Raw genomic sequence first — 115,343 nt, forward strand, 5'->3', positions numbered from 1 at the left:
ATATCTCTTTTTGCTGTTGCCAAAGATGTTTTGGTCATTGCAACATATTTTTTTGTAGTAAGCCCGCCTTGAAATTCTCCTTCGTTATACTCTAATAACTTGCTCAGCACTTTTAATTGGCGCTGATTTAAAGTAATTTGACGCACCTTATCCCAAAACTTTGTTTTTTGTATAACTCTGTTGATTGCATCAAGTGTCTCTTGAAGTGAGTCGTTAAATCTATCTAAATACCATGATACCCAAGCTGTACAATCTAAATCTGGATTGTCTATCAAGTTTTGAGACATCTCTAGTTTGTCATAATAATTTTTACGATCCTTTGCTATTGCACTAGAGATAGAAAAATATTTATATTCTATCCCAAAATCTTTTGAGATTATGTAATCACTTATGATTCTTGCCATTCTGCCATTGCCGTCATCATAAGGGTGAGTAGTTACAAACCATAAATGTGCTATCGCGCTTTTAATATAGATATCGTCATCGCTTGTATTAATATACTTCAACAAAGCATCCATATCATTATCTATTCTCTTAGCAGGCACTCCTACGAAATGTACTTTTTCTTTGCCAATTACGCCTGAGACAATTTGCATGTCATCATAATCACGAAACACTCCCAGTTTGATTTTAGTAAAACGGCTTGGAGTTTGGGAAAGAAGTGAAATATGCCATTTATGTAAACGCTCTAATTCTAGTGGCGTTGTGTTGAGTATGGTATCCATTAAAATATCCGCGAGAGAGTCAGTGTGATGGGTAGACTTGTCATATACTTTGTCAAATGTTGCATCTAGTTTTTTTCTTATTGAAGATCTTACACTCTCTCTTTGAAGATGTTCCCCCTCTATTGCAGAAGTGGAAACAATCTCGCTTGTAAAAAGATCTATCTTAATGTTGGTTTGAGTATCTTTATCAAGAAGCGTGATTAATGCTTTTACTTGACCTATACTCTGAGATATTTGTGTGATTTTAGGAAGAAGTTCACGAAGGTTATAATGAAATTTTGGATAATAGGGATGTTGCCAAATCCATAGTTGTTTCTTTTGCATTTTTACCTCATGAGCTGATTAGTTTTCTAATCGTATCATTATATGAGCTACTTGTCAATTATAAATAGCTCATATTTTAGATAGTTCCAAATGTTACTATATATGGAACTAACCTAAAAACTTCTTCAACACCCTAACGGTATCTCCTAGTATGGCTATGTGGAAGATTGCGAATTTATTGGGAAATGACCTCTTAAAAAAGAGGTTGTTGAGAGAGTTGTATTATTTTATAAAACACGATATATGGTAACTTCTATTGCTTAGCATCCAACAAATGAGAATTAATCTCTGCTTTACAAACTACTATATAACTATCCTCTTTTCTTTCATACCAATCAAATGCTTTTACTTTTTGCTGCCCTCTAGTACTCCAGTAGACAGATGTTTCGGTGCCTTTATCAGTTGCAATATTTACTTGTGGTGAAGTCCTCGAAGGTATAAAAAATGGAAACAACTCATCTTGAAAAGAGTATTTGTTGTTTTCATCCCTATCTATAAGTTCCCACTTAAGACTTCCAACATTAATATTTCCACAAGCTTTATTTATCTCTTTACTTTGTGCTTTTGTATATTTTTTATTCATATCCACATAATAGAACTTTTTCCATTTTTGCGAATAAAAAATATTTTTGTTATTAAGTAGTTCTTTCCATTGTGGTATAACCTTTTCAAATCTATCTATATTCTTTTTTAATTTATTACTAGCTACTCTTGACGATGTTTGAGATTCAAATTTATTTACTTCTTTTAAGATGTCATTTAATCTTTCCAATGCATTATCAACACTGTTTACATCCTTAGATATACTAATTCCATCTGCCTTTAATAATAAATCAGCTAAATACAGCAGATTATTTTTATCTTCATCACTCAATATCCCAGTTGCTTTATCTTTAAAAAAGCCCATTATTCCAGTTTTTTTAGAATCTTGCCATTTTTTTATAGCTGTTCTAGAATCAAATGTATTTAAATTACCATCTATTTTGTATGAATAAAATCCTAGTAATTCTAGTATTGACTGAAGTTTTTTTGCTTCAAGTTTTTCTTTATCTTCAATTGAAATATTTTTACCTCCATTTGACATGAGTGCATTCGCCGCTGCACTTGACATAAAACCACTTAAAAAACCAGCCTCTAAACCACTTGATAAAATAGCTATTAATAACCCAGCAATTAAACTTTTTCTTAACATAACAGAACCTTTTATATTTAATTAAAATATTTTATTGTATTTATTCTTAAAAGTTGATTTATGATATGCGAATACATAATATCGCTAAATTAAAACCTCATAAACTCTATATTCTCTAGGTTTTGGAGTAAATAAAGCTGTTATCAATTTTGCTCCACAAGGTACAGTTTATGAATATACCAACTTATAACTCTATTGCATAATAGTTTGGAATACCGGAGTTCTTATTAACTCCTGGATTATAAAAAATAGTGTTTCTAATTTTATCTACAGTTTCAATTGGTCTATGCATTTGACCACAAAGAATAACCCCTTTGGACTTATAATGTTGTTTTTAAGAGCATTATATAGCTCTGTATCTCCCCAATCATCGTTATCTGTATTTGTGGAAGTTTTTGTATAAGCTGGTGGAACGTGTGTGATTAAAACATCACACTCATCATATTCAAAATATCCATCAGCACCTATGTAAGGGTAGCAACCAAACTTTATGTTCCCAATTACCTTGATAAAGTTATCAGCATAATAATTTAAAGTATCAATTTTGCTTAACCAATCTTCATTATCAAATTCTTCTATATCATGATTACCACTACATACAAAAAGTGGCTTATTGAACTTTTTTATCCATGATGTTATCCATTCAATCTGTACTATAAGTGTTTCATCTTTTGAATCTTCTAGAAAATCTCCGCTAATACAAAATATATCAAAATTATTCTCTTGTTCCGCTATCCATTCAAACCATTTTTTATTAAAATGTAGATCAGTGGTGTGTAATATTTTCAATACTTTGCCTGAAATATTTTGTAATGCATATCATATTGGAATAAAACATTACTTTCATTTAAATTAAAAGCTTCTATTATTAATTTTTTAGCTTCACTTGAGTTAATAATATTATCGTTGGAATAAACAATATATCGTAAATTTTCAACGTCATATATTACTCTACCTCTTGGAATATCTTCATATTCATAAAGATAAAAATCTTTGTTCTGTAAAGATATTTCATCCCATATTTGATAGTGTGCAAAATCGCTGTCTATAAAGTTGTTAATAACTTTTACGGTATCTATACTTATGCATTTTAAATATATTTCTTGTTTATATATCCAAAATACTCCTACCATTTATACCGACCTTCATATCCTTCTATGATCTTTTTATTTTCTAAATATTCTACATCAACATCAAGCCATGTTTTATTGAGGTGTAAGTCAGTAGTATCTAATAGCCTCATATTTTCATACTACTTTTTTGAAAATAATATTGCAACACTACTCCAAGCCCACATGGAATCATTACTTGCTTCTGTAGGATGAAACATATCTGTCATATATTTATATTGTAGTTCATCTATCCCATATCTACAGTTTTTAATTAAATCTAGAGTCATTTTTTCAACATCTTGTTGTGTTATTGATGGTTTTTGAAATTCTGAGATAAATGCAATAATTCCATACTCAATTACTTCATCTTTGAGTAGCTGCTTAATTCGTGTTATATCAAGCATTACTTTTTCTTGGTTCTTAACAGAGTTTTTAACTTCAATAATTGCTAAAGGATTTTTATTTTTCAAGTATATGGCAATATCCGCTCTACCACCTTTTCTACTATAATCCTCTATTTCTTTAGGTGCTTTTTTCCCAACTGCTTCATATAAGTCCTTAATATGCTCTTCAACATAGACAGAGCCTATATCTTCACTGTCGCCAATAGTTTCAGCTATATATGTAGTTAATACATATTCTGCTCCATTACTAACTCCCTCTTCATCATTTGTCCATTTTAGGTGTTTCTTTTGAGCTTTATTCAAACCTTTTATTGTAGCTTCCAATATTGTTTCTCTACTAATTTTTGCCATCTAAATATCCTTTTTATTTTTTACTTCAATATTTTTCTAATACCGTTTTCATCACGAAAGGATATTACGTCATCAAGTTCTAATTGTTCTATAGCTTTATTTACTGCATTATAACCAAGTCCAAGTTTTCTTTGTATGTATGAAACAGAAGTTTTTTTATCATTAAAAACTATGCTTTTAACCTTTTTGTAAACCATTTCTTCGTTTTCATTTGTAGATATTTTTTCAGAAGTATTCACTGTTTTATCACTACAAAGAGAATTTTTATCAAAGTTTAGTGTTTGTATAAACTTCATAAACTCTATCACATCCTTCATTGTATTCATTTCTCATCCTTTCTCTGAGAGTGAGTTCACATGTTCTATAGTTGATGGCAATAGGTCTATCCATTCAAAATACAGAGAACCACAAGAAGACTCTATACCATTATCATCTTTTTCGATTGTATACCTAGCTCCATTAAAGTATTTTGATATATATGTTTTCCCATAAGTTAAACCACCACTTGTTTCACCAATATATTTTAAAGTCCTTACACATTTCCGACGAGTGAAAACAGAGTTATAAGAAGGATCTACTTCACATATCATGTCTTTTGCTTTACTGCTCATATAGAATGTTGTATCTTGGTGCATTTGTCTATAAAGAGCTTGAATCAAGGTATAGTCTTTATTAAATAGCATGGTACTTTCTACATGTTTTTCAAAGATCGAAATAATCTGATTGACTCGCTTATCTATGGAATCAACTTTTTTATATCTAATAGAATCCCATATGTTCATGTACTTTTCTTCTTTTTCAAAACCGAGATAGTGATTTAAATTATTACTCATTTGAACCCTTTATATTCTTCATCTGTGTCTTCATCAAATGAAACTGCAAATTTCATATCTGGCCACTCTTGTTTTAATTTTTCATAATTAAATACTTTAGTGCCTAGTCTATGGAATGTGTTGCTAATCATTGCATATGGAATTTTATTTTCTTCTAACTTATCCATTAAATCCATTGCTTTTTTAAATGACAACTTATGTTCTTCTTTCCAAAACACTTCTTTTGCTGATTCATAAGGCATTTCATAGTGGTAAATCCAAAAATAACGCTTTTTTAATTTTGGATTTTCAATTATATTTGTAGAACTAATTCTTGTGCCTATCCAACCAAGGGTAGACAACTGTTCTTTTAAATATTCCTTGGTAACTTTTTCTGGACGTGTCATATCAGTTTCCTATTTGTATTTTTTACACGATTCCATGAAGTATCTAATTTTTCTAATCCATCCATCGAGGATAAAAAACTAGGTAGTTGATTCATATGGTTCCACGATATGTTTAAGCTTTTCAGCGAGAGTAACTTTGCTATATCAGGAGGAAGCTTTTCTATATGGTTTGATGATAAGTCCAATGTATGCAAGTTAAATAAGTTACCTATAGATGAAGGGATAGACGATAATAAATTTTTTGAAATATTTACAGACTCTAAATGAATTAATTTTCCTATAGAGTTAGGAAGATATTCAATTCCTTTTCCTGATGCATTGATGCATTGTAAACTTATTAAAGCTTCTTCGTAAGTTTGATAGTTATGAGTATTACAAATCTGCATAACATCAGTGACATTATATTTGTCTGCCCACTCTAATACTTCATAAACCCATTGACTGTTTAAATCACTGTCTGTGATTAAATTTTTTATTTGATTTTTTTTCATTTTCTCTCCTTTGTCTTCACATACAAATCAGCTTCGAAATAATTTCGCGAAAGATGGTAAAAATGGGATAAATTTGTAAATTCATATAATTATGTAACAATATGAATCATTTATGAAGCTAAAAAGTATATTTATAGGGTCAAAACTGTGCTTAAACATGACTTGTAATGAAGAAGTTGGAATATTTTTATAAAACTATAAGGTCCTCTCAATAAACACTTATATTTGGAACAAGTAAAGCTGTTATAAATCTTGTTCCACAAAGACCTGAATTTTGGAACAACAACTTTTTTGCTCCAAAACTTACATATCAAGAGAATAAACGTAAAAATTTTACTTTGAATCGAAAATCACAAAAGATTCGTATTCTAGGTTGTGATATAATTCAAAATACTGAAATAGAGGGTTTTGATATTATGACTTATGGAGAATATTATTACCGTGTTAAGTATGATATGAAACTTGTAAATGGAAACTGGGTATCAAAACCAGCTTATATGAAAATCCCTCGAAGAATGTCTAGAAAAGATGCTGCCATTTATTACACTGAAAAACTTAGAAAGTATTGGGACAATATAAAGGAAAATAAATAAGTATTTTTCAAAAAAGTTCCAAAACCTACAGGTTTGATAACTCTCAAATTACACTCTACCATGGTTCTTTTATAATAACTTGTGAAGGTCTATTATTTTATCTTTTGTTTATTTAAAAATATTTTTTCACTGGCGATTGTGTGGTTAACTCTTGGCTTGCACCAAAAACTGTTTTGTTTGGAGTGTGGCTTTGAATTATCAACTCTTCTTAGTGAGCAACCTTCTTCAAATAAAGTAGATGTATCATTATGAAAATTTTTAAATTCTTTCCATTCGGAGCAAAGTACTCCTTTTTCTTTTAATGTTTGCCACCTATTGTAAAGTCTGCTATCACATAATCCATGCTTTATTTTATTAACACTAAGATTTTTATCTCTACAGTACTGGCATCCTTTAGTATTACCAGATAGTAAATTAGATGATGAGACTATAGATGATTTTTTACATTTATTGCAAATCACATTCCACATTGCATGCGTATTATTTACATGACTAAATTCCTTAATCAATAAATTCCCAAAAGTTTTATTGGTTAAATCTTTTCTTACACTCATATTATATTTCCTAAAAATTGTATGTATGTCGTGCTTAGGCATTTCTTTTATTATAAACTATTGTACTGAAAAACTACTCGCTAACCTATTTAATATTAAGGATAGGCTTGTTCCTAAAAGAACAGATTTTTGAACTTAATCAATTTTTTAATTATAAAGTTTGAAGATGAAAATACTCGATGATGATTTGCTTAGTTATAAGATTAAATATTATGTATAATTACCTTATTCCGTCCAGTATCTTTAGCTTCATACAATGCTTCATCAGATACTTTAAGAAGTGCATTTATATCTATACTTTTACCATAGGCTATACCTAAGGATACTGTATATTTTAAACTTATATCATCTACTTTTATTTCATTATTTTCAAAATTACTACGTATCTTTTCAAATAAATGTTTTGTATCCTCTAGAGATATATCTTCAAGTAAAATACAATATTCTTCTCCACCAAACCTAGCCACTAAATCAGATGTTCTTAACGTTTTGTCTAAAATTATTGCTATTTCTTGAATAGCAACATCTCCAACATCATGACCATAAGTATCATTCACATTTTTAAAAAGGTCAATATCCAAGGTCGCTACGGCTACTTCTTTATCTTTACGTTGATTTTTATTAAGTATTGCTTTACTAGATTCAAAGAAGTATCTTCTATTATAGGAACCTGTTAAAAAATCTTTATTTGCTAAATCCTTTGTTTGCTTGAAAAGTTCTAGGGTGTCTAAGTTTGAATGTACTCGCACATTTAATTCTTCAAATTTATGTGGTTTACTTATAAAGTCATTTGCACCTTCTTTAATGAAGTCCGATAAAATATTGAGTTCTTCTGAAGCACTAAGTGCAATAATTGATAAAACATCTTTATCATACTTTTGTCTTAACTTTATTGTTAGCTCAACCCCGTCCATATTTGGCATATTGTAATCTGTCAAAATCAAAGAAATATTATTATCAGGATTATCCATAATAGCAAGAGCCTCTTTACCATCTTCTGCTTCAAGTACATTAATACGTAGTTTTTCTAAGTCAGTTCTAAAGGCATTTCTAGAGACTTTAGAATCATCCACGACAAGAGCTGTTGTTTCATAATTACGTAAAACCTTCTTTACAAAATTTGATACATACTCGATACTATTCATAGAGTCTTTTTTAGTGTAATCTAAAACATCTTTTTTTAATAATAAAGCTTTTACATCATCATTATCGACTGTTGATAAAACAATAGTAGGTATTTTATGTGTACTTGTTAATAATACTGCTTGCCCTGATTTACAATCTGGTAAGTTTAAATCAACAACAGCTACATAAATATCTTTATGCTCTTTTCTAATAATCTTACTAGCTTCAGTAAAAGTTTCAGCTTTGAGTATCTCAAAATTATGTACACACTTACCTGCAATACATCGAAAAATTTCACTTTCTAAAGCATTTAAAATTGTTTTACTATCATCTATTAATAATATTTTAATTGTTTTTTTCATATATTCTCATAATCACAAGATTTTTACTACTATCATTAGTATACAGCTTAAATGTTTAATGTTAAATTTTTCATGCGATAAAAAGTTTAAATACCTCTAGGTTTTGGAACAACTATTTCGCAATATTGAAAAATGAAGGAAAAGTTCCAAAAGGTACTGGTTGTGGAGATTTCTAGACCATAAAATAAACTGTGTAAACCAACTTATTACCCATTAATCACTTGGTATTTTAGGATATATATGGCAGTTCCAGTATTCTGAGCTAAATTATGATTATATTACATCTTTATATTTATCACGTATAGCTATAAACTTCTCTTTATTATCTAAAAATAAATCAGCGAGTTTAGGATCAAAGTGTTTTCCTTTTTCTTCTTCAAAAAGATTAAAAATACGCTCATCATCCCAAGCTTTTTTATAACATCTATCACTACCCAGTGCATCAAAGACATCTGCTATTGCAGTGATTCTTCCATAAATATGAATTTTTTCTCCAACAATAGCATTTGGATATCCAGAACCATCCCATTTTTCATGATGACTATACGAAACCATCGCCGCAGCTTTTAAAATTGGTCTTTTTGATTCTTTTAATATGTTATATCCTATCTTAGCATGACTTCTCATAACTATCCACTCATCATCATCAAGTTTACCAGGTTTTTTAAGTATGCTGTCTGGAATAGCCACTTTTCCAATATCGTGCATAGGTGAAGCTGAATATAATAATTCTGCTTTTTCAGTGCTTAGACCTGCTAAAAGTGCTAAAGTTCTTGAATACTCTGCTACACGTTTTACATGGAAACCTGTCTCTTTAGAACGGCTCTCTCCAACTTCACCCATTTTATGAATAATCTCTTTTTGAGTATTCTCCATCTCTGTATGCATATTGACTATGTCAGTTACATCATGTCTAATAGCTAGGTATTCAGTAATATTTTCATTATTATCAATAATAGGAATTATTGTACTTTCTACGTTATAAGTACTTCCATCTTTTGCTCTATTTTTAAGTTGTCCATGCCACACTTTACCATCAGTTATCGTTTTCCATAAATCTAAATAAAGTTCTTTAGGATTATCTGGATGTTTAACTAAACTATGTGATTGCCCAATTAGTTCTTCTTTAGAGTAGCCTGATATTTCACAGAACTTATTATTCGCATAAGTGATTTTTCCTTTTGTATCTGCACGAGATAGTATATTGCTTTCATCTATTGCTCTTTGATATTCTTGTGAAATCTTATATGCTTCACTAAAATTATCATTTGATATATTAAGGTTTGTTTCTAACTCTGATTTGATATTTTCTAACTCTGTAATATCTGTTCTGATACCGATATACTCTACTATATTGCCATCATAATCAACTATTGGATTAATAACAGTATTTACCCAATAGTAGCCACCATCTTTAGTTTTATTTTTTACTTTTCCAAACCATGGTTTTTTATCTTCAATTGTTTTCCACATTTCTTCAAAAGTAGATTTAGGCATATCAGGATGTCTAACCATATTATGATTTTTACCAACAAGCTCTTCTATTTTATATCCAGAAATGTCACAAAATTTATCATTCACAAAAGTTATAATTCCTTTTGTATTTGTTTTTGAAACAATACTACTTCTGTCTACTGCATCTTTATAATCATTAAGAATTTGTTGTCTACAAAGTATATCTCTATTTCGTCTGTCAGATTTAATTTCAATATCAGCTTTTAAAATAAGTTCTTCTGCATTAAAAGGTTTGTGTATAAAATCAGATGCACCTGCTTTTAAACTATCTCTAACAAGTTCAGCTGTACTAGAACCTGATAACATAATAACAGGTATGTCAGAAAAATTTTTGTTTTTTCTTATTCTTTTTAAAAGTTCCAGACCATTTATTCCAGGTAACTGCATGTCTAAAATGATTAGGTTTACATGATGAGATTCTAACTTTTCCAATCCAACTTCAGCACTTATGGCATGGATTATATTGTAGTTTCTTACTCCTAAAAGCTTACCAATATATGTTTGTAAAAAACTAGAATCATCTACAACAAGTATGTTGCTGTTTTTATTAAGTTCTAATTCTTTAATTGTTTTGCTTATATCAGATACACCACTATTAAAGTATTTATCCTTTACTATATAGTCTAAAATACCATTTTTAAAAAGGTCTTCTCTTTGTTCAACATCTGTTTCTGCAGTTAGAATAATTATTTTTGCTTTTGTTAGATACTCAGTTTCATCCAGTAGTTTTAAACCTGAACCATCAGGTAAATTTAAATCAAGTAAAACAAAATCATATTCTTTTAGCTTTACCTTATCTGTAGCTTCTTTTACAGTAAATGCTTGGTCACATGAATAATGAAACCTTGATAATGTCTTTAGTACAGAATTGTTAATAAATTCGGTATCTTCAACAATCAATATTTTATATTTTTCATTACTGGGTAATTCAATTAGAGTATCACAATTTAGCATTTTAAGTCCTAATTTATCTATTCGCTTATTTTAAAATAAACTTATCACACTTATATAATATTATGATATTCTATCTTTTATAACTTAAAAATAATTCATGTAGTTTATTTATTTTTTTTAAAACTCTGTAAATACTGTATTTAGTGCTATTATCTAGTCTACCAAGTTAGCTACAGTATTCGAAGCCATACTAAATTTAAACCTCATAACCTCTAAGTTTTGGAGCAAATTTTAGTAACGGAAATATTGTTCCAAATAGAGTTGAATTTTGGAACAATATTTTATGGGCTACTTCTTTTTAGCTACATCTTTAATAGCTCTATAAATCGTATTACGAGCAACATGAAAAAACTTTGAAAGCCATGCAACAGACTTTCCTTTTTCGTGCTGTTTGCATATGACCTTTTTATCCTTGAAAGATAAAATAGCTCTTCTTCCAAACTGAACACCTTTTCTTTTTGCAGCCTCAATACCTTCTTTAACACGTTCATTTATTAAATCACGTTCAAACTCTGCAATAGCACCTAACATGGTAAATAATAATCTTCCTGCTGGTGTTGTAGTATCAATGTTCTGTTGAATGACTTTGAGATTAACATTTTTATCTTCTAAAAACTTAGCAATATTCTGAAGGTCTATTACAGACCTTGCTAATCTATCAAGCTTTGTAATAAATAGGATATCTCCCTCTCGAACGAAATCCATCATGACATTAAACTGTTGACGATCAGCTTTATTTTTACCAGATTTTTTTTCAGAGAAAATCTTTACACAGCCAGCATCTTTAAGTTGATCAATTTGATTCTCAAGATTTTGGCTGGAAGTTGAAACTCTTGCATAACCTACATACATAATAAATCCTTTTTATTGAACTTACTATTTATCGCATATATTATGAAGAATTGTAAAGGGTAGGTTTGCTCCACAAGGTACAGGCTAGAAGAATATAAATATTGTATTTATATGTCAAACTTCTTCCAATACTCTCTAAATTTAAGTGTGTAATATTTATCGGCCTCTTCTCTAGACATTCTAATTGGTATCTTTATATTTGGCTTATTAGCCTTCCATACACCATCTTTTAATTTCATGTCATACTTAACTTGATAGTGATACTCGCCATATGTCATGTAAATTCCTATAAAAAAATTCAGATGAATTATAACATTTCTCTATTATTTACAATTGTATCTGTCGTTATATGTATTTTTGAACAATTATACTTGCTCCACAAAGTACAGGTTTAGTAACTGTCTAGTTTATAAGGGACATTCCACATCATTGAAATCTATAGAAATACCTTCTATTGTAAGGGTTAGGATGACAAAAAAATATGCCATAAATGCTTATGCAGCATGTGATGGAGTGTTAAGTGATAAAAAATTGAATAGATTGGCAAAAATAATCACCAATATGCAATCAATGGAGAAGCAAATCACAAAGCTCTCAAAAACAAAAGTAAAGTTGCTATAGATGCAAGTCTTATCAAGAGCTAAGCAAGTAAAAGTGGGCTTGTGGAAGGACAGAGTAGAAGAAATAGAGTGTTTAGATGAAGCTAGGAATGAATAGTTTATTTATGAAGAACTAATTTACCATAAGCTATGATATTACTACTACTAAAACAAAAGATATGTGTGAATAATATGAGTGATATTACAAAGGAAGACAGATGAACATTGATATAGATGGTGATAACATTAATTTAGAAGAGTCTCAAGAAGATTTACAACGGATGAAAAACCTTTATTATAATAATGATATAGATGCAGACAAGATTGACTTAGATAAGTATTCAGAAGATTTATATAAATTTTATTTTTTTCTTACGAAGCGACATTATCCAGATGAAATATTTCAAGTTGAAGGTATTAGTGAGTCGGAACTAAGAGAGATAACAGAAGAAAGTATAAAAAATAATAAAAAGGATATCTATTATGCATTTAAAGTTATAAAAACACTTCAGAATGCTGCTAGAATACTAGAAGAAGAAGCTTATACTCCTGAAATGAGAAACTATTTTGCTGTTACATATAGATATTTATATGAGTGTTTTTCTTTTGATAGTGCAAATGAAATTGATGAAAAAGAGTATGAACTATTTAAATATAATTTCAAAGAATTTAATGATTCGCATGAGGGTATATATTTTTAACAATATCAAAGGCGAATTTAATTATAAAGTAACGAAAGAGCCTAAGAAAGAGAGTGTAAATCTAACTGTGTAAACCCACCTTCTATTCCTAAACTACTTACAGGTTGTGGAGCTGTCTAGTTTATAGGGGACATTCCACTTATCTCTATCTTGAAACTTGTCTGGATGATTTAAATGTGCAGCTTTTTTGTATGCTTTTTTTAATTGCAAAAGTGTGTAATCGTGTGATAAACTAAAAAGTACTAAACTCCTTTCTAGTTGAGTGTTTATATAGTTTTTGAACTCATCTTCAAACGACTGCTGTTGTTCTTGAAACTGCTCTTGCTGACTTTCTTCATATGAGTATCTTGTTTTTTCATTTTTTTGTTCACCATTAATTTTAGTATTTAGCTTTATTGAGTTGTATATATTGTCTAAAACAAAAACTAGCACAAGTAAAAATATAGATAATATTAAAAAACTTTTGTGTGCAAAAAGGTAGTTATATGCAATCAATCCAAGTAAAACAACTATCGTTACTTCAGGAATATGATAAGTTCTTTTCAAAAAATGTTTATTATATATTGCATGAATAAAAATATATGTAACACTAAGTAAAGATAGAATGTTTACTTTCTCAATAAATAGCTCAATCTCCATATAGGTAAGTATACGAAAAATAATAGCATTTAAGAATAGTATTATATATATTTGCATGATTACTCCTTTTTCTTGGAAGTAAGTTTATTAAATTTATATGACACGTTATGTCACTGAAAATATTCTAATTTTTCCCCAAATAATTTTTATCTGTTGTCTAGTTTATTAGAGGCTGTATATTTTTTATCTAGAATATAATAGTATTTCCTTTTGTTTGTTGCAACATTTAGAATAATTGCTCTTTTGTACCCATCTGGACGACTATATATCCATCCAAGTGGCAATGGATTATCCATTAAGTTTTGCCATCTCATCTGAGCTAGCACTTTTTCTTTGTTTGTCAAAAATATTGGTTTTGCAAGAGACTTTTTATTTTTATGTATAAACTCAAAAGTATCAAGTGAATTTTCCATATGATTCGCATATTCATAGTTATGCAGAATATTGCCTAAAAACTCATTGCACTTTGTGTCACCAATTTTATTTTCAAGTTGACGGATATTTTGCATTGCAGCTATAAGTTCAACATTCATTTCGCGAAATAAATCTATATACGGAATATTATTCTCGCTTACACTCCTTTGAAATTCATCAATAAAAAGTGTAATAGGCCTTGAGTTATCTCTAATAAGTAGTCTTTTATAAAGTATGTTCATAACTGACAATGTAATGTTTTCATCAAATGAATCAGCACGTAATATAACAATACTACCTCTCTCAAGTAGTTTTTTCAACTCAGTATCTCCATCAAGACTAATTTGAGAAAAGTTTTGTAAAAGACTTCGCAACGTGAACAACACACCTCCAGAACCTGCTGCAGGGTTGTCTTGGTCAATATCGGAATAAAACATTTTTATATTTTTAGAAGCTGCGGAAAAATCATTTGCAAACTGAGCTATTAAATATAAATCGTTTTTACTTATTCCATATTTATACATATTTGCTATGTTTTTAATCTCTAACATTCTGCTTATTTTTTCACAGGCATCAATAAATTCCTTTACAGAAGAGTAGGATGACAGTATTTCATTAATTGATTTGGGATTAAAAGTATAATTAAACTGAATGTTTTGTTTGTTTCTAAGTAATTCCTCCAGATTTTTACCTATTGAAAAAACATCGTATATCTGACCTGCAATATTAAGCGCCGATGATATCCAAAACCTATCTTTTGTTTCTCCGTGAACGTTGCTTAGTGTGTCCAGAAATAGAGATCTAGAAATATTTTCAAATATATTTATATTATCTCCCCATGGCACTCCAATTTCTTTGACATCTTTAATTCTTCCATGTTTACTTGCTATTGCTTTTACATGCGAATGTAAATTTCCTTTAATATCAACTATCAACATCCCATAATTTTCTTGAATTCTATTAGATATATTAGGCAGCATAAATGATGTTGTTTTTCCACATCCTGTCTCACCAATACATAATGCATGTCTAAAATCATTTTTAACTATTGGTGTTTCTTCTGGAGTACTCTCTTTAATAAATCCTGCCATATTCTGTCCTTTTAGAGGTTTAATATGGATATATTACAGGATATGGATGACAATATTTGTCATATGTTATATATTCGAACTAGTATGATCTATCTGTTTGAACTGCTCCTCTTCTGAAAGATCTTTTATATATATTAAATCAGGATTTGAACGATATGGGCTATTAAGTATGGACGCCTTAGTCTCATCGGTTATTTCATTATAAATCTTTAAGTTTTTTGATCTAACGAGATAGTTGTAATTCTGTGATTTTAAATCTTCGTTAAACTTTTCCGCAACTTGTGAATCAATACTATCAACGTCAAAAAGAGATAAGTTGTTGAGATAAATTTTTTTCTTAAACTTATCCGCTACTTTTGAATCGACGCCATGCGCGCCATTACGTGAATGTGTGATTTTAAACATATCGCCATCCGCAATTTTCCATTTCTGCAATTCAGGGCCTATCAAGGCCAATGAAATAGAACCAATCAGGATAAACATCACGTGTCCAGTTTGATAATTGTAAAGAAATTTCGAAATTGGTCTTGCAACAATTCCACCAACGACAATCACAAATAAAAAGTATAAAGGCACTGCAACAACTATCTCAAAAATAAATTCTAAAAAATCCCAAAATCCATGAATGTGACTAAAGTCTTCAATCGTAGAACTTATAATAGGAAGTAAAGTAACAAAAAGAAACGCTAACATCATTTTCGCACTATATATGTTTCTCAAAATCAACACAACAAGCGTAAAAACAATAAGGACAAGCAAACTTGGTAAAAAGGTTTGAGGCGTCAGCACAGATAAAAAAAGCGCCATACCCACATATAAGAACAAAGTTCCAGCTACGTAATTTATTCCATAAGACACTATGTTACGCTCTTTATTTAAAGGCAAAAGCAACATGGTGTCTTCGAAAAATTTAAACAGATAGCTCACTACCGTTACGGATATCACGCTTGTAATGACGCCAAACACCATTGAATACGTTTCAATATCATAATATACGCTTTTATTCACATAAAAAAACGCAATCAGGAAAACAGATACAAACACTAAAATAGAGACGAACCACCTAAGTCTTAAAACATTTTTTATCAACTCCAATTCATCATGAAAAACAGCCAAATATCTAATAAAAAGATTTCCTAATGAAACCAACAAGATGCCACTTACCTGTAAAAAAGCCCAAACAGAAAAGGATATTTCGGTTATAAATTCTATTACATAGTATGTTTTCAATATATTCAACCCAATCATTACCATCAAAGGAATAATAAATAAATATATTTTTAAAAAAGGAAGTTTAAACTTTAGCTTCGTTTTGTTAAACACAATAAATGTATAAACACTATTTATCACAAGTAAAGCAATGGAAACATATTCAGAATAAAGCAATACGGTATAGTCGATATTTACGTTAAGACCCGTTTCTACGCTTTCAGAAAATCTATTTAACGATATGAATATAGTTGGAATAACAAGCAATAGTCCCCAACCAAGAGCTGGACCACCATATACCAAAAGCGCTATCATTATTATAGATATAATAAGGTACTGTATCTCCATCTTAAACGTCGTGTCAAATGATATTGTGCCGGCATACATACTAAAAGAAAACCATGCAAACATTACCGCTAAATAAACTAAGTTAACTTTTTTTAAGAAGCTGCTTGCATGCATCTCATTGTTTGCAATAGTAGTAAAATACTTTTCTCTCTCTAAATCGGTTACTTTCATGCTTATAGATCTACCTTATAATTTAAATGTTTGAATTGATTTTTTTTGTTGTGTTTGTGTAGTGTAACGAAGAGAATTACTCTTCGTTGTTCGCAGGAACTTTTTGTCTAGCAAATTTTTGTTTTAGGTTCAAAAATTTTTCTTCTAACAAGTCGATATTTCTCTTTATAGTCTCTTTTATTTCAGAAAAATCTTTATGTATAAGATATATAACTATGAAAACTGGTATTAGCATCATTAAAAACACAGTTTTAGATATCCAAAAAACTAGTCGAAAAACCTGTTTCACTGATACAAAAAATCCGGCAGAGGTACCTGTATTTAAACCTATAGTATTGTTTCGACTTTGTTCTTCCCTAACAGCTGCGTCTTGGGCCATTATAGCGCTTTCTTCGGCATATCTCTGCTCTGCTTTTGCTTCTTTTATCTCTCTGTTAACCTTATCTATTTCTTCTGCTTCAGCATAACTTACACCTTTAATGATGGCAGTAAGGAATATGCTAGCTGACTCAGCAACGACATAAACTCCAAGCCAAGCAATACCAGCAGTCAACCAATAAAACCAGCGTAATATTTCATGCCTTGCAAAAGGAGATAATGCATACGCAACAGATCCAATTATAAGTATTCCAACATATACTATTAGCCATTTGTCAACGCCATCAATAATCGACTGGGTTCTAATCCCTATTTCTTTTGTACTCATTTTATAACTACTCCTGTTCCGCCGCTGCTATGTGCATCTTTTTCAATAGCTCTGTAAGCATCATCTCTTGACCTGAAACTTCCAATTCCCGTCCCGCCTCCAAAAGTTCCTCTCTTCGCTCTATACTCACCATTGTAATACTCTATTGAGTATTTGTCGTTTGGTATTGAACCATTTTTACAACTTACATTAAATGTTTCTGTTGCTGCCATTTTATATCTCCTTTTTTATTTTTGTTTAACGATAGTAATCAGTTTTAAAGCCAATTAATATTAATTAACGTCAATTAAAAGTATATATAAAAAATATAACAAAATATGTTACAAAAAGTCACTAAAAATCATTCCTGTTATTAATATTATTTATATTTAGAATTTCAAGCTAAAACTGTACTTCTCATTAGAGTTGATTACATACTTACCTTTTAGCTGTGCTGTAGATAAGTTTTGAATGAGAAAACTCCCAAGAGATTTATTATGCTCGCCATATCCAGTGCCATTGTCTTTGTATACAAACACGTTGCCATTTTCTTCATTTAAACTAATAGAGATTTTTGGATTTTTTATGTTTACAAAAGCATGTTTTATTGAGTTTGTTATAAGCTCATTGATTATAAGAGCCAATGGAGTAAGTTTTTCAACACTTAAAGATATACTTTCTTCACAATGTAGAGTAAATTCTATCTCTTTATTCAACGCTCTGTACGGCTCAAGCATTGTCTGTAAATACTCATACATGTTCACTTTGCCAACAAGTTTGGAGTTTTGAAGGTTTTCATGTATGAGCGAGATGCTACGTATTCTGTTTATCGTATGTTGAAGATACTCTTTAACTTCAAGCTCTTTAACTCTACTTTTTTGCAGCGACAAAATACTAATGACAGACTGCAGATTATTCTGAATACGATGCGAAAGTTCTTTAAACAGAAGTTCATTTTGTCTTAGTTTAAAAATGCTCTCTTTATGCTTGTAAGAGACTGCAAATGAGAAAAGAGTCGCCTCCCAAAGAAGAAAAAATTCGACAATATAAGTCATGTTTGGACTTAAACCAACAATGTTGAAGTAACTTAAAAAAGCGATAATTACGGAAACAAGTATGCCAATAAAACTCAGAAGATAAAAACGTGCATATACTTCTTTTTTTACTAAGCTCAAATAAAAAGAGCTTACTAAAAGAAGTAAAGCGAGTAAAATAACATAGACAATGGCAACATTAACTATTATACTATTTGTGTTCGTTATCGGAAAAACAGAGAGTGCAAAAAATAGCAAAAGTATATATTGCAAATATTTAATGTAACGCTCTGAATCTGAGTAGATTTTGTCCAAGTCTAAAAAGTTTTTACTAAAGGACAAAAGCGCCATAGTCGCAAACAAAAAAAGTCCGACTGGAATACTCTGCAGACTAAACTCAAGAAGAGTATCATCAAACATTCCAGAGTAAAAGAGCATAATGACAAATACCAAAGTATGAAATAAAAAATAGTCCGCGTAGATTTTATCTTTTATGACAATGTAATATCCTAGATTGTAAATGACAATCATGCCAAACGCACCGAAAAATAAAAAATCTAATTGATCATGTTGTAGCTCAAAAGAAGCTGCATTTGCATAAACAAAACATAGTAACAAGCCTGAAAGTATTTTTAACATTATCTTACCTTTATAGAACTATTATTGTATCAAAAGTGTTCCAAATTTGAATCGTTTAAGTGTAAAGTAACATTGTGACAAAAAAAGTTACATTTTTTTATATAAATTAAGTAGAATCAATATATGAAAATTTTGATTGTAGAAGACGACTTTTTGATAGTCGCACAGATTCGAGAGTGTTTAGAGCGACTAAACCATGAAGTTATAGCTACATTTGACGATGCCAATCTAGCTTTGGCGTTTGTAGAAAACAATAGACCGGACTTTGTTTTTATGGATATCGAATTAAACGGTCCGTTAGATGGCATACAGTGTGCCAATGCTCTAAGAAACAGATACTCTATTCCATCCATATTTGTAACTTCACACCATGAAACTGACATTTTAAACGAGTCAATGGCAGTAGCTCCCTTGAACTTTCTGCCAAAACCATTTGAAGATAGCAACATAGAAGCCGTTGTCGCTCTTGCCGCCATAACTCTAAAACTTAATCCACTTAACGATACTCCAAACATCGTTCAAATACAAGAGTATGAATTTAATTTTGAATATGATTCATTAAAAAAAGATGGTCAAATAATAAAACTTACGGATAAAGAGCTACTACTTGCTTCACTTTTGTTCAAAAATGTTGGAAACATTGTAAGTAAAGAAGAGATAAGTAAATATGTCTATGAAGGCGATCTAACTACAGATAGTTCTCTAAGACGACTTGTCAGCAGAACAAGAGAAAAACTTCCTGGACTCAACATTCAATCAGAATCAAAACAGGGTTATTTTTTAACAAAAAACAAAACAAGCAACATTAAAAGTTTGTGACAAGAGATGTCATAAACTTGATTTACAATACACTACATTTAAATAAAAAGGATATACATGATTAAACTTTTACTACTGGCTGTCGCTGTCGCTTTTGTTTTTGGGGTAATTGCATACGATAACGATAAAGTCGTCATAGACACTCAAAAAGCAAAAAGCATTATGGAAAAAAGTAAAAAAGCCATTGAAGATAACGTTGAGATAAAAAAATGAGTACTATAATATATAGCCCAAAAATAGTTGCCAATGAATTACTTCTTACTGAAGACGAAAGCATTGAATTACTTGGCGGCTTTATAGAACAAGCATACGGCTTTAAAAATGAAATCTATGAGAGCTTAGCTGAAAATGCTGAAATGGAAAATTTCTATTCTCTCACAGATAAATTGTATAGTGGAGCAAAGATCTTGTCTATTAGAAATATGCAAGAATCCTTGGAAAGCATAAAGAGCTCTACCCAGAGAGCTCAAATCATGCAATCATTGGAAATATTTTATGCACAGATTGATGAATTAAAAAATAATTTTGTCAAAGAATCAGATATTAAAATAGAAAATAAAGTCGAAAATAAATCAAATAAACATAACTTAAAAGAATCGTATTCGACTATCGAAGAAGTTGAAGAAGATGTACAAAAGATTTTAAAGATAGCCAGAGAGTCAAATGATGATTCTGACTGGAAACTGTATGCATCACTGGTATTGGATACTATGCATAAATATGATAATTTCGATAAAGCTATAGCAGTTTCAGAAGAATTTTTTTCAATTGCTAAGGATGTTTCTGTCATTTATGAATCAGCAGTAATAAATTATGCTCAAATGAAAAAAATGAATAATGAACTAGATGAAGCAATCGTACTTTACAAGGAAGCTTTAGAGCTTATGACGAAAAGAGATGCTGGTGCTGAAGCTATCATATTTGAAACAAAAATACTTATTACGATCTACATTCATAAGGGTTATATAAAAGAAGCCGAAAGCTTAGAAGAGACATACATACAGTGGTGTAAGAGAAGTTTTAGAACAAGTATATATTACTCTAAAAAGCTTATCGATTTAGCAAATGTCTATAAATATAATAAATACTTTAGCAGAGCAATTAAGCTTTACGAAGAGGCTATAGAGATTTTAAGAAACGATTCTGAAAAAATATCACATGACATGAATGCTACAACAAATAGTTATACTTCTTTATTAAGAACTCTTGCTGATTTATATCAATCTACTGATCAAAATGATAAAGAATTGAAAATTTATATAGAGCTTGCACAAGTGGTAGACATCTTGTATCAAGAACTTCCAGATGAAAATCTAGCGATCTATCTACACTCATTTATTCTTTTAGGGAATCAGTATTACATGCAAACACAATTTTATAAAGCTATTAAAGTATTTGAAAAGCGATATAGCATTACAAAAGAATTATATTCAACACATCATTTAAAAGGGAAAGATACACACCTGCAGAGTATATCATTTTTGGCTAAAGTATACAGAGGTTATCAAATGCCCGAAGAAGCTGCAATGTTAGAACAAGAAGCAGCTGAAATTTCTACTAATTTCACAGAGTGAGTAAACAAAAGTGTCTTGACTTGGGAGAGTGCTAAATACTGCCATGAGAGTTTTTTTGTCTTGATGCTTTTAGAAGAGAACTAAAAGCTATGTGGCACTTTTACTTAGTCCATCTTTGAGCATTTTATGAATCATTTTTACTTCACCTTGAAGTAAATATCACTTGCTCCATAACCAACACAGGTTCTCAAAACAAGGTCAAGAAGGACTAAAGCCGATGGAGCTAGTCCTTTATCCTCGGACTTACTATGTGAATAAAGCTCTTCTCTTGTTTTTTTTATCAATTCTTTTACTGCATGCTCAAGTTCAAGTCTAGGAAACGAAGATTCAATCTGTTCTCGTGTTGCTAATACTATCTTGACTACTTTTTTAGGAAAAAATCTCTGCATTGCTTCTAAATTTATATGATCGTTAAGCGCAATGGTTACACTCATATCATCTCGAGATATTGGAATCGCTCCATATTTCTTTAGTTGTGCTGCTGGTATATTCTTGCTCGAGCTATAATTTACAGATTCTAAATCAAAATCAAAAAATGGTATGCCTAAGAGTTCTGCCAGTTTTTTTAGCACATCTTTTCATTAATATACTCATGCTTATCTATAACTGATAAACTATAGACTCCACTCTCAATATTTTTGGCTATGAATTCAACTAGAGTGTCTGTGGTCAAAAAACCAATTTTGATTAGAGTTTTAATAATTAAATCTTCTTTAAAACCCTTTTCTCGCAACCTATTGACTTGTTCATCTATAACGATGCCTTCAGAAAGTAAATCTTGTAAAATTATGTTTATGTTAGTTGTCATTGTATTTTCTATATTATTAATTTAAAAAGATTTTTACAAAAATCTCATATTTCTCTCTATCAAAAGCATCTTCTGAATCTCTCAATGTCATATAACCATCATGTAGTTTTACTATTTCTTCTTGATACTTTTCAGCTAGTTTTTCTTTGTATAAGGCTATGAGCTTTAAAGCCAACTCGTCTAAGTCATCAATAGCGATGCTATTTCCAAGTCTCTGCTCACACTGATACCATTTAACAAATGGATAGATAAACCAAATAATTTCATCCTTTTGATGAAAATCAATTATCTCAAAATATTTTGAAAACAGTTGTACTGCTTCTGTATAGTTTGTATTTTTGGCTTTAGTAGTGGCCAGCCCCTGTAGTACATCTATATAACTATATTTCTCTTGCGGGTCTATTTTGTAAAGATATTCTAGGACTTCAAGCCTCTTTTCTTCTAATAACATCGTTTCATCGAAATGTTTTTGATCATAGTGCATTTTGCCTAGATCAGTTAAAGCTTTTAAGTAATACTCTGCACATTTTTCAGGTTCTGTTTTATAAAGCTCCTCCAGGATATTAAGACTCTTCTCTTGGAGTGTTATTGCTTCGTCTAGACAGTTTACACATTTGTATGAATAGCCTAAATTGTTTAGAGCCATTGAATACCTCAATACCCAGTTTTCAGAGTCTTTTTTGTAAAGCTCTTCTATGAATGCAAGACTCTTCTCATATAATGGTATCGCTTCATCAAACCGCTCTTGTTCCACGTAGAAAACACCTAGTAGATTCTGTACTCTAGCGTAAACCACTGTCCAATGTTCAGGGTCTGTTTTATAAAGCTCTTCATGGATTCTAAGACTCTTTTCCTGTAGTGGAATCGCTTTATTGAAAGATTTTTGATTATAGTATGCATCGGCTAGAGCATTTAAAACTATTGAATACGTATATACCAATTTTTTTGGATCTGCTTCATAAAGTTCTTCCAAGACAGGAAGAACCTTCTCGTATAATGCTATTGCTTCATTTTGACGATTTACTTTTGTGTATAAATCAGCTAGATCACTTTGGGTACGTACATAATCCTGATCTGCTATAGCACATTCTTCATAAATTACAATCTTCTTCTCTTGCGGTGCTATCGCTTCATCAAAGCGCTCTTGTCGCTTGAATAAATCTGATAGTGTACTCAGTTCCATGGTATAAGGCATCATCCATTTACTATCTGTTTTATAAAATTCTTCATAAATTACATTCTTCTTCTCTTGCAGTGCTATCGCTTCATCCAAACGGTTTTGTCTTTTGAATGAAATTGCTAAAGAAGTTAAATGTTTAAGATACTCACTTTCCCATTTTTTTGGATCTATTTGGTAAAGCTCTTGAAGGATTGCAAGTCTCTGCTCATCTAACGCGTTTGCTTCGTTGAAACAGTTTACTCTACGATATGCAATGGCTGTCTTTCTTAAACTACTAATGTAGTCCATTGTACATTTCTCAGGATCTTTTTTATATAGTACTTCATACAGAGCAAGGCTCTTTTTATGGATTGCAAGGCTCTTTTCATGGATTGCAATCGCTTTATCCAAGCGGCCTTGTTTATCGTATAAAGTGACAAGTTCATCCATAGTCTTGGTGTAATCATCAGCCCATTTGAGAGGATCAATTGCGTAAGAATCTTCAAGGGTCTTTAGCCTCTCTTCTTGAAGTAATATCTCTTCATCAACAGATATTAGCTTAATATTTTTAAGTTTTTCAATCACTTCATAAAATTGGTCCGTATGCGTTACAAGAACGATTTTGTCTTTGGACTCTTTTACTGTCTTCATAGAAGCGACAGCGTCTTCAATCATTAAGTTTTTCGCAACGCCCAGTAGTTTATCTGAAAGTATGGAAGCACTTTCAAAATCATCCTCTTCGATAGATCTATAGAGTTCATCCTTAAACTCTTCTGCTTTTGCAATAAAGTCTCCAACAAACTCTAAAATCAAGTCAAGAGGAAGGCCAAGCTCTTCTGCTGCAATATTTGGATTGTAAATATAAGTATCTGGGTCGGATTGCGGTTTTATAGCTTCTGAGGTTTTTTTCGACATAAAAATATCCTTCTGTTTATGGAATTATTGTTCATTTTAAAAAGTATATCAAAAGAGTAAGATAATAGCCAGAGAGTCAAATGATGATTCTGACTGGAAACTGTATGCATGATTTAGTTCATGCTCAAAATCATTCACTCAAAAAGACTTTAACAAAAATCTCATATTTCTCTCTATCAAAAGCATCTTCTGAATCTCTCAATGTCATATAACCATCATGTACTTTTACTATTTCTTCTTGATACTTTTCACCTAGTTTTTCTTTGTACAAGTCTATGAGCTTTAAAGCCAACTTTTCTAAGTCATCAATAGCGATGTTATTTCCAAGTTTCTGCTCACACTGATACCATTTAATAAATGGATAGATAAACAAAATAATTTCATCCTTTGGATCAAAGTCAATAATCTCAAAATGTAAGGAGAGAATCTGTTACTATTGGTACCTTAAAGAGCAAAAGTAAGAAAACTTGTTTTATTACTCTTCAAAAACGGGATTATTGATAGTATAGTAACTAATCTTAAAATAAAGGGAATAAAATGGGAAAAGCAACTTGTCCAAACTGTGGGAAAACAGAAATTATATACGAATGTAAATCATGTGGGAAAGTTCAGTGTTCGTCGTGTTCGTCGAGTCATGGTTTCAGTAATCACTGTCTTAACAAAGGTAGTATTTGTAGTCCAAGTGATGGTAAAGGTTTTTTAAAGCAAATTAGTTAAAAAGAAAAGAATTAAAGGTATTAGAATCCAGTTCTTTTACCTTGCTACTATAAATATGTTAATCCTAATAAAGTTCTTCCATATCCCTCATAAATTTCAGTTATTTTATTTCAATAATTTGTTTATTTTTTTCTATAACACTATGTGCTTTTTAAGTATCTAAGACTACTTTATCGTTGTCGTAAGTAATAACTAAAAAAACAAAGCTACACGACAGCTAGTAGTATAAATTTTATGTAGTGGAATGTCCCCCTATAAACTAGACACATTTTAATTCAATAAAATTTCAAAAGCTCTTGTATTTGGAACAGTTTTTAGTAACAGAAAGAATGTTCCACAAAGAGTTGAATTTTTGAACATACTCCAAAACATACAGGTTATTGAACTTACATTAAACTTTTTTATAATATTAACACTATGTAGAAAAATCGATACATCATTTTTTATCAGATACTTTAAGATTTATACATGGTTTAAGTCTTTCAAAGAGTTGAAAAGTTATTGTTTTTCCATTTTTTTCACAAGTGATTTAAGCTCTTTACTACGTAATTTTAAAAATTTATATTGCTTTTTTGCGTTTTCTATATTATTATCAAGCATCAATTTATGAATATCATCAGCAATTTCATGTACTTCATGATGTATTGCTTGAAGAAATGGATAGCTTTCTTTACTACCATGCCTAGTTCTTCCCGCTCCTTTATACCATTTTGAAAACTGACAAATGGCTTCTGAAACAGGTATTTCATTTAAAGTTCCAGTTAGAAACTCTTTAATTTCTTTCATCCACATTTGATGACTAAATAATGCTACATTTATACTATTCTCACCTTCAATGTCTTTATACTTCATCATATGTTTCCATAGTTTATTACTTTTCCAAGAACTTATCCAATCTTGAATATTATCAAGTGGCATAGGTTTGGCTATGCCATACCCTTGTGCATAATCACTACCTAAATATAGTAACATTAAAGCTATTTCAAGTGTTTCGACACCTTCTGCAACAACAGGTCTTTTGAGTGCTTTTGCTAGTTGAATAACACCTTCGACAATGTCAAGATCATCAGAGTTTTCTATCATATCTATAACAAAATTTTGATCTATTTTTAAAATATCGATTGGAAGTCTATGGAAATGTGTTAGTGAAGAATAGCCTGTTCCAAAATCATCAAGTGAAAACTTGACACCAAGATTTTTACATTTATTCATAACATGGACAACATTTGTCAAATCAGTAACACCAGCAACTTCTAATATTTCAAGTTCAAGTTTACTAGCGAATTTATTTGAATAAATAGATAGTGCTTTTTCCAAATAATCAGCAAATCCTTGAAGTTGAATATGTCTTGGTGAAATATTAACGCTAATTGTATATGTATACCCATTTTTGTGCCAATTATTTAATACAGCCAAGGCCTCTTTAATAACCCATTCACCCAAGGCTATCTCTTGAGGTGTATTTTCAATAATATGAATAAAAGAAGCGGGATACAACATCCCTTTTTCAGGATGATTCCATCTTGATAGAGCTTCAAATCCTATTATTGAACTATCATAAAGGCTGACTTTTGGTTGGTAGTGTAAAACTACTTCTGACCTGCCTAAAGCATGTGAAAAATCTTCAAGTAATTTTTCATTTTCTTGTGAATCTATATTTTCTATTGGAGTATATATGATGTAATTAGATTTTCCTATCTCTTTTGCCCGATACATAGCTTGATCAGCATGTCGAATTAGAGTATCTGTATCACTATTGTCAATTGGATAAATCGTTGCACCAATACTGCAAGAAATATGAATACGGTTTTGATCTATTTCAAATGGTATATTTGCAGTATCAATTAATCTTACTAGAATCTCTTTTAGCTGTTTTTGTGATTCAAAACCTGATAATAGTAATATAAATTCATCACCACCAATGCGTGAAATCGTATCACCTTCTCGTAAATGTTCTTTAAATCTTTGCGCAAATAATTTTAAAAGTTTATCTCCTGTTTCATGTCCAAATTTATCATTAATCGGTTTAAATCCATCTAAGTCTAAATAACATATCGCAACTGGTTGTTTTGTTCTATTCGATAATGCTATTGACTGTTTTAGTCTATCGGTCAATAACTCTCTGTTTGGTAAACCAGTTAAAACGTCATAATAAGCCATAAACTCTATTTTGCTTTCAGCTAAAAGTCGTTGGTGGTATTCATATGCTATATTCGATATTTTTTCAACAATTTCGACATCTTTTTGAGTGTAATCACTCTCCTTATTCCCAACACCAACAATCGTAACAACTTTTTCATTTTTAAATTGAGGTACTGAAATGAAACCTTTTAATGGAGCATGACCTTCTGGAAGACCCTTTTTATGAGGTAAAGATTCATAATCATTATAAATGACAGCTTTTTGTTGATGGATACAATCTACCCAAACACCAGCTTCACTAATAGGATAGTGAAAATCAGCTCCCTCTGCAAAACACATTTTTTTAAGTGTATTTGTAGACCATACTTGCAGGGATACATGTTCTTGATCATCATCTACAAAATGGAAAAACCCTATTTTACTATTTGTGATTGCTTCCGCTTCATCTAAAGCAGTTTGCAAAAGAAGCTCTTTTGCAACATTATCATGTACTAAATTTGAAAGCTTTAATCTAAGGTCTGAAAGTTTTTTATCCAAATTTCGTTCTGTAATATCACGTAGTAAAGAGAAAAATACACCATTTTCTATTTTGGCATAACTGACAGAAATCTCGAGATCTATTAGAGTTCCATCTTTTTTATAATGAGAGGTTTCAAAAAGTCCACCTCCATTCTTAATAATATTTTCAAGATTTTTCTTTATATATTCTTCATCTTGAGTAGCTTCAAATGCAGAAATTTTGCTACCTATGATTTCATCTTTACTATAGCCACTCATAAGGCAATATGCTTCGTTAACATCAAGAATAGTTTCAGTACTGTCAACCATCCAAAAACCATCTTGGGCTGATTCTAAAAGAGCTATATATTTGTTACGTTCTTTATGAAGAGAAGTAGTTAAGTTGTTTGTTTCTGTAATATCTACAAATGTACCATAGACAAAATTATCTTTTCTGTAGTATCTTACTTCACACCATTTTAAAGAACCATCTTTACAAGTAATTTTTACATTGAAAGGTTCTGAGTAACATTTCCCTTGAGCCTCAGTTTCATTTATTTTTTCTTGCCAAAGTTGTAAAACTTGATTTCTATATTGTCCATCAGGATAAGCTTTTAAAAACCATTTGTCCATTGTATCAATATCAGATACTTCCCATCCGAACATTTCTATCAAGAATTTATTAAAACGATTAGGCAATTTACCCGTAGTATCGTTTCTAGCTATTCCAATAGGAAAATCATCAATAAATTCGTTTAAATAGTTTGTGTCGAGAATCATATACTTAACTTCCTGATATTTATATGCCTAAATTATATTAAAGTTATCTATCTTTTAACTTTAAAATCGTTTCAATAGTACTAGGTTTTGGAGCAGTTTTTAGTAACAGAGAAGTTGTTCCAAATAGCATTGAATTTTTGAACATGCTCCAAAAGGTACAGGTTGAGTAACAAATATTTATTTCAAAGTATTCTTGTTTTTTATGGAATTTAGATACAATTAAATGACTTTTGTTGGAAAGGACTTATATGTATAGGTTTGTAATAATATCATTTTTAGTAGTCATTCTCGGTGCAAACGAGCCAATATTATCTTTACCATTGACTGAGCAACCAATCTCTGATAAAGTAAAATTGGGTAAGAAACTTTTTTTTGATACAAGATTATCAAAAGACAATACTATATCATGTGCAACTTGCCATCCAATTCATATGGGTGGTATGGATAATCTAGAAAAATCTTTTGGTGTAAATGGTGTGGAAGGTGATGTAAACTCCCCTACAGTTTTAAACAGTGGCTTTAATTTTGTACAGTTTTGGGATGGTCGAGTACGAACTCTTGAAGAACAGGTGGAAGGCCCATTACACAATCCAAAAGAGATGGCAACAAACTGGCCTGAGACTACAGAAAAACTACGCAAAGATCAACAATACAAAGAACTCTTTCAAAAAGTTTATAATGATGAAATAACAATCGATCATATTAAAAATGCTATTGCCGAATATGAACGATCACTGATAGCACCTGGTAGATTTGATCGTTTTTTAAATGGTGATACAAAAGCTATAAGTAAAATAGAACAAGAGGGCTATGAATTATTTAAAAGTTACGGGTGTTCATCATGTCATCAGGGTATTAATGTAGGTGGAAATATGTATGAAAAACTTGGTGTATTTACACCATACTTTTATGATAGAAATATCACTAAAGCTGATAAGGGACGCTTCAATGTAACTAATGATATAGTCCATCTTCATGAGTTTAAAGTACCATCATTAAGAAATGTTGCTAAGACCTATCCATATTTTCATGATGGGTCTGTTAAAACACTTCAAGAGGCTATCAAGATAATGGCTAAACATCAAGTAGGTCAATCTATTTCGGATGAGGATATTGAAAAAATAGTTAAGTTTTTAAATACTCTTACATGGGAAAAACTTGAAAAGTAGGTTTGTAAATATGTTAAGACTACCAAAACAGTATCTTCAATTAATAATCACACTCGCATTAGGCGCTTTACTTGTTCTGGCATATATAAATAGTGATCTTGCTGATCAAAAAAATAATCAAAAAATATTAAATTATTTTTCTAAAGTAGAGGTACTTGACAAAGAGGTTAATAAAAATAGAGTTGAATTACGACTGATGACGTATGTCCACTTTGATACAATAACCGATAATACTATAAAACTTTACAATGAAACATTGGAGTTAATAAAGTTAATAAATCTGATGACAGGTCATACTTTAAAAAATGAAACTGACAATCTTCTAATAAAATTAAAGAAAAAAGAAAATAGTACTAACGATTTAAAGTCACATATAGCGGTATATAAAAATTTTATATACTCATATCCAAAAGCAACATCTTTGTTAAAAACATCATTAAAAAATAAACATCATGATACTTATGAGGTGATAAACGAACTTTTCAATAAATTAATGCTTCACTCTTTTATTTCGGTATCAAATCATAATAAAGATATAGAAAATTTAATAAAAAAACTAGAGGCAACAAAAAACCTTTCAGATATTGATTCTAAAAAATTATCACATCTAATTCAACATTCCAAAAAAATATATTACTTTATGAATGAGATAAATAAGCTTGAGGAAAAGGCACATCCTATTGATTTCGATAAGGACCTATTTATATTAAGAGATTCTTACAATATCTATTTTAATGGTGTGTCAGAACGTGCAAAGCTATACCAAATAATACTTCTTATAGTTGGTCTGTTGATGTTTGTTTGGGTAATGTACTCAATAATTAGAATAAGACTCTCAGAGGCAGAAAAAGAAAACGCTTTAAACGAATTGCATTTTCAAAAATTTGCACTGGATGAACATGCTATCGTTAGTATAACAGATGCTAAGGGTAAGATACTTTATATAAATGATAAATTTTGTGAGATTAGTCAATTTCAAAGAGGTGAATTAATAGGTAAAAACCATCGTGTTATTAAATCTAATGAACATCCTGATTCTCTATTTAAAGAGATGTGGGAGACAATAAGCAGTGGTTCAGTATGGCATGGAGAGATAAAAAATAGGAAAAAAGATGGAAGTTTCTATTGGGTTAAATCTACAATAGTACCTTTCGTTGATGATAGTGGAAAACCATTTCAGTATATTTCAATTAGAACGGATACAACTAAGCAAAAAGAATTAGAAGAGCGTTTTCAAGATCAAGCAAATTTTTTAAATTCGATTACTGATAATATAACTGAAGGACTTATGGTAATTGACGATACAGGTAATTTGATATATTCAAATAAATCAGCTTCTACATTATTAGAACAAAGAGATGATGAGCTACTTGATTCTAATTTTTATTCTGATGTCCTTGTTGAAAATGAAAATATAACTTTGAGTAAGTTTGATAGTTTAATGAAAAAGAGTGGTGTATTGCACTCTGACGATGTACTATTTAAGACTAAAAATGGTAAAAATATTGATATTGAAATGAGTGCAGTGTCTGTTTTAAGACATAATAAAAAATCATTAATTGTCGTATTTAAAGATATATCAGATCGTAAAATACTTCAAGATTCTCTTATAGAAGCAAAACTTATAGCAGAAGAAGCAAGTAAGACTAAAAGTAATTTCCTTGCTAATATGAGTCATGAATTGCGTACACCATTGAATGGAATTATAGGTATGAGTTATATTGCGCTAAATCAGGATACTGATCCACGAATTAAAAATTATCTTGATAAAATTCACACCTCAGGTAACATTCTTCTAAAAATAATTAATGATATTCTTGATTTTTCTAAAATTGAAGCAGGTAAGTTAGATGTTGAATCTATAGAGTTTAACTTGGACGATATGCTTAAAAAACTTTCTGATTTTATTCATCTAAAAGCATACGAAAAAGATCTTGAGTTAGTTATTTTTAAAGACCAAAATACTCCTACTTCTGTTATTGGAGATCCATTAAGAATAAATCAAATATTACTAAATCTATTAAGTAATTCTATTAAATTTACAGATCATGGAGAGATTGAAATAAGTGTTGAAGCATTAATACTTGATGCTGCTGATTCTAAGTTAGTCTTTACTATTAGAGATACTGGTGTTGGGATGACTAAAGAAGAGCTAGATAGAATATTTAACTCTTTCTCTCAAGCTGATAGTACCATAGCTAGGCGTTATGGAGGAACAGGTCTTGGGCTTACGATTACAAAGCAGCTTATTGAGCTAATGGATGGAAATATTAGTGTTGAAAGTGAAAAAGGAGTTGGTACTACCTTTAAGGTAGAGTTGCCTTTACATACATCTAAGCGTGATATAGTTGTTAAACAATATTCTGAAAAACTGCAAAACATACATTGCTACTTATTTAAGCTAAATAGTGTTTTTGAACGTCAAATCAATAAAATTCTTACATCGATGAATATTAAATCAACTTCAGCAGATTCTTTTGATTTAATTCCTAAAAATATAGATGAAGATAATACTTCTATATTAATTACCGAATATAATGATTCTGTAGATGTATGGATAAAGGGAGTAAGTGAAAAATTACCAGTACTTATTTATTATACTCCTCATGATGATATACATGTTTCATATTTACAGCATACAGGAAAGGTTCAACCCGTCTCTAAGCCACTGAATAGTTCCGTTTTTTATGATAGCATCATGATGTTGTTGTTTGAAACAGAAAAAACACAGTTACAAAAAGAAAAAGTTTCATATGAAAATATAAGTGCCAAAGTCTTACTGGCAGAAGATAACGAAATCAATCAGATGGTCGCTATAGAGTTTTTAGAATCATTTAATTGTGATGTTGATGTTGTAAACAATGGTAAAGAAGCAGTAGAAAAACTAACTACAGATAAATATGATATAGTTTTTATGGATATACAAATGCCAGAGATGGATGGTTTGAGTGCAACGAAGATGATAAGAGAAAAGTTAAAACTTGATATTCCTATTGTTGCTATGACAGCTAACGCTATGAAGCAAGATGTAGAAGCAAGTCTGGCAGTTGGTATGAATGCCCATATATCAAAACCGATTGATCCAAATGAGATAAAGAAAAACTTGCAGAAATTTGTAAAAAAATCAATTGTTGTAACCTCACAACATGAATTAAATACTTTAGAAGAGATAGATGATTCACAAGATGAAGATGAGCAGAGTGTAGCAATGTTATTAAAAATTTCACAGTCTGAACTTGGTGTATCAGATACTGTGATGGAAAAATTTGTAAATAAATTTATGTCAACATTAGATAACTCTATCTCTGAATTGCAAAAAGGTATTAATGATAGTGATTATGATAAAATTCAAAAAGCGGCGCATAAATTACGTGGCGCAGCACTAAATCTAAGAATTACTCCTTTAATTGAAGCCACACAAGAGATGGAACATAATGCAAAAGAAGAAAATACAATTGATTATGCAATACATCTTGACAAAATTGTAAATTTTAAAAATAGCTACAAAGAGTACTTAAAAAGCAAAGAGGAGCAATAGTATGGTTAATAGTTTAAATGTAATGATTGTTGATGATGAAGAGTTAAATATAATGATTTTAGAAGAGTTAGTCTCATCTCAAAATCACAAAGTAACGGCATTTGAAAATCCACTTGATGCTTTAGATTATGTGAAATCCAATGAACCTGACATTGTTTTGATTGATTATATGATGCCTGAAATGGATGGTATTGAACTTACTAAACATATTAAAGTACATTATCCTGATATGATAGTCGTTATGATTACTGCAGCAGGAGAGCAACAAGACCTAAAAATACAAGCACTTGAAGCTGGAGTGACTGATTTTTTATTAAAGCCTATAGATACTGTAGAGGTGCAATTGAGACTTAGAAATCTTGCTGAGCTTCGCTATTCAAAAAAGCTTATGAAAGAATATAATAAAAATCTTGAAGAGGATGTTTATAAAGCAACCGAGCAGATATTAGAAGGATATCATGAAGCATTACAGATTATTTCCAATGCTGCTGAGTATAGAGATCCTGAGACATCAAACCATATCAACAGGGTTGCTCACTATAGTAAATTGATTGGAGAAAAACTAGGATTAAGTAGTGAAGAGCAAGAGATAATTTTTTATGCATCCCCATTACACGATGTAGGGAAAATCGCTATTCCGGATGCAATCCTGCTTAAACCAGGGAAATTGACAGATGAAGAGTTTGATATTATGAGATCACATTCTTTAAGTGGTTTTGAGATATTGAAAGATGCTAAAAATCCATATTTAAAAGCTGGTGCAGAGATCGCATTATCACATCATGAACGCTATGATGGTAATGGTTATCCAAACAAGGTTAAAGGTGAGGATATACATTTGTATAGTAGAGTAACAGCTGTTGCTGATGTGTTTGATGCTTTGACCTCAAGTAGGCCTTATAAAGAGGCATGGCCATTTGAAAAAGCGATTCAATTAATTGAGAGTGAAAAGGGAGGTCATTTTGACCCTATTATTGTTTCTATTTTTGTAGAAAACATCGATCAGGTTCAAGAAATTTTTAATCATTTCAATAATTAATTTGAAATTGAAAATAGTTATATTTTGAATTATAAGAAAAAGTAATTATTATGACTGGAATTTTGGAATTTAAAAACTAAAATTTTATAGTTTTGTTTTAGAAGGTATTATACTTTTAACTAACAACTTTATTTTTACCGCCATTGTAGCTATATATAGTTTTTCATCATCTTTTTAACAGTATAACCAAGCTCAAGAAAAGTCAGCTTAAAAATGGTCTAGTTTTAGGGAGAGCTACAGTAGGATTTAATATAAGTTTTTTTTCATTAAATCCATTTTCATTAAGCTCTTAGTTTTGGAACAATTTTTAGTAACAGGAAGATTGTTCCAAATAGAGTTGAATTTTGGAACATACTCCAAAAGGTACTGATTCTGGAACACTTAAGGCCTATTTGTCATAAGCGGAGTCAAAATTGGCACTTTTTAGTGTAAGTGTATCCATAAACTAGGGATTTATTGGTTGATAAGTTGCTGAAATCAGCCTCGCCATTGACAGCAAATGGTATAAGTTTCATAATAAAAAATTTAAATAGCACTATAGGACGTATAAATGAGCTGTGGAATGATCTCAATAAAGTAGACACATTTTAACTCAACATCTCACCAATATAGCATAATTTCAAACTGATTTTAGGCATCAGTTTTTTTTCATTATATTTTATTTTTCTTGTATATTGTTGTTTTTACACATATAAACTTTACAAAGGACCTGTTTAAGAAATATTCCTGTATTTTTATTTTGCCAAAGCACTATATTGTCAATATCAGCATTTTTTTCTAAAGTATATCCTTCTGATTGCTTTTGAAGTATCTTGCTACTTAATCGTTCTGGCTTATCATTATCTGCAGCAGCTAATCTAACAATTTGATCATTATTTTTGTATATCCCAAAACCATTAAATATAAATTTTATATTAACTGTCTCCCCGGCAATTGGATTAGAACGACTAATACCATCTACACTATATTCATTAGATAAAGCGATATCTCCTAAAGCCATTAAAAATACTAGCCTATCTGGCTCTTGGTCATTTTTATCATACTCTGTAACATCATCGCAATAGTTAGTTAAAAAGTCTAAAAAATTATTTTTTATATGGATAGATAATTTATTTTTTGCTCTTGTTATAGCTACATATATTAATCTCTTATCATAGTCATCTTTAATAAAATTCTCGTCAATACAAATGTATACAGAATCAAACTCTTTACCTTTAGCTTTATGCATAGTTGATACTATTACATCTGCTCTGCTTATCTCAAATTCTTCAAATGTAATCTCTTCTAAATATTCCTCGAATACAGTTATAAAATGCTTTTGACTATATTGAATATTATCTTCATACTCATCCATGAATCTTTTTATTACACTTTGAGCTAATCGATAGTTTTTGGAATTTGAATAAATAGCTTCAAGTTTATCTAGAGCTTTGTCTATATCATTCTCTTTCCAAAAGAATAAAAAATCTTGTAGCTCTATTAAATTTCCAAGACTAAAACCATCTTTAGAAGTGATATATTTTGCTTTGATATTGTTTGCAATAAGTTGAGAATATATTGTTAATATTTCATCATTGTTTCTTGCTAGGATGGCTATTGTTTCAGAACTATCATGAGATACATGTTGGACTATGTTATGAATGTAACTAGAGTTCTGATATTTAATAAAATTAATCTCTCCATTTTCATTAGAGTTGGATAACAGTTTTTTTGTCTTTAACCTATTAGATAGAATCTCACTATAGCTATTAGCGTACTCTATTATATTTTTTTTGCTTCTATAGTTTGTAGATAACTCATACTGTGAATAGTTTGACTCCTCTGTTGTTACTAAATCTTTAGTCTCTTCTTGTATTACTTCAAAATCATTTTTAAAGTGCTTAATATAAACTATGTCTGCTTTATCCTTTCCAAAATTATTTATACATTGGTCATCATCTCCAACAGCAATAATTTTTTTATCATTTGACATTTTTGAATATATAGCTTGTATAAATTCATATGTATCTTTACCTACATCTTGATACTCATCTAAAACTAGCATTTGAATATATGGTAAATTTATTTCATCATTCTTCAACATATTACTAGCTAGAGCGATAACACTATGTAAAGCAGATTGGTCATTTTTTATATTTGTACCAAGTAACTCTATTGCAAAAGAATGGAAAGTGTATATTTTCATAGCATATACTTGGTTACCAATCAATTTTTTAAGTCTGTTTTTGAATTCTGCCACAGCAACTCTAGAATGAGCTAGCATCAAAAAGTACTCAGCTTTATTATTTTCTATCGTAACTAATGAAGCTATCTTATGAACTAAACTTTTTGTTTTACCACTACCAGGACCAGCAAGAACCATTATTGAACTGCTTTTATTATCCTCAAATATTCTTTTTTGCTCATCATTCAAATCATGTATTATCTCTTTTAATCGCTCTTTTGTTATTGGAAGTTGAATCTCTTTATCATTAAATTTATATTTTTTCTTAAATTTACTATACTCCATTCCAAAATAGTCTTCTACAAATTCAGATGTTTTATTCCAGCCATCTTTAATTAATTTTTCTAAAAATGCTATTTGAATATGGATTGATTCAATTTTTCTTTCATAGTATGGCTTAAGGCTTTTGTTATAGTGTTCTCTTTTCTTATAAGGTGTTCTATTTTCGATATCTTTTTGTTTATCTATTTTAAATGACTGATAATATATCAATCTCCCTCGTCTAAGATTAAAGCTGTCTTTCATAAGCTCATGTAAATATACGATGGAATGATGAAATCCGTTAAGAGTTAATTCTTGTATTGCATCATATTCAACTTTTAATTTATTTGTTGAAATTTCTATCTCCCCATCTTCTTTACCACTTAACTCTTTAAGAATATTCTTTATAATAAATTCACATGTTTGTTTTCTAATATTTATTAATTTCTCAAGCTTATTTATATCAAATTTATCTAACTCAAAACTACATATATCCTTATGAAAATGAGCATTAAATATATTGAATTTTAGTTTTGATAGATGCGTCCAACTTTGAATAATTTTTTTAATTGTTTTTATATCATTCGTTGAATCACTACTAGTAAAGCTATTTATTTCTCTTAAGTCCAGTTTTGTTTCATATTCTGGTAAATATTTAAGTTGATTAAAGATTAATTTTTCCATCTCAAAATATTTTTGAAAATCTTTCTGAACTGAATTTTTAACATAGATACTAATGTCATTATCATATTCAAGTAATTTTTCTTTTTGAAGTCCGTACAATACATCAAATATAATATTCTTTTTGACACCAACAATATCAGCTAAATCATCAACCTCAATAGCATCAACTTTACTTCTTTGAATTATATTTTGCATTACTACAATCATATACTCATATATTTTTTCATACTCTTCTTGCTTTGGGTCTAATACATTATGAACATGTTCCATACTTCTTTTTTCTTTATCAATAGAAGTAGCAAAAATCTTATAACTATTTCTTCCTCTAACAATAATTCCTGCTTGTTCCAGTTCTAACAAAGCTGTTTTTATCATTGTTTCATAATCAATTTTAGAGTCTTCGGTATCAATACCCATTTTTTCAGCTATCTGCTTTGGGGAAAGATATATCTCATCTCGCTTCTCTTTTTTCAATTCTCGAACAACTCTCTCAATTTCATGGTATTCAAGTCTTGAGTGATTGAGTTGAGAAAAGGTTCTATTAAAGTCATCTTTAGAGTACAAAACGATACATTCTGCTTTTAATTTATCACTTCTAGCACCTCTTCCAGATTCTTGCAAATATGATTCTAAACTATCAGATTGTTCATAATGGATAACTGTTTGTATATCTGGCTTATCAATACCCATCCCAAAAGCAGTTGTTGCGATTACTATATCTATTTTATTATCTATAAAGTCATTTAGTATGGCACCTTTATCTCTACCTTCTCTTTTGCCACTTTCTATCTCATCATCTATTTTTGAATAAAATGGTTCTATAACTAAATCCAACTCATGCAGTCTTTCATCATGATTTAGTGTTTCACTTAACTCTCGACATTCTCTTGCGTTCTGAGGTATGTAGATGATAGTTGGCTTTTTACCAATTCGCATCAACTCTTTTATGAGTTGTTCATACTTATCTTTTTTACTGTTAACCTCTATAGCTCTATACTCTAGGTTATATCTTTTACTTGAAGCTATAAACTCTTTTAATTCAATATCTAATTTATCAGCAAAATATTGTTTTATATCTTTTAGTACTTCTGGTTTTGCAGTAGCTGTAAAGCATGAAACAGGAATTTTTGGTTGAAATTCAGAACTCTCTTCAAGCTCTTTTATTGAGTTTGCCACAAAATAATAATCGTGTCTAAAGTCGTGTCCCCATGATGAAAAACAGTGTGCTTCATCAATTACAAATCTCTCTATAATTCTTTTTTGAAGTGCTTTAAAAACAGAGTTAGAACGGAGTGCTTCTGGAGCTATATAGAGAATATCTACTACACCATTTTCAACCTCAGTTATAATATTCATTCTTTCTATTGGACTAAGGTAACCACTTATTGCAACAACACTAAAGTTTTGATTTGCATCTTTAAAGCTATCTACATGATTTTTCATTAATGCCTGCAAAGGAGAAATTACAACTGTTAAACCTTTATATGCCTTTGCTTTTATAAGTGCTGGCATCTGGAATGTAAATGTCTTACCACCACCAGTTGGTAAAATAGTCAGTATAGAGTCACTACCTAGTGCACTAGCGATGATATCTCTTTGTGATATTGTATTATTCACTTCAGCTGAACTTTCTTCTGAAAATAAATCTACTTGATCCTTATTTACTAAATTACTCTCTTTCTCAAAAGGTCTAAAAGATGGTATTTTAAATTCATCTAGTGCAAATTTTTCTAAATCAATACTTGCCTCGTTAAATGTAAGCGCTTTTAATACCTCAACAACATTAGGATATCTTTTTAAAATAACAGAAGATACAGAAGCTTTATTATCAAGATAGAGGTATGATATAGCAAATGACAGTTCAGTTGGATGATTAATTTTTATATCTTCAAATTTTTCTTTACTACTGTAAATTTTATTTTTTATAATGTCATATATATTTACACTAGCTGGCACTACATTTTTATATTTAAAATAACTACTAAAATATTTATCATCGTATAAAAGAGATACAAAGATATTTTGAAGTTCTCTCTCTAGGTTAGTAAATTTTTTGTCTAATAAAATAAATAATGATTTAGTTTCTTGAGCATCTCCTAATGGCTCATTCTCAATATTTATTTCAGTTTTATAAGGCTTGTCCAACTTATGAGTTTTTTTATTTACAAACAGAAGCATTGATAAAAATAAAGTATCAATTATTGGTGTTTTTTCTACTATTTGATTTAAGCTAGTTTGGGATAAAAATTTCTTGTCATGGTCTATAAAGTTATGACCGCAGATATAATTAGGTTGATTTTGTTCAAGTGTTGTTTTTATATCATTTATAGAAGTTGTTGATTTTTGTATATCATTTAAAAGTAATCCAAGTCTGTCTATCTTGCCACTGTTAACAATAACTTCTATATCAATATAAGCAATATTATGCATTTGTTTCCTAATAATAATGCTTATTATATCTCATTTTATAATTATATTTAATATTATTATAAAATGAAAAGTTGAAATTTGCACTCATTTTCCTAGGTAAGCCAATAAAATAGGATAACATTATTAAATTTTCTGCCTAAATATGGCTTTCGTTTGACAATGCTTGCCAAACGAACAGTAAAAATAGGTCAATTAATACATATCTGAATAATATGTCGATACTGTAAAGGAACTGTGATATGTCATTTGACTGTACCGGACTAAACAACCTTAGTTTTATTAATTGAGATTTTTACTGTATAGCACTATCCATCTACTCATTAACTTTCTTTATTAAAATATTAAGTATTAATATCCCAGCGTTTTAAACCTCTAATTGAAGAAGTAATCTCCAACTGCTCTGATATTGCTAAAACCAATTTATCTTTCCAGCTAGATGATACTGGATCTATTTTAAAAGAGCTGTACACTTCATGTTCAAATCTTTCAGAAGCTTTGTCTTTCATGTATTCCCAGTAAGTAATCATTAGATTTTTTTGCTTATTAATTAAATCCATACTGACTAACATATCACTTTTTGAACCATTCTCTTTCTTAGAAGCAGGAAGCAGATTCCATAAATCATTATTTGCATATACTGAATATGGCATCACATGATCGACTTCATATGTAGATATCTTTTTAGAGCTCCACACTGATCTAAGTTCACCATAGTCTTTTTCATATTGATCATAAACTTTTCTTGCAAACAGTGTATCTCTTTCCGCTATAAAGTCTCTTGATAGAAGTGTGACTATATCGCCTGATGTTATATTGGAACCACTTTTACTTGACAACTTCTCAGTGAATCTAGCCCACCTCAATGTTATTGAATCTTCTATCCAAGAGCCATATCTGTAGAGTTCATGATACGCACTTTGTTTAATGCCAATAGTGACACAGCTTTCTATAAGTGACTTTGGATTTATTGATTGATTTCTTTTTGCAAATGTTTTTGAACCTTGACCAATAATAAAAAAACTTTTGTCATCAAACGAACTCCCGGAGTATTTTACAGGACCACTTATTACTGTGTTTATAATTGAGTTTATTAACTCTCTGACAAGATTGAATTCATCACTGGTGTTTGATATTCCTTTTTGAAACTCATTGTAAAATGTATGATATGGATTTGAAATATTCTTTTTTCTATAAAACCTTATAGTCTCTTCTAAATGTTTTCTAAATGCAAGTTTGTTTGAACTCTCTTCAGAACTTCTTTGGGGAATAAAGATCTCACCATCCATGAGCTTCCAGTACGACTCTATCCACTTTTCAACTATCATACTTATAGGAAAAAAGACATAACCATCTTTAAACTCTGAAAATCTGTTAAGTGGTGATGATGCAATTTGAGAAAAAGATCTTAATAGTGCAAATTTATATGTACTGTCTTTTGAATCCTGAGATAGTATTGACTCAATCTGATCAATCCCTTTTTTGGAAACTTCTGTATATTTATAAACCTGTGTAACCCAGACTAGCTCCTCTCTTCCCAAGCCGTCAGCATTCAAACTTGATTCAATTAAATTGAAACCGAAAGTTTCAAACAACAGTGCAAGCTGTTCAGGATTTATATTTTCAAAAAAGCGCGGGTCATTATCTCTGGATAATGTTGAATAACTTAATATTAATGTCCCATTGGGCTTTAAATATTTTTTTATATTTAGTATCGCTTCAAAATGCTCTTCTTTTGGAATGTGCATCCATGTAGCAACAGAATATATGACACTAAAAGATTCTTTTAGCTCTTGTGGCAAATTCAATGATGGCAATACAGAGTGGAATAATCTATCTCTTATAGAAGGATATTCTGTCTTTAAAAGATTTACAAAAGATTCAGATCCGTCTACTCCCCATCCAAGAATACCTCTACGCTTTAAATGTAGCAAATCCCGCCCTGAGCCAAAACCTATATCAAGAACTTTATCAGCACCACCAGTATACTTATCGATGAGTTTATGCACTTTGCTCATATCAGCTGAGTTATATCGTTCATATAGCTCATGAGAGTTTTGATTATAATAATCCAGAGTTTTTGATTTCATATTATAAGTTTATCGAAATAAATTTTATATTTAGAATCATGCATATATTTATCGGCTTAGACAGCTTATTATAGGAAATATAATCAAATATTTGTGCCTAATAAAATACAGGCATTAACACTAAATGTACCTGATTAACATTTTTGCTCTAAAAGCATGCCTGAAAAAACAGAAGTGGAATGTCCCCTATAAGCTAGACAGTGATATATTCAACAACCTCTTATTTTTGGAACAGTTTTTAGTAACGAAAGAATTGCTCCAAATAGAGTTGAATTTTTGAACATGCTCCAAAAAGTACAGATTGAGGGACTTAATCAGAAATATCAATATTTAAAACCCATTTATAAGTATATTTTCAAATTCATCAGCAGGGATAGGCTTAGAGTAAAAATAACCTTGAATATTTTACATCCATTTTCAGCATAATTGAAGTTTGCGCTACCACAGTCATGTATTCACATTATGTTTCAATCGACTTGTCATAACCGTCATTAACATCCAAATTATCTATATCTTATTGTTGAGCTTACGCAGGTTGCAGTTCTATTAATTCATCATGGAGTTAATATCGTTTCTTTTTATCTCTGATAGGATATAATCATACCTATTGTCACGAGATTTAGTGAAAAAATATTAACAAAAAGATAAAAAATGTTTGAACAAACTTTTAAAAATATAGACGATATCCTCCACAAAGACGCTGGTTGTGGGAGCGAACTTGATTATGTAGAGCAGACTTCGTGGGTTTTATTCCTCAAGTATTTAGATGATTTAGAGAAAGACAAAAAAACTGCCGCTGAATTAACGGGTAAAACCTATACGGATATTATTGCTCCTGAGTATCAGTGGAGTGTTTGGGCTACTCCAAAAGATAAGGATGGAAAGCTCGACCATCATAAAGCATTGTCTGGGGATGATCTCAAAGACTTTGTTGACCATAAGCTGTTCCCGTATCTTAAGAAGTTTAAAGCTGATGCTGAAAGTGCTGATACTATCGAGTATAAGATTGGTGAGATATTCAGTGAACTCAAAAACCGTATACAGAGTGGCTATAACCTTCGTGAAGTCATCAACCGTATTGATGAGCTACGATTCCGCACTCATGCTGAAAAACATGAGATGAGCCATCTCTATGAAGACAAGATAAAAAACATGGGAAATGCAGGGCGTAATGGTGGTGAATACTATACGCCTCGTGCTCTCATTAAAACTATTGTCAAAGTCGTGGCTCCTCAAATCGGTGATAAGATTTATGATGGTGCTGTTGGTTCCGCTGGATTCTTGGTTGAGGCGTTCGAGTATCTCAAACACAGCAAAAATCTCACAACTGCCGATACAGAAATATTACAGAAGAAAACGTTTTATGGGAAAGAGAAAAAGTCTCTGGCGTATATCATCGGTACAATGAACATGATTTTACACGGGGTAGAAGCTCCCAATATCATCCATACCAATACTCTTGCTGAAAACCTTGCAGATATCCAAGACAAAGACCGCTATGACGTCATCCTGGCCAATCCTCCGTTTGGTGGAAAAGAACGTGCTGAAGTACAGCAAAACTTCCCTATCAAAACGGGTGAAACGGCTTCACTGTTCATTCAACATTTTGTCAAAATACTAAAGGCTGGTGGTAAAGCGGGTATTGTTATCAAAAACACTTTTTTGAGCAATACAGACAATGCTTCTGTGAGCTTGAGAAAGCTTCTACTTGAAAACTGTAATCTTCATACCGTTCTTGATTTACCGGGCGGTACGTTTACGGGTGCTGGTGTTAAAACTGTGGTTCTCTTTTTTGAGAAGGGTGTTCCTACTCGAAATGTATGGTTTTACCAGCTCAATCTCGATAGAAATTTAGGAAAAACCAATCCACTCAATGAAAAAGATTTGGCTGAATTTGTAGAGTTACAAAAAACATTTGCAACTGGTGAAAACTCATGGTCGGTTGATGTAGCTAGTATTGACCAAAATACCTATGACTTGAGTGCCAAAAATCCCAATAAAAAAGAAGAAGCTGCTTTGCGAAAACCGCAAGAGATACTTGAAGAGATGAAAGCTTTGGATGAAGAGAGCGCTGAGATATTAGCTTCAATTTTGGAAATGCTATGAAGCAAGGATGGGCAGTAAAAAAGTTGGGTGAGTTATGTGAGTTATATCAACCAAAAACAATTTCATCTAAAGACATGTGTGAAGATGGTCAATATCCTGTTTTTGGTGCAAATGGAATTATTGGAAAATACGATAAATATAATCACGAAGAACCGCAGTTGCTGATTACATGTAGAGGCGCGACGTGTGGCTCTGTTAATATTTCAGAGCCTCAATCTTGGATAAATGGAAATGCAATGGTTGTCCGTCCAATTGACGATTCATTGCATATTAAGTTTGTCGAATATTTATTTCGTGGAGGGATAGATATTTCTAAAACAATTACAGGTGCGGCACAACCTCAAATTACAAGACAATCATTATCGCCTATTTTGATTTCATTTCCGCAATCCTTTCCAGAACAGCAGCGCATCGTCGCCATTTTAGATGAAGCCTTTGAAGCTATAGCAAAAGCAAAAACCAATGCCGAACAAAACCTCAAAAATGCAAAAGAACTTTTTGAGAGTTATCTGCAATCGGTGTTTGAAAATAAAGGTGATGGTTGGGAGGAAAAAACATTAGAGGATGTTTGTAAAATTACTTCAAAGCTAATTGACCCTAAAAAATCTGAATTTCAAAACCTAGTGCATGTTGGAGCAGGAAATATTGAATCCCAAAAAGGTACTTTAATTGACCTAAAAACTGCAAAAGAAGAAAATCTTATTTCAGGTAAATTTTTATTTGATGAGTCCATGATTCTTTATAGTAAAATTCGTCCATATCTTATGAAAGTAGTGAACTGTAATTTTAAAGGCCTTTGCAGTGCCGATATTTATCCTTTATGGCCATTTGATAATAAAATGCAAAAGGACTTTTTATATCATTTACTTTTGAGCAAAAATTTTACAGAATATGCCATTCTTGGTTCTCAGCGTGCTGGTATGCCTAAAGTGAATCGAGAACATCTTTTTTCTTATAGGTTTTATCTTCCTCCACTTTCAGAACAAGAACAAATAGTCCAAAAACTTAATGCCCTCTCTGCTGAAACCAAACGCCTAGAAACCATTTATCAAAAGAATATAGAAGACTTAGAAGAACTCAAAAAGTCAATTTTACAGAAAGCTTTTAACGGAGAGTTGTGATGAACGAAGCGGAAACGAGAGCAGAACTGATAGACCCACAGTTAAAAGCTTGTGGCTGGGGAGTGGTTGAAGGCTCTCGTATCTTGCGTGAATACAATATCACCGCTGGAAAGATTCAGACGGGTGGAATTAGAGCTAAAAAGCTGACCGCTGATTATGTACTCGTCTATAAAGGGATTAAGCTCGCTGTTGTCGAAGCCAAGAGTAATGATCTCGGTGTTGGTGAAGGTGTGATGCAAGCTAAGCTATATGCGCAAAAGCTGAGCCTAGAAACGACCTATTCAACCAACGGCAAAGAGATATACAGTATCTGTATGAAAACGGGCGCAGAGGGAGTTGTCAAACAGTATCTTTCTCCTGATGAATTATGGAACAAAACCTTCGCAGTACAAAACGAGTGGCGAGAAAAGTTTAGCAATGTTCCGTTTCAAGATGTTGGTGGAAGCAAGGGTGCTCGATATTACCAAGAGTTAGCCGTAAACAATGCACTCGAAGCGGTAGCCAATAATAAAGAGCGAATATTGCTCACGCTGGCTACGGGAACGGGTAAGACGTTTATCGCGTTTCAAATCGCATGGAAGTTGTTTCAAACGAGATGGAATCTCAAGCGTGATGGAAGCAGACGCCCTAGGATATTATTTCTTGCGGATAGAAACATATTAGCAGATCAAGCGTTCAATGCGTTTTCAGCATTTGCCGAAGATGCACTGGTTCGTATCAATCCAAAAGAAATTAGAGCCAATGGAAACGTGCCAACCAATGGCAGTATCTTTTTCACCATCTTTCAAACGTTTATGAGTGGTCGAGATAGTGATGGCAATTCAGCTCCGTATTTCGGGGCGTATCAACCCGATTATTTTGATTTTATCATCATTGATGAGTGTCACCGTGGTGGAGCCAATGATGAGGGGAACTGGAGAGGTATTTTGGAATATTTCTCTCCAGCTGTTCAGCTAGGGCTTACCGCAACACCAAAGCGTCAAGATAACGTTGATACCTACAGATACTTCGGTGAGCCAGTTTATGTCTATTCACTCAAGGAGGGCATTAATGATGGCTTTCTGACACCGTTTAAAGTGAAGCGCATTAAGACTACACTTGATGATTACATCTTTACCAGTGATGACCAGATCATCGAAGGTGAGATAGAAGAAGGCAAGCTTTATACCGAAGCTGATTTCAATAAAATCATTGAGATTAAAGCCAGAGAAGCCAAGCGTGTTAAGATTTACATGGATGATGCCAATCAAAATGAGAAGGCAATTATCTTCTGTGCTACGCAAGACCATGCAGCAGCTGTTCGGGATTTGGTTAATCAGGATAAAAAAAGTAAAGAGCCGAATTACTGTGTCCGTGTTACTGCAAACGATGGAGAGACTGGAGAACAGTTTCTGCGTGAGTTTCAAGATAATGAAAAGTTCATTCCAACGATATTGACCACTTCGCAAAAACTCTCTACTGGAGTTGATGCTAGAAACATTCGTAATATCGTTTTGATGCGTCCAGTCAATTCGATGATTGAGTTTAAACAAATCGTCGGACGTGGTACACGATTATTTGATGGAAAAGAGTTTTTCACTATATATGACTTCGTAGACGCCTATCATCATTTTGCAGACCCTGAGTGGGATGGAGAACCAATAGAGCCAGAGCTATGTTCGAAATGTGGAGAAGACCCTTGTGTGTGCGTAAAAACACCTCCTGCACCATGTAACATATGCGGACAGACACCTTGTATATGTGAGAAAGAACCACCTGAACCTTGTTCGGTTTGTGGAGAAGCTCTATGCGTGTGTAAGAAAAAAGTCAAAATCAAATTGTGTGATGGTAAAGAGCGTGAAATTCAGCACATGATGTCAACGTCATTTTGGAGTGCTGATGGGAAACCAATTTCGGTTGAAGAGTTTTTGTCAAATCTCTTTGGTTCACTTCCTGATTTCTTCAAAAGCGAAGAAGAGCTGCGAACTATTTGGAGCAATCCATTAACTCGGAGAACATTACTAGAAAAACTGGATGCTGCAGGGTTTGGCAAAGAAAAACTGACTACATTACAAAAGCTCATTGATGCTGAAAAAAGTGATTTGTTTGATGTATTGGAATACGTATTTGACAGCGATATTAAACCAATGACGAGAGAAGCTAGAGTTGCAGCATCTCATGCAACCATCTTCGCATTGTTGAATGAAAAACAAAGAGAGTTTATTGATTTTGTATTGAGTAAGTATGTTGAGACAGGTGTCGAAGAGCTTGACCAAGATAAATTGCCAATACTGCTGATTAATAAATATCAGTCATTGGAAGATGCAAAAGATATATTAGGTGACGTAGCTAGTATTAGCTCGATGTTTATAGAGTTTCAACAATATTTGTATCAGCAGCGGGTGGCGTAGAATGATGGGTATTGAAGAGAAGATGAGGATACCTCTTTAATGGCAAAAACTGAAATTAAACAAGTGATGGATATTCAAAAAATCGGTCCGCATTCAAGTTTACATTTTGAAGGAATATCTAGTTCACTTAAAACTGCTATATATGCAAACAATGGAAGCGGCAAAACTTTTTTAAGTAGAATTTTTCGCATTTTAGAAGATATGCGAATTGAATACACGGACAAACTAATTTCTTTTGGAGAAAATAAGAGTCATTTTGAATATATTATAAATGATGGAATAGATACCCGCAAGCTCACTATTGATTTAAATAGAGGGGCTAGCGCAATTTGCAATAATGAGACAGGATATATATTTCACACATTTAATAGTGATTATGTTAGAGATAATATTGAAGCATTACGTTATAAGCCAAGTGGTGAAATAGAAGGATATATACTAGGAAAAGAAGTTATTGACTTAACCAAAGAAAAGAATGAACTTCTTATTAAAGAAGCAGCGTTTGAACTCGGAAAAGAACAAGCTATACAAAGAATCGATGTTCATTGTAAGGAACTAACAAAGCCTGAATTTGGTATCCGATCCAATACGAGTGAGTTTCAAAACTTCACTTTTAAAAATATTTATAATCTTCTAACCTTTGATTACAGTGAAGAGAAAACATTCGAGGAATTAAAAAAAGAAAATACAAAATTAAATACACTTCCAGATGATTATCAAGATATTCAGTTGCTACGCTTTTCAAGTAGTATTGACATAGACTTTTTGGAAGATATACAATCAATATTGGATGAAGAATATTCAAAAAGTCATTTTGCTGAAGAATTTAAATCGAAGATAAAAAATAAACAACTTTTTGTCGAAGAAGGCTTGAAGCATGTTAATGGAGCTACGTGCCCATTTTGTGAAACACCTTTTGATGAAAAAGCATTGAGTGTTATTGACCAATATACGTTATATTTAGATGATCAAGAAGCAAAAATCATATCAAAGATTGACTCGTTGATTCTAGCTATAGCTAAGCTCTTTGAACTATTTTCTAATAAACAAAAAAACTCTTTCAAAGTATTAGCTGATTTTGAAAGGCTTAAGCAGTATCTTCCCTCTTTCGCAGAAAAATCACTTATCCATCTTGAAGACTCAAAGGAAATAATTGAAGAGATTGAAAAAATCCAAATACTATTGTCTACCAAGAAGCAGACCATAGATCAAAAATATCAGTGTGATATAGAAGTTGAAAGGATCATTTCGTTTATAGACCAAAATACGAAGATTTCAGAAGATAATGACAACTTAATTCAAGCTATAAATACTCAAAAAAACAACCTAAGTAAAGAAAAATTAGCTATTAAAAAAAGACTATGTATTGCTAAGTACTTGCATGTTCTTCATAGTGAAAAGGTAGCTATAGAAGTTTTAAAGCAACAACAAGAAGAGATAAATATTTTAAAGCACGATATACTCGGAAAAGAGCTTCGGGCTAAAGAAAGTAAAAAAGATAAAGTTGCAGAAGCATTCAAAGAAAATCTTGATACATTTTTTTCTGGAAAATATGAATTTGATAAAGATAGTTTTTGCTTAAAATTTAAAACATACAATCTCATAGAAAATGCATCGGACGTTCTAAGTGATGGCGAGAAAAGCATTGTCTCCTTTTGCTATTTCTTAGCTGATACACACAATAAAGTGTCAACTCAAGATGATTATAAAAAACTTTTCTTTATCATTGATGATCCAATATCCAGTATGGATTTTCATTATGTATACTCTATCGCTCAACGAGTCCGGTACCTAAATGAGGTTTTTTCAGTTGAACGAGTTAGATTTTTAATCTTGACGCACAATCTTGAGTTTATGAGTATATTGATCAGAAATAATATTATTGAAAATAATGCTAAATACATCATAGAAGCAAAGCAAATTAAAAAACTAAAAGATGAATTAATTATGCCCTATGAAGAGCATCTTAGAGATGTTTATGATGTAGCATTAGGAAAAGTAGAACCCACCCACACGACTCCAAATTCAATAAGAAATATTCTTGAAACTATTAATAAATTTGAAATGCCTGATAAAGATTTTAAAATCTATTGTGAATCAGTAGGTATTTTTGAAAATGCATATTTGTACTCATTAATACATGACAATTCACACGGTAGCTATAGAAGCAATTCGGCTTACACACCTGAAATGCTTATAAATGGTTGTCAAAAAGTTATTGAAATAATTTCTGCAAAATTCTCTGGTCAAATTAAATTAATGGAAAGAAGAGATTGAACCATGTCAAGTAAAACCCCCATCTATGTCCAAACTGTGGCACCGCTATCGATGTCAACGAAATCCTCTATCATCAGCTAGAGGATGAAATGAAGCGAAAGTTCGAGACTAAAATAACTGAGCAAAAAAGGCAGTATGAAAAAGCGATGGCTGAGTTCAAAGCCAAAGAGGAAGCATTTGATGAGCAACTTCGTGAAAGTGTATCGACCCAATTCAAAGCTGAACGTCAAAAATTCACTGAGTTTCAAATTCTCATAAACCCGAAGGAATTTGGGAACAACTTTTCAAGATAGCTGCCGATAAGCTGCCGAAACCATTCTCAAAGAACTCCTAAAACACTCTAAACACCTTAGAAACAAACGGTTCTAACAGAATCTAAGCAGCTATACCATTGTGAATGTAAGCCTCCGGCTGATAATAATCATAGTATGATACAAAGTTATGTAGCTAACAAAGTGAATAAAAATCCTTTGAATTCTATAGGAGTTAAAAATGATAACAGTAATTCATCGAGATGTTTCATGGACTGAATTGGTTCTCGAAGCAATGACGAAAAGCATAAATGAGTGTCTTGGTGTTCATGAAGGTATCAACCCAGATAATAATGAAAAATATATACGAGAATTATATATTCAAACAATCAAATACCTAAAAGGCTTAAAATCAATAATTATAAAAGAACTTAGTACAGAAACATCTTCACATCTTCAAAATACACACTTCATTGAACTAAATCTACTTAGACAAACAACCTACTACAAACTTAATACAACTAGACCATAATCACTCCCAAATATTTATAATTTTTTAGAAATTAGTCAAGGATATTCTTGTGCTAAATTTTTAGCATTTACCATTGATAAATATAAGGAAATAAATTCATGAACAAAATCATTTTTATAGTATTAGTTATATGTATAATTGCACCAAATCTTTACTAATCATAAGCCTTATAACTCAACACAAAGCTCATTATAGCTCTTTCGATACAGCTTCCTAATCACTTATGTATGTAAGGGTTAAAAATGCTGTAACAAGGAATTAGTGTATACCCTCAACAGCAGAAAACCTTATTTGCCTTACTTTTTAGCTTCATGTAGCGAAGTATGATGGGGGAATGTTTCTACAACTCTTATATTTGGAACAAGTAAAGCTGTTATAAATCTTGTTCCACAAAGACCTGAATTTTGGAACAACAACTTTTTTGCTCCAAAACTTACATATCAAGAGAATAAACGTAAAAATTTTACTTTGAATCGAAAATCACAAAAGATTCGTATTCTAGGTTGTGATATAATTCAAAATACTGAAATAGAGGGTTTTGATATTATGACTTATGGAGAATATTATTACCGTGTTAAGTATGATATGAAACTTGTAAATGGAAACTGGGTATCAAAACCAGCTTATATGAAAATCCCTCGAAGAATGTCTAGAAAAGATGCTGCCATTTATTACACTGAAAAACTTAGAAAGTATTGGGACAATATAAAGGAAAATAAATAAGTATTTTTCAAAAAAGTTCCAAAACCTACTATTTTAGTAAATGTCTAGTTATAAGGGGACATTCCAGCTGAAGAAAAATTATGTCAAGAACAACAAAAAGCGGCTGAAGCAATCAAAAAAATGGAAGTTGAAATAGATCAAGAAATTGTAAATATTGTGAGAGCAGCTGTAAAAAATGGAAAATATTTAGGAGATATAGCAAGCGCAATAAAAGTGCTAATTTAAATAAGCTTATCATATTATAATGAACTTCTATAAGTGATTCATTATTTCTATTTCAGTGTTTGATAGACAAAATATGTCTATAAGATAAAATATACTAATACCATGAAAATATTAAATAAAGAGACATACAAATTATCATTACATCAAGAAGAGGTTTTTACCCAAATAGTTTCTCAACTTGATACGAAAGTAAGTTCTATTCTAAAGAGTACGAATATTGAAGATTATTTATTGTCTCTTACTGGTCCTGCTGGAACTGGTAAAACATTCTTAACAACTCAGATAGCTAAGTATCTAGTGGAAAAACGCAAAGAATCAGAATATCCAATGAGTTCTGATTTTGACTTTACAATCACAGCCCCAACACATAAGGCAGTAGGTGTTTTATCAAAACTACTTCGTGAAAACAATATCCAATCAAGTTGCAAAACAATACACTCCTTCCTTGGTATTAAACCATTTATAGATTATACAACGGGAGAAGAGAAATTTGTTGTAGATAAAACTAACAAAAGAAAAGATAGAACTTCTATATTGATAGTTGATGAAAGCTCTATGATTGGAAACACACTTTATGAGTATATTTTAGAAGCGATTGAAGATAAAAGAGTAAATGTTGTTTTATTTATTGGCGATCCGTATCAGCTACTTCCTATTGAGAACAGTAAAAATGAGATATATGACTTGCCAAATAGATTTTTCCTCTCAGAAGTTGTTAGGCAAGCTGAAAATAGCTATATTATCAGAGTAGCTACTAAATTAAGAGAAAGAATCAAAAATCAAGATTTCATAAGTTTACAGCAGTTTTTTCAAGAAAATATGGAAGATGAAATTACATTTTTTCACAATAAAGAAGCATTCTTGGAAGATTTTTACAAAGAAGAGGAGTGGTATAAAGAGAATAAAATCCTAGCAACTTACAAGAACAAAGACGTTGACGCTTTTAACAAAATTATTAGAAATAAATTTTGGGAACAAAAAGGCAATACTACGCCTTCGACACTTCTTGCAGGAGATATGATTAGGTTTAAAGATGCTTATACAGTGGGCGACATTACCATATATCATAATGGGCAAGAGTTGCAATTAGGAAGTACTGAAGTGAAATATCATGACTCATTACATATTGAGTATTGGGAGTGTAAATCTATCTATGCTTTAGAACAACAAGTATTTAGAGTTGTTAATCCAGATAGTGAAGCAGTATTTAATCAAAAACTACAATCGCTTGCAACAAAAGCAAAACAAGCAAAATTTCCTGACAATAAAAAACTATGGAAACTTTACTATGAAACAAGAAATATGTTTGCCAATGTACAATACATTCATGCTTCGACTATACACAAACTTCAGGGAAGCACATACGACGTATCCTACATCGATATATTTTCATTAGTCCATAATCACTATATGAGTGATGAAGAAAAGTATAGACTGTTATATGTAGCCATTACAAGAGCAAGTAAAGATATTAAAATTTTCATGAGTGCTTTTGATAGAACATCGGATGAGAAAGTTATAATCAATAATCAGAATAGTGAAACTATGAATACCTTAAAACAGTTGCATGATATTGATATTATTTTAAAAGATTTAGATTTATAATCTTCTTTTTCAAGAAAAAATGATCTTAAATACTAAGAATATAATAACTCATAAGAGCATGCTCCTTAGGTTCGTTTATAAAATTAAGTAAAAATACTATTCATATCCATATTGAAATTTCTGCCTGTAAGGAGTGTAATATTGTTTGAATCAGCTATTTTCTTCTTAACTACTTGACTATTAGGGGGAAAACAAGAAGCTAAAATTCCTTCACCTTTTAAACCACCAAAATATCTAGTAATGTTTTGCAGTTTCATTATATGATCACTTTTTATGTTACCTGCTTTACACTCTACAATATATAATTTTTTCCCATCTGTAAAAATGATATCAAGCTCTTGATAAGTATCTCCAATAATATTCTTTAGTTTGCTTAAACCAAATGAATTATTCTGATTTCCTTTATCTTTAAAGGCGATTTCTAGTCCTATTCTAAGGTCGTAAATGATTTGATTTTCGAGTAGTGGTTTAAATTGGATATATACATACTCTTCAAACCATCCTCCAGTAATGTATACGGGAAAATCCCTCCAGTTTGAGAAAGTAAAGACTTTATTTCCAATTTTTATAGTAACATCATAATCTTTTGTATATTGTATTTGAATTGTATTCTTTTGTATAGAAAATTTTTGTCTGTCATCTACATAAGGAATCATATCCCTATAAAGTTTTGCTATATTTGATCGGTGTTCCCAAAGAAACATAGTTAATTCTTCTCTTCCTTCTAAGTTAATATTTTGAATTTGATCCCAATATCCTTTTTTGGATATTGATAAATCATTACTATGTAACGTAATAAAAGTTTCTACAGAGGTTATAGGTTTAATATCTTGATTTTTGAAATCATTTAGAAAAATTAATTTATCGTGAATAATATCGAAGTAAAAAGGTGTTGCATTTATCTTTTTACATGCTGCTAACGCCCCTGCATACATAAGTTTTGTCCCACCAGTTAAATTAAAACCAATTTTTTGATGAGAAGATGTGTTTTGAAGATAGGTTAGAATTTTTTCTTTTACATCTGATGGGTCAAATGGATTTATTTTCAATTCATCAAAGCTTGAATTACCAATAAACTGCTTCATTATTTTAGCTGGATATTGTTCAGAATTAATAAATACATGTTTTTGACTTGGGAATTGTAAAACACCCAATAAGCTAGGCATTCTTTGTTCTCCAAAAAGATGAAATAAAATATCATATTCTTCAATATGTTTATCAGAATCAACTATTTGTTTACTGTGCCAATCTAACCACTCTTGAGGTAGAGAAACAATTTCAGGTTTTTTATTTGCAATTGGTGAAACAAGAAGGTTTTTCTTTAAATTTGGTTGTCTTAATGCCGCAAAAGCCCAAACAAAAGCCATTACAGGAGTGCCTGGGCTTAAATAAAAAAAGACTTCTTTTTCAACATTCCATGATGCTACTATATCTAATGCTTGAACAGCAATATCATAAATACCCTCAGTATCATTCAAATGAGTCAATTTAACGGAATGAAAACTAACTTCCGTGTTTTTTTTATTCTCTTTGAGCTCTCTTTTAACCCAGTTAATAAAGTTAGTATGTGCTAAGTCTGTATTTGAATAAGTATTTATAAAATTCCATAGTTCAGTTTGCTTATTACTTATAAAATTACTTTGTGCTTTTTCTAAATCATTCTCAAAAATATTTTGTTCAATATTTCCCTTTTCTTTATTTGTATATCCTAAAATTAGTACATCAGTATAACTTTCTGCTTTTAATGCACTTAATATTGGACCATCACCATATTCTATACTTAGAGATGCTCTTAAATCTGTAATCCCATACCATGTTATTAATACTTTTTTCATTTTATTCCTTGATTAATTTTAATATTTTACTGCCTATAACAGATTGAATATTTTTATATTCATCTGGTAATATTCTTATAATTAAGTCACTATCAAAATATTTAGCTGTACCAATTATTATCTTTTTTGTTTTTTCTTCATCCCATTCATAATGCATATGCTTATTCGGGTCAATTACTGTCTTTGTATTTAGTAAATCGTCAAATACTTCATATTCTCTTATCATCCTCAATAGGATCTCTTCATCCACTCCATGTGCATCAGTCTTTTCATCTGTTATTAATTGAGACTGTACATGTTGTTCTAGTTCTCTAGGATCTAATGTTAATATTAATATTTTATAATTATGTTCTCTAGCAAGTTGAGTATATGCTTCTGTTTGCCAAGGAGCTATATTTGTATTATCACAAATAATTACGTCTATTTGGTTTTCAATACTTTCTTGGAACGAAGCAAAATTTTCTTGATGATATTTTTTAAGATTTTTAATATCAAATATATACTTTCCTTGTTGCATAAAATATTCATCTGTTGAGTGTACCACAACTTGTAAGTCATTTTTTTTAAGTTCAAGAACAATACAATTAGTAATTGTTGTTTTACCACTACCTGGTACTGCTCTATTTATTATAACTGTTTTTTTAATCATCACTAATACCTATTATTTTAATGCTATTCGCAGAATTAGTATCACCTGTTAAATAAATTCTTAGTGCATGTAATAAATCAGGGATACTTTTAAAATCTTCTTGTTTAACTAATTCTATTTTTAATCTTGTATGAAGAGGGATATTTTTTTCTACATACAACTTTGTAATTTCATCTATTACTTTAACATACTTTTTGGTTAGTAAATTTTGTGGACATAATATGTCTTTGGTTTTTTTTCTCAATCTAATTAATGCTAATAGTAGTTCAAATTGTTTCACCAAATTTCCCATTACTGTTTTTTTATTTTTATTAACTTTTAATGTATTAAAGTTATACTCCATAGTTATCAATAAACTTTCAATTATTTTATTTGCATCATATTTCAGCAAAATAAAAATAAAGTTTTCAGATCTCCAGCTTGCAATAGCTAAAATATTCATAATGACATTAGATAAAGAACAATTATTTACATTATTTAGTACATTACTAAGAATGTCTTTTTGCCATTGTAATTGACATGAACCAAGAGAAAGAGCAAGATGTAAAGAATATTTTTGATTTCTATCTAAATCTGAAGAAAACTTTACTAATGTATTTGAAATCTCCGTAGGCATATCTTGATGAAGTGATGATAAAAAGAATAATAGTTCATTCTTTAATTTTACAGAAACTTCTTTATCAGACATTAATTTCAAAGATAGTTTAATATAAACATGAACTTTTTCTCTAAAATCATCTGGAGTATTGCTTTCAACTAAAGAGTGCTCATTCCACACAGTCAATAAAGGATATCGTATACTACCTACTGCCTTAACAATTTTTTCTGTTTTATCATAAATTGATTTCTCTGCAAGTTCATTCTGTAATTTTGTGATTATTTCATTCTCAATAATATCTATATCTAAATTTGAGAATCTTATATTCTTGCCTATAAAACCATGTGTTCCTTCATTAATATTTAAAAAAACTTCGTCACCCTCAGATAAATTACTAGGGTCTATATTCTCAACAAAGTTTTTAGCAGGACAAAAGATGCTATTGCCATTAACATTTACTCTACAATAGTAGTTTCTATTCTTATCATAAGCTCCCCACTCAAAATACCCAGTTTCTTTTGAGTTTACACTTGCAATTGCTTCATTAATATCTCTATCTATGATAAACTGAGGTACTTTATTAATTTGTAATAAATCTAGTCTTTCCAGTATCCATTCTAATAAGTTTGAATATCCACTTCCATCTCTTTTTGGATCTCTTAAAAAGTCTTCCCATTTTCTTTTGGGTGGATATTCCGGTGTCGGTAAATGTTGACAATCCTTATACTGTATCTCTTTCCAGTTCACTTTTAATGGTTGAATAGAATTGTCTAGAGCACAAAATATTAATTTATAAGGAGTTTCAGCTTCATAGCTATATGTTAACTTCAATTCACATACTAAATTATCTGTTAAAGGTAAATCATTGGAAGTTATATAGGCTTCAAAATTTATATTTTCTTCATCAGAGATTAAAGGAAATGATAGTTTACTAGTATTTGCAGGAATTATGAAATGGTTAGAAATTTCAATATTTCCATTTATTACTTCACTGTTATCATCTACCAATACGAATTCGTCAAAATATCCATGCTTAACTATTTGCATAGCTAGTTTTGGTAGATGTTCTCTCCATAAAGTAAATCCATCTTTTTCATACCGCAATAATTTATCAAAATTATTTAAATTTTCTATATTATCATCATCTAAATAAGTTGTATCTTTCTGAAATAGTTTATTACTTGTATACATTTTCTTTATTTTACCTAATGACGTTTCATCAAGTCTTGTATTTGGTATTTTTAACTTTTCAAGAGTCAGGATGTCGTCATTATTTTGAAAAACAATATTTTCTTTTTTTAGTATCTTAATACCATTTTGTAAAAATTTATTTAAAAGCTTTTTAGAAGTTTCTCTAGGGAAAATTTCACTTACAGCATCCAAAATATCTGTAGACTCCGTTAATCTTTTTGTTGGGTGTTTTTCAATATATAAACAATTTGTTATTGACTTTAAGGTTTCATCATATCTTATTAAAAGTGGAGTAACAAAAATAGTGTTGTTATGATCTTTTTGTATATATATTAATGTATCCCCCTCATTACAATCACTTTCAAAAAGATATTCTAATCCAGCTAATATACTTTTAGGAACAACTCTATTGTTTTTAAAATAGCTATTAATAGTTTTTTTAACTTGAGAAAACTCGAAAATATTTACATAGTCTGGAATGATATAGTTGACTTTGGAAGATTTAAAATATTTTGTAAAATCTTCTAAAAAATATTTAAGAATATCAGTATCATAAGTTTTTAATATTTCTGGTAAAGTAAAAATTTCTCGATTTAAATCAATAACTTTAGTATTATTTGCATTTATTATTTGCGTATCTATTTTTTGTTTTATTAGTATTGGAAAATTAATTATGTCATCATTAATTTTACAGATAGGGGATAGTCTAAATAAATCTAAATATACATTATCTGATACTATTGGATTAATACCAAAAATTCGATTCTGATTAAGAGATATTTCTAATTGATCTTCAATAAGAGTTTTATTTATATTATCAATGTCTTTAAATTTAGAGATATCAGTATTAGATATTTTAATATTCAACAGCTTTACTTTATTTAATAAAGCATTATTAAAATCACATTTTATTCCAAATGAGTGAGTGTCTATTTCTATCTTTGATGGTTTAACTAATGTATTTGATTTATATTGTAATTTTGCCAACATATCCATTATAATGATTAAGTATGTTTGTTTCGGATACATTTTCAATAATTTATCAATTTTTTCATTTAAACTATTTAACCACTTATAACTCTTAAATATCTTACTATAATGTTGATGATGTAGTAAGATATTATTGTAAACAACTCTCTTATACTCATCTATACTTTTAGCATCATCACTTTTTAGCCATTTCCTAATCTTAATAAATAAATGAGTAAATTCTTGTAGATCATCCCTCTCATCATATACTAAAATAAGTTTTTTCAGTAAGATTTTAAATATTCTATTTTCATAAGTGTCTACATTGTCATATCTTTTAACAGTCTTTATTTTATTGTTTTTGAGTTTTTCTTTAATTGTTCGTCCATTTTGACGACTAAGCCATAAAATACTTTCTCGATCAAATTCTTTGGCTTGAGATACAGGTAGTATCTTGTGCTCTCTTTTTATCTCTTTATTTATATTTCTTATTAAATATAAAATTGTATCTTGAGTATATTCTAAAATATAATATATATCATCATAAAAAGTATCTTTTTTATAATCAAATTGACTTATATTTTCTAAAAAAGTAAATAGATCTATTTGAGTGAAATTTCCTATACTTTTATCAAAGGTAGAATTTTTATTGAGCCAACTTAGAGAATACAGAATCTCTTTATTCTCTTCCTTATAAAGATTTAAAAGCTCCATACTAATCTTCTTTTAGGTAATTTGCACTATTCCATATAAATTGTCCATAAGGGTTATCCATAGATAATTCAAAATCTTCTGTTATTTTAAAATCATTTTGATGTATTATTTCCCGAATATTATGTAATACTTCTTTCTCTTTTCCATGTGTTTCAATTCCTCTTAATTTTGGCATTATCTTTTGTACTAGTTGCTCTTCAAATGCATATTTAACATTTAAAGCTAGTTCATCTTCATTATGAATATTTTGAATAACTAATGGATGATTATTAATATAATATTCCATTGATTGCCATACTCTATGTCCTATGGCTCTTCCAGTAGGTGTTAAATAATCATTAATTTTATTTGCAATATCTTTATATTTATACAATACTTCTATATTATCTTTTGTGAATACAGATTCCTTTTGTAGCCATTTGTTCCAAGTATCTCTATTTAAATATTCAAACTTTTTTATTTCATCAAGAGTTTTTAATTTTCCCCTGCTTAAAAGTTTATCAGGTCTTGGAAAATTAATTGCAAAACTTCTATCTAATACCTTGTCTGAAAGTGCTTTTGTAGTTTCATCTTCATTCATTGTTCCAATCCAGAGGACATTTCTATCTAATGGTAGTGGATAATTCATACCGGCACCAAGTTTAATATCTAAATTTACTCCGTCTTTCCCTCGTCTTAATTCAAACTTACTTAGAAATTCTGCAAAATAAAGCTCTATATGAGATAAGTTCATTTCATCTAAAAGTATCATATTCATACTTTCTTGCCAGCCAAATTGTGAATCATTTTTACTTTGTGCGGTTTGAAGTAAAAATTTCAATATATTTGATGAATCAAATTTATTTTCAATGGTATTATAATATCCCAACATTGATTCTGGAGAATCCCAAGTAGGTTGAACGGCTTCTGCTAAAAAGTTGAATCCACCAAAATGTGAATAAAGTTTTGGAAGTTCAGATTTACCTGTTCCACTTACACCTGCTAAAACAGTCAATGGAGAGTACTCGGCACTTTTAAGTGCGGTATGAAATGCATTTAGTAATCTTCTTGGATACTCAACTCCATATGTTTTCATATTAGACTCAATTGAATCCAAATATTTTATCTCATCTGTTACATTTATTTCAGAGTCTAACTCTCGTTTTAAGAAAGGCTCCCTTCTTATGTCTTCAACTCTAAGCTCTTTCTCTTTGGATTGAGTAAAGAGTTGATTCATGCTATCAAGTCTATTCTGTAATATTTGATTTTCCGATTTTAAAAAACTTATCTCTTTGAGTTTTTCAGATAATATATTATTTTCACTTCTTAATTGTTCTATGCTTTCAATTTCAATTCTAAAATTTTGGTTTTCTTGGTATAAATTTTTCATTTCTACCTCAAATGATAGAAAATCAATCTCTTTTTTACTTTCTATTTCACGTTTTTGTTTTCGAATCTCTTCAATTTTTTCTTTCAAGATTCTCAGCTCACTATTTTTTTCTTTTAACTCTTGTGGTAAGTCTCTATCTTTAAATTTTTCATGTTCATCAAGTTCATCTTTTAAATCAAATAATTCTTCTTTTAGTTTTTGAATCTCTAGCTCATGATATTTTAACTTATCTTGATAAGTTTTTATCTCTTCACTAACTTTTTCTTTAGCTTGTTTATATAGCAGGTCTTCTTGAGATTCTAAATATTTTTCTTTAGCTAAAATTTCATTCTCTTGAATTTTAAGTTTACTCTCTTTTTGTATTATACTTTCTTCTTTTTTATTTATATCAATCTCTTTAGTTTTATACAATTCTTCTATTATTTTATTTATCTCTTCAAGTTTACTTACTTTTTGTGCTTCTTGTCGGTGAGTAAAAATCTCTTTTTCATTAGCTATTTCTTCTTTATACTCATTTAACACTTTCTCTTTTTGAGATTCAAATATCTCTTTGGCTTGAGAAAACATTTTTTCCGATTGATTAAGCTCTTGTTGCCATTGTGTAAGCTTTAACTCTTTTTGTATCAGATCATCTAACTTAGTATGAATTTTTTCATAATCAGTTTTTATACTTTTTAAAAACTCATCTTTTAATTGTGTCAGGGTTTTTATTTTTTGTTCTTCTAATTTTGTTTTATGCTTTAATTCTTCTTCAATGAGTTTTTCTTCTAAAGCTTGTTTTTGTTCCTTCATATACTTTTCAAACTCAGTTTTTTCTTGTTTAAACTGAGTGTTTTGATCGATCAGTTTCTTTTTAAATAATGCTAGATATTTGATTTTTATGTCAACTTGCGCTTCTTTGGTAATTTCAGTATTTTCAATACCTAAGTCTTTACAAATTTTTGTAACCATATCGATACCTACACCCATTTCATTGGCTAATTCTTCTTTCGTCATTTTAGTCTCTCCATTATTTGTTTGATCGTCAGTATATTTTTCTTCAGATGGTTCTTCTTTTTCAACTACAGCTTTATGAATTTCACTTTTTGATGAAGAGGAAGCCTTAACTTCTACTTCTTGTGTTGATGTATCGCTATTCATAATGAAGTTCATCAAACTTTCAGCTTCTTGTATTGTTACTGTACTTTGTGCTGACTTTACTTCTATGCCCAGTTCCGAAGCTTTTTCAACAACGTCTTTAGAAGTTATTCCTAGCTCATTTGCAATTTCGTGTATTCTTATTTTTTCTATCATAAGTTATTCTCCATTAGAATTTTGATTAATTTAAAACTATCAATCTTTAATTTCCTTAGATACTCAAGTGAAGTTTGTTCAATCTCCTCTATTGATGGATTAGAATGTTTTCGCTCAACAAGAATCTTTTGTAGTAGATTTATTACTTCTGCATCTATATCTTCTAGATAATAAAGATAGACCAAAAAATAAGCTCCTAAACTAGCCTTTTGATTTTTTTGAGCTTCTTCAATATTGATAGGATTAACCGATAATAAACTAATATTTAAATTATTTTCACCTATTTTTTCTATAATTTCATCTTTACAAGTTATTTTTCTTCTATCTGCACATAATATTGCAACTATATTTTTAAATATGTATTCAAATGATGAATAAAGTTGATTGATTATTTCTTTAACAATAATATATTTATTTTCTTCAAAATTAAGTTCATTTAGATAATAGTTAATATAAACCAGATTATTCTGCACTTCTTGTGGTAATTCTTTAAGAATATCTATTGATAATTCAACTTCTAAGTCTATATAAGAGTTTTGAAAATATATATCATCATTGTTTTCTATATTATTAATATTACTTTTTTCTTTTATTCTTAGTATAAGAGAGATAACTAAGTAAATTGTTTTAATGTAGTTTTCTATTGTTGAGATTTCAATATTAGTTAAAGTTTCTTCATGCCCAGAGTGCTTTAATGGATTTCTTATACTAAACAAATTACTTATTGTGTACAATAAGTTAGGATATTTCATAGCAACTTCATAAATTTCATCTTTTTTGTAAAATAAAGATTTTGCAATAAATTTTTGTAAATTATCTTGCTTTGAGACATTGAAAATTGGTAATTTATCAATTTTAATATTTAAATTAAATCCAGCTTTTAGTGCCAATTCATATAGTAAGTTTTTATTTTTTAAACTTTCTGTGTCATTTAGGTTTTTAACATAATTCTTAAATGTTTGCTCTAAACCATCATACAAAGATTTCATTATTTTGTCTTTATAAAAAATAATACTAGCTTTGCTATTAGTATGATTTAACTTCTCTTTATTATTCTCTATCTCTTGAATATTTTTTAAAACTTCAGGGAAGTTTATTATTTTATTTTCAAAGGGTACATCTATCTTGTTTACTTTCAATTCTATATCTTGCTTTAATTCACTTCTAAAATATGAAATTAAGTTTTGATGCTGATTCTTATATATCTCTCTAAATAAAATAGAATAATCATTAGTAAATCCATTACTAATAATAATTGAATCATTGCTATTTTTTGGCATGTATAGTTTTGCATGAAGATAAATTAATTCATTGGTGTTCACTATATCAATTTTAAAATTTTGATAGTCTATTTTTGAAAAATTTTCATAATTTTTTTGATTGTGTAAATAAATTGATTTTATAATATCTTCTCTTGTAGGTGCTGAAGCTTGCTCATTAAATCTATCTACTAGGATTGCTTTAGTCTTTCGGTTAGATGATATTTTTTGTTTGAATGCTATTTCTCTATAAATATCCTCTTGAAATTTTTTATTATTCTCAGGATAAGAAAACTCATTAAGATCTTTTGTGATTATTGGTAATAATTCCCCGGTATAAGCCTCCTGGTAAAATAGATATACATTGACTTCATTCTTTTCAATATCATCATTTCTATCTGATAGCTTTAGTTGCTTTAACCTTTTTAGCACTAGCTTGATAATATCTTTATTTTCAAATCCCAATAAAGATGATAGTCTATCTATATCAGTAAATAAGCTATCATCTATATCAGTCAGTTCTAATATAGTCTCTTCTAAAAAGTTTAATTTGTTCTCTCTAGAAGTTTCAATAGGAACTTTATATATCCAACAGGGAATAAGTAAATCTTTTTTTAACTTATAATCAATACTATCTTTATCAGATTCTACACTCAGTATTTTCATAATATCTTACCTTTATCTTCACATAATTGTAAAAAATTATACAATTCCTCAACATCTTGTTTCGATCTTTCACTATTAAAAAACTCCCTATCACCTACAACTATTAAACTCTTTTTTTGCCTACTCATGCTTACACAAAGTCTATTCTTTGAAATTAAAAATCCAAATAGATTATAATTCTTTAATTTGCTATTTATTTGTTTTACATTTTTACTTCTTACTACTGATAAAAAGACAATATCAAATTCCATTCCTTGAAATGAGTCAACGGTTCCTACTTTGAGTCTATCCTTAAAAGATTCTCTTTCATCTTTAGAAAATTCTTGCTTTATTTTATTCTCTATCAATGTTACTTGCTTCCTGTAAAATGTAATTATTCCAAAATCAAATTTTTTACCTTCTTCTGAGAATATCCATTTTCTAAGATAGTCTACAATTTTTGTTGCTTCGCACTCTCTACTCCACGCCCCTTCTTCTTTACATTCACTATTTTTAACATCAATCCAAATTGCAGGAGTATTCTCAATTTCTTTTAAACCTTGATAAAAGTATTTTTGCACATCTTTTAATGGTGATTCAAATCCTTCCTTATGCATATCATAAAAATTCTCACTTATGAATTTTCCTAATAATGGATGTGTTCTATATTGATTTTTAAGTGTGATTGCTCTCTTGATACCATCATAGCTTTCTAGTTTTTTTGCTCTATCCTTGAGATAACCAAACATACTTTTTGTTATAAAATCATCCTCACTGAGTTCACTGTCTTTTATAACATTCTCATCTACAATATGGGGCAGTTGTCTATGATCACCCACTAAAATAATTCTTCTTTTCGCTTGAACCATTACTATTAATAAATCCATAGGTGATACTCTTGCCGCTTCATCTATAATGACAGTATCATATACTACAGAATCTTCTTTCGCTATTTTTTTTGCTTTTGTAATATCTTTCCCCATTGATTGTTGAGTTGTTGATGAAAATACAAAGCTATACTCTTCTATCAATGATTTTAAAGCAAATGGATTATTTTCAAGCTCATTAATATAGTTAGCTAAAACACTACTAAGTTTATCCTTTGTTGTTCCGCCCATGGACAATTCTTTTTCTATATCATCCTTTAATTTAATTATTTCATTATTTGGCTTTTCTGCTTTAAATATAGTTCTTGGATAGAGTCTATTGATTAGTGAGTATTTTAATTTCTGTATTTTTATCAAATAGGCATCTAAATCACTATCTACATTTTGTAAAATATTTTTCTCTTCCTTGTTTAATAACTGACCTATACCTGAGGCTAATAAATCTTCATTTCTTTTTTCACCATCATCATTAAAAGCAATCATGGTGGTTCTTAATGCGTAAATATATTTTAATTTTTCTACATTATCTACTGTTGATTGTTCAAAACTCTCTAATAGCTCGTTTGAATAAAGAAGAGTTTTTGAATTTAACAAAGTTGATAACTCAAAAATAATATGTTTTAATAATTTTATTGCTAGTCTTTGTGATGGAGTTTTAATATATATATCAAAGTACTGTTCTAAATCTTTTATTTTTTGATAATTACTGAGTTCTGGTAAGTTTTCTTTTACATTTGTAGAAATTTCATTACCCCACTTCATTACATTTTCAAAAGAGGTGATATCCACTAATGTAGTGGACTTTTTTCCAAACTTTGGAGTGGGTAGGCCATTGACATTGAGTCTTGAAATAATGTTTTCTACGGCATCATGTTGAATTCCAGTTACAAGGATATCTCCTTTTGTTTGTGCAGTTTTATCAGCCTGTTCATTAAGTATTTCGATAATGGCAGTTACAATAGTCGTTTTTCCAGTTCCTGGTGGTCCTTGAATAATAGCAATATCTGGAGTGTTTAATGCTATATCAATAGCTTCCATTTGATTGTCTGTCGGAGTATTACTGAAAATTTTATTTTCAATGCTTTCTGTTAATCCTTCTATTTTCTTTGCTTTTTTATTATTTTGATACTTTTTTATATTTTCAGTATCTTCAATGATTAATCCTAAAAATGGGTTTGCGCTCTTTCCGGTGAGTAATCTTTTTCTAGCTTCAAGTTTCCTCTCTATTTGTACTTGATCACCATAAATAGATAATATATTTTTTTTATTTTTCAACTTAGATATATTTTTATCTGTTTTTATAGTTACTAAACCATGCTCGACCTTAGATATCTGGAAAGTTTCTATTGTTTCCTTTTTTAATCCTAGAGTATTCCTTTGTTCAAGTTGTGCTATGTATTCATCCCACGAATAATCATCTTTGATATATGAAGGAATTACATCAACAAATGATAAATAATCATTTTCCTCTAGTTCTTCAGGAATTGATTCAAACTTTAGATCATAACCATCAGCAGTTGGTATGGGGTCATCTAATAATTTTAATTCACCTATAGCTTTTGCTTTTTTTAAGAGTATTTCACCTTCAAGCTTCGAATATTCATCCCATTTTTTCAAATAACTATCATCGTTCTCTACTATATTGCCTAAATCTTTAGCTATTTTTTCACTAACTAAGCCATTTTTAAATTCTATATCTGCTTTTATAAGCTGTAAAGAGTCTTTTTTAATATTATTTTTATATGAGACTAATTTTGTAGCAGTAAATCTATAGTCACCAGCTTCTGTAATATCTTTTTTAACTGGTAAGTGAATCATATCTCCATAAATAGAAAAAGCAAGTTCTTTCATAACTGTTTGCTGAGGACACTTATCTATATACTCTTCTTCTTCTTTAATAATAAATTTCTTTATCTTTATTTGTTCTTCTTTTTCCAAATTATTAAGTGTAATGTTGTTCTCAATCTTTTCAATTTGATTTTTAAGATTTTTTATATTATTTACATGTGTTGCTGTTAAAAATTGAAAAATTTCTTCTTTTGATGAATTCCCACTTGACACTAAAAAATATGTTTCATTATTGATTTTAATTGATATTTTTTCTTTTAATACTTTTGCAAGATAATTTATATCATCTTTGTTTTTTATAATTTTTCTTTTTCTTGCTGTTGCCAAAATTTCTTCATCTATTGAAACATAAAAAGGTACAAATAAATTTCTAATAGGGTAAGAAAAAAATATAATTTCCATTGTAAAGTACTTATCTCTCGATGCTTCAATGATATTGATAATTGCTGTATAATTTTTCACTTGAAAGAAAAAATCTATTTCATCTAACTTGTTTTTATCAATTATTTCAATCTTATATATTTTTTCATTGATAAATATAGAATAGTTATTATCATACTTTAAAAATCCAAGTCCAATCTCTACTCTAGTGCTATTTAAGTTTTTTACTTCAACTTGAAATACTGTATCTGTTTTAATTGCATCTAAAATCATTTTACTATCTCGATCTCTACTAATATTGTTGTATTTTTTACATCTTCTATAATTATCTTTATGCCTTCTTCAAATTTTGTTAATCCAATCCCTTTTCTCGTATTAACCATTGGTGTTTTAGATTGAAAGTATATATTTTCTTTTTCTTTTTCAAAATAGAGATCTACTCTTGTTTTTTTAATAAAATTTATTTCTAAGAAAGTATCATCAATTTTTAAAATATCAAAGGATTTAAAAAGGTACATTGGTAATTCAATTCTTTTTGTATTATCTGTTATCTCAGTAATATATTTCCATCGTTCTTTTAATTTTTGGCCATCCTTGTATAAATAAGATTTTACAATCAATCTTTTAGGCTTTTTACTATCACAATATGGACATTTTTCAAATATTTCATCATAATAACTCATCTTGCAATTATTACATTTGATAGTTTTTGTCGCTGCTTTTTCCAATGTTTCTATCCAAATTGGTAATGTAGGTCTTTTAAATTTATCATCTTTCCCTTCTTCAAAGAGTTTATGAAAAAGTAAATCTAATTCATTTGTTATTGCTAGATTGTGTCTTAATCCAGCTTTGCTTTTATTTGAGTTATCATTACCATCTTCTATCCATGGTAATTCCCATTGCTGTTTTGAATAAGTATCACTATCCCAATCTGATTCCTTATTGCCAGAACCATTAAAAGGATGAGTGGTTGTGAGAGTTAAAAACGATAATATTCCAAAAGCAAAAATATCACTGTATAATGAATTTGCTTCTCCTCTTACAACTTCAGGTACTTCAAAATTAGGGGTAAAAATAACATTTTTATTTATTGATTCATATTCAATATTATCCGCATCTATAAGATAAACTAAAGGTATATCATCTTGATTAAGAAAAATATTATTATGAGAAATGTCAAAATATATAAGTCCTCTTATGTGAAGCCGATATAAAGTTATTGCTAATCTACTTAAACTATAAAGTCTTTTTCTTAGTCCTCCAGTTTCTAAATAGTATGTAAAATATATTGCACTTCGTTCATCATTTTGACTAAGATCTAACAAAAAATCAGGAATCACAATCTTTTTTGCTTTTTCCTTTGAAAGTTCACTTGGAAATAAAGAAGAAAATGGCTCCATGCCATCTAGAAGGTTCATTACGTATCCAGCTTCATTTTTAAGAACCGCTAATGGCTTCGCTATATTTATATTATTTGGCAAAGGTTTGAATATTAGTTTTTTTATTTTTTGATGGATTTTTTTTATTTCATCACTATTTGTAATAGTTTGATCATTTGATAATACTAATTTTATTACTGTATCCGCATCTTTTGTTTTATATACAACACCTTGTCCACCACGACCTAATTCTTCATCTATATAGTGTGTATTATTAAATTCATCAATATATTTATTCATTTGATTCCTTTATAAGTGTAACAATAGTTTTATCATCAGTATGACCACGAACAGGCCAGTTCTCTAACCATTTTTTTATCTCTTTATTTCTTTTTAATGGAGATAATTTTTTATAATTGGAAACATAATTTTTAAAAAAGTCTAACATCCGCTCTTTTTTAATATCTTCAGATATACCGTCACTGCAAAGTACTATATTATCAACTTCTTCTTCAGCATAAATTTTCCATTCTATCAATGTTTCTCTTCCAAATGGAGTTGTGTAGTTTGTAAACGAATCTTTATCTTCTTCTATTAGTCTGCTATTAGTTCCTAAAACAGCGATAGCACCATCGCCAACTCTACCAATATATATTTTTTTATTTTTCACTATTCCAAAAAGTAAAGTTGTAGCTGTCTCATCTGCTGTATAAGGGTTAATATTCATTTTCCATAAATCTCGGACTAGTGGCTCAAATAGTACTCTATCCTTTGCATCAAAATCAAATATTTTACTTGCTTGAACAACTGATTTAACCAGTGCATTAGATCCAATATGAGAATAACTTTTACTTCCTAATCCATCACATACAATGCCTATTATTCCCCAACTGAACTGTTTTACAACATATGCATCTTGGTTGGGAATATTATTTTTAATGTGAAGCGGACCAATTTGAGATACTCCCCAGCCACTCCATATATTACCATTCATATTCATCATTCTCTTCTTCAATATTACTTAAGGTATTGTATGTAAATAATATATATTCTATTGCAGCTATGATATTCTCAGGTTCAAAAACTTTTAAAGTAGCTTTTTCTAAATAATCAATATTAGCATCAATTCCTATTGAAATAGAAATGAGATTGTTTAATTTAACTTCATCATTAAACAATCCGTCACTTATTAAAATATTGTACATGAGATTTGAATTACTTAAAAAGTTATTTAATATATTCATATTCATATTCTTATCAAATCTAATTGAAGTTATTCTATCTACAATCTTTCCGTCAAATGTATAAGTAGTACTTTGTAGATTATTAAATTCACAATAATCCTGTATAGACTTTACTGCATATATAGCAGCACTATCTTTCCCCATTTCGGTCATACTTCCAGAAGTATCAATAAAAATATTAATCATTTTTAGCCTTATACGGTTTAAAATAAACTATATCAGAAGTAATAAGGTTTGAAAATACTCCTTGATTTTTTGGTATTGATTTAATCATTGATGTATTTGAAATAGATAGTAAAGAATTGGCATTTTCTTCATTAAGATTAAAGCCATATCTAAGCTCAAATAATGATAAAAAATCTCGTTGTTTCATTTGAACTCTTTTATAATTATCTATAAATAAAATTACATATATATTATTTTTATAGCCATATTCAACTATATCCTTAAATTTATCAGCTAGGGACAATTCTTTTTGCATTCCTCCAAAACTTTGTTTAGGATGTAATTCATTCAACCCATCAAAAGAATCTATTAGAATAAAACTATTTTTTTCTAAATCTTCATTAAAAATATTTGCACTATATGTTTTAATAAGACGGTCAAGTGCAATTTCTTCATCTTGTGCTATATAATAAATATTTTGTATCTTGCTGTTGTTTAGTAAATTTTCTACAATAGTATTTATAATATTTTGCTTTTCAATTTTTCCACGACCAGATACAATAAGATTGTTTCCAATCTCTTTTTTAAATTCAATTTTAAATTCATTCTCTTGAAAGTTTAGCTCTTTACCTAAGTAAAATTCAAAGTTACTTTTCTTAAAAAAGTTTTCATTTGGTAAATCTGGCAAAGTCATACCATTATATATATTGATATCTTTTTTATAATTTTGTTCATTAATTAATTTAAGTAGTTTATCTTGATTTTTTCTGGAAGCATAAGGAATAAAAGACTTTTTATTTCCATCTCTTACTCCTCCCATATCATTATAAATAACTTCAGGTTTTCCCTTTAATCTGGCAGCTTCTACATTTTGGGTACTTAAAATAGACATAGAATCTTCTTCACTCATAACCAATGCTATTCTATTGCCAATTTGACTTTTTAATTGTGATATTGAGATTGCTTCTATACCTTTCAATGTTTGAGTAGAAAGGATTAAGTGTATGCCATAACTTCTACCTTTTCTTAATATTTCGTTAAATAAATCTTCAATTCTTTTAGAATTTTTTATACTAAATAAAACTTGAAATTCATCTATAATAATTACTAATCTTGATAGTGTATTATTGCTTTCTCTATATTCTTTAAAATCTTTTACTTTTTCATTTTTAAATAATTGGGATCTTTTGTTTTTTTCTTCAATAATATATTCTAAAAAAGTTTGCCCATAGTTTATATCACTATGAATAGCAATAAGTGAAGAGTGCAAAAGAGGAGGACTAACATAACTGTTAAATTCAACGCCTTCTTTATAGTCTAATAAGAACAGCTCAACTTCATCAGGCGGATAAAAATAAGCAATGTTCTGAATCATTACATGGAGTAAATTAGATTTACCACTTCCACTTCTTCCACCTATTAAAGTGTGATGTTCAGAGTCATCAAATCCTATTTTAAAATACACCTTTTCTTGATTTATATCCCATCCAATTGGTATTTTGAGTCCATCAGTTGAATTAGATTGCCAAAATGCATTTTCATCCCATAACTCATCAATTTCACTTTTTATTTGAGATTCTTTTGCATAAAAATCATTGATATTGTTTAATAGTTTATTTAATTCATCTTTACTTGGCAGTAATTCTAATGAATCTTCAAGTTCAAGTATTTTAAACTTTTCTTTAAATTGGAATTTTATATTTTCTAACTCGTTACCATATTCAACTAACAACTCTTTTATATCCTCAATCTTTCCATTGTCTTCAATAATTAAAAGTGGTAAGATACCAACTTTTGGACCAAATTTAATAATCCGTTTTAAATACATTAAACTATTGTTTGAAAATTGTTCAGGTACACCCACCATAACAATAACTTTTAGTGGTAAAATAGATTTTGAATTTTCACTATTAAATTCATTCCAATCTTTATATCCTACTAATTGTTTCTGTATTAAACTTTCAAGATAATCAGCAGTATGCTTTAAACTCTCTTCTATTTCATCACTATATGTTAATATTCTTTGTTTATATATAAAATCATTATCTAAAACTCCTCTTATAAAAGACAACGATTTCCCTATAGTTAAAGTATCAATTAAAACAAATTCAAGCTTATTTAACGGAGAAACTTGAAGAACTCTTAAGATAAATTGCTGAATATAATGCATACTTTCTAATTTGTAAGAATAGAATGCTTTTTCAATTGGGAAAGGTAACACTCTAGGTATGTAGAGGTCATCTTTTATAGTTTTATGATCTATTTTCATTCTTCCAAATATTATAAAATTTGGAAATTTATCTTTTTTTGTAATACTTAGTTGTGTTAAATGTGGTTGTAAGTTTCTAATAGATTTTATTTTTTTATCAAGCAGAGTGATATTCTTTTGAAACTTACTTTCAAAATCTTTTTTCACTTTTTCTATTCTTTGCTTTCTTTCATTATATTTATTTGTAGGTAATGTGTCTGATGGATAGTCTTGCTCAATAATATCATTTGCATTTTGTTGTTCTTGAAAAGAATCTTCTAAATTATATAAATACTCAATATACTCTTTCAATCTGTCCCCTTATGGTAAAATAGTTCTTGCTTCTAATAGCATTTGATCAACTTCTAATATCTTGATTTTTTTTTCATTTTCTTCTATCATCGATAGATTATTTAATATGTTATTTATAGGATCTAATATTTCATTTACAACTGAACAACCAAAATCATCATTTACATTTTCACTAAAACTCGAACTAATATTTAAAAATTCATTTTGTATTGGTCTAAAGTCTGCCATACTCTTTCCTAGCTCAAAGCTTCAATAAATTTATCAAAATCAAATAAATATTGAATTCCATTGTTTTCATGGTTATAAAAATAAACTTTTAAATTATCCAAATCTATTAAGTAATAATTTCCAAAGCCATCCTTTGCCAAAGGTATAAAATCTTTTATATTTTCTTTTAAATTATCAAATGAATCATAGAATGACTCCTCGGAACTTTCATTGAAATTTAATATATTATTTACAATATACTCACTACTTTCTACTTTGAATCTATCATTTTTAGGATAGGATGCATTTGCTTCCATTAAAAAACTCATCAACTCTACAGGTAGTTTCTTTTGAATATATTTTTCAATATTTTTTATACTGTTATCATTAAGTTCAATATTTAATTGCCATTCATTCATTTTTGTTCCCTTTCTGTCCAAAGCAAAAAACCACCATCATGTCTTACTTTATCGTGTTTATCAGACTTGATTAATTGTATTCTTCCAGGTGGTGGATTGCCATCATGATGCCAAGTATACCCTTCAGGATTCTTACCAATATATATCTGTTTTAATTGTCTATTAGTAAAAAAATTTCTTAATTCTTCATCTTCTTCAACTTTATTTTTCAAATGAACATTAGCAACTCTAAAGTGTTGCGCTCTTGATTTATCATAATCCTTTGGCTTAATAAAAACATCACATCCACTTTCAAATTCTGGTAATCCATATTTACTAATTTTTACATTTTCACTTTGTGCATATTGGCTCTCTCTAAAATTTTCTTTTTGGCGATTAAGTTTTTCAATATATGCTTTATTTAACTCTTCTTTGCTAATCTTTCCTTGCTTGTATTGATATAGTTGATACTGATATTTTTCTGTAACTACATCTCGCTGTTGTTCAATAGATGAATTGCTATAGTCTTGAGATAAATAACTTTCCAAAATAGACTCTGCATTATTTAATCTAATACTCAAAGTTTGGCATAACGAATCAAAACTATTTATACTACTACTAAATATTGTTTGCAAATATTCTAAAAGCTCATTGCAATTATAATGAGCTCTATTTACAAGCTCAACTCTTTCTTCCATTCTATACCTTGATTGTTTAGCTTCTTCATATTCTTGCTCAGCTATTCTAACTTCATTAGCTGTTCTTGCTACTTCTGCACTAGCAGATGCAATAGCCATTGGATTTTCTGAAGCTTCCGCTCCAGCCAATTCAGCCTCTGCATGTAAATGTTCAGAAATTTTAGCAGTTAATACACCTTCAGTATATACCTCTTTAGTTTGAGCGCGTTCAAGCATATTTTGTGATAGTATCAACTCTTGTTCAACTTCATTTAATTGATTTGTTACTTCATTAATAGAAATATTAACTTCATCATTAGTTGAAATTAAGACAGTACTCGCCGAAGAGTTTACATCTTGTAAAATTTCAATATTTTTTACAGATACCAAATCAGCTTCCTAAATAGTCTCTAAGTCTATTTGATAAAACTTTTAAATAATCTACTTTGTCTAATGAATTATTTTCAAATTGTGCTAAAACACTTAAAAGCTCTTTATAGTCATCTTCAAAAGCAATTCGTTTTTCATCTTGCCAACTGTCTCCTAATGATTCAAAAGAATGATTTAAAGAATTTGTAGAATCTTTTAATGTTTCTAAAAAATTAAGAAGTTGATTTGCAAATAATTCTAGCTCTTCCGGGTTTCCTTGTACTTGAGACATATCTATTTCTCCTTATATATCAAAATTATCTAAATCATCTAAATTAATATCACCATTATCTAAACTTTCTTTAATATTAATTGTCTGATTTTTATTAACTGATTTTGTTCTTTGAGTAACTGACATAGTTATTTTTTTAAATTCATCTATAATATTTTCTGCATCTTCAGCATAAAAGAGAGAGTTTTCACATCCCTCTATAAACATATTTAAAACAGTTTTATCAGCTGCTCCAATTGCCAATGCCATTCGATCACATTTTTTTGTTCTACCTGTGCTGACAAAGTCATCTAATGGCTGTCTCCAGTCATCATTTGGTTCACCATCTGATAACAACACAATAGTTGGACGATAATCTCTTCCTTTAAAAATATCTTTGTCTTCTATCATCGCTTTACCCATTTTAAAAGCTGCCCCCATTGGAGTACTTCCAGAAACAGTTAAGGGTTTAAAATCTATTTTAGAAACCTCAGTAAGTGGTGTATGTAAATCAACTCCATTTTCACTTCCAAAAGTAATAATAGATAATTTTATAAAGGTTTCCATAGTTTCAGCTTTTTTAAAACTGTTTAACATTGATTCAACTGCTTTATTTAATGTATCTATATTCTCTCCTTGCATACTATAACTTACATCTAATAATAAAACTACTGGTATTGACTTTGGTTCTTCTACTACAAAGTCTGCTGGATTAAATGCCATTACTATTCCTTGATTTTTAATAAATTATAGTGCTTATTGTTATATTTAAAGCTTAATTGTTCTCAAACATTTTATAGTTTTTTCGAGAATAGTCTTTTTTTGATTTTTTTACTCTAGTAACTGGGTTAAAACCCCAAGTTACTCTACTCTTAATCTCTGAAGTTTTAATTTTTAATAACTGCTTACTCAATTTTCACCTCCATAAAATATAATTAACATAATAACTATATTAAAAGACTTTTTATGTCTATTAAAACACTAATTCTAATTCTCACCTAGTTTAATTAATTATTAGTAGACAATATTTGACTATTTAATATAATATTATACAAGATATGACACAGTAAAAGGATTAAAATATGTTCATTAAGATGAAAGAAAACTTCACATCAGAAGTGGAAAAATATGCACGAAAAAACATAATTGCTAAACTAAAAGTGCAAGATATAGATTACTTACAATTGGATGATGCAGACTTTAATGGTTTGGTCTCTGATGAGATAAAGATACTTAATAGTGATAGTAAAAAAGTTGGTGCTGGTATTGGCATAGGTATTTTAATCACTTTAGTAACTGGAATATAAGGAGATTATGATGATAGAACAAGCTGAAAAAATATATAACGATGGTAAAGCAAGTTTAGAGTCCCTCTTGAGAAAAAAAGCTTACTCTGAAGTAGAGGATATTTTAAAAGATAAAAATATAGATATTAATGCTGTGAGCGATGAAGATATAGAAAACCTTGTTGCTGCAAAAGCTCAAGATACTATGAATACTATAAAAGGGTTTGGTGTTGGAACTGCATTTACCATTGCCCTATCTTTAATAGGATTCTAAAATGTTTAAAGCACTTAAGTATTTACTATTAGCAAATCTTTACAGTAGAGCTAAAAGAAGTTTTATTGCTCTATTTATCTCTGTAGTTTCTTTGATACTTATTACTTTTATTATGGGAGATATCATAAGTGTGTCGAGTGGGGTTTCTCTTTACTCACTCATAATAGCTAAATGGTTTATAGTGTTAGCAGTACTTGGTTTTATAGTATTTAATATTTTAAAAATAATCAATATAGCCACAAGTCCATTTACAAAAGAGACTACCGTCCATACAGTAGTAACATCAGAGGTTGATATGAAAAGAGAGAAAATATTAAACAAAGAAAAACTCTTTACAAAAAGTGATTCTATCTTGAAAAAATATATAAAGGCTCAATAATGAAACGTAAAAATAATGACTGCGATATGCTTTTAAATAATGCAGAGGGTGTTATAAATAATTTAGGTAATTGTATTGACTCAGTATTTGATAAGAAAAAAACAAAAATGAATGTAATTGGAAGTATTCTTGGTGTTGGTACTTCACTCACTAAACTTGCCTTTAATGCAACTGGCTGTGCTATCAAAAATACACCCAAAGCTGTAGTTACGGTCGCAGCTATTAAGAGAAAAATTGTTAATACTGCTGCAGAGGGATATAACGAGTATCAAAAGCAACAAAAAAAAGATGCATTAGATGCCAAAATACTGCAACTAAAATTCAAGGCTTAAACATGATTCGCTTAGTGTTTATACTGATATTTCCATTACTGTTTGTAGGTTGTTCTCATCCACCAAAAAAATATAATGAACGACACTATCAGACACTTCTGTGTAATGAGCTTGATGGAGAAATGGAATATGTTCTCAAAGACAGAACTCGTGTGGATTGTTTAACAGATGAGTATGCAATTGAAGTTGATTTTGCAAAGAAGTGGGCAGAAGGTATAGGTCAGTCACTACATTATGCTCATATGACAGGTAAAAAACCTGCAGTTGGGTTCATTATGAACGATGATAAAGATCAACGATATTTTAAACGATTAAATACTTTGGCAGAGAAGTATCAGATTAAAATATTTGTAATAGAGAAATAAAATTAAAAGAGGTGAAAAATGAAAACAGATACAGAAGATTTATTGGATAGTTTGAAGTTTAGTTATATTCAATATAAAGCGTGTACGAGTAATGATAATGCAGTAAATACAGCCTATACACAAGGTTACTGTATAGCCTTAGAAGATATTTTGGAAGTACATTTTGGAGTGACACCAAATAAAATAATAGAGATAAGAAAAAGTATTCTTGGAGACAACCCTTTAGGTAGAATGTATACTGAAATCCCAATGGATTTTCTAGAAATAGTAGAAATATAAATATAGTTTTGTTCGTCAAAATATACATGGAGTTTATAATGAAAGATTTTAAAGTGACAGAAAAAATAGGTACAGATGGTATCAAAATAGTAGTAATAGGTGTTGGCGGTGGCGGTAGTAATATGGTAGACAATCTAGTTCAGAGTGATATAGCAGATAAAGTAAAATTAGTAGCTATTAATACCGATGCTCAAGCTCTTAAAAATTCTAAAGTTCCACATAAGCTTCAAATAGGAAAGAAGATAACTGATGGTAAAGGTGCCGGAATGAATCCAGAAGTAGGAAAAGCATCTGCCATGGAAAGTTATGACGAAATTAAAGACATGTTAATGAAATTTTCTGAAAAGGAAGATACACAATGATACAGATACCTAAAGAAGAATTACTAGAGAGTTTAAGACTTGGATATATAGAGTATAGAGATTGTGTTATTACTGGTTCTGATGCAGTTGATTTGGCACATGTGAAAGGTTATTGTGTGACTATTGAGCAGATATTAAGTGCTTATAGTGGAGTAAGTAAAGAGAAAATTATAGAGATAAAAAGACCTATTATCGGAGATGTTTCCTTGCGAAGAGGTAAAAAGCAAGATAGTAATACTGATTATGATGTACCAACAATCTTTAGAAAACAGTTTGACTAAAGGAAACTAAGATGTCATTACACATAATGTACGATCATCAATGCTCAAAATGTGAAGCCTTTTATATCCCCTATGAAAAGGATGTTAGCTGTCCAAATTGTGGATTAAATGAAGAAGAGATATATGACATTGTTCCTCAATTAGCTCATTCCGCTAATTATCAAATGGACACTATGGGTTTTTATACACCAATAGCTTGGTGGACTGGTTCTTTTGGAGATTATGTAGCACTTATTATTTTTCAGATATTGGATGCTTATAATAATCAAGAAGAAGAAAAAGAGTTTCAAGAGATTGCACTTGATTATTGTAATAATAGAACATGGGGCAACCAGTTATATATGAAAGATCATATTTGTAATTTATCACATAAAGTGTATTTAGCTATTCAAGAAAACAAAAAATAGATATGGAGCGACTATGTTAATCATTACCAATAAAAGCCAATTAAAAGCCTACACAAGGTTGTCAGATAAAGATGAATGGATAAAAAACTTCAGACTCTATTATCAGGAAAAAGCGACAAACTTGATTTGGTATGATGGTAAGATTATCTATATTCCACAAGAGTATTTTGAGTTAAAGAATCTTGTTAATGTTGACATAACTAAGAAATATAAATGCTCCATTTTCTTATTTGAAATTAACTTGATAAAAGAGCTAAAGAAACTAAATATCGACTTTCTGCTTGAAGACAACCTTGCCAGACTTGTTAGCATATTAGAGATGAGTGGTGGAGTTGGATTAAACGATGATGTCGCTATCGAATTAATAGACGATAACGATTACTCAAGATTTTATGAACCAATTTATCTTGGCAATGGAATTTGGATTAATGTAGACTCATGATAATTGTTTCTACATTTAAACATAGTATAATAATCACAATAACTTCATCTATAAAGGATTCATCTTGTCTGACATAACTACTATACGAAAATACAACATCATACTAGAAGAGTTTACTCTATCTCAAGATAAAACTTTAACTGCATATGATGAAGCATTAACTAGTAGACTTCCTCAAGGCACAAAACAGCTCGGTAGACTCTTAGCAGACTTAGAGTCAGAGTTTGATGCTATTATAAAAGTTGAGGGTAAAAAGAGAGATACATATAAGCTGATCAAGCCCGTAGATCTGTTTGTTGAAACATTTGAGCATACCGATAACATAGATTGGTTTTTTCATATGGCTCATGATGCAGACCCTGAAATATTTAAAGCATTAGAGAGTTATACAAATAAGAATAAGCATGTTTATAAATTTATCAATATGCCATTTGAAGATATAGAAGAATTAAAATCTAATGGTATTTTAAAAAAGTTAGAGGTAGCTGTTAAACTTGGCGAGTATAGAAAGATTAAATTCGCTGGCCTTGATGCTATAGATAATTTAAGATGTTTAAAACTCCTTTTTATAGATAACAACTGGTATATTGCAACATCAGGAGAAGATGATAAAGTATGGTTAAGCAGAGTCTCTTTTATAGAAGATGTTTCGTATGCTACAAATATAAGTAAATTTCAAAAATCATCAGTCAAACAACAGATGAAGTTTATAGATAATCATATTCAAAACTCACTCACTCGATACGATGTACCGGTAAAGACTGCGACAATAAAATCGACACCTGACAAAGCTAGATATTTTGATAAAGGAATGAAGAAGTTTTTATCTTCCCAGAAGTTCAAAGAGAAGCTTGATGATGGCAGCATTGTATTTACGCTTGAATATACACAACCTCTAGAAATACTTCCATTTATTCAAAAGTGGTTACCTTACTTAGTGATTTTAGAGCCACAAGATTTAAAAGAAGAATTTATAGGTAACTTGAATATTGCACTTAGTAAACTAGAAAATAATCAAAAGTAAATGATATACATAGCAATACCATAATCATCTATCTCTAGGTTTTGGAGCATATTCAGTGATTACAAGATTTAGATGTTCCACAAAGTGTTCAAAAAGTCTAAATGTCGAATTCTCACAAACCCTTAGGAATATTGGAACAAAAAAAATGATTATTCTCTGAGAACTAAATCTCAAAGAATGTTTCAAGCTGAGTATTATCGGCAACTTTATCACTAACAAACAAGCTAACTCCAAAATCAGCCTCCAACACACAAACTACCTGACAATACCCATCAAACTCCTCAATCATTTCAACGTAATTACTAAGAGGTTCAGGTGTATAAGATAGACAAGAGTGTTCAAGTGGAATAGGGCGCTGTAACTCCTCAATAGACTCTATAATTATGAAATATCCGTAAGAGTTGAAAATAAAATCTGATGGTAATCTTTTAAATTCTGTTCTTAGCCCTTCTCGTAGAATTTTATCATCTACGAGCTCTATATCTTCTATTGAATGTATAGGTATCATTTGTTTTTCACCTTAAAATATACAAGTGAAGCGGCTACTAAAACTACAATTACCAATGTTAGATATATACTTGTGAAGTATCCAATTATTGAAGAAATGATAGAAACTATTAGGGCTATAAACCCTCCCTGTAAAAATCCTATACCTGCTATAGCTATTAATATGATAATAAAAGCAATCATTTTTTAGTCTCCTTCATCGGAGATAATCTAAAGAGTTGACCTGATGTATCTTGATTACCGTTATAGATCACCTTACGAACATACTGCTTTAAATCACTACCTTCACTTATGAGTCTGCCAAGTCTGCGTTTCTCAGCTACCTCAAAAGATTCGTTGAGATTAAGGGTATAACTCTCTTGATCAAATAGAACAGAAATTAGTCTATCTCCAAAGAACTCTTTGATAATTTTCTCTAGTTTTGTTTTATGCTTTGTGAGGTCAATCGCTTTTCTTTGTTCAAGAGTTGAGAGAATGTAGCAATAGACATAGCCTGTATCATCAGATTTTGCATTAGTTTGTGAGTTGGTAGTTTGGGGTGGATTTTTGGTTTTAGGCTCTTGTGCAACAACTATGGAAGTATCTTTTTTACTAAGTAGAACAGTGAGTTTTTGCCAATCATCTTCAAAATCACCATCTTGTGAAGTTGAAACTGCAATGTCATAATCTTTTTTGAACTTGTTTATGACTTTGCACTCTTTGGATTTTTCGTACCATTCAAGAGCTTCACTGTCGCTAGTGTTTTTAAAATCAAATACTATAGTTACATTGTCATCTTTTACTTCCACTGCTATTGAATCAGGGATTAGTGATTTAGGATAACTAGCGCCTCTTGTTTGATAATCATCATTTGTAAGTTTGAGTAACTCTTTCATTTAGTTACCTCTCTTTACAACTGATAATAATGTTGGAGTAAAATGTAAATCTCGTTCAACTGGCAAGCCTAAAACGCTTCTAACACTTTCTAGTTCATCAAGGTTGAAGTAACCTAGTTCTGATTCATGTCCAATGACATAACCAAAACACAAATTCTTATCTTCTTTGGATATTTCAATTATGTACCAAGTCCAATTACTATCGGGAGTAAAAAGCTTGATGTGACAAATAGGATCTTTGACATTTTCTGTTTCGTAGAGATTAGGAATTGCTTCCAACAATGTGTTTGGTATTAATTTGCTCATGAGAGGCTCCATATTATAAAATAGATGTGTAAACATCAGATTTAAAATATATGAGTATAAGAGTGTGAAATTAATTTTCAAAATTTTATATAACGAAAAAAAAGAGCAGGGACTAAAAAGGGGCTAAAATTGATTAATTGTAATTAAATAGTAGGATTTTGATAATAAATGTAAATGTGATTGATTTGAAATAAATGTGCTGGAAATGACATGTTTTTGAAGGCTAACAGTACAAAAAGATGGTGTCAGAGGGGGGACTCGAACCCCCGACCCCCGGCTTATGAGACCAGTGCTCTAACCAGCTGAGCTACCCTGACATCTATTTTGTAGGTCGGAATTATAACCATGGAAAGCTTTTGTTTTCCTTTTGCTGGTTTATAATCCCAAAATTTGTAAAAAAAGTTGCTTGAGCTTAAAAGCTTTCTCCCACTTCAGTGTTGTTTAGCATATCCTCATTAAAGGCTACAACTTGGTTTCTTCCGCCTTCTTTTGCCTGGTACAGAGAGATGTCTGCAAACTTAATACACTTCCAAATACTCTCACTGTCTTTTGGAAAGCTTGAGCATCCAACACTTAGTGTTTTAGAGAAGCTCTCTCCATTTGCATATATTTTTTGTTTAGAAAATTCGGTTCTTATACTGTTCGCAATTTGTACTATATTATTTGCTTCACAGTTATATAGAAGCACTAAGAACTCTTCTCCTCCATACCTGATAGCGATGTCAGCTTTGCGAATACTCTTTTTAATAACACCTGATATTATGCGAATAGCCTCATCACCTACATCATGCCCGTAGTTGTCATTTATCATCTTAAAGTAATCAATATCAACCATCAGCACACCATAGCTAGTTCCTGCTCGCACAGCCTGAGGTATAGAAACATCTGCAAACTCATCTAAAAACTTACGGTTGTACATATCTGTAAGCTGATCTACTCTAGCCATTTTATTAAGTGTTTGCATCAGCTTTTTACTAATAATAGCTGGTCTTGCAGTAGTTATATAGTCTTCGATATCACTTGTGATAGATCTTACATACTCTGTTGTCTTTTCATCTCTTGTAACGATTGTAAGAACTAATGTCAACTCATTTGATATTGTGTATGGTGTGCATATGTACTCTGTCGCTTCGAGTTTGTATAGTTCACAAGAGTTTTTAAAGATACTAGAGTCTACACTTGCATGAATCCGATCTGCTCTACACTCTCCATTTAAAACCTGACAATGACACTCTTCTTCTGTATAGACAATCTTTTTGATTTTATTCATTGTGTCTATCTCTATCATAGTAAAATCATCAAGTTTAAAGCGATCTTTTAGAACCGACGCAATTCTATTATATATATCTTCAAGCTCTTTGTCATTTTCTATGGTTTGTTTAAATTTGTATATATCTGAAAGTCTTTCGATTGTGGAATTTATATTTACTAAAGGATCAGGTTCTTTTACGTAATTTTTGTTTTTTATAAATACATAAACTTTTTTGTCTAACTCTTCAAATGTATGTTGTAGCTTCTCAAGCATAGAGTTTAGCATATCTGCTACAGTCTTACTCTCTTTATTATGGTGTCCCTTAATACGAACAGAATAGTCACCACGATATGCATTTTGCATAACGTCTCTTATGGAGTAAAATATACTGACAAATGGTTTTATAAATCTGGTTATAACAATAAATACGAAAATAATTGTGATAATAGTGATTGCCATATTATAAAGTACAGTTTTTAGGCTGCTTGTTCGTATCTCAGTAATATCCATTACCATACTTACAACACCTAAAACTTCACCTTCTTTAGCTTTGTGACATGCCATACAGTTAGGAGTTCCATATTCTGTAGCTACAAACGGTATGCTGACACGCATCATGCTTTGGCTAGGTGTTTCTGTCGTAAAAGATTTTGTTTCTCCAGATTTTAACACCTCTGTATCTATCTTATCTCTAGGTGTTTCATTGTTATGACCTTCACCATACTGCTCAATAACAGTAGGAGATCTGGCAATCCATAACTGATTGATTTTTTCTACACTTCCAATTTGATTTAGAAAATAATCTCTCTGGTTCATTATGCCGTTTACCATATGAGAAGTAAGCCCGATTTTAACAATTTCTGCAGTTAGATTTGCTTTGTTTTCAGCTGTTTTTACGCCATACTCTCTAAAGTTTACAGCGGTACTAATAATCATTGAAATAAAGAAAATAGAAAAAATAATGACTAACGCAGTGATGACCTTTTGTCTGGATTCCATAAATAAACCTTATAATTTTTTTTTAGATTCTATCACAAAAACCATATATAATTATAATAAAACAGTAAAAAAGACAATTTTAAGACTAATTTCTCTCAAAAAAATCAAATTAATATACTTTAGAACATACTGCATGTAAAAATATTTACCAATAATTTACCTATAATTGGGTAATATCCAATTTATAAAATATATATAAAAAAATAAGGATGTATATGAACTTTCAACCATTAGGCAAAAGAGTTTTAGTTAAAAGAGTTGAAGAAGCAAATACAACTGCTTCTGGAATAATTATTCCTGATAGTGCAACAGAAAAACCGTCACAAGGTGAAGTTGTAGCTGTTAGTAAAGAAGTTACAGAGTTAGCAAACGGAAACGTAGTTTTATTTGGCAAGTACTCAGGAAACGAAGTTTCTCTTGGCACGGATAAATTTTTAGTATTAGATACTGATGATATTTTTGGGATAATAGGATAATTTAATGGCAAAAGAAATAATTTTTTCAGACAATGCTCGTAATGCATTAGCTCGCGGTGTTCAAAAACTAACAGATGCAGTAAAAGTAACTATGGGACCTCGTGGTCGTAATGTACTTATTCAAAAAAGTTACGGTTCACCTGTAATCACTAAAGATGGTGTTACAGTTGCTCGTGAGATCGAACTAAAAGACAAACTTGAAGATATGGGTGCTCAACTTGTAAAACAAGTAGCATCTAATACAGCTGATGAAGCAGGTGACGGTACTACAACAGCTACAGTTTTAGCAAACGCTATTTTTAGTGAAGGTCTAAGAAATATTACTGCTGGAGCAAATCCGGTTGAAGTAAAACGTGGCATGGACAAAGCTTGTGAAGAGATACTTAAACATCTAAAAGCGGCTTCAAAAGTCGTAAACGGCAAGCAAGATATAGCACAAGTAGCTTCTATCTCTGCTAATTCTGATAGCGCAATTGGTGATATGATTGCAGAAGCTATGGAGAGAGTTGGTCAAGATGGTGTTATCACTGTTGAAGAAGCTAAAGGAATAAGCGATGAACTAGATGTTGTTGAAGGTATGCAGTTTGACCGCGGTTACTTAAGCCCTTACTTCATCACAAACACTGAAAAAATGACTGCTGAGATTGAAAATCCTTGGATTCTTTTATGTGATAGTAAAGTCTCTTCACTTAAAGATTTACTTCCAGTTTTAGAGCAAGTTCAAAAAACTAGTCGTCCACTTTTAATTATCGCTGAAGATGTTGAAGGTGAAGCACTTTCAACTCTGGTTGTAAATAAACTTAGAGGTGTTTTAAATATTTCTGCTGTTAAAGCTCCGGGCTTTGGCGATAGAAGAAAAGCAATGCTACTTGATATTGCAACTTTAACTGCTGGAACTGTAATCTCTGAAGAGACAGGTCACACACTTGAAGGTGCAACTATCCAACATCTTGGTCAAGCTTCTCGTGTAATTATTGACAAAGACAATACTGTTATAGTAAATGGTGCAGGTACGGTAGAAGCAGTTGCTAGTAGAATAGCTGAAATTAAAGTTCAACTAGATGCTACAACTTCAGAATATGACAAAGAAAAACTTCAAGAGCGTCTTGCAAAACTTAGCGGTGGGGTAGCAGTTATTAAAGTTGGTGCTGCGACTGAGACTGAGATGAAAGAGAAAAAAGATCGTGTTGACGATGCACTTTCTGCAACTAAGGCTGCAGTTGAAGAGGGAATCATCATCGGTGGTGGTGCTGCTTTAGTTCGTGCTGGAGCAAAGGTTAAACTTGAGCTTGGAGGTGATCAGCAAATCGGTTGTGAAATTATCCTTCGTGCTGTAAAAGCACCTATCAAACAAATCGCTCAAAATGCCGGTTATGATACTGGCGTTGTTGTAAATGCAGTCGAGAGTGCTACAAATGAGAACATTGGTTTTAATGCTGCAACTGGTGAGTATGTAGATATGTTTGAAGCGGGAATCATCGATCCACTTAAAGTTGCTCGTGTAGCTTTACTAAACGCAACTTCTGTTTCAAGTTTACTTCTTACAACAGAAGCAGCAATATTTGAAATCCCAGAAGAAAGCTCAGCAGATATGGGTGGCGGAATGCCTTCACAAATGGGCATGCCTGGAATGATGTAACAAGAGTTACATCATCTTTTTAAATCCCTATATTTTAGGGATTTACTTTTTAAACAATTTTTATACAATCTTCACCATTTGGAATAAGACATAAAAAACTGTATGTTTCATTACCAATTGTTTCATAAGAGTGAGCTATTCCAGCAGGTATAAGTAAAATATCTCCGCTTGCAGCTTCAAAAGTCTCATCTCCTATTTTTACTAATGCTCGTCCGCTTAGCACATATTGCTCATGTTCAACTGTATTTGTGTGAAATGGCATATGCCCTCCGGCCTCAATAGTAAAATTACGCATAGCGAAATTAGGCGATTCTTCCTGTGAGAGAAGCATCTTCATTTTAACACCTTTACCAGCCTTTTGTTCAACGGCTTCAATACCACCAATTTGTTTATGTAAATACATATAAACCTCTTTTAAACGAAAAATAAATTTTTAGAAGAATAGCATAAAACATAAAGTAAAAAAATAATAATTCGCAGTATAATTTAGAAATTAAGTTTTAAATGGGATGTTGACTTATGAAAATGGAAATTATTGAGCGATATGAAAGAACACCGGAAGATGAAGTTATTCTTGATATTAGTGCAGAAAAAATAGAAGATTTATACGACGATTTTGATAAAAAGTCACATTTTTTAAAAAAAGATTTAAATCAGGATCTTGTAGATTACATAACCGAGAGTGTAGATGAAATTGAAGATGAAAAATTTATTATTCAGTTTAATTTAGAGATAGAGACAATAGAAGAGAATATTTCTAGAGTTAGAAACAGTGTAAACAAATTTTTTATCTACATGAAAGAGTTGGAATCAAGAAAAATGAAGGATATGGTCAGAACATCATTGATTCTTTTATTTATAGGTCTGATACTTGCAACAATTTCCGTACTTATGAATCAAAGCGAATCAGCTGATACTGATATTGTATTTGGCGTCATTGCAGAAGGTTTAACGGTTGCTGCCTGGGTGTCACTTTGGGAATCACTTGCAACTTTTCTGATAAAATGGATGCCAAATAGAAAAAAGATTAGACTTTATCAACGTATTTCTGCTGCAAAGATTACTTTTACCTTTAACAAAAAAATATAGCTGCTATATAAAACTAGCTGTGCTCGTGAAAAATGACTCTGTTCTTTCCGCTGTGTTTAGCTTTATAAAGAGCTGTATCAGCATTGTGTACTATGCTCTGGTGAGTGTCTTCACTCGTATACTCAGCAACACCAATACTACATGTTATTTTTTCTGCTTCTTCAAAGTCATATGTGCTGATGCTTTCTCTGATTTTCTCAGCTACAAGAAGTGCATTGTCCATTGAAGTCTCAGTTGAGATGACTATAAACTCTTCACCGCCCCATCTTCCAAAATAGTCACTCTCTCTGATACTATTAGCTACAACTTTTGCTATGCTTTTTAGAACTTTATCACCAATATTATGTCCATAAGTGTCGTTGATATTTTTGAAATTATCTATGTCAAATATGATTAAAGAGAGTTCATGGTTATAGCGTTTAGCTCTTTTTAGCTCTTTAATTAAAATAGTCTCAATAGATTTTCTATTATGAATTTTAGTCAGATGATCAACATTTACTAGTTTTAGCAAAGTACGGTTTTTAATCTCTAGCTTACTTTGATAGCTATTTACGATATTGATATAGTTGTTAAATATCTTTCTCATCATATACAGAGATAAAAGAAGAAGAACTATCCCAGATACAATAGATATGTTTTTGATCATATCTAATTTATCAGTGTAAAAATTTAAGTTTTTAACAAAAAGGATTTTCCCTATCTCTTTATTTGATATATCTTTTATCGTATTTACAGTAAAAATTACACTGCTTGAACCTTTGTTTTTGATTATGGATAGACTGTCAGTCTTTATTGTAGTAGCAATACAGTTGCATCCTTTATCATCTTTACAGTTGCACACCGGTGCAGTTGTACAGTTACAAAGAGTCGAAGTTTTACAAGCACATAGATGGTTGAGATCAGATTCTATGGAATAGTAATCATTAGAGTAAGAACTATAAGTTATATTCTTATTGTTCTCATAAATTATTTCAAAAATATTCTTTTTCAGAAGTAATAGACTTTGAAAGTCATAGTTTTTATTGAATGTATCTAAAATATAGTTGATATTGATTCCAAATTCAAAAACACCTAAAAAATCATCTTTTTTATTAAAAACAGGAAGGGCAAGTCTGTAGTAAACTCCATATCTTCCGGCTTCCATAGCAATTTGTTTTGTTTTTGTTTTGTTGACTTTGTTTATCATATGCCTAATAGAGCTAAGATCATCTCCAAATTTTTCTGGTTTGTGGAGTCTTAAAAAACTTTTTGTATCTTTTGTATGAAAGTGCATTATTTTTAAGTAAGGGTTTTCATCACTTAATTTTTTGTATATTGGTGCTGTAAGGTTTAGAAGCTCTTTTCTATCATTGTGCTCAAAAGCATCTATAATTTCTTCATTTATTAAAATATTATTAGCAACAGATTCGTATCTAAGGACAACATTTCTTAGTGTATTTGAGTATATTTTTGAAGCTATGTTTTGTTCTTCTTTTAAAATAAGTTCAAGTACAAATTTATGGTGAAGGTAACCCATATATAGAAAAAAGATTGTAATAAAACTGATAATTCCTAAAATTGTAAAGAACATCGGTTTAGTGCTATTTGCAAGTTTTAAGTTACTACTGCTTTTCTCCAAACAAATTCCCTTTTTATTGTATAAATCAACTCTAACGCCTATCTAATAAATCTGTAATATAATAGTAATATAACTTTGGTGTCAAAATAATGTGATACTGTTATTATAGCTATTTATATATAATTTTTTTATTTAATACTATATAAAATAGTAAAAAAGAGACTTAACAAGTGTTTACTTTACATTAGATGCTATACTTCAGATGTCAGAAAATATTCTGGCGTATAGCATATATGCTTAATTTAGAGGGGGATAGTGTGGAGTACGAAGCAATGCTTGTTCAGTATAAAGATGCTGTAGATAAGAGTAGTATCTTTTCAAAAACTGATGTCAGTGGCACTATAACTTATGTGAATGATAAATTTTGCGAGGTGACTGAGTACAGCAGAGAAGAACTTCTTGGCCACACTCACGCTATAATAAAAGACCCAACTGTTTCAAAATCTGTGTTTAAAGAGATATGGAAAACGATTACAGCTGGTAATATTTGGAATGGTGTATTAAAAAATATAAAAAAGGGAGGTGGATTTTACTATGTAAATTCTACTATATACCCCATAAAAGATTCAGATGGAAAAATATTAGAATATATATCGATTAGACAGGATATTACTGAACTTATAAAAAGCCAACAACTACTGGAGATATACTCAACAGATACTCTAACGCATCTGCCAAATAGAAAAAAACTGAATGAGAGACTAAAATCAAACGAAGATGAGTTGATGGCTATACTCTTAGATATCAAAGATTTTATTGTTATTAATGATTTGTATGGTGAAAATATTGCTGATTTAGTACTTGTTGAAATTGCCAAGAGATTAAATACTTACATAAAAAACGAGAGCGTAATACTTTATAAACTTGATGCAGATCGTTATCTTATTTTAGTAGATGATGCGAGTTTATTTAGTAAATATGAGTCATTGATAGAGTTCACTCTTCTCTCAGAAGATAATTTTATCATCAATGATATAGTCGTCACTTTTAACATCTCAATGGCAACTGGTTCAACAGAGCTACTAAGTAAAACATCTCTAGCTCTTAAAGAAGCTAAAAAAACAAAAAGCAGATATTTCCCATACAATGATTCAATTAATACAAAAGAAGTTCATAAACTAAATTTAAAAAGATTTAATGACTTTAAAGATGCCCTTATCAATGATAGGATTGAACCATTCTTCCAGCCGATTGTAGATGCTAATACTGAAGAGGTTGTAAAGTATGAGTCTTTGGCAAGAATAAGAGACGCAGATGGAAACATAATAGCTGTTTCTGACTTTTTAAGCATCGCAGAAAAGAGCAGTTTCTTTGAAAACTTCACAAGACAGATCATTCAAAAGATATTTGCAATATCAAAAGCCTCAAATAAAGAGCTTACCATTAATCTTACCTATGAAAACATAAACTCAGAAAAGTTACTTAACTATATAGAAAATAGACTTAAAATGCATAAAGGGCCTGCAATAACTTTTGAGCTACTCGAATCTGAAGAGATTAGTGACTACAGTGTCTTAGAAAACTTTAGTAGTATGGTTAAAAAATATGGTTCTTTAATTGCGATAGATGACTTTGGAACCGGATACTCAAACTTTACCCATCTTTCTAGATTTAAAGCTGATTTTGTAAAGATAGATGGCTCAATCATTAGTAAAATAGAAGAAGATGAAAATTCTAGGCTGATAGTATCAATTTTAGTAGAGTATGCAAAAAGAAATAATATAAAAGTAATTGCAGAATATGTGTCTAGCCCGGAGATAGCAAAAATGGTTAGGGATTTAGGTGTTGATCTACTGCAAGGATATCATTATGGCAAAGCGGAGAGTGCTGCTTTTTATAATTTGACTTCTTAAGAGTAAAAGTCTAGTATCAAAAAGTGATACTAGAGTGTAAAAACTATTATCTAGCTTCTTTTATAGCTTCAAGTGCAGCTTCGTAGTTTGGCTCTGCTGTTACTTCAGAAACAATTTCTTTATAAGTGATAATACCACTTCTGTCGATTACAAAAACAGCTCTTGCACTTAAGCCTTTTAGCTTATTATCGTCCATTAAAACACCGAAAGCTTTACTAACGTCCTTGTTGATATAATCAGATGCTACAGTTAAGTTCTCGATTCCTTCAGTAGTACAAAAACGATCAGCCGCAAATGGTAAGTCCATAGAGATAACAGTAGTCTCACAGATGTCTAGATTATTGACATCAACGTTAAATCTTCTTGTCTCAGCCGCACAAGTGTCAGTATCGAGTGAGGGTACAGTAATGATTAATTGTATTCTATCTTTTGCTCCGCCAATCTCTACATCATTTAAATCAGTTCCAGTCGCTATTACAGATGGTGCTGCATCACCAACGTTAAGTGGAGTACCTGCCAAGTTTACAGTAGTACCATTGAAAGTTGTTGTTTGCATGTAGTTTCCTTAAATAAATTTTAAATTATATTATCATAAAAATAATGTAAGTTATCTTATTTAGTATATAATTGCTATCTAAAAAATAATAAAGAGTAATAATGCAAAACCCTTTTGAAACAGGTCATATAAAAAACTATATTTTACTTTATGTCAGTGTAGTCGTGATAGTGGTACTGTTTTTTATAGCTAGTACAGTGTTTAGAGAAAATGAAGAAATTGAGAAAAAAGTTTTTAAAACACAAATGACTAAACCGATAAATGAGATGCAAAAAGTAGTGGAGAAAGATAAAGAAGAAGAGCCTAGTCTTACTTCTAAGATTAAGCTCATGGACAAAGCCTACTAAAGAGTTACTCTTTAGTAACTATGTATAGCTGCTCGTGTTTTAATCGTTTTAGTATATCCATAACAGTAACAAAATCTTGAAATCTTGACTCTTTGTCACTTCTTAGAACTACAGTCTGTTTTTTGTCTATTTGAGATAGTTTAGCTTCAAGTTCTTTGGTATCTACTTTTTCTTTATCAAAAAACATCTCACCTTTAGAATTTACATAAATATTGATCTCTTTTTTAAGATCTTCTTTTGTAGAGGCTTTCGCTTGTGGAAGTTCCACAGGAATAACCCCTTGTTTTATAAATGTAGCTGTCGTTAAAACCATAACCAAAAGAACAAGCATAATATCAATAAATGGTATAACATTTATTTGATCAAACCTTTTTGGTTGTTTTCTGCATCTAGCCATTTTTAATTCTCTTTTGTGTCTTGAATCACATCATAGGCAGTTAAGATTTTCTCTACTTTACGAAGCACGATTGTGTAAGCAACAATAGCAGGCATCGCAACAATAAGACCCATAGCGGTAGCTTTTAGTGCAAGAGCTAGACCAGTCATGATCTTCTTAGCATCTACAGCTCCAACATCACCCATAGTGTAAAAAGTAATCATAATTCCAACAACTGTTCCAAGCAGTCCAACATAAGGAGCATTAGCACCTATAGCGCTGATTACACCGATGTTGTCAGTAAGGTCAATCTCCAGTACATCTCTATGTTTATAATCATCTAAACGAACACTCTTATAGAACATCATTCTCTCTATAAATAACCATAGAGTTACTACACTCATAAGTATTAAAATTCCCATTACACCGTAGTCCAGTGCCTCTTCTGCGTAAGATAAAAAGTTGCCTTCCATTAATCGTCCTTAAATTTTAGTAGTACTGTTGTGCCAAGCCCAAGTTTGGATTTGAAGTTCAGTTGTATGCCCTGCGAGTCGCAGAATCTTTTTACCATGCTAAGACCTATTCCAAAGCCACGCATAGTATCATTAGATTGATAATAGTTGTCAAATATCTGAATAAGTTCTACTTCATCCATCCCACAACCATAATCTTGTATGTGGAGTGTATAATCATTTAATTTTATTTCACATTTATTACTATTTGGTGAGTATTTTACAGCATTATCTATGATGTTGTCAATGACTTTCGCTAAGCCTGTTCTATCACTAGTAATTTGCGTAGAATAAAGTTCAAGTTGAAATTCCATATGAGGATAGATATGCTTTAAAAATTCTACTCTCTCCTTGACTAACTCATCAACAAAAAAAATCTCTTTTATCTCGTTGAGTGATTGTTTTTTTATCATGTAGTCTAACTCATTATATCTCTCTTGGAGCATATTACAAGCTATTTCTATCCGTGAGAGCCTTTTTAAATCTTTTTCACTTTGCATATTTTTTTTAATCATATTAGCGTTAGTGATAATAGTACTAATAGGAAGGTTTAACTCATGAAGAGTCTCTTTAGATAGATTTTGAAGATTTGTTACATGCTCTTGTAGAGGATCAACTGCAAGTTTAGAAATCATAACGCCGCCAAGAATGCTAAAACAAATCATCACAATAGCAAGAAGAAAAATATTTTCAACTTCTACAACGGCTAAAAAGTAATGAAGAGTGCCCAAAAATGCACTTACCGTTAAAAAGTAGTAGATAAAGATGCTGATACGAAGATTACGGAACAAGCTTATACCCAATCCCGCGAATGTTCTCAATAGTCATCTGTGGAAGTAACTGCTTAATGCGGTTTATATAAACTCGTATAGCTCCATCACTTCCAGTTTGTGAAACACTCCATAGCTCATCACTAATTAGCTCTTTTGGTACAGTGTTATTTACATGTTTCATAAGAAGCAGAAGAAGAGCATACTCTTTTTTTGAAAGATCAAGTTCTATCTCATCATAAGAGATTCGTTTGTGAACTTCATCGTGACAAAGTAGCTCAATGCACTCTACACTACTTGATTTACATCTTCTAAGAAGTGCACGAAGTCTAAGAAGTAGTTCATCGCTGTCAAAAGGTTTAGTAATATAGTCATCTGCTCCACTCATAAAACCACGAGTGAGCATCTCTTTGTCTTTGTGTGAAGTTAAGAAGATTGTTGGTGTTGAGTCATTTGCATCACGGAGCTCTTTTAAAACTGTTACACCGTCGATAAGAGGAACATTTATATCTAATATATATATGTGAAAATTCTGATTATAGGTAGCGTCTATGGCACTTTGGCCATTTGGGACATGAGTGACTTCAAAGTCATTCTCCTCTAGTAAATCAACAAGAGTCTCCCCAAAGAGGAGATCATCTTCTAAGAGTAAAATTTTAGTCAACGCTCGCAATTGCCCAGTTGATTGCTTGACCTGCATACATAGGTACAACATTGCCATATTTTTCAGGGATTACGAAAGTTCTCTTCTCTAGAATGATTTCTTTAAACTCTGGGCAGATTCCGTAGATGTTCTGTGCATTATCACTTACAAACGCTTGAAGGTTGTCAAGTTTGTTATACTGCTCAAAAATCTCACAAAGAAGTTGAAGAGCAATAGGTGCTGTAAATACACCCGCCGCACAACCGCAACTCTCTTTTTTATCTTGAGGATGAGGTGCTGAATCAGAACCAAACATAACTTTAGGATGTGCTTCTAGTGCAACACTTAGCAGTGCATCTAAATCCTCAGGTCTTTTTGCGATAGGTTTACAAAAATTGTGAGGCATCATCATTCCTCCAACAACATCATCAAGAGTTAAAAGAAGGTGGTGAACCGTAATAGTTGCATATAGGTTGTCAAACCTGTCTAACATAGCTACCGCTTCTTTTGTTGTGATATGCTCCATAATGATTTTTAGGTCTGGGAAGTTTGATGCTAGCATCTCATAGATGCTCATAAACTCAGCTTCTCTATCCATAACAAAGCCGTCAGTCTCACCATGAACACAAAGTGGAATGTTTAATGTACTCATAGCTTCGAGAGTAGGGCGCATCTCTTCAATATCAAAAGATGAAACACCGCCTTCAGAGTTTGTAGTGATTCCTGCAGGGTAAAGTTTTATAGCTGTGATTTCTTCTGAAACACTCTTTAAAAATGCTTTGTCATAGTTCTTGTAAAAAAGTGTCATATATGGTTCAAAATAGTCGTTAGGAACGGCTGCCATTATACGCTTTTTGTAGGCTTTGATATCTTCTAAAGTTGATACCGGTGGAACAAGATTTGGCATTACGATAGCACCACTGAAGCTATAAGCAGTAAGTGGAGCAACGTTTTCAAGCATCACACCGTCACGAAGGTGAAGGTGCATGTCAAGAGGCATTAGAAGAGTGTGAGTTTTCATTTTTTTCCTTGATTTATAGGCATTTTTTATAAGTGCGATTATATCTAAAGATGATTTAAAGCATGATAAATATAAGCTGATTAAGTTAAGAGTTAGTCTTGCTTTAGTAGAATTAAGCAAAACTAGTGCTGAAAACAGACTTAGATTTAGAGGTAATTAATGACAAACTATAAACCTAAGTTGGTTGTAGCTGTACTATTTTTTATTGTTGGATGGCAGGCAAGTCTCTTTTATGTCAATACATCTAAGCCTGAAACAACTACTCTTCTTGAAAAAATCAAAGCAAAAAAACGACTTGATGTTGTTATCTTAAATGCACCTACTGTCTACTATGTCGGCTCTTATAAAGAGCATGGTTTTGAGTATGAACTTATATCTAGTTATGCAAAAGAGATAGGTGTTGATTTAAACTTGACTGTTGTTTATACTGCTAGTGAAGCACTTCAAAAAACAAGAGATGGGATTGGTGATATTACTGTAGCATCTCTTAGTGATACATCCAGCAGAATAAAAGAGTTTAAGTTCGGTCCTCAGTATTACACAATTGAAGAGCAGTTGATATGCAATAGTGGAATGCACAAAACAGGAACAATACCTAAAAGTATTGAGGACTTAGCTGGACTAAATATAGTTGTTGGGAAAGATACTAGTTATGAAGCTACTATGAGAAAGCTGGCTCAGGAAGTAGGTGGTATTGATTTTAGCATAAGCGATGAATACTCTACTGAGCAGCTGCTAGAACTAACACATAATCAAAAAATAGACTGTACTGTGGCTGACTCAAACATCTTTTTGATAAATCAACGTTATTATCCTGATCTCGTTAGGACTCTAGCCCTTAGTGAGAAAAAAAAACTAGCTTGGATGTTGAGAGAGGGTGACAACTCTGTAAAAGATAGTTTATATAAATGGTTAAACATTTATGAGCATTCAGGAAAAATGGCTGAGCTGAGAGATTTTTACTACTCATTTTTAGGTATTTTCGATTATTATGATACAACTGTCTTTTATAAACGACTAAAGACGCGCTTGCCAAAGTATGAGAAATACTTTAAAGAAGCAGAAGAAAAATATAACATCCCTTGGATTCTTTTAGCTGCACAATCATATCAAGAGTCACATTGGAATCCAAACGCAAAGAGTCATACCGGTGTTCGTGGAATGATGATGCTAACCCAGTCTACGGCAAAGCAGATGGATGTTAAAAATAGGTTAAATGCAAAAGAGAGTATAGATGCTGGAGCAAGATATCTCTCGATGATGGAGCAAAGATTTCCAAAAGAGATAAAAGGAAAGAGTCGCTGGGCATTCACTTTAGCTGCATATAATGTTGGAATGGGACATGTTCATGATGCTCAAACATTGGCAAGAAAACTAAATAAAAATCCATACTCATGGAATGATATAAAAAAAGTCTTACCGCTTCTTTCACAAAAAAAATACTATAAGCATTTAAAATACGGATATGCCAGAGGTGATGAACCTGTTAGATATGTAAACTCGATACAGCATTATCTAGATATTATTCATAAAGATCAGCTAGAGAAAAACTGACTCTTTATAGAGAATTTTTAGCTTCTAATATTAAGTCGTTAATAGCTTTTTCATAAAACTCTGCTGTCTCTTTAGATGTTGATTCAAAGCGAGTTACAAGAACAGGGGTTGTGTTGCTTGCTCTTACTAGCCCCCAGCCATTTTCAAAGTTGATACGAACACCGTCTACATCGATAATATCTCTGATAGTAGGAAATGATGCAGGTGGGTTTTGAAGTAGAATTTTTACTGCATCTATGATTTTAAACTTCTCATCTTCCGTTGTTTTTACTTTTATCTCTTCGGTAGAGAAAACTTGTGGAAGTTTTGCAAGTTCTGCATCCAGGTCTATACCGTCATAAATCAGTTCTAGCATTCTAAGAGTCGCATAGATAGCATCGTCATAACCAAAGTAACGGTTTTTGAAAAATACATGTCCGCTAACTTCACAAGCCAGGTCTGCATTTGTCTCTTTCATCTTTACTTTTAAGTTTGAGTGACCAGTTTTGTACATAATGGCAGTAGCACCACGACGCTCTAGCTCATCATACATAACTTGTGAACATTTTACTTCTCCAACAACAGTCGGTTTATCCATTTTCATAGAGTAAAGAAGAGCCATCATATCGCCTTTGATGTTGTTCTTGTGAGTAAGAACTGCTATGCGGTCAGCATCTCCATCGTATGCAAAAGCTATGTCACCATCAGATGAGAGAAGTTTTTTTACATCTTCCAAGTTGTGCTCTTCAGATGGGTCTGGGTGATGATTAGGAAAAGTTCCATCAGGGTCGACATAGAGACCTTTTGTATTAAGCTGAAGTTGTGCGAAGATATCTTCAGTTACAACACCTGCTACACCGTTTCCACAATCATAAACGATTTTTGTCGGCATTGCTTTTAAGTGCTGAAACTCACTTACTATAAAGTCAATATATCTTGTTACTGCATCTATCTCTGTAACATCACGTTCAACTTTATTTGGAAATCCCATGGCTTCACACTCACGACCAAGTGCATAGATATCTTCACTGAAAAATGGAGCCTTGTCTACAGTTATCTTAAATCCGTTGTACTCACTAGGGTTGTGTGAACCAGTAATCATTACAGAGGCAGATGGAGTGATACCATCCCAATCTTGATAATTTGTAAAGTAATTTACAGGAGTAGGAACCATCCCCATACCTAAAACTTTCTTACCACCAGCATTTAGTCCATGAACAAGGTACTCAAAAAGAATAGGGGAGTGGCTTCTTGCATCATAGCCAACAGCCACATATTCACCATCAATCTTAGATGCTAGTGCATAACCAATACGAACAACGCTTTGCTCGTTTAACTCTTTTTCGTAGATGCCACGGATGTCGTACTCTCTGTAGATGCTCATTTATTGTTGCCTTGTTAATATAATTACATAATTTTACAATAAATGACTTACATTAAAGTTAGTTTTAATGTAAAAAATACAACTCTTTATCTTGATTGAAGTCTTATTTGTTACAATCAAGTCAAATATTTTATCAAAGGCTACATGTGCATTATCTTTTCAAGTTCTTTATCTTTTTAGTTTTTTCTTTCACGCTAAGTGCGGAGAATATAGAAGTTTCTACTAAGGATAAAATACTTGAGAGACCTTTGATTGAAAGATATATTTTAGATGAGCTTAAAGATTTACGCATAGAAAACATGAAGTTGAAAACTGAGGTTGAAAGAAGACTTTCAAAAGCAGAAATAGAGCAGACAGATAGAGCAGCAAGATACATGACTGACACAATAGGTAATGTTTTTTACCTTATTGCGGCTGCTACATCAATACTGATTTTTGCAGGTTGGAACTCTCTTAGAGATTTAAAAAGTAAAACAGAAAATATAGTTGAGTCGAGAATAGATACGATTACGCAAAAATATAATACTCAGTTACAAACCCTTCAAGATAAATTAACATCACAGTCAAAAAAAATATTGGATAACCAAAATAACATATATAACACGCAGTATCTTCACTCGTTGTGGATGAGGTCAAATTTGGAGACTAACCCTCAATCTAAGGTAGATATTTATGATGAGATTTTAAAAGTAAGTGCTAATGACGCTGAAGTATATGCTTACAAAGCAGATGCCGTACTTGATATGGATGAATATGAATGGGCATTAAATTTAAGCAACAAGGCTATAGATATTGACCCTGAATATGGATATGCTTATTGGCAACGTGCATGCGCCAATGCAGTTTTATGTAACAAAAGTGATGCTATTGAAGATCTACGTATTGCCATAGAAAAATCTCCACATTTAATAGATGAAATAGAAAATGAAATATTGTTTGAAAATATAAAAGATAGCGAAGCGTTTCATAAAATATTAGTATAATTATAAAAAATAAAAGAGATTATTATGAGCCAAATGAAAACAATATATTTAAAAGATTATAAAAAACCTGAGTTTAAGATAAATAGTTGTGAACTGCATTTTGACCTTTTTGAAGAGTTTACAACTGTTATAAATATTATGAGTATAAATAAACTTGAAAAAAGTGAAAACGATATACGCCTAGATGCTATGGATTTGGAGCTAATAGAGATTTACTTAAATGACTTGAAACTAAATGATACTCGTTATATCATAGGTGAAGATAGCCTGACAATACTGAATGTTCCAGAATCTTTCTCTTTAAAAATCAAGAATAAAATATATCCTCAAAACAACACTGAACTAGAAGGACTCTATAAATCTGGTTCAATCTTTTGTACTCAAAACGAACCAGAAGGTTTTAGAAGAATTACTCCATACTTAGACAGACCAGATGTTATGAGTGTATTTACTACTACTGTAATAGCTCAAAAAGACAAATATCCGATTTTACTTAGTAATGGAAATAAGCAAAACTGCCATGACTTTATGAATGGTAGGCATGGAACGACTTGGCACGATCCGCATCCAAAACCATCTTATCTTTTTGCACTTGTTGCAGGAGACTTAGGATGCGTAAATGATGAGTACACTACTGCATCTGGAGAACATGTTGAGCTAAATATTTACTGCGATAAGGGCAATGAATCTCAGTGCTCTCACGCTATGAAATCACTTAAAGAGTCAATGGCTTGGGATGAAGAAAAATATGGTCGTGAGTATGACTTGGAGATATATAACATAGTCGCAGTTGATAGTTTCAACATGGGGGCGATGGAGAACAAAGGTCTTAATATCTTTAACTCTCACTATGTATTGGCAGATGAAGATAGAGCAACAGATGCTAACTTTATGGGTATCCAGAGTGTTATAGCTCATGAATACTTTCATAACTGGACAGGTAACCGCATCACATGTCGTGATTGGTTTCAACTGACACTAAAAGAGGGACTTACAGTATTTCGTGACCAATCTTTCTCAGCTGATTTGAATTCTCGTGAGGTTCAACGCATCGAAGATGTTAAGGGTTTAAGGGATAGACAGTTTGTTGAAGATGCATCTCCAACAGCTCATCCAATTCAGCCAAACTCATACATGTCTATAAACAACTTCTACACATCCACAGTATATGAAAAAGGCGCAGAGATCATTAGAATGATTCACACTCTTTTAGGTGAAGAAAACTATAGAAAAGCAACTGACTTATACTTTGATACTTTTGATGGTCAAGCAGTAAGAACAGATGACTTTTTATGGGCTATGAGTAAGGCAAGTAGGATTGATTTAACTGAATTTGAGACTTGGTACCATCAATCTGGAACACCGACGCTAAAAGTTGAAGAGTCTTTTCACAATGGAATTTATAAACTTACTCTGACTCAGAGAGTTCCAAATGCAGTAGATGGTTCTGTGCAAAAACCATATTATTTTCCACTTAAAATCGGATTGATTGGCCTTACGGGAAAAGAGATACTTGAAAGAGTATTAATAGTTTCAAAAGAGAAAGAAGAGTTTGTATTTGAAGGCTTAAATTCTAAACCATATCTCTCTATAAACCGTGACTTTTCTGCTCCTGTTAAAATACAACAGAGCACTAAAGAGTACGCATTTTTAATGAAGCATGACAAGAACAGTTTTGTAAGATATGAGTCGGCACAGTCATTTGCAACTGAGACTTTAGAAGAGATGATGGAGAGTGGAAATATTGATGAAGAGTTCCTAGAAGCGTACGGATATATCTTAAATCTTGATATTGAGCTGTCATACAAAGCACTTCTTTTAGAACTGCCATCAGTATCGACTCTGATGCAAAGACAGGACGTAGTTGATTTTGTGCCTATATACTTGGCTAAAGATAGACTGGAACGTGAATTGGCAGCCTTATATAAAGATAAGCTACAAGAGCTTTATAAACAAAACCATAAACCTAAAAACAAAAAACTAGATGCTATCAGTATGGGTCAACGTGCTATCAAAAACAGAGTTCTTAGAATCTTGTCTGCATTGGAAAATAGAGAAGTGATTGATATGGCAAGAGAGCAGTACAAAGAGTCTCTTACTATGACAGACAGAGTGGTTGCTTTAGATATACTAGAAAATATAACAAGTGAAGAGGGTGAAGTAGCTCTTAATGACTTTTATAACAGATACAAAGATGACACTCTTGTTATGAACAAGTATTTTGCAATACTAGCAGCATCTCACAGAAATGGAACTCTTGAACGTGTTATAGTACTTGAAAATGATGAAGTCTATGATGAAAAAGTTCCAAATCTTGTTCGCTCACTTATAGGTGTCTTTGCAAGAAACTACAAACATTTTCACGCTATAGATGGACGTGGTTACTCATTTGTTGCCCATAAGATCATCGAGATAGACAAGATAAACCCACAGATGGCATCTGGACTTGCATCTGCCTTTAAAATATATGAAAGACTAAATAACGAAAATAAAGAGTTGATGAAAAAAGAGTTAGATCGTGTTTTAGCTGTACCGAGCCTTTCAAAAAATGTATATGAGATAATTTCTAAGATCTTAAAAATAGACGAAAAGTAAGCCTTAAAGTTTTTAAAACACGTGTTAAAATGTGTAGTTTTTACACAAGATGTGTAAATTGTTTTTTTATATTCTAAGCAAGAACTTAAAAATTTACTCCAAATATGATTTTTAAGAACCTAAAAAGTGCCTAAAATATGGGGTTCTAGCCTTCCATAATTTGAATATATAATAATTATTTATATTGTAATAATTCTATGTGATATAAATGTGACAAACTTGTGATAATCTTACTGTAACTTTTAAAAAAAGAGGAAGAATATATGGCAAGATTAGTCGTTTTAGGTGGTGGTGTTTCTGGACATACAGCCGCAACTTTCGCAGCAAAATGGTTGGGTTCGTCTCACGAAGTTGTTGTAGTTACTCCAAACGCAAAGTGGAACTGGATTCCATCAAATATTTGGGTTGGTGTTGGTCAAATGACAAAAGAAGAAGTTACTTTTGATTTAGCCCCTGTATATGCACAGGCAGGCATTATATATCATCAAGCAAAAGCACTTGGTATTCATCCCGAAGGGAATGAAGCAAGTGATAAGCCTTACGTTGTTGTTGAATCAACTAAGGCTGGTGAAGAAGGACAAGTTGAAAATATTGAGTATGATTACTTAATCAATGCAACAGGTCCTAAACTTAACTTCGCTGCAACTCCAGGTCTAGGAGATGCAAATGGTCTTGGCGAGCATACTGTTTCAGTTTGTACAGCTGACCATGCTGTTCATGCAGCAGAAGAGTTACAAAAATGTGTTGAGAAGATGAAAGCTGGGGAGCGTCAGAAATTCTTAATCGGTACTGGACACGGTATGTGTACTTGTCAAGGTGCTGCATTTGAGTATATTTTCAATATTGAACATGAGTTAAATAAAGCTGGTGTTCGTGACATGGCTGACATCAAGTGGATCTCTAATGAGTCTTTCTTAGGTGACTTCGGTGTTGGTGGACTTCATATGAAAGCTATGGGTTTTGCAGTAAGTTCAAGAATTTTTGCAGAGTCTTTATTCGTTGAGCGTAATGTTGAATGGATTATCGGTGCGCATGTAAATAAAGTTGAATCAGGAAATGTTCATTATGAACTACTTGATGGTTCAATGGGTGAAGAAAGCTTTGATTTCTCAATGTTAATTCCTCCATTTGCTGGTGTTGGCTTAAAAGCTATTAATAAAGCAGGTGAAGATATCACTGCTGATATTTTTGCTCCAAATGGTTTCATGAAAGTTGATGCTAACTATGCAGCTGGTGCTTATGAGAACTGGAAAGCTAGTGACTGGCCAGAGACTTATCAAAATCCAACTTATAGCAATATGTTTGCTTGTGGTATTGCATTTGCTCCTCCACATCCAATCTCAAAACCAATGAGTTCTCCAAACGGAACTCCTATTGTTCCAACTCCACCTCGTACAGGTATGCCTTCAGGTATTATGGGTAAAGCTGTTGCTCATAGTGTTTGCGACCTTATAACTAAAGGTGCTGATGCTCCATTACAAAAAGCTTCTATGGCTGAAATGGGTGCCGCTTGTGTTGCATCTGCTGGTAAAGGACTTTTCGATGGTACAGCCGCAGCGATGACTATTTATCCTGTTGTTCCAAACTTTGAGAAGTACCCAGGAACTGGTCGTGATACAGATTATACTTTTGGTGAAATCGGTCTTGCAGGACACTGGATTAAGCATATTCTACATCACTTGTTTATTTGGAAAGCTAAGTTAAAGCCAGGCTGGACACTTATTCCAGAATAGAAATAAAAAATATAATAAAAGGAAATTCAATGTCAAAATATGGCGAAAAAAATATTAAAGCGTATAGTAATAACTTTACAACAATGACACCTGGTCCAGTTGCAAAATGGATGAGAACTTGTGTTATATTCCAAATTTTTAGATTTATTGCAATAAATCTAAAAATGCTAGTAGTGGTTAAAAAAAGTCACTAATTCTTCATCCCTCCATCTTGGAGGGTAAGACAATCACCCTCAACCAAAGAGGAAAAATCATATTTTTTAGTAAATTATATTAAGGCAGTTTAATGGTAAGAGATATTATTACTTATCCAACTCCACCAAGTGTAGAGTATGGAACAGATGTAAGAGTATTTAATGAAGAGATAATATCAATAATCCAAGATTTAAAAGATACGATCGAAGCAAACTCTCTTGAAGCATTAGCAGCATTCCAAATAGGTGCGATGTACAATATAATAGTTATTAAAAAAGGAGATATGTCCTTTGTGGCTGGTGATGACGGTTTTTTAGAATTGATAAATCCAAGAATTATAAGTTGCAGCGAGAAGATTTCTACAGTTGAAAAAACAGCATACTTTCCAGGGTTAAGTGCAAATGTAGAGAGACACAATAACGTCTCTATCATATATGAAGACAAGAATTTTAAACAGCATAATCTAAAGGCAACTGGTGGTGAAGCTATCCTGCTTCAAAGAAAGATAGATTATACATTTGGCTCATCGTTTATAAATAAGTTATCAAAAGATGAGAAAAAATTATTTGAGAAAAAGCTTGAGTTTGGAAGCGATATAGCAATCTCAGAGAGTTGTCCAACTACTTTTAAAAGAGATTATATATTAAAAGCCATAAATACTATGATGATTGCGATGGCTCTTTTAATAGTTGCATCTCTGTTTGTATCTGTAGAATCAACACAGGAGTCTATGTGGTCTTATCAGCTATATGCTTCTTATGGTGTTTTAGGACTCTCCCTTATCTACTTTTTTTATGCACAGTATGAAGGAAAACAGTTTACATCTTGTACAAGTTGTCAGATTGGAAATATTATAGGAACAACTGTCATAACGCTGATAAAGTTAACGCTTATAATGCTAATATCTTTTTTTATAGTAAACCCATAAAAGTTTAAATAGGTAAATATATGAAATCACAAGTACCAAATTTAATTGATACACAAGAGATATTTATAGCTAATAAAAATGATATTTTATCTCAGTGGTTGTCATATGGCCCACCACAGAAAATTTTGCAACTGCATGATATAGACAGAGATTACTTTTTACAAGAGTATGCCAGTGGTGTTTTTGACTATTTTATGGGAGTTATATCTGGAGATGTTAAAATAGGAAACTGTCCTATTATGCAAGATTTACTCTCATATTTAAAAAATAGAGAGATTAGCGCAGACGAGCTTTTTGAGATCTGTAGTCACTTTCGTCGTTCAATGATTGATTTTTCATATGACAAAGATCTCGATTCAAAGGAGATGGCGAATGAAATCTCTTATATCTTTGATAAAAACTTTAGAGGTATTTTAAAGTACTACACAGACACTATCTTTCAAAAACTAATTGACGCAAGGCTCGAAGCAGATAAAGCTTCACAAGCTAAAGAGTATTTTTTATCTAATATGTCACATGAGATTAGAACTCCTCTGAATGCTATTTTAGGTTTTGTAAACCTTCTGATAGATGAAGATGTGTCTAAAAAACATAGAACATATTTAGACATTATTTTAAATAGTGGAGAGAATCTTCTCAGTATTATAAATGATATTCTGGACTTTTCAAAACTTCGCAGTGGTGAGTTTACTATTGAGCCAAAAATATTTTCTCTTCATGATGAAATAAGCCATACAATGGAGCTTTTTGTTGCAAGTGCAAACGTTAAAGATATAACTATCACATCTTTTATTGATCCGCACATTCCAAAAGAGTTATATGCAGATGCTCTTAGAATTAAGCAGATACTTTCCAACTTTTTAAGTAACGCAATTAAGTTTACTCCAAATGGAGGTCACATAAGTGTAGAAGCTGCCTGTCATCATGGAATACTTAAACTAAGTGTAACTGACAGTGGTATAGGAATCGCCGAAGAAGATATAGAAAATATATTTACAGCTTTCGCTCAGGCGCAACATAGTCAACAGAAAAACTGTGATGGCACAGGTTTAGGACTTTCAATTTGTCATCAACTTGCACGTCATATGAATGGAAGTGTTCATGCCAAGTCGATAGTTGGTAACGGAAGTGAGTTCTGGGTAGAGATGCCAGTAGATGCACACAGCGAACTATGCCCTATTTATGAAGATGTTACGGCATTTAAAACTCTTAAAATTGCAATCATTTCAAAAGAGTCAAAGAATAGATATAAAGAGGAATCTTTTTTAAGATATGCAGATGTATTTGGAATGAATACAGAGATAATAGATAGTATAGACAAAGAGTTTGACATTGCTCTATTTGTTGAAGAAGATGTTGACAGAGAGTTTATAAGCAAAGCAATAAACTCGGACAAAAAATTTATAGCTATGGTTAGTAAGCCAAATGATGAATATGATAAATATGACAATATCACATCTATCTCATTTCCTTTATACTGTTCAAAAATCAGAGATACTTTTAATGAACTGCTAAATCCTGATTCATACTCTCCTCATCAACACGAAGTAAGTACGAAGTTTATAGGGCATATTCTTGTAGCTGAGGATAATGAAGCAAATCAAGAGCTTATTAAAATCTTACTTCAAAAGTATGGTCTTACATATGATCTTGCTGAGAATGGTTATGAAGCAGTAGAATTATATAAGCTAAATAACTACGACATGATACTCATGGATGAGCAGATGCCGGTTATGGACGGAAATGAGGCAGTTAATAAGATTGCAGAGTATGAGATAAAAAGAGGACTTAGACACACCCCAGTCTCAGCTCTTACTGCAAATGTAATAAAAGGTGCAAAAGAGAGAGGACTATTAAGTGGCTTTGACTCATTTTTAGGTAAGCCAATAATTTTAAAAGAGCTAGAGAGAGTTTTCGCACTTTATTTAAAAATAAACTCTGCACAAGAAGCGGTAAAAGAAAAAGTCAAAAATTTTCAAAGTAGTATTTCAGGGCTAGATGCTCAAAAGTTAAAAGATGAATTGATGTTGAATGAAGATGAGTTACTAATGCTTCTTAATCTATTTATTAAAAAGATGAAAAAGCAGATACCTGAGCTTAAAACTGCCATAGAAGCAAAAGACTATAAAAAGATTGCACTTAATGCGCATAGCATCAAAGGATCTAGTGGAAACTTTAGGATAGAGTTCTTGCAAAACAGTGCCAGTGAAATGGAGAATATGGCGAAGTCTAAAAATAGTGAATATAATTATATGAAAGTTTTTGAAAAAATTAGAGAGAGAGTTCAAGAAATAAATATTTCTTAAAACCCTTTTTTAGAAGTTTATTCTTCTATGTAGTAACCTATACCCGAAGCATTTTTGATGATATCAGTCTCAAGTTTGTTTCTTAGTCTCCAAACAAGAGTTCTTACGCTGTTTTCTGTTGCACCGCTTTCATCCCAAACATAGTTCATTGCTTGCTCGAAACTAACAACTAGTCCTAGTTGTGCTACAAGTAGACGCAAAAATGCATTCTCTTTTTTAGTAAGTTTGATTTTTTTACCATTATAAAATGTTTCACATACACTAATGTCAAGGTGATATTTATCGCCAAAAGGAACAATAGGTTTATCAGAAGCTCTTTTTGAGTAAAGAAGTTTCTCTAAATTTAATTTATCAACTTTAAGTGAGTCTATATTATCTTTTCTTTCGTTCTCAACTTCATACTTGAAAATAGCCATCTGAATGGTTGCATGAAGAGAGTTTGGGTCAAATGGCTTTACAATGTAGCCGTATGGTTCAGTCAGTTTTGCTTGTGCAATTATGTCATCATCACTGTAAGAAGTAAGGAATATAAATGGGATATTATATTTTTGGCGTACTACTTTTGCCAGTTCTATTCCATCGTTACTCTCATCTAGAGAGATGTCTATAATTACAAGATCAGGTTTGTATGCCTGAATCTTATTTTTTGCCTGAGTAGCATTATCACACACTGCAATCACGTTGTAACCATGTTTTTGAAGTGATAAGTTGAGATTTAGTGCTGTGATTTCATCATCTTCTACAACTATAATACTATTTTTAACCATTTTTAACCCTTTGTGTATCAAAAAATAATGATTATTTTGTGATAAATTATCGCTTATTATAATATAACTTTTTGTTATTTACAATAGCAAATAGAAAATATTACAGTATTGTTACAAAATCACTCAATTTTTTTTAATTTTTTAATGCTGAAGAAGATGGATATAACACTTTTCCACAGGGTACAACTAATGAGGAGGTCTTGAGATGTACATCTTGATCATCAAAAAATATATGAGCTTTAAAAGCTTTTAGTATTTTACTCTTCTCTATTCCGCCTAGAAAAAAAGCTTCATCAACATATACTCCCCAGTGTCTTAAAGTCTTGATTACTCTTATATCTGAAGGAGCATTCCTTGCAGTTACTAAAGCTATCCTAACCGGTGAAAGCTCCATCTTCATGGGAAGTCTCTCTTGTAAGCGTGCAAGTTTTTTTAAAAAAGATGCAAAGGGTCCTTCATTCATAGGAATGTCTTGAGAGTTGTGCTCGTTTTCATGAAAAGCTTCTATTCCATCTGTCTTATAAACAAGCTCACTGCTCTCATCAAAAAGTACTGCATCACCATCAAAAGCAATTCTTACTTGGCCATCTGGTATATCACATTTATACTCAGGAGGTGTAGATAAAACAGCAGAAGCACATACCTTTTTATCTATGACTTTTTGTGCATCTGCTTCATTTGTAGTTAAAAAAAGGTCAACATCAAAAGCTTCTAAGTAGTCTGCACTTGATTCACCGGCAGTAAAAGCAGAACGTGTTATATGTAGATTTTGTTTTTTTATATTATTCAAAACCATTACTCCTGTGTCTGGAGAGTTTCTTGACATTATCACAACTTCAACAAGTGGAGAGTCACCTTTTTTTTGATACTTATTCAAATCAAGAAGCGATTTTATAAGAGGAAAACCTATTCCTTCTTCAAGCGGCAAGTGCTCATTATTAAGCATATACTCTCTGTATCTTTGAATAGCATTTTCTGGATTGTTTTTAAACTCTTTTTCAAAAAGTTTATCTTCTTTGGATAGGTCAAAAAGCGCAGTAGCAGAGATTCCAATAACGAGAGTGTTTTCTAAGTTAAATGCCAAAAAATATCCTTGTGACTTCTAGTTTTATTAGATTGATTATACTAAAAAAAATCTAATTTTTATGATATGATTATTAAATATTATAAGTAGGTATTTAAATGTTAGATAAACTAATCCGAAAAATAACAATAATCTTCATCGTTACTTTTATGTTTGGTTCTACTGTTTTTTATTTTGTTTTAGATGTTTATCATGAGAAAGAAGCTTATAAACTGATTAGGCAAAATGTACTTCTCTCAGAGTCTATGCAGAAGTATGTTTCAGAGTTTCAAAAGCCTGCCGTTTATGAACTTATAAACGATTATAACCTTTCAAAAGAGTACTTTAATCCTGCTCTATTGTCATCTACTTTTATCATTGGACATGTAGATAAAATATTTCAAGAAAATATAGCAAATCAAGAACATATAATCAATAAAATTGAATTTAAGTTTGCAAGTGACAATCCTACAAATCCTCTGAATAAAGCGACTGCTTATGAGTCAAAAATATTAAAACTTTTTAACGAAACAGATATAAAATCTTATTCTGAGAGAATCAAACTTAACGGCGAAGATTATCTCTTTTTTGCACTTCCAACGAGAAAAAACACTAAGGCTTGTCTAAGATGCCACGGCGATTATAAAGATGCACCAAAAGATATGCTGGAGATGTATGGGACTGAGAATGGATTTAATGAAAAAGAAGGACATATACGTTCTATAAATGCTATCTATTCTGCTGTTGATTCAGATGATAATATGATGATTTTTTTCTCGCTTGTAGAAGCATTGATGCTCTTTGTCTTTTTAAGTATATATTTTACTGTTAGATATTTTGTCATACAGCTTAATAAAAAAGATCAGTTCATAGCAAAACAGTCTCGTTTTGCAGCTATGGGTGAGATGATAAGCATGATAGCCCATCAGTGGAGACAACCACTCACCGGAATGAGTATGACTACGAATAACCTGCTATTAGATATTGAGTTAGAAGATATTGATGAAGATAGGTTTACCAAAAATCTAAATCTTATTAATAAGCAGATAGGTTACCTCTCACACACAATAGATGATTTTAAAAACTTTTTCAAGCCTGATTGTAAATCAGAAATAGTAGATGCAAATGCTGTTATAGATGAGTCTTGTCATGTGATCAGTTCTACACTTAAAAACCATGGTATTGAGTTAGAGCGAGACTATGAAGATAATGTAAAGACTATGACAAAGAAAAATGATCTAATGCAGATAATTTTAAACCTTGTTAAAAATGCGATGGATGCATATGTTGAGAACAAGATTCAAGAACGGGTTATAAAGCTCTCAACCAAAAAGATAAACGGCAGCATTCAAATAGTTGTGCAAGATAATGCAGGCGGGATTCCTAAAGATATTATAGAAAAGATATTTGATCCATACTTTAGTACAAAAGATAAGAAAAACGGTACAGGTCTTGGGCTTTATATGTCCAAGATGATTGTTGAAGACCATCTTCAAGGAATTCTTAGTGTTGAAACTAAAGATGATTCAACAAGTTTTACTATTAAAATACCTGTAAAAGAGGGGATGTAAGTGGAAATCAATATTGTCAAGTTGAAAACATATGCCTCGACATGTTCCGTATTATATGTAGAAGATGATGAAGTTATCCGTACTCAGACAGCCAGTTTTTTAGGTCGTTTTTTTCCAGATGTAGTTTTGGCGGAAGATGGGGCTATAGGCCTAGCAAAGTATGAAAAACGTGAGTTTGATGTTGTTATCACTGATATAAATATGCCAAATATGAATGGTATAGAGATGATCGAAGCTATAAAAGAGATATATTATGATCAGATTATTCTGGTTACTTCTGCTCATAATGACAGTGAGTATCTAATGAAACTGATAAACCTTGATGTTAATAGATTTGTATTGAAACCATTTAATAATAAGCAGTTTTTATATGTACTTTACAAAATAGCAGAAGAACTTACATTTGAGAATGAGAGAGAACAGCTCCAAGATGAGATTATCTCGCTTTCTAAAAACGCTCAAATAATTGTTGATGAGATTAACATTGGAATCGTTATCATCAAAGATAATGAAGTTACTATGGCAAATAGAGCTTTTTTAGAGATAGGAGGATTTGATTCATATGATACACTCAAACTTGAGATGCCAGAGATAGGCGTACTTTTTGAAGAAGCATCTCACTGTGTAAATGCTGCTTCAAACAAAGATCTTATAAAACAGCTAGAGCAGTTAGATGATGATGAGAAAAAAGTAAGAATCATAAAAGATGCAAAAACTTACGAGTATCAGGTCACTTCAACAAAACTAGAAGATGAAAATAGTCATATACTTACTTTTACTGATATAACAGCTATTCATAATGCACTTTATAAAGATGAACATACAAAGTTACCAATCAGAAAATTTGTTTTAGAAAAAATAGAGCTTTTAAAACATGGTGTCAGTGAATTGGGTGTAATTATAGTTAGTGCAAAGAACTTTGAAAATATTGCGAAATGGTACGGTAAAGTAGAAGCTACAGCCGTAGAGGTAGAGTTCTCTACTATTGTAAAAGAGATTAAAGATGAGCAGTTGCCAAATGCTTTTATTGGCTATTTTGGAGTGAATCAAATAGTAATAATCTCTGATAAGTATGATATGAGTGAAGTATATAAAAAACTTAAAGACATACAGTTATCTACGGAAGAGCTATTTACTAAGCATGATAGAACAGATCTGAAGTTTCACTTATCAACACAGGCTAAACTGCTAAAACTCGATACCAGTAAAAAGTTAAATGATTTAGAAGTAGACTTAATCAACGCATTTGATTTAATGTGATAGTATAATTATATTATGTCTTACTTTGTTTATATACTTGAATGTGACGATAACACTTTATATACGGGAATAGCCACTGATGTGCAAAGACGGCTTGATGAGCATAATAACTCAGACAAGGGTGCAAAGTACACAAAAATACGCCGTCCCGTAAAGCTTGTTTACAGTGAAGCACAAGATGATAGAAGTAGTGCATCAAAACGGGAACATGCCATCAAAAAACTAAAACGAAAAGAGAAATTGGAATTGATAAATGCTTAATGTATATGTAGACGGAGATGCTTTTCCAAACCTTCTAAAGCCGATTTTATTTCGCTCAATTGAGAGGCTTGGAATTGATACTTTTGTTGTTTCAAACAAAAAAATAGATATTGGAAAATCTAAAAATATAACGTATATGATTGTAGATGCTGGAGCTGATGAAGCTGACCATAAAATTGTAGAGATGGTTCAAGAAGGTGATTTAGTTATTACTGCTGATATTCCACTAGCTGACAGAGTTATAAGTAAAAATGCTCATGCAATAGATCATCGTGGCGAACTTTATAGTGTTGACAACATCAAACAATATCTTGCTATGAGAGACTTGATGGAGAAGATTCGTGATAGTGGAGAGTTGACTAGAGGACCAAAAGCATTTTCTTCTAAAGATGCTCATGAATTTGCAAACCAGTTAAACAGTTTTTTGGCAAAGTGGTGTAAAAATTAGTCTAATTTCCAGTAGAAAATATCTCTTCTGCCCTCAGAGCTAAAAAGCTCTTTTTCATTTATAAATCTTATTTGATTTACAGGCTTGTCATGACCTACAAGGCGATCACCTTGAATCTTTGTAGTTGGGTTAAACAGTTGTAGGTAGTGTTCTTCCCCGCTTGAGTATACACCTGTTTCCGCACTTGGACTCAGACCAACACAGTAGACTAAAAAGTTACTTTTAATGTGGTAATCTTTTTGTCCATTTTGATATACAGCTATTCGTCTATCTTGTCCGGCGGTTAGAACCACACCGTTACTATAGGCAACATGAAAGATATTATCAACATTTTGTGAATCGTAGGTACGTTTTATCTTAGAACTTTTGGCATCTAAAAGCTTAATTGCGCCACTTTCGTCTGCAATTACTATCTCAGTTTTGTCACTACTCAGCATTATATCACCGAGTGTACTGTGTGAGGCTTGAGTCTTGTAAATGTTGTATTGTTCACGTCTGTCATGAAGGATTACTTCTGAGCCTAGTGTTCCAAAAATAATCTGCCCGTCACTTAAAAAACGAGCTTCTTTGATAGTTAGTTTTTTTTCTTCATTTATTATGTTCTTAAGTTCATAGTTCTCATATACCCATACGTTTCTATAAGCATCTTTTCCGACGCTGACTATGAGAACTTTGCCATTTAGATAATCAACACTCATAATATTTGCAGATATGAGTTTGTTCATGGCAGTAGTAACAGGAGGAAGGATAATCTGATTGATAATTTTTTTACTATTAAGGTCAAATACATCTATAGTTCCCATATCATTAGCAGCATATAGAAGGTTGGCATCTACGACAAAGTCACTTACAAAACCAACTGAACGAAGTTTGAAGGTCGGAAGGATATCTTTTGCCACAACTACGGATAGCAGTAGTAAAAAGGTGAATATTAGTTTAAACATGAGGGCATTATACAAGATTTTTTATAAAATGAGTGATTGCTATTTCCATGCTATCCTTATGTTATAGAATGTATTAAGAATTATCTAAATTAAAAGGACAGAAAATGAGTTTAAAGATATTTAGTTACGGGACACTGCAAAAAAGCAAATTTACAAGGGGAAAAGAAGTAAAGCCAGGGACACTTACCGGAGCATATGAAATAATGAGTGGAAACTTTCCATTACTCCAAGAGATGTACAAGGGAACAAATGTTATCAGCGGACTTCTTTTTGAAGTAACACAAGATGAGATTAACGAGATAGATGATTATGAAAATATGCCTCATTTTTTTAAAAGACAAGAAAAAGAGATAGTTTTGGAAGATGGTACTAAAGCTACAGCCTGGGTATATCTTTTAAATGAGCAAATAGGTTAATTTGAATTTTTGTGTAGTATAATTTCTTAGGTCTTACACAGAAAAAGGGAATCAGATGGAACTGATGATAGAAAATGTTCTAAACATAGGAGAAGATGAGTTCTACAGGGCTTCTCGTTATAAACTTCCTCTGTCTGCAATATTAATAAATTCTGATGATAATAAAGCTTTTGATATTTTAGAAAATAATACAAGACAAATAGATATAGTTCAACAACTTAGCTCTGATTTGTTGATAGTATTTTTAGCTCATACTGACCATTCAAACTCACTAATATTTTTAGACAAAATAAAAAATAAATTTGATTTCACATATACAAGCAGTGAGTTTATAGGCTCTCAACTGGAATTTGTAAGAAAACTTTTTTTAGATAATAGAGACAAAGGAAGCAGTTATTAAATAGAGTCCAGATGATCTTTTAATATTTTGTACTCTTCTTTGTTTATTGCTCCATTGTTCAGCTTGTTTAGCAACTCTTCATTTTTTGTTTTTTTACCCATGATTTTTATGCTTGAAGAGTTCAGGTGTTTTTGTATTAATTCATCTTTTATTTTGGCATCTTTTCTCTCCTTAATCGAATGCTCTTGTTCATATTTTTTGGCATTTCTTTTTGATATGATTAAAGAGATTATGGACATCGTTGCAAAAATAATAAAAAATAAAATCGCTTCATTGTAAACGCCGTCCATAGCATTTGCATCCATCCCTTGAACATTTGTTGGTGTTTTCATAACAGCTTTCCTTATTTGTACCGATATTATAACACTTAAGCTTACTTAAAAGATATATAAAATATTAGTAGTATAACTATTTAAATAAAATTATATATAGTTATATAATATATTGTAATTGTTATCTTCATAATAAAAAATTGTTATTCAACAATATTATTGACAGATAATATGTAGACATTTAAATGAAAATAGGTATAATAAAGCCATATAAGGAGTTTTGTTTTGGCTAAGAAAATTATATTAGTAGATGATTCTCGGACTATTTTAGTGACAGCTGAAATGGCTTTAGATGAGTTGGTAGCAGATGGATCTATTACCCTTGTTACATATTTAAGTCCTGTAGAATTGCGAGATGCATTAGTAGAGGGTAGAGAAGATTTTGATTTGCTTATTAGTGATGTGAATATGCCACAACTTGATGGTTTGGAACTTGTTACCGAAATAAAACAACTAGAAGCCTTCAAAACAAAACCTATACTTATCCTTACTACTGAGAGCTCTGCTCAGATGAAGGCAAGAGGAAAAGAGATAGGAGTTACTGGCTGGATGGTTAAACCATTTAGTGATGAGAAGCTGGTAAAATCAATCAAGATGGTTCTAGGAATTTAACAGTGATAAAAGATACACCAAAGAAAAAGCACACGATGGCAAATAAATATTTGACCTTCTTTGTTGAAGATGAATTATATGGGCTTAGCATCTCAAAGATAAAAGAGATTATTGCACCAATACACATTACGAATATCCCAAAAACACCGAAATTTATTAAAGGTATTATTAATCTGCGTGGTTCTATTATCCCTGTAATAGATATAAGGCTGAAATTTGGAATGGATGAAAAAGAATCTGATGTAAACACTGCAATCATCATATATGAAGTCGATGGAATCTCAATAGGTTTTATTGTAGACCAGGTTGAAGATGTGATACTTCTAGATGATGATCATATCGTAGATACTCCTAACTTCGGTAACAACATAGATACATCATTTATAGAAAAAGTTGCAGAGATAGATGAAAATGTCGTTGTTATGCTTTTAGACTTGCAAAAGATATTTGAAGCATCTGAACTGCTAGATATTAAAACAATAAAATTAAATGAAAAACAGACAAAAAAGGTGAAATCATGAAAATGACTATTAAAAAACAGTTGGTTGCAGCACTATTATTGGTAGGTGCAGGGCCATTTTTAATCATGGCACTAACGTCATCTATCTCTTCAGTTAAAGCACTGACTAAAGAAGCGGAAAATAAACTAGAGATGGCGAGGGATCTAAAAAGTAAGCAACTTGGCACATATTTTAAGATGCTAGAACTTGGTCTTGGAAATATGGGTGAAGATAGAAAAATCTATGATCTTTACATCAAACTAAGAAATGTTCATGACAAGTATAAAGTAGCTCCAACCTCTAGTTTTAACATTACAGAAAAGTCAGAAGTAAAGAGAATTTACTCTGAATTTGATGAATATTTTCAAGGCTTTATACAAAAAAATGAACTTGATGATTTCTACTTAGTATGCTCAAAACATGGTCACGTTATGTATAGTGCAAATAAGAAATCAGATCTTGGTGAAAATCTTAAAACAGGACAACTCAGATCTACTATGATTGCAAAAGCATGGGAAAAAACAGTTGCAGATGGTAAAGCTCATTTAGTTGATATG

109 protein-coding genes and 1 tRNA gene (2 of these 110 only partly in view) are annotated in these 115,343 nt (G+C 31.0%); 49 read left to right on the forward strand and 61 right to left on the reverse strand.

Annotated elements, in window-relative coordinates; all coding sequences use genetic code 11:
- The 9 genes from SMGD1_RS09970 to SMGD1_RS10010 form a co-directional block, all read right to left on the reverse strand.
- Positions 1–1,049, reverse strand: the 5' portion of a protein-coding gene (locus SMGD1_RS09970) for a Fic family protein (protein WP_008336108.1). 82 nt of this gene lie to the left of the window's left edge; 1,049 of the gene's 1,131 nt are visible here — the first part of the coding sequence; it begins with the start codon at positions 1,047–1,049; the stop codon falls past the left edge of the window.
- A 253-nt stretch (positions 1,050–1,302) separates the two neighbouring features.
- Positions 1,303–2,241, reverse strand: a complete 939-nt coding sequence (locus tag SMGD1_RS09975; protein ID WP_008335847.1) for a peptidoglycan-binding domain-containing protein — start codon at positions 2,239–2,241, stop codon at positions 1,303–1,305.
- A gap of 267 nt (positions 2,242–2,508) precedes the next feature.
- The gene (locus tag SMGD1_RS09980; protein WP_008335439.1) at positions 2,509–3,030 is read right to left on the reverse strand and encodes a metallophosphoesterase family protein; all 522 of its coding nucleotides are present in this window, start codon (positions 3,028–3,030) and stop codon (positions 2,509–2,511) included.
- Entirely contained in the window at positions 3,027–3,374 is a 348-nt protein-coding gene (locus SMGD1_RS14485; protein ID WP_008341259.1) for a hypothetical protein, read from the reverse strand. Before SMGD1_RS14485 ends, SMGD1_RS09980 begins: the two co-directional genes overlap by 4 nt.
- Before the next feature lie 119 nt (positions 3,375–3,493).
- Positions 3,494–4,108 (reverse strand): hypothetical protein, encoded by a 615-nt coding sequence (locus tag SMGD1_RS09990; RefSeq protein WP_008336610.1) that lies wholly within the window; start codon positions 4,106–4,108, stop codon positions 3,494–3,496.
- 20 nt (positions 4,109–4,128) lie between these two features.
- Positions 4,129–4,434 (reverse strand): DNA translocase FtsK, encoded by a 306-nt coding sequence (locus SMGD1_RS09995; protein WP_008335708.1) that lies wholly within the window; start codon positions 4,432–4,434, stop codon positions 4,129–4,131.
- A 3-nt stretch (positions 4,435–4,437) separates the two neighbouring features.
- On the reverse strand, positions 4,438–4,941 hold the full coding sequence (locus SMGD1_RS10000) for a hypothetical protein (RefSeq protein ID WP_008335890.1): 504 nt from the start codon (positions 4,939–4,941) through the stop codon (positions 4,438–4,440).
- Positions 4,938–5,327: a hypothetical protein gene (locus SMGD1_RS10005; RefSeq protein WP_008341260.1), complete on the reverse strand. Its 390-nt coding sequence runs from the start codon at positions 5,325–5,327 to the stop codon at positions 4,938–4,940. Before SMGD1_RS10005 ends, SMGD1_RS10000 begins: the two co-directional genes overlap by 4 nt.
- The gene (locus SMGD1_RS10010) at positions 5,324–5,818 is read right to left on the reverse strand and encodes a leucine-rich repeat domain-containing protein (RefSeq protein ID WP_008335496.1); all 495 of its coding nucleotides are present in this window, start codon (positions 5,816–5,818) and stop codon (positions 5,324–5,326) included. Before SMGD1_RS10010 ends, SMGD1_RS10005 begins: the two co-directional genes overlap by 4 nt.
- A 338-nt stretch (positions 5,819–6,156) precedes the next feature.
- Between SMGD1_RS10010 and SMGD1_RS10015 the strand changes: the two genes are divergently transcribed.
- Positions 6,157–6,411: a hypothetical protein gene (locus SMGD1_RS10015; RefSeq protein ID WP_039919947.1), complete on the forward strand. Its 255-nt coding sequence runs from the start codon at positions 6,157–6,159 to the stop codon at positions 6,409–6,411.
- A 92-nt stretch (positions 6,412–6,503) separates the two neighbouring features.
- Here SMGD1_RS10015 and SMGD1_RS10020 read toward each other — a convergent pair whose 3' ends face one another.
- The 5 genes from SMGD1_RS10020 to SMGD1_RS14750 form a co-directional block, all read right to left on the reverse strand.
- A complete protein-coding gene (locus SMGD1_RS10020) occupies positions 6,504–6,965 on the reverse strand; it encodes a hypothetical protein (RefSeq protein ID WP_008341261.1) in 462 nt (153 codons plus the stop codon).
- Between the two features lie 203 nt (positions 6,966–7,168).
- On the reverse strand, positions 7,169–8,452 hold the full coding sequence (locus SMGD1_RS10025) for a GGDEF domain-containing response regulator (protein WP_008337035.1): 1,284 nt from the start codon (positions 8,450–8,452) through the stop codon (positions 7,169–7,171).
- A 273-nt stretch (positions 8,453–8,725) separates the two neighbouring features.
- Complete coding sequence (locus tag SMGD1_RS10030; RefSeq protein WP_008336859.1) at positions 8,726–10,921, reverse strand: response regulator; 2,196 nt, start codon at positions 10,919–10,921, stop codon at positions 8,726–8,728.
- 288 nt (positions 10,922–11,209) lie between these two features.
- Entirely contained in the window at positions 11,210–11,773 is a 564-nt protein-coding gene (locus tag SMGD1_RS10035) for a recombinase family protein (RefSeq protein ID WP_008335272.1), read from the reverse strand.
- A gap of 107 nt (positions 11,774–11,880) precedes the next feature.
- Positions 11,881–12,051 (reverse strand): hypothetical protein, encoded by a 171-nt coding sequence (locus SMGD1_RS14750; protein ID WP_008335947.1) that lies wholly within the window; start codon positions 12,049–12,051, stop codon positions 11,881–11,883.
- Positions 12,052–12,241: 190 nt separating this feature from the next.
- Between SMGD1_RS14750 and SMGD1_RS14755 the strand changes: the two genes are divergently transcribed.
- Together SMGD1_RS14755 and SMGD1_RS10040 are read left to right on the forward strand one after the other, a co-directional pair.
- Complete coding sequence (locus SMGD1_RS14755) at positions 12,242–12,394, forward strand: hypothetical protein (protein WP_008336311.1); 153 nt, start codon at positions 12,242–12,244, stop codon at positions 12,392–12,394.
- A 196-nt stretch (positions 12,395–12,590) separates the two neighbouring features.
- Complete coding sequence (locus tag SMGD1_RS10040) at positions 12,591–13,073, forward strand: hypothetical protein (protein ID WP_008335433.1); 483 nt, start codon at positions 12,591–12,593, stop codon at positions 13,071–13,073.
- Between the two features lie 93 nt (positions 13,074–13,166).
- Here SMGD1_RS10040 and SMGD1_RS10045 read toward each other — a convergent pair whose 3' ends face one another.
- From SMGD1_RS10045 to SMGD1_RS10070, 6 genes are all read right to left on the reverse strand, one after another.
- Positions 13,167–13,769 carry a J domain-containing protein gene (locus tag SMGD1_RS10045; RefSeq protein WP_008335354.1) on the reverse strand — a complete coding sequence of 201 codons (603 nt, stop codon included), beginning with the start codon at positions 13,767–13,769 and terminating at the stop codon, positions 13,167–13,169.
- An 89-nt stretch (positions 13,770–13,858) separates the two neighbouring features.
- Positions 13,859–15,217 carry a type IV secretory system conjugative DNA transfer family protein gene (locus SMGD1_RS10050; protein WP_008336947.1) on the reverse strand — a complete coding sequence of 453 codons (1,359 nt, stop codon included), beginning with the start codon at positions 15,215–15,217 and terminating at the stop codon, positions 13,859–13,861.
- Between the two features lie 66 nt (positions 15,218–15,283).
- Positions 15,284–16,945 carry a hypothetical protein gene (locus tag SMGD1_RS10055; RefSeq protein WP_008335629.1) on the reverse strand — a complete coding sequence of 554 codons (1,662 nt, stop codon included), beginning with the start codon at positions 16,943–16,945 and terminating at the stop codon, positions 15,284–15,286.
- A 76-nt stretch (positions 16,946–17,021) separates the two neighbouring features.
- Entirely contained in the window at positions 17,022–17,651 is a 630-nt protein-coding gene (locus tag SMGD1_RS10060) for a hypothetical protein (RefSeq protein WP_008335715.1), read from the reverse strand.
- Positions 17,648–17,863: a hypothetical protein gene (locus SMGD1_RS10065; RefSeq protein ID WP_008335386.1), complete on the reverse strand. Its 216-nt coding sequence runs from the start codon at positions 17,861–17,863 to the stop codon at positions 17,648–17,650. Before SMGD1_RS10065 ends, SMGD1_RS10060 begins: the two co-directional genes overlap by 4 nt.
- A gap of 156 nt (positions 17,864–18,019) precedes the next feature.
- A complete protein-coding gene (locus tag SMGD1_RS10070) occupies positions 18,020–19,303 on the reverse strand; it encodes a 7TM diverse intracellular signaling domain-containing protein (protein ID WP_008335436.1) in 1,284 nt (427 codons plus the stop codon).
- Positions 19,304–19,426: 123 nt separating this feature from the next.
- Between SMGD1_RS10070 and SMGD1_RS10075 the strand changes: the two genes are divergently transcribed.
- Genes SMGD1_RS10075 through SMGD1_RS10080 form a run of 3 tightly spaced genes read left to right on the forward strand, consistent with a single transcriptional unit; the run spans position 19,427 to position 21,696 of the window.
- Positions 19,427–20,122: a response regulator gene (locus SMGD1_RS10075; RefSeq protein ID WP_008335400.1), complete on the forward strand. Its 696-nt coding sequence runs from the start codon at positions 19,427–19,429 to the stop codon at positions 20,120–20,122.
- A 57-nt stretch (positions 20,123–20,179) separates the two neighbouring features.
- A complete protein-coding gene (locus tag SMGD1_RS14760) occupies positions 20,180–20,335 on the forward strand; it encodes a hypothetical protein (protein ID WP_008336158.1) in 156 nt (51 codons plus the stop codon).
- Positions 20,332–21,696 (forward strand): tetratricopeptide repeat protein, encoded by a 1,365-nt coding sequence (locus SMGD1_RS10080; RefSeq protein ID WP_008336008.1) that lies wholly within the window; start codon positions 20,332–20,334, stop codon positions 21,694–21,696. Before SMGD1_RS14760 ends, SMGD1_RS10080 begins: the two co-directional genes overlap by 4 nt.
- 137 nt (positions 21,697–21,833) lie before the next feature.
- Here the strand turns inward: SMGD1_RS10080 and SMGD1_RS10085 are convergent, their stop codons facing one another.
- The 5 genes from SMGD1_RS10085 to SMGD1_RS10105 form a co-directional block, all read right to left on the reverse strand.
- Positions 21,834–22,268: a GspE/PulE/PilB domain-containing protein gene (locus SMGD1_RS10085; RefSeq protein WP_008335286.1), complete on the reverse strand. Its 435-nt coding sequence runs from the start codon at positions 22,266–22,268 to the stop codon at positions 21,834–21,836.
- Positions 22,262–22,504 (reverse strand): hypothetical protein, encoded by a 243-nt coding sequence (locus SMGD1_RS10090; RefSeq protein ID WP_008341269.1) that lies wholly within the window; start codon positions 22,502–22,504, stop codon positions 22,262–22,264. Before SMGD1_RS10090 ends, SMGD1_RS10085 begins: the two co-directional genes overlap by 7 nt.
- A gap of 16 nt (positions 22,505–22,520) precedes the next feature.
- Complete coding sequence (locus SMGD1_RS10095; RefSeq protein ID WP_008336165.1) at positions 22,521–24,578, reverse strand: tetratricopeptide repeat protein; 2,058 nt, start codon at positions 24,576–24,578, stop codon at positions 22,521–22,523.
- A 130-nt stretch (positions 24,579–24,708) separates the two neighbouring features.
- Positions 24,709–24,951, reverse strand: a complete 243-nt coding sequence (locus tag SMGD1_RS10100) for a hypothetical protein (RefSeq protein WP_008336201.1) — start codon at positions 24,949–24,951, stop codon at positions 24,709–24,711.
- Positions 24,952–25,793: 842 nt separating this feature from the next.
- Positions 25,794–28,715, reverse strand: coding sequence for an EAL domain-containing protein (locus SMGD1_RS10105; protein ID WP_008336797.1), 2,922 nt, complete (start codon positions 28,713–28,715; stop codon positions 25,794–25,796).
- A 248-nt stretch (positions 28,716–28,963) separates the two neighbouring features.
- Here SMGD1_RS10105 and SMGD1_RS10110 point away from each other — a divergent pair, with 248 nt between their 5' ends.
- The 3 genes from SMGD1_RS10110 to SMGD1_RS10120 are packed head-to-tail and all read left to right on the forward strand — an operon-like array spanning position 28,964 to position 34,461.
- The gene (locus SMGD1_RS10110) at positions 28,964–29,884 is read left to right on the forward strand and encodes a cytochrome-c peroxidase (protein ID WP_008336518.1); all 921 of its coding nucleotides are present in this window, start codon (positions 28,964–28,966) and stop codon (positions 29,882–29,884) included.
- Between the two features lie 10 nt (positions 29,885–29,894).
- Entirely contained in the window at positions 29,895–33,422 is a 3,528-nt protein-coding gene (locus SMGD1_RS10115; RefSeq protein WP_008335403.1) for an ATP-binding protein, read from the forward strand.
- A 1-nt stretch (position 33,423) separates the two neighbouring features.
- Positions 33,424–34,461, forward strand: coding sequence for an HD domain-containing phosphohydrolase (locus SMGD1_RS10120; protein WP_008336679.1), 1,038 nt, complete (start codon positions 33,424–33,426; stop codon positions 34,459–34,461).
- A 658-nt stretch (positions 34,462–35,119) separates the two neighbouring features.
- Here the strand turns inward: SMGD1_RS10120 and SMGD1_RS10125 are convergent.
- On the reverse strand, positions 35,120–40,060 hold the full coding sequence (locus SMGD1_RS10125; protein WP_008336623.1) for a RecQ family ATP-dependent DNA helicase: 4,941 nt from the start codon (positions 40,058–40,060) through the stop codon (positions 35,120–35,122).
- Positions 40,061–40,401: 341 nt separating this feature from the next.
- Positions 40,402–42,147, reverse strand: coding sequence for a class I SAM-dependent methyltransferase (locus SMGD1_RS10130; RefSeq protein WP_008336313.1), 1,746 nt, complete (start codon positions 42,145–42,147; stop codon positions 40,402–40,404).
- 651 nt (positions 42,148–42,798) lie between these two features.
- Here SMGD1_RS10130 and SMGD1_RS10135 point away from each other — a divergent pair.
- The 8 genes from SMGD1_RS10135 to SMGD1_RS10170 all read left to right on the forward strand — a co-directional run bounded on the left by SMGD1_RS10135 (position 42,799) and on the right by SMGD1_RS10170 (position 53,377).
- Positions 42,799–44,253 (forward strand): class I SAM-dependent DNA methyltransferase, encoded by a 1,455-nt coding sequence (locus tag SMGD1_RS10135; RefSeq protein WP_008336566.1) that lies wholly within the window; start codon positions 42,799–42,801, stop codon positions 44,251–44,253.
- Positions 44,250–45,374, forward strand: a complete 1,125-nt coding sequence (locus SMGD1_RS10140; protein WP_008341277.1) for a restriction endonuclease subunit S — start codon at positions 44,250–44,252, stop codon at positions 45,372–45,374. Before SMGD1_RS10135 ends, SMGD1_RS10140 begins: the two co-directional genes overlap by 4 nt.
- Positions 45,374–47,764 (forward strand): EcoAI/FtnUII family type I restriction enzme subunit R, encoded by a 2,391-nt coding sequence (gene hsdR / locus SMGD1_RS10145; RefSeq protein WP_008336664.1) that lies wholly within the window; start codon positions 45,374–45,376, stop codon positions 47,762–47,764. Before SMGD1_RS10140 ends, hsdR begins: the two co-directional genes overlap by 1 nt.
- 39 nt (positions 47,765–47,803) lie before the next feature.
- The gene (locus tag SMGD1_RS10150; RefSeq protein WP_008336421.1) at positions 47,804–50,041 is read left to right on the forward strand and encodes an AAA family ATPase; all 2,238 of its coding nucleotides are present in this window, start codon (positions 47,804–47,806) and stop codon (positions 50,039–50,041) included.
- 89 nt (positions 50,042–50,130) lie between these two features.
- Positions 50,131–50,334 (forward strand): hypothetical protein, encoded by a 204-nt coding sequence (locus tag SMGD1_RS10155; protein WP_008335620.1) that lies wholly within the window; start codon positions 50,131–50,133, stop codon positions 50,332–50,334.
- A gap of 199 nt (positions 50,335–50,533) precedes the next feature.
- The gene (locus tag SMGD1_RS10160) at positions 50,534–50,824 is read left to right on the forward strand and encodes a hypothetical protein (protein WP_241761470.1); all 291 of its coding nucleotides are present in this window, start codon (positions 50,534–50,536) and stop codon (positions 50,822–50,824) included.
- Positions 50,825–51,292: 468 nt separating this feature from the next.
- The gene (locus SMGD1_RS10165; protein WP_039919947.1) at positions 51,293–51,547 is read left to right on the forward strand and encodes a hypothetical protein; all 255 of its coding nucleotides are present in this window, start codon (positions 51,293–51,295) and stop codon (positions 51,545–51,547) included.
- 327 nt (positions 51,548–51,874) lie between these two features.
- A complete protein-coding gene (locus tag SMGD1_RS10170) occupies positions 51,875–53,377 on the forward strand; it encodes an ATP-dependent DNA helicase (RefSeq protein ID WP_008336881.1) in 1,503 nt (500 codons plus the stop codon).
- An 83-nt stretch (positions 53,378–53,460) separates the two neighbouring features.
- Here SMGD1_RS10170 and SMGD1_RS10175 read toward each other — a convergent pair whose 3' ends face one another.
- The 15 genes from SMGD1_RS10175 to SMGD1_RS10245 are packed head-to-tail and all read right to left on the reverse strand — an operon-like array spanning position 53,461 to position 75,008.
- Complete coding sequence (locus SMGD1_RS10175; RefSeq protein WP_008336288.1) at positions 53,461–55,212, reverse strand: Card1-like endonuclease domain-containing protein; 1,752 nt, start codon at positions 55,210–55,212, stop codon at positions 53,461–53,463.
- Position 55,213: 1 nt separating this feature from the next.
- Positions 55,214–55,861 carry an AAA family ATPase gene (locus SMGD1_RS10180; RefSeq protein ID WP_008336426.1) on the reverse strand — a complete coding sequence of 216 codons (648 nt, stop codon included), beginning with the start codon at positions 55,859–55,861 and terminating at the stop codon, positions 55,214–55,216.
- A complete protein-coding gene (locus SMGD1_RS10185) occupies positions 55,854–59,333 on the reverse strand; it encodes a hypothetical protein (protein WP_008341285.1) in 3,480 nt (1,159 codons plus the stop codon). Before SMGD1_RS10185 ends, SMGD1_RS10180 begins: the two co-directional genes overlap by 8 nt.
- A 1-nt stretch (position 59,334) precedes the next feature.
- Positions 59,335–61,995, reverse strand: coding sequence for a translation initiation factor IF-2 N-terminal domain-containing protein (locus SMGD1_RS10190; RefSeq protein WP_008336040.1), 2,661 nt, complete (start codon positions 61,993–61,995; stop codon positions 59,335–59,337).
- Positions 61,992–63,920: a hypothetical protein gene (locus SMGD1_RS10195; RefSeq protein WP_008335426.1), complete on the reverse strand. Its 1,929-nt coding sequence runs from the start codon at positions 63,918–63,920 to the stop codon at positions 61,992–61,994. Before SMGD1_RS10195 ends, SMGD1_RS10190 begins: the two co-directional genes overlap by 4 nt.
- On the reverse strand, positions 63,917–67,288 hold the full coding sequence (locus SMGD1_RS10200) for an AAA domain-containing protein (protein ID WP_008336443.1): 3,372 nt from the start codon (positions 67,286–67,288) through the stop codon (positions 63,917–63,919). Before SMGD1_RS10200 ends, SMGD1_RS10195 begins: the two co-directional genes overlap by 4 nt.
- A complete protein-coding gene (locus SMGD1_RS10205) occupies positions 67,285–68,694 on the reverse strand; it encodes a serine/threonine-protein kinase (protein WP_008341287.1) in 1,410 nt (469 codons plus the stop codon). The genes SMGD1_RS10200 and SMGD1_RS10205 overlap by 4 nt, the downstream gene beginning before the upstream one ends.
- Positions 68,687–69,388 (reverse strand): PP2C family serine/threonine-protein phosphatase, encoded by a 702-nt coding sequence (locus SMGD1_RS10210; RefSeq protein ID WP_008341289.1) that lies wholly within the window; start codon positions 69,386–69,388, stop codon positions 68,687–68,689. Before SMGD1_RS10210 ends, SMGD1_RS10205 begins: the two co-directional genes overlap by 8 nt.
- Positions 69,378–69,824: a hypothetical protein gene (locus SMGD1_RS10215; protein ID WP_008341291.1), complete on the reverse strand. Its 447-nt coding sequence runs from the start codon at positions 69,822–69,824 to the stop codon at positions 69,378–69,380. The genes SMGD1_RS10210 and SMGD1_RS10215 overlap by 11 nt, the downstream gene beginning before the upstream one ends.
- Positions 69,817–72,363: an FtsK/SpoIIIE domain-containing protein gene (locus SMGD1_RS10220; RefSeq protein ID WP_008341292.1), complete on the reverse strand. Its 2,547-nt coding sequence runs from the start codon at positions 72,361–72,363 to the stop codon at positions 69,817–69,819. The genes SMGD1_RS10215 and SMGD1_RS10220 overlap by 8 nt, the downstream gene beginning before the upstream one ends.
- Positions 72,364–72,372: 9 nt before the next feature.
- Positions 72,373–72,591 (reverse strand): hypothetical protein, encoded by a 219-nt coding sequence (locus SMGD1_RS10225; protein ID WP_008336870.1) that lies wholly within the window; start codon positions 72,589–72,591, stop codon positions 72,373–72,375.
- Positions 72,592–72,599: 8 nt separating this feature from the next.
- Positions 72,600–72,989 carry an SMI1/KNR4 family protein gene (locus SMGD1_RS10230; protein WP_008335130.1) on the reverse strand — a complete coding sequence of 130 codons (390 nt, stop codon included), beginning with the start codon at positions 72,987–72,989 and terminating at the stop codon, positions 72,600–72,602.
- Positions 72,986–74,035: an HNH endonuclease gene (locus tag SMGD1_RS14490; RefSeq protein WP_008341295.1), complete on the reverse strand. Its 1,050-nt coding sequence runs from the start codon at positions 74,033–74,035 to the stop codon at positions 72,986–72,988. The genes SMGD1_RS10230 and SMGD1_RS14490 overlap by 4 nt, the downstream gene beginning before the upstream one ends.
- Position 74,036: 1 nt before the next feature.
- The gene (locus SMGD1_RS10240; protein WP_008336193.1) at positions 74,037–74,306 is read right to left on the reverse strand and encodes a WXG100 family type VII secretion target; all 270 of its coding nucleotides are present in this window, start codon (positions 74,304–74,306) and stop codon (positions 74,037–74,039) included.
- Between the two features lie 12 nt (positions 74,307–74,318).
- Positions 74,319–75,008 carry a vWA domain-containing protein gene (locus SMGD1_RS10245; RefSeq protein ID WP_008335510.1) on the reverse strand — a complete coding sequence of 230 codons (690 nt, stop codon included), beginning with the start codon at positions 75,006–75,008 and terminating at the stop codon, positions 74,319–74,321.
- Positions 75,009–75,367: 359 nt separating this feature from the next.
- On the opposite strand from SMGD1_RS10245, the gene SMGD1_RS10250 reads away from it, so the two are divergent.
- From SMGD1_RS10250 to SMGD1_RS10300, 11 genes are all read left to right on the forward strand, one after another.
- Entirely contained in the window at positions 75,368–75,592 is a 225-nt protein-coding gene (locus tag SMGD1_RS10250; protein ID WP_008335532.1) for a hypothetical protein, read from the forward strand.
- 10 nt (positions 75,593–75,602) lie between these two features.
- A complete protein-coding gene (locus tag SMGD1_RS10255; protein ID WP_008336781.1) occupies positions 75,603–75,845 on the forward strand; it encodes a hypothetical protein in 243 nt (80 codons plus the stop codon).
- Position 75,846: 1 nt separating this feature from the next.
- A complete protein-coding gene (locus SMGD1_RS10260; protein WP_008335640.1) occupies positions 75,847–76,224 on the forward strand; it encodes a hypothetical protein in 378 nt (125 codons plus the stop codon).
- The gene (locus SMGD1_RS10265) at positions 76,224–76,556 is read left to right on the forward strand and encodes a hypothetical protein (RefSeq protein WP_008341299.1); all 333 of its coding nucleotides are present in this window, start codon (positions 76,224–76,226) and stop codon (positions 76,554–76,556) included. Before SMGD1_RS10260 ends, SMGD1_RS10265 begins: the two co-directional genes overlap by 1 nt.
- A 2-nt stretch (positions 76,557–76,558) precedes the next feature.
- A complete protein-coding gene (locus SMGD1_RS10270) occupies positions 76,559–76,921 on the forward strand; it encodes a hypothetical protein (RefSeq protein ID WP_008335742.1) in 363 nt (120 codons plus the stop codon).
- A gap of 18 nt (positions 76,922–76,939) precedes the next feature.
- Positions 76,940–77,200, forward strand: a complete 261-nt coding sequence (locus SMGD1_RS10275; RefSeq protein WP_008335965.1) for a hypothetical protein — start codon at positions 76,940–76,942, stop codon at positions 77,198–77,200.
- A gap of 53 nt (positions 77,201–77,253) precedes the next feature.
- Positions 77,254–77,562, forward strand: coding sequence for an FtsZ/tubulin family protein (locus SMGD1_RS10280; protein ID WP_241761471.1), 309 nt, complete (start codon positions 77,254–77,256; stop codon positions 77,560–77,562).
- Positions 77,559–77,843, forward strand: coding sequence for a hypothetical protein (locus SMGD1_RS10285; protein ID WP_050752154.1), 285 nt, complete (start codon positions 77,559–77,561; stop codon positions 77,841–77,843). The genes SMGD1_RS10280 and SMGD1_RS10285 overlap by 4 nt, the downstream gene beginning before the upstream one ends.
- An 11-nt stretch (positions 77,844–77,854) precedes the next feature.
- Positions 77,855–78,250 (forward strand): hypothetical protein, encoded by a 396-nt coding sequence (locus tag SMGD1_RS10290; protein WP_008336852.1) that lies wholly within the window; start codon positions 77,855–77,857, stop codon positions 78,248–78,250.
- Between the two features lie 13 nt (positions 78,251–78,263).
- Complete coding sequence (locus SMGD1_RS10295; protein ID WP_241761472.1) at positions 78,264–78,692, forward strand: hypothetical protein; 429 nt, start codon at positions 78,264–78,266, stop codon at positions 78,690–78,692.
- A gap of 64 nt (positions 78,693–78,756) precedes the next feature.
- The gene (locus tag SMGD1_RS10300) at positions 78,757–79,716 is read left to right on the forward strand and encodes a WYL domain-containing protein (RefSeq protein ID WP_008337017.1); all 960 of its coding nucleotides are present in this window, start codon (positions 78,757–78,759) and stop codon (positions 79,714–79,716) included.
- 163 nt (positions 79,717–79,879) lie between these two features.
- Here the strand turns inward: SMGD1_RS10300 and SMGD1_RS10305 are convergent, their stop codons facing one another.
- The 6 genes from SMGD1_RS10305 to SMGD1_RS10330 form a co-directional block, all read right to left on the reverse strand.
- Positions 79,880–80,224 (reverse strand): hypothetical protein, encoded by a 345-nt coding sequence (locus SMGD1_RS10305; protein WP_008335675.1) that lies wholly within the window; start codon positions 80,222–80,224, stop codon positions 79,880–79,882.
- Entirely contained in the window at positions 80,221–80,406 is a 186-nt protein-coding gene (locus tag SMGD1_RS10310) for a hypothetical protein (protein ID WP_008341302.1), read from the reverse strand. Before SMGD1_RS10310 ends, SMGD1_RS10305 begins: the two co-directional genes overlap by 4 nt.
- Positions 80,403–81,098, reverse strand: coding sequence for a hypothetical protein (locus tag SMGD1_RS10315; protein WP_008341303.1), 696 nt, complete (start codon positions 81,096–81,098; stop codon positions 80,403–80,405). The genes SMGD1_RS10310 and SMGD1_RS10315 overlap by 4 nt, the downstream gene beginning before the upstream one ends.
- Positions 81,099–81,404 (reverse strand): DUF2958 domain-containing protein, encoded by a 306-nt coding sequence (locus SMGD1_RS10320; protein ID WP_039919958.1) that lies wholly within the window; start codon positions 81,402–81,404, stop codon positions 81,099–81,101.
- Between the two features lie 240 nt (positions 81,405–81,644).
- Positions 81,645–81,721 (reverse strand) — tRNA-Met (locus SMGD1_RS10325).
- Positions 81,722–81,816: 95 nt separating this feature from the next.
- Positions 81,817–83,655 (reverse strand): GGDEF domain-containing protein, encoded by a 1,839-nt coding sequence (locus SMGD1_RS10330; protein WP_008341305.1) that lies wholly within the window; start codon positions 83,653–83,655, stop codon positions 81,817–81,819.
- A gap of 215 nt (positions 83,656–83,870) precedes the next feature.
- Between SMGD1_RS10330 and groES the strand changes: the two genes are divergently transcribed.
- Both groES and groL read left to right on the forward strand, forming a co-directional pair.
- Positions 83,871–84,131 carry a co-chaperone GroES gene (gene groES / locus SMGD1_RS10335; protein ID WP_008336935.1) on the forward strand — a complete coding sequence of 87 codons (261 nt, stop codon included), beginning with the start codon at positions 83,871–83,873 and terminating at the stop codon, positions 84,129–84,131.
- 4 nt (positions 84,132–84,135) lie between these two features.
- A complete protein-coding gene (gene groL, locus SMGD1_RS10340) occupies positions 84,136–85,770 on the forward strand; it encodes a chaperonin GroEL (protein WP_008336037.1) in 1,635 nt (544 codons plus the stop codon).
- A 49-nt stretch (positions 85,771–85,819) separates the two neighbouring features.
- On the opposite strand, the gene SMGD1_RS10345 is transcribed toward groL, so the two are convergent.
- Positions 85,820–86,173, reverse strand: coding sequence for a cupin domain-containing protein (locus tag SMGD1_RS10345; RefSeq protein WP_008336896.1), 354 nt, complete (start codon positions 86,171–86,173; stop codon positions 85,820–85,822).
- Positions 86,174–86,289: 116 nt separating this feature from the next.
- Here SMGD1_RS10345 and SMGD1_RS10350 point away from each other — a divergent pair, with 116 nt between their 5' ends.
- Positions 86,290–86,859 carry a hypothetical protein gene (locus SMGD1_RS10350; protein WP_008335962.1) on the forward strand — a complete coding sequence of 190 codons (570 nt, stop codon included), beginning with the start codon at positions 86,290–86,292 and terminating at the stop codon, positions 86,857–86,859.
- A 13-nt stretch (positions 86,860–86,872) separates the two neighbouring features.
- Here the strand turns inward: SMGD1_RS10350 and SMGD1_RS10355 are convergent, their stop codons facing one another.
- Entirely contained in the window at positions 86,873–88,477 is a 1,605-nt protein-coding gene (locus tag SMGD1_RS10355) for a sensor domain-containing diguanylate cyclase (RefSeq protein ID WP_008336045.1), read from the reverse strand.
- A 233-nt stretch (positions 88,478–88,710) separates the two neighbouring features.
- Between SMGD1_RS10355 and SMGD1_RS10360 the strand changes: the two genes are divergently transcribed.
- A complete protein-coding gene (locus SMGD1_RS10360; RefSeq protein ID WP_241761473.1) occupies positions 88,711–90,330 on the forward strand; it encodes a bifunctional diguanylate cyclase/phosphodiesterase in 1,620 nt (539 codons plus the stop codon).
- Positions 90,331–90,376: 46 nt separating this feature from the next.
- Here SMGD1_RS10360 and tpx read toward each other — a convergent pair whose 3' ends face one another.
- Positions 90,377–90,886 (reverse strand): thiol peroxidase, encoded by a 510-nt coding sequence (gene tpx, locus SMGD1_RS10365; protein ID WP_008336140.1) that lies wholly within the window; start codon positions 90,884–90,886, stop codon positions 90,377–90,379.
- Between the two features lie 101 nt (positions 90,887–90,987).
- Here tpx and SMGD1_RS10370 point away from each other — a divergent pair, with 101 nt between their 5' ends.
- On the forward strand, positions 90,988–91,233 hold the full coding sequence (locus SMGD1_RS10370) for a hypothetical protein (RefSeq protein WP_008336926.1): 246 nt from the start codon (positions 90,988–90,990) through the stop codon (positions 91,231–91,233).
- A gap of 4 nt (positions 91,234–91,237) precedes the next feature.
- Here SMGD1_RS10370 and exbD read toward each other — a convergent pair whose 3' ends face one another.
- Genes exbD through pyrC form a run of 5 tightly spaced genes read right to left on the reverse strand, consistent with a single transcriptional unit; the run spans position 91,238 to position 94,555 of the window.
- Positions 91,238–91,630: a TonB system transport protein ExbD gene (gene exbD, locus SMGD1_RS10375; RefSeq protein WP_008336376.1), complete on the reverse strand. Its 393-nt coding sequence runs from the start codon at positions 91,628–91,630 to the stop codon at positions 91,238–91,240.
- Between the two features lie 2 nt (positions 91,631–91,632).
- A complete protein-coding gene (gene exbB, locus SMGD1_RS10380) occupies positions 91,633–92,082 on the reverse strand; it encodes a TonB-system energizer ExbB (protein WP_008335469.1) in 450 nt (149 codons plus the stop codon).
- Entirely contained in the window at positions 92,082–92,912 is an 831-nt protein-coding gene (locus tag SMGD1_RS10385) for a sensor histidine kinase (protein WP_008336151.1), read from the reverse strand. Before SMGD1_RS10385 ends, exbB begins: the two co-directional genes overlap by 1 nt.
- Complete coding sequence (locus tag SMGD1_RS10390) at positions 92,902–93,555, reverse strand: response regulator transcription factor (protein ID WP_008336949.1); 654 nt, start codon at positions 93,553–93,555, stop codon at positions 92,902–92,904. Before SMGD1_RS10390 ends, SMGD1_RS10385 begins: the two co-directional genes overlap by 11 nt.
- Entirely contained in the window at positions 93,548–94,555 is a 1,008-nt protein-coding gene (gene pyrC / locus SMGD1_RS10395) for a dihydroorotase (protein ID WP_008335141.1), read from the reverse strand. The genes SMGD1_RS10390 and pyrC overlap by 8 nt, the downstream gene beginning before the upstream one ends.
- Before the next feature lie 159 nt (positions 94,556–94,714).
- Between pyrC and mltF the strand changes: the two genes are divergently transcribed.
- The gene (gene mltF / locus SMGD1_RS10400; RefSeq protein ID WP_008335378.1) at positions 94,715–96,109 is read left to right on the forward strand and encodes a membrane-bound lytic murein transglycosylase MltF; all 1,395 of its coding nucleotides are present in this window, start codon (positions 94,715–94,717) and stop codon (positions 96,107–96,109) included.
- A 4-nt stretch (positions 96,110–96,113) separates the two neighbouring features.
- Here mltF and SMGD1_RS10405 read toward each other — a convergent pair whose 3' ends face one another.
- Positions 96,114–97,472, reverse strand: coding sequence for a phosphomannomutase/phosphoglucomutase (locus SMGD1_RS10405; RefSeq protein ID WP_008334940.1), 1,359 nt, complete (start codon positions 97,470–97,472; stop codon positions 96,114–96,116).
- A gap of 146 nt (positions 97,473–97,618) precedes the next feature.
- Between SMGD1_RS10405 and SMGD1_RS10410 the strand changes: the two genes are divergently transcribed.
- The 6 genes from SMGD1_RS10410 to SMGD1_RS10430 all read left to right on the forward strand — a co-directional run bounded on the left by SMGD1_RS10410 (position 97,619) and on the right by SMGD1_RS10430 (position 106,212).
- A complete protein-coding gene (locus SMGD1_RS10410; protein WP_008335557.1) occupies positions 97,619–98,455 on the forward strand; it encodes a tetratricopeptide repeat protein in 837 nt (278 codons plus the stop codon).
- A 33-nt stretch (positions 98,456–98,488) separates the two neighbouring features.
- Positions 98,489–101,050: an aminopeptidase N gene (gene pepN / locus SMGD1_RS10415; protein ID WP_241761474.1), complete on the forward strand. Its 2,562-nt coding sequence runs from the start codon at positions 98,489–98,491 to the stop codon at positions 101,048–101,050.
- 263 nt (positions 101,051–101,313) lie between these two features.
- A complete protein-coding gene (locus tag SMGD1_RS10420) occupies positions 101,314–102,783 on the forward strand; it encodes an NAD(P)/FAD-dependent oxidoreductase (protein ID WP_008335918.1) in 1,470 nt (489 codons plus the stop codon).
- A 29-nt stretch (positions 102,784–102,812) separates the two neighbouring features.
- Complete coding sequence (locus SMGD1_RS14765) at positions 102,813–102,977, forward strand: hypothetical protein (RefSeq protein ID WP_008341307.1); 165 nt, start codon at positions 102,813–102,815, stop codon at positions 102,975–102,977.
- Positions 102,978–103,069: 92 nt separating this feature from the next.
- Complete coding sequence (locus SMGD1_RS10425; protein ID WP_008335688.1) at positions 103,070–103,906, forward strand: peptide deformylase; 837 nt, start codon at positions 103,070–103,072, stop codon at positions 103,904–103,906.
- A gap of 20 nt (positions 103,907–103,926) precedes the next feature.
- Positions 103,927–106,212, forward strand: coding sequence for an ATP-binding protein (locus SMGD1_RS10430; protein WP_008335385.1), 2,286 nt, complete (start codon positions 103,927–103,929; stop codon positions 106,210–106,212).
- A gap of 17 nt (positions 106,213–106,229) precedes the next feature.
- Here SMGD1_RS10430 and SMGD1_RS10435 read toward each other — a convergent pair whose 3' ends face one another.
- Together SMGD1_RS10435 and SMGD1_RS10440 are read right to left on the reverse strand one after the other, a co-directional pair.
- Entirely contained in the window at positions 106,230–106,979 is a 750-nt protein-coding gene (locus tag SMGD1_RS10435) for a response regulator transcription factor (protein ID WP_008336783.1), read from the reverse strand.
- A 133-nt stretch (positions 106,980–107,112) separates the two neighbouring features.
- Positions 107,113–108,063, reverse strand: a complete 951-nt coding sequence (locus SMGD1_RS10440) for a 5'-nucleotidase (protein ID WP_008336513.1) — start codon at positions 108,061–108,063, stop codon at positions 107,113–107,115.
- A gap of 98 nt (positions 108,064–108,161) precedes the next feature.
- Between SMGD1_RS10440 and SMGD1_RS10445 the strand changes: the two genes are divergently transcribed.
- From SMGD1_RS10445 to SMGD1_RS10460, 4 genes are read left to right on the forward strand one after another with little or no spacing between them, the layout of a single operon-like run.
- Entirely contained in the window at positions 108,162–109,613 is a 1,452-nt protein-coding gene (locus SMGD1_RS10445; protein WP_008335766.1) for an ATP-binding protein, read from the forward strand.
- Positions 109,614–110,873 carry a response regulator transcription factor gene (locus SMGD1_RS10450; RefSeq protein WP_008341312.1) on the forward strand — a complete coding sequence of 420 codons (1,260 nt, stop codon included), beginning with the start codon at positions 109,614–109,616 and terminating at the stop codon, positions 110,871–110,873.
- A gap of 15 nt (positions 110,874–110,888) precedes the next feature.
- Positions 110,889–111,134 (forward strand): GIY-YIG nuclease family protein, encoded by a 246-nt coding sequence (locus SMGD1_RS10455; RefSeq protein ID WP_171801006.1) that lies wholly within the window; start codon positions 110,889–110,891, stop codon positions 111,132–111,134.
- On the forward strand, positions 111,127–111,582 hold the full coding sequence (locus SMGD1_RS10460; RefSeq protein ID WP_008336589.1) for a YaiI/YqxD family protein: 456 nt from the start codon (positions 111,127–111,129) through the stop codon (positions 111,580–111,582). Before SMGD1_RS10455 ends, SMGD1_RS10460 begins: the two co-directional genes overlap by 8 nt.
- On the opposite strand, the gene SMGD1_RS10465 is transcribed toward SMGD1_RS10460, so the two are convergent.
- Positions 111,579–112,526 (reverse strand): WD40 repeat domain-containing protein, encoded by a 948-nt coding sequence (locus SMGD1_RS10465; protein WP_008335274.1) that lies wholly within the window; start codon positions 112,524–112,526, stop codon positions 111,579–111,581. The genes SMGD1_RS10460 and SMGD1_RS10465 overlap by 4 nt on opposite strands.
- Before the next feature lie 104 nt (positions 112,527–112,630).
- Between SMGD1_RS10465 and SMGD1_RS10470 the strand changes: the two genes are divergently transcribed.
- Positions 112,631–112,942 (forward strand): gamma-glutamylcyclotransferase family protein, encoded by a 312-nt coding sequence (locus SMGD1_RS10470; RefSeq protein WP_008341314.1) that lies wholly within the window; start codon positions 112,631–112,633, stop codon positions 112,940–112,942.
- A 55-nt stretch (positions 112,943–112,997) separates the two neighbouring features.
- Positions 112,998–113,342, forward strand: coding sequence for a hypothetical protein (locus SMGD1_RS10475; RefSeq protein ID WP_008335168.1), 345 nt, complete (start codon positions 112,998–113,000; stop codon positions 113,340–113,342).
- On the opposite strand, the gene SMGD1_RS10480 is transcribed toward SMGD1_RS10475, so the two are convergent.
- A complete protein-coding gene (locus tag SMGD1_RS10480; protein ID WP_008341317.1) occupies positions 113,339–113,674 on the reverse strand; it encodes a hypothetical protein in 336 nt (111 codons plus the stop codon). The genes SMGD1_RS10475 and SMGD1_RS10480 overlap by 4 nt on opposite strands.
- Positions 113,675–113,899: 225 nt before the next feature.
- Here SMGD1_RS10480 and SMGD1_RS10485 point away from each other — a divergent pair, with 225 nt between their 5' ends.
- The 3 genes in view from SMGD1_RS10485 to SMGD1_RS10495 are tightly spaced (at most 2 nt apart) and all read left to right on the forward strand, a layout consistent with a single transcriptional unit that may run on beyond the window.
- Positions 113,900–114,286, forward strand: coding sequence for a response regulator (locus SMGD1_RS10485; RefSeq protein WP_008336067.1), 387 nt, complete (start codon positions 113,900–113,902; stop codon positions 114,284–114,286).
- A 2-nt stretch (positions 114,287–114,288) separates the two neighbouring features.
- A complete protein-coding gene (locus SMGD1_RS10490) occupies positions 114,289–114,807 on the forward strand; it encodes a chemotaxis protein CheW (RefSeq protein ID WP_008341319.1) in 519 nt (172 codons plus the stop codon).
- Positions 114,804–115,343, forward strand: partial view of a methyl-accepting chemotaxis protein gene (locus SMGD1_RS10495; RefSeq protein ID WP_008336583.1) — the start only. 1,440 nt of this gene lie beyond the right edge of the window; only the first 540 of its 1,980 coding nucleotides appear in the window; it begins with the start codon at positions 114,804–114,806; its stop codon lies beyond the right edge, outside the window. Before SMGD1_RS10490 ends, SMGD1_RS10495 begins: the two co-directional genes overlap by 4 nt.

The sequence above is a fragment of the Sulfurimonas gotlandica GD1 genome, assembly GCF_000242915.1.
GTDB lineage: Bacteria > Campylobacterota > Campylobacteria > Campylobacterales > Sulfurimonadaceae > Sulfurimonas > Sulfurimonas gotlandica.

What these genes read in the sequence shown, in the direction of transcription:
- SMGD1_RS09975 (WP_008335847.1), bottom strand. Translation starts at nt 2,241, where the DNA reads ATGTTAAGAAAAAGTTTAATTGCTGGGTTATTAATAGCTATTTTATCA.
- SMGD1_RS14485 (WP_008341259.1), bottom strand. Translation starts at nt 3,374, where the DNA reads ATGGTAGGAGTATTTTGGATATATAAACAAGAAATATATTTAAAATGC.
- SMGD1_RS09990 (WP_008336610.1), bottom strand. Translation starts at nt 4,108, where the DNA reads ATGGCAAAAATTAGTAGAGAAACAATATTGGAAGCTACAATAAAAGGT.
- SMGD1_RS09995 (WP_008335708.1), bottom strand. Translation starts at nt 4,434, where the DNA reads ATGAATACAATGAAGGATGTGATAGAGTTTATGAAGTTTATACAAACA.
- SMGD1_RS10000 (WP_008335890.1), bottom strand. Translation starts at nt 4,941, where the DNA reads ATGAGTAATAATTTAAATCACTATCTCGGTTTTGAAAAAGAAGAAAAG.
- SMGD1_RS10005 (WP_008341260.1), bottom strand. Translation starts at nt 5,327, where the DNA reads ATGACACGTCCAGAAAAAGTTACCAAGGAATATTTAAAAGAACAGTTG.
- SMGD1_RS10010 (WP_008335496.1), bottom strand. Translation starts at nt 5,818, where the DNA reads ATGAAAAAAAATCAAATAAAAAATTTAATCACAGACAGTGATTTAAAC.
- SMGD1_RS10020 (WP_008341261.1), bottom strand. Translation starts at nt 6,965, where the DNA reads ATGAGTGTAAGAAAAGATTTAACCAATAAAACTTTTGGGAATTTATTG.
- SMGD1_RS10025 (WP_008337035.1), bottom strand. Translation starts at nt 8,452, where the DNA reads ATGAAAAAAACAATTAAAATATTATTAATAGATGATAGTAAAACAATT.
- SMGD1_RS10030 (WP_008336859.1), bottom strand. Translation starts at nt 10,921, where the DNA reads ATGCTAAATTGTGATACTCTAATTGAATTACCCAGTAATGAAAAATAT.
- SMGD1_RS10035 (WP_008335272.1), bottom strand. Translation starts at nt 11,773, where the DNA reads ATGTATGTAGGTTATGCAAGAGTTTCAACTTCCAGCCAAAATCTTGAG.
- SMGD1_RS14750 (WP_008335947.1), bottom strand. Translation starts at nt 12,051, where the DNA reads ATGACATATGGCGAGTATCACTATCAAGTTAAGTATGACATGAAATTA.
- SMGD1_RS14755 (WP_008336311.1), top strand. Translation starts at nt 12,242, where the DNA reads ATGACAAAAAAATATGCCATAAATGCTTATGCAGCATGTGATGGAGTG.
- SMGD1_RS10040 (WP_008335433.1), top strand. Translation starts at nt 12,591, where the DNA reads ATGAACATTGATATAGATGGTGATAACATTAATTTAGAAGAGTCTCAA.
- SMGD1_RS10045 (WP_008335354.1), bottom strand. Translation starts at nt 13,769, where the DNA reads ATGCAAATATATATAATACTATTCTTAAATGCTATTATTTTTCGTATA.
- SMGD1_RS10050 (WP_008336947.1), bottom strand. Translation starts at nt 15,217, where the DNA reads ATGGCAGGATTTATTAAAGAGAGTACTCCAGAAGAAACACCAATAGTT.
- SMGD1_RS10055 (WP_008335629.1), bottom strand. Translation starts at nt 16,945, where the DNA reads ATGAAAGTAACCGATTTAGAGAGAGAAAAGTATTTTACTACTATTGCA.
- SMGD1_RS10060 (WP_008335715.1), bottom strand. Translation starts at nt 17,651, where the DNA reads ATGAGTACAAAAGAAATAGGGATTAGAACCCAGTCGATTATTGATGGC.
- SMGD1_RS10065 (WP_008335386.1), bottom strand. Translation starts at nt 17,863, where the DNA reads ATGGCAGCAACAGAAACATTTAATGTAAGTTGTAAAAATGGTTCAATA.
- SMGD1_RS10070 (WP_008335436.1), bottom strand. Translation starts at nt 19,303, where the DNA reads ATGTTAAAAATACTTTCAGGCTTGTTACTATGTTTTGTTTATGCAAAT.
- SMGD1_RS10075 (WP_008335400.1), top strand. Translation starts at nt 19,427, where the DNA reads ATGAAAATTTTGATTGTAGAAGACGACTTTTTGATAGTCGCACAGATT.
- SMGD1_RS14760 (WP_008336158.1), top strand. Translation starts at nt 20,180, where the DNA reads ATGATTAAACTTTTACTACTGGCTGTCGCTGTCGCTTTTGTTTTTGGG.
- SMGD1_RS10080 (WP_008336008.1), top strand. Translation starts at nt 20,332, where the DNA reads ATGAGTACTATAATATATAGCCCAAAAATAGTTGCCAATGAATTACTT.
- SMGD1_RS10090 (WP_008341269.1), bottom strand. Translation starts at nt 22,504, where the DNA reads ATGACAACTAACATAAACATAATTTTACAAGATTTACTTTCTGAAGGC.
- SMGD1_RS10095 (WP_008336165.1), bottom strand. Translation starts at nt 24,578, where the DNA reads ATGTCGAAAAAAACCTCAGAAGCTATAAAACCGCAATCCGACCCAGAT.
- SMGD1_RS10105 (WP_008336797.1), bottom strand. Translation starts at nt 28,715, where the DNA reads ATGATTCTCGACACAAACTATTTAAACGAATTTATTGATGATTTTCCT.
- SMGD1_RS10110 (WP_008336518.1), top strand. Translation starts at nt 28,964, where the DNA reads ATGTATAGGTTTGTAATAATATCATTTTTAGTAGTCATTCTCGGTGCA.
- SMGD1_RS10115 (WP_008335403.1), top strand. Translation starts at nt 29,895, where the DNA reads ATGTTAAGACTACCAAAACAGTATCTTCAATTAATAATCACACTCGCA.
- SMGD1_RS10120 (WP_008336679.1), top strand. Translation starts at nt 33,424, where the DNA reads ATGGTTAATAGTTTAAATGTAATGATTGTTGATGATGAAGAGTTAAAT.
- SMGD1_RS10125 (WP_008336623.1), bottom strand. Translation starts at nt 40,060, where the DNA reads ATGCATAATATTGCTTATATTGATATAGAAGTTATTGTTAACAGTGGC.
- SMGD1_RS10130 (WP_008336313.1), bottom strand. Translation starts at nt 42,147, where the DNA reads ATGAAATCAAAAACTCTGGATTATTATAATCAAAACTCTCATGAGCTA.
- SMGD1_RS10135 (WP_008336566.1), top strand. Translation starts at nt 42,799, where the DNA reads ATGTTTGAACAAACTTTTAAAAATATAGACGATATCCTCCACAAAGAC.
- SMGD1_RS10140 (WP_008341277.1), top strand. Translation starts at nt 44,250, where the DNA reads ATGAAGCAAGGATGGGCAGTAAAAAAGTTGGGTGAGTTATGTGAGTTA.
- hsdR (WP_008336664.1), top strand. Translation starts at nt 45,374, where the DNA reads ATGAACGAAGCGGAAACGAGAGCAGAACTGATAGACCCACAGTTAAAA.
- SMGD1_RS10150 (WP_008336421.1), top strand. Translation starts at nt 47,804, where the DNA reads ATGGCAAAAACTGAAATTAAACAAGTGATGGATATTCAAAAAATCGGT.
- SMGD1_RS10155 (WP_008335620.1), top strand. Translation starts at nt 50,131, where the DNA reads ATGAAGCGAAAGTTCGAGACTAAAATAACTGAGCAAAAAAGGCAGTAT.
- SMGD1_RS10160 (WP_241761470.1), top strand. Translation starts at nt 50,534, where the DNA reads ATGATAACAGTAATTCATCGAGATGTTTCATGGACTGAATTGGTTCTC.
- SMGD1_RS10170 (WP_008336881.1), top strand. Translation starts at nt 51,875, where the DNA reads ATGAAAATATTAAATAAAGAGACATACAAATTATCATTACATCAAGAA.
- SMGD1_RS10175 (WP_008336288.1), bottom strand. Translation starts at nt 55,212, where the DNA reads ATGAAAAAAGTATTAATAACATGGTATGGGATTACAGATTTAAGAGCA.
- SMGD1_RS10180 (WP_008336426.1), bottom strand. Translation starts at nt 55,861, where the DNA reads ATGATTAAAAAAACAGTTATAATAAATAGAGCAGTACCAGGTAGTGGT.
- SMGD1_RS10185 (WP_008341285.1), bottom strand. Translation starts at nt 59,333, where the DNA reads ATGGAGCTTTTAAATCTTTATAAGGAAGAGAATAAAGAGATTCTGTAT.
- SMGD1_RS10190 (WP_008336040.1), bottom strand. Translation starts at nt 61,995, where the DNA reads ATGATAGAAAAAATAAGAATACACGAAATTGCAAATGAGCTAGGAATA.
- SMGD1_RS10195 (WP_008335426.1), bottom strand. Translation starts at nt 63,920, where the DNA reads ATGAAAATACTGAGTGTAGAATCTGATAAAGATAGTATTGATTATAAG.
- SMGD1_RS10200 (WP_008336443.1), bottom strand. Translation starts at nt 67,288, where the DNA reads ATGATTTTAGATGCAATTAAAACAGATACAGTATTTCAAGTTGAAGTA.
- SMGD1_RS10205 (WP_008341287.1), bottom strand. Translation starts at nt 68,694, where the DNA reads ATGAATAAATATATTGATGAATTTAATAATACACACTATATAGATGAA.
- SMGD1_RS10210 (WP_008341289.1), bottom strand. Translation starts at nt 69,388, where the DNA reads ATGAATGGTAATATATGGAGTGGCTGGGGAGTATCTCAAATTGGTCCG.
- SMGD1_RS10215 (WP_008341291.1), bottom strand. Translation starts at nt 69,824, where the DNA reads ATGATTAATATTTTTATTGATACTTCTGGAAGTATGACCGAAATGGGG.
- SMGD1_RS10225 (WP_008336870.1), bottom strand. Translation starts at nt 72,591, where the DNA reads ATGGCAGACTTTAGACCAATACAAAATGAATTTTTAAATATTAGTTCG.
- SMGD1_RS10230 (WP_008335130.1), bottom strand. Translation starts at nt 72,989, where the DNA reads ATGAATGAATGGCAATTAAATATTGAACTTAATGATAACAGTATAAAA.
- SMGD1_RS10240 (WP_008336193.1), bottom strand. Translation starts at nt 74,306, where the DNA reads ATGTCTCAAGTACAAGGAAACCCGGAAGAGCTAGAATTATTTGCAAAT.
- SMGD1_RS10245 (WP_008335510.1), bottom strand. Translation starts at nt 75,008, where the DNA reads ATGGCATTTAATCCAGCAGACTTTGTAGTAGAAGAACCAAAGTCAATA.
- SMGD1_RS10250 (WP_008335532.1), top strand. Translation starts at nt 75,368, where the DNA reads ATGTTCATTAAGATGAAAGAAAACTTCACATCAGAAGTGGAAAAATAT.
- SMGD1_RS10255 (WP_008336781.1), top strand. Translation starts at nt 75,603, where the DNA reads ATGATAGAACAAGCTGAAAAAATATATAACGATGGTAAAGCAAGTTTA.
- SMGD1_RS10260 (WP_008335640.1), top strand. Translation starts at nt 75,847, where the DNA reads ATGTTTAAAGCACTTAAGTATTTACTATTAGCAAATCTTTACAGTAGA.
- SMGD1_RS10265 (WP_008341299.1), top strand. Translation starts at nt 76,224, where the DNA reads ATGAAACGTAAAAATAATGACTGCGATATGCTTTTAAATAATGCAGAG.
- SMGD1_RS10270 (WP_008335742.1), top strand. Translation starts at nt 76,559, where the DNA reads ATGATTCGCTTAGTGTTTATACTGATATTTCCATTACTGTTTGTAGGT.
- SMGD1_RS10275 (WP_008335965.1), top strand. Translation starts at nt 76,940, where the DNA reads ATGAAAACAGATACAGAAGATTTATTGGATAGTTTGAAGTTTAGTTAT.
- SMGD1_RS10285 (WP_050752154.1), top strand. Translation starts at nt 77,559, where the DNA reads ATGATACAGATACCTAAAGAAGAATTACTAGAGAGTTTAAGACTTGGA.
- SMGD1_RS10290 (WP_008336852.1), top strand. Translation starts at nt 77,855, where the DNA reads ATGTCATTACACATAATGTACGATCATCAATGCTCAAAATGTGAAGCC.
- SMGD1_RS10295 (WP_241761472.1), top strand. Translation starts at nt 78,264, where the DNA reads ATGTTAATCATTACCAATAAAAGCCAATTAAAAGCCTACACAAGGTTG.
- SMGD1_RS10305 (WP_008335675.1), bottom strand. Translation starts at nt 80,224, where the DNA reads ATGATACCTATACATTCAATAGAAGATATAGAGCTCGTAGATGATAAA.
- SMGD1_RS10310 (WP_008341302.1), bottom strand. Translation starts at nt 80,406, where the DNA reads ATGATTGCTTTTATTATCATATTAATAGCTATAGCAGGTATAGGATTT.
- SMGD1_RS10315 (WP_008341303.1), bottom strand. Translation starts at nt 81,098, where the DNA reads ATGAAAGAGTTACTCAAACTTACAAATGATGATTATCAAACAAGAGGC.
- SMGD1_RS10320 (WP_039919958.1), bottom strand. Translation starts at nt 81,404, where the DNA reads ATGAGCAAATTAATACCAAACACATTGTTGGAAGCAATTCCTAATCTC.
- SMGD1_RS10330 (WP_008341305.1), bottom strand. Translation starts at nt 83,655, where the DNA reads ATGGAATCCAGACAAAAGGTCATCACTGCGTTAGTCATTATTTTTTCT.
- groES (WP_008336935.1), top strand. Translation starts at nt 83,871, where the DNA reads ATGAACTTTCAACCATTAGGCAAAAGAGTTTTAGTTAAAAGAGTTGAA.
- groL (WP_008336037.1), top strand. Translation starts at nt 84,136, where the DNA reads ATGGCAAAAGAAATAATTTTTTCAGACAATGCTCGTAATGCATTAGCT.
- SMGD1_RS10345 (WP_008336896.1), bottom strand. Translation starts at nt 86,173, where the DNA reads ATGTATTTACATAAACAAATTGGTGGTATTGAAGCCGTTGAACAAAAG.
- SMGD1_RS10350 (WP_008335962.1), top strand. Translation starts at nt 86,290, where the DNA reads ATGAAAATGGAAATTATTGAGCGATATGAAAGAACACCGGAAGATGAA.
- SMGD1_RS10360 (WP_241761473.1), top strand. Translation starts at nt 88,711, where the DNA reads ATGCTTAATTTAGAGGGGGATAGTGTGGAGTACGAAGCAATGCTTGTT.
- tpx (WP_008336140.1), bottom strand. Translation starts at nt 90,886, where the DNA reads ATGCAAACAACAACTTTCAATGGTACTACTGTAAACTTGGCAGGTACT.
- SMGD1_RS10370 (WP_008336926.1), top strand. Translation starts at nt 90,988, where the DNA reads ATGCAAAACCCTTTTGAAACAGGTCATATAAAAAACTATATTTTACTT.
- exbD (WP_008336376.1), bottom strand. Translation starts at nt 91,630, where the DNA reads ATGGCTAGATGCAGAAAACAACCAAAAAGGTTTGATCAAATAAATGTT.
- exbB (WP_008335469.1), bottom strand. Translation starts at nt 92,082, where the DNA reads ATGGAAGGCAACTTTTTATCTTACGCAGAAGAGGCACTGGACTACGGT.
- pyrC (WP_008335141.1), bottom strand. Translation starts at nt 94,555, where the DNA reads ATGAAAACTCACACTCTTCTAATGCCTCTTGACATGCACCTTCACCTT.
- mltF (WP_008335378.1), top strand. Translation starts at nt 94,715, where the DNA reads ATGACAAACTATAAACCTAAGTTGGTTGTAGCTGTACTATTTTTTATT.
- SMGD1_RS10405 (WP_008334940.1), bottom strand. Translation starts at nt 97,472, where the DNA reads ATGAGCATCTACAGAGAGTACGACATCCGTGGCATCTACGAAAAAGAG.
- pepN (WP_241761474.1), top strand. Translation starts at nt 98,489, where the DNA reads ATGAAAACAATATATTTAAAAGATTATAAAAAACCTGAGTTTAAGATA.
- SMGD1_RS10420 (WP_008335918.1), top strand. Translation starts at nt 101,314, where the DNA reads ATGGCAAGATTAGTCGTTTTAGGTGGTGGTGTTTCTGGACATACAGCC.
- SMGD1_RS14765 (WP_008341307.1), top strand. Translation starts at nt 102,813, where the DNA reads ATGTCAAAATATGGCGAAAAAAATATTAAAGCGTATAGTAATAACTTT.
- SMGD1_RS10425 (WP_008335688.1), top strand. Translation starts at nt 103,070, where the DNA reads ATGGTAAGAGATATTATTACTTATCCAACTCCACCAAGTGTAGAGTAT.
- SMGD1_RS10430 (WP_008335385.1), top strand. Translation starts at nt 103,927, where the DNA reads ATGAAATCACAAGTACCAAATTTAATTGATACACAAGAGATATTTATA.
- SMGD1_RS10435 (WP_008336783.1), bottom strand. Translation starts at nt 106,979, where the DNA reads ATGGTTAAAAATAGTATTATAGTTGTAGAAGATGATGAAATCACAGCA.
- SMGD1_RS10445 (WP_008335766.1), top strand. Translation starts at nt 108,162, where the DNA reads ATGTTAGATAAACTAATCCGAAAAATAACAATAATCTTCATCGTTACT.
- SMGD1_RS10455 (WP_171801006.1), top strand. Translation starts at nt 110,889, where the DNA reads ATGTCTTACTTTGTTTATATACTTGAATGTGACGATAACACTTTATAT.
- SMGD1_RS10460 (WP_008336589.1), top strand. Translation starts at nt 111,127, where the DNA reads ATGCTTAATGTATATGTAGACGGAGATGCTTTTCCAAACCTTCTAAAG.
- SMGD1_RS10465 (WP_008335274.1), bottom strand. Translation starts at nt 112,526, where the DNA reads ATGTTTAAACTAATATTCACCTTTTTACTACTGCTATCCGTAGTTGTG.
- SMGD1_RS10470 (WP_008341314.1), top strand. Translation starts at nt 112,631, where the DNA reads ATGAGTTTAAAGATATTTAGTTACGGGACACTGCAAAAAAGCAAATTT.
- SMGD1_RS10475 (WP_008335168.1), top strand. Translation starts at nt 112,998, where the DNA reads ATGGAACTGATGATAGAAAATGTTCTAAACATAGGAGAAGATGAGTTC.
- SMGD1_RS10480 (WP_008341317.1), bottom strand. Translation starts at nt 113,674, where the DNA reads ATGAAAACACCAACAAATGTTCAAGGGATGGATGCAAATGCTATGGAC.